Source organism: Pseudomonas sp. MDT1-85 (assembly GCF_054898065.1).
Window position 1 is genome coordinate 4,353,030 of the sequence record NZ_CM142715.1, and the last position, 115,343, is coordinate 4,468,372.

At 60.0% G+C, this 115,343-nt stretch carries 68 protein-coding genes, 2 tRNA genes, 3 rRNA genes and 4 pseudogenes (2 of these 77 cut by a window edge); 35 read left to right on the forward strand and 42 right to left on the reverse strand.

Annotation, left to right across the window (positions count from 1 at the left end):
• Positions 1 to 1,247 carry the 5' portion of a lysine N(6)-hydroxylase/L-ornithine N(5)-oxygenase family protein gene (locus ACYZT2_RS19715; RefSeq protein WP_461966601.1) on the reverse strand. It extends 91 nt beyond the left edge of the window, so 1,247 of the gene's 1,338 nt are visible here — the first part of the coding sequence; it begins with the start codon at positions 1,245 to 1,247; the stop codon falls past the left edge of the window.
• 144 nt (positions 1,248 to 1,391) lie between these two features.
• Complete coding sequence (locus ACYZT2_RS19720) at positions 1,392 to 1,874, reverse strand: sigma-70 family RNA polymerase sigma factor (RefSeq protein WP_461966603.1); 483 nt, start codon at positions 1,872 to 1,874, stop codon at positions 1,392 to 1,394.
• A 311-nt stretch (positions 1,875 to 2,185) separates the two neighbouring features.
• Here ACYZT2_RS19720 and ACYZT2_RS19725 point away from each other — a divergent pair, with 311 nt between their 5' ends.
• From ACYZT2_RS19725 to ACYZT2_RS19735, 3 genes are read left to right on the forward strand one after another with little or no spacing between them, the layout of a single operon-like run.
• Positions 2,186 to 3,346, forward strand: coding sequence for an efflux RND transporter periplasmic adaptor subunit (locus tag ACYZT2_RS19725; RefSeq protein WP_461966605.1), 1,161 nt, complete (start codon positions 2,186 to 2,188; stop codon positions 3,344 to 3,346).
• Entirely contained in the window at positions 3,347 to 5,320 is a 1,974-nt protein-coding gene (locus ACYZT2_RS19730; protein WP_461966607.1) for a MacB family efflux pump subunit, read from the forward strand. It abuts the gene before it with no gap.
• A gap of 7 nt (positions 5,321 to 5,327) precedes the next feature.
• Complete coding sequence (locus ACYZT2_RS19735) at positions 5,328 to 6,722, forward strand: efflux transporter outer membrane subunit (protein WP_461966609.1); 1,395 nt, start codon at positions 5,328 to 5,330, stop codon at positions 6,720 to 6,722.
• Positions 6,723 to 6,862: 140 nt separating this feature from the next.
• On the opposite strand, the gene pvdP is transcribed toward ACYZT2_RS19735, so the two are convergent.
• On the reverse strand, positions 6,863 to 8,488 hold the full coding sequence (gene pvdP, locus ACYZT2_RS19740; protein ID WP_461966611.1) for a pyoverdine maturation tyrosinase PvdP: 1,626 nt from the start codon (positions 8,486 to 8,488) through the stop codon (positions 6,863 to 6,865).
• Positions 8,489 to 8,796: 308 nt separating this feature from the next.
• Here pvdP and pvdM point away from each other — a divergent pair, with 308 nt between their 5' ends.
• The 5 genes from pvdM to ACYZT2_RS19765 all read left to right on the forward strand — a co-directional run bounded on the left by pvdM (position 8,797) and on the right by ACYZT2_RS19765 (position 16,884).
• Positions 8,797 to 10,167, forward strand: coding sequence for a pyoverdine-tailoring dipeptidase-like protein PvdM (gene pvdM / locus ACYZT2_RS19745; RefSeq protein ID WP_461966613.1), 1,371 nt, complete (start codon positions 8,797 to 8,799; stop codon positions 10,165 to 10,167).
• On the forward strand, positions 10,164 to 11,450 hold the full coding sequence (gene pvdN, locus ACYZT2_RS19750; RefSeq protein ID WP_461966615.1) for a pyoverdine-tailoring periplasmic protein PvdN: 1,287 nt from the start codon (positions 10,164 to 10,166) through the stop codon (positions 11,448 to 11,450). The genes pvdM and pvdN overlap by 4 nt, the downstream gene beginning before the upstream one ends.
• A 43-nt stretch (positions 11,451 to 11,493) precedes the next feature.
• On the forward strand, positions 11,494 to 12,381 hold the full coding sequence (gene pvdO / locus ACYZT2_RS19755) for a dihydropyoverdine dehydrogenase (RefSeq protein ID WP_461966617.1): 888 nt from the start codon (positions 11,494 to 11,496) through the stop codon (positions 12,379 to 12,381).
• 258 nt (positions 12,382 to 12,639) lie between these two features.
• Positions 12,640 to 14,289 carry a cyclic peptide export ABC transporter gene (locus tag ACYZT2_RS19760; RefSeq protein WP_461966619.1) on the forward strand — a complete coding sequence of 550 codons (1,650 nt, stop codon included), beginning with the start codon at positions 12,640 to 12,642 and terminating at the stop codon, positions 14,287 to 14,289.
• A gap of 114 nt (positions 14,290 to 14,403) precedes the next feature.
• Positions 14,404 to 16,884: a TonB-dependent siderophore receptor gene (locus ACYZT2_RS19765; RefSeq protein ID WP_461966621.1), complete on the forward strand. Its 2,481-nt coding sequence runs from the start codon at positions 14,404 to 14,406 to the stop codon at positions 16,882 to 16,884.
• 178 nt (positions 16,885 to 17,062) lie between these two features.
• Here the strand turns inward: ACYZT2_RS19765 and ACYZT2_RS19770 are convergent, their stop codons facing one another.
• The 9 genes and pseudogenes from ACYZT2_RS19770 to ACYZT2_RS19810 form a co-directional block, all read right to left on the reverse strand.
• A complete protein-coding gene (locus ACYZT2_RS19770; protein WP_461966623.1) occupies positions 17,063 to 17,515 on the reverse strand; it encodes a hypothetical protein in 453 nt (150 codons plus the stop codon).
• Between the two features lie 102 nt (positions 17,516 to 17,617).
• A pseudogene (locus tag ACYZT2_RS19775) lies at positions 17,618 to 18,004 on the reverse strand (hypothetical protein); the annotation flags it as partial.
• A 30-nt stretch (positions 18,005 to 18,034) separates the two neighbouring features.
• On the reverse strand, positions 18,035 to 18,403 hold the full coding sequence (locus ACYZT2_RS19780) for a hypothetical protein (RefSeq protein ID WP_461966625.1): 369 nt from the start codon (positions 18,401 to 18,403) through the stop codon (positions 18,035 to 18,037).
• Between the two features lie 101 nt (positions 18,404 to 18,504).
• Positions 18,505 to 19,032, reverse strand: coding sequence for a CPCC family cysteine-rich protein (locus ACYZT2_RS19785; protein ID WP_461966627.1), 528 nt, complete (start codon positions 19,030 to 19,032; stop codon positions 18,505 to 18,507).
• Positions 19,033 to 19,233: 201 nt separating this feature from the next.
• Positions 19,234 to 19,638: an Imm50 family immunity protein gene (locus ACYZT2_RS19790; RefSeq protein ID WP_461966629.1), complete on the reverse strand. Its 405-nt coding sequence runs from the start codon at positions 19,636 to 19,638 to the stop codon at positions 19,234 to 19,236.
• A 2-nt stretch (positions 19,639 to 19,640) separates the two neighbouring features.
• On the reverse strand, positions 19,641 to 24,446 hold the full coding sequence (locus ACYZT2_RS19795; protein ID WP_461966631.1) for an RHS repeat-associated core domain-containing protein: 4,806 nt from the start codon (positions 24,444 to 24,446) through the stop codon (positions 19,641 to 19,643).
• Positions 24,443 to 25,186 (reverse strand): DUF4123 domain-containing protein, encoded by a 744-nt coding sequence (locus ACYZT2_RS19800; protein ID WP_461966633.1) that lies wholly within the window; start codon positions 25,184 to 25,186, stop codon positions 24,443 to 24,445. The genes ACYZT2_RS19795 and ACYZT2_RS19800 overlap by 4 nt, the downstream gene beginning before the upstream one ends.
• Positions 25,176 to 27,218, reverse strand: coding sequence for a type VI secretion system Vgr family protein (locus ACYZT2_RS19805; RefSeq protein WP_461973184.1), 2,043 nt, complete (start codon positions 27,216 to 27,218; stop codon positions 25,176 to 25,178). Before ACYZT2_RS19805 ends, ACYZT2_RS19800 begins: the two co-directional genes overlap by 11 nt.
• Before the next feature lie 131 nt (positions 27,219 to 27,349).
• Positions 27,350 to 27,865 (reverse strand): Hcp family type VI secretion system effector, encoded by a 516-nt coding sequence (locus ACYZT2_RS19810; RefSeq protein ID WP_007900657.1) that lies wholly within the window; start codon positions 27,863 to 27,865, stop codon positions 27,350 to 27,352.
• Positions 27,866 to 28,895: 1,030 nt separating this feature from the next.
• Between ACYZT2_RS19810 and ACYZT2_RS19815 the strand changes: the two genes are divergently transcribed.
• Positions 28,896 to 29,255, forward strand: coding sequence for a DUF6124 family protein (locus ACYZT2_RS19815; protein WP_461966636.1), 360 nt, complete (start codon positions 28,896 to 28,898; stop codon positions 29,253 to 29,255).
• 199 nt (positions 29,256 to 29,454) lie between these two features.
• On the opposite strand, the gene ACYZT2_RS19820 is transcribed toward ACYZT2_RS19815, so the two are convergent.
• The 7 genes from ACYZT2_RS19820 to ACYZT2_RS19850 form a co-directional block, all read right to left on the reverse strand.
• The gene (locus tag ACYZT2_RS19820) at positions 29,455 to 30,411 is read right to left on the reverse strand and encodes an alpha/beta hydrolase (RefSeq protein WP_461966638.1); all 957 of its coding nucleotides are present in this window, start codon (positions 30,409 to 30,411) and stop codon (positions 29,455 to 29,457) included.
• A gap of 75 nt (positions 30,412 to 30,486) precedes the next feature.
• Positions 30,487 to 44,049: a non-ribosomal peptide synthase/polyketide synthase gene (locus ACYZT2_RS19825; RefSeq protein WP_461973186.1), complete on the reverse strand. Its 13,563-nt coding sequence runs from the start codon at positions 44,047 to 44,049 to the stop codon at positions 30,487 to 30,489.
• Between the two features lie 108 nt (positions 44,050 to 44,157).
• Complete coding sequence (locus ACYZT2_RS19830; protein WP_461966640.1) at positions 44,158 to 51,987, reverse strand: amino acid adenylation domain-containing protein; 7,830 nt, start codon at positions 51,985 to 51,987, stop codon at positions 44,158 to 44,160.
• Positions 51,984 to 55,403 (reverse strand): amino acid adenylation domain-containing protein, encoded by a 3,420-nt coding sequence (locus tag ACYZT2_RS19835; RefSeq protein ID WP_461966642.1) that lies wholly within the window; start codon positions 55,401 to 55,403, stop codon positions 51,984 to 51,986. Before ACYZT2_RS19835 ends, ACYZT2_RS19830 begins: the two co-directional genes overlap by 4 nt.
• Before the next feature lie 303 nt (positions 55,404 to 55,706).
• Positions 55,707 to 56,690: a TauD/TfdA family dioxygenase gene (locus ACYZT2_RS19840; protein ID WP_461966644.1), complete on the reverse strand. Its 984-nt coding sequence runs from the start codon at positions 56,688 to 56,690 to the stop codon at positions 55,707 to 55,709.
• Between the two features lie 40 nt (positions 56,691 to 56,730).
• Positions 56,731 to 57,471, reverse strand: a complete 741-nt coding sequence (locus tag ACYZT2_RS19845) for a thioesterase II family protein (protein ID WP_461966646.1) — start codon at positions 57,469 to 57,471, stop codon at positions 56,731 to 56,733.
• 241 nt (positions 57,472 to 57,712) lie between these two features.
• Entirely contained in the window at positions 57,713 to 58,885 is a 1,173-nt protein-coding gene (locus tag ACYZT2_RS19850) for an MFS transporter (RefSeq protein ID WP_461966648.1), read from the reverse strand.
• A 163-nt stretch (positions 58,886 to 59,048) separates the two neighbouring features.
• Here ACYZT2_RS19850 and ACYZT2_RS19855 point away from each other — a divergent pair, with 163 nt between their 5' ends.
• The 4 genes from ACYZT2_RS19855 to ACYZT2_RS19870 all read left to right on the forward strand — a co-directional run bounded on the left by ACYZT2_RS19855 (position 59,049) and on the right by ACYZT2_RS19870 (position 63,345).
• Positions 59,049 to 60,872, forward strand: coding sequence for a glycoside hydrolase family 15 protein (locus ACYZT2_RS19855; RefSeq protein WP_461966650.1), 1,824 nt, complete (start codon positions 59,049 to 59,051; stop codon positions 60,870 to 60,872).
• A 507-nt stretch (positions 60,873 to 61,379) separates the two neighbouring features.
• Complete coding sequence (locus ACYZT2_RS19860) at positions 61,380 to 61,769, forward strand: hypothetical protein (RefSeq protein ID WP_448093592.1); 390 nt, start codon at positions 61,380 to 61,382, stop codon at positions 61,767 to 61,769.
• Positions 61,770 to 61,781: 12 nt separating this feature from the next.
• A complete protein-coding gene (locus ACYZT2_RS19865) occupies positions 61,782 to 62,414 on the forward strand; it encodes a BRCT domain-containing protein (RefSeq protein WP_461966652.1) in 633 nt (210 codons plus the stop codon).
• Positions 62,415 to 62,442: 28 nt separating this feature from the next.
• Positions 62,443 to 63,345 (forward strand): alpha/beta fold hydrolase, encoded by a 903-nt coding sequence (locus ACYZT2_RS19870; protein ID WP_461966654.1) that lies wholly within the window; start codon positions 62,443 to 62,445, stop codon positions 63,343 to 63,345.
• On the opposite strand, the gene ACYZT2_RS19875 is transcribed toward ACYZT2_RS19870, so the two are convergent.
• Entirely contained in the window at positions 63,314 to 64,306 is a 993-nt protein-coding gene (locus ACYZT2_RS19875) for a GlxA family transcriptional regulator (protein WP_461966656.1), read from the reverse strand. The two genes, ACYZT2_RS19870 and ACYZT2_RS19875, sit on opposite strands and share 32 nt — an antisense overlap.
• 91 nt (positions 64,307 to 64,397) lie before the next feature.
• Between ACYZT2_RS19875 and inhA the strand changes: the two genes are divergently transcribed.
• Complete coding sequence (gene inhA, locus ACYZT2_RS19880; protein ID WP_461966658.1) at positions 64,398 to 65,084, forward strand: isonitrile hydratase; 687 nt, start codon at positions 64,398 to 64,400, stop codon at positions 65,082 to 65,084.
• A gap of 333 nt (positions 65,085 to 65,417) precedes the next feature.
• Positions 65,418 to 65,603 (forward strand): hypothetical protein, encoded by a 186-nt coding sequence (locus ACYZT2_RS19885; protein WP_461966660.1) that lies wholly within the window; start codon positions 65,418 to 65,420, stop codon positions 65,601 to 65,603.
• Between the two features lie 177 nt (positions 65,604 to 65,780).
• Here the strand turns inward: ACYZT2_RS19885 and ACYZT2_RS19890 are convergent, their stop codons facing one another.
• Positions 65,781 to 66,269 carry an SRPBCC family protein gene (locus tag ACYZT2_RS19890; protein ID WP_461966662.1) on the reverse strand — a complete coding sequence of 163 codons (489 nt, stop codon included), beginning with the start codon at positions 66,267 to 66,269 and terminating at the stop codon, positions 65,781 to 65,783.
• A 199-nt stretch (positions 66,270 to 66,468) separates the two neighbouring features.
• Here ACYZT2_RS19890 and ACYZT2_RS19895 point away from each other — a divergent pair.
• The 3 genes and pseudogenes from ACYZT2_RS19895 (at position 66,469) to ACYZT2_RS19905 (ending at position 68,248) form a co-directional block, all read left to right on the forward strand.
• Positions 66,469 to 67,387 (forward strand): annotated as a pseudogene (locus tag ACYZT2_RS19895) (ADP-ribosylglycohydrolase family protein).
• 56 nt (positions 67,388 to 67,443) lie between these two features.
• Positions 67,444 to 67,842: a lysozyme inhibitor LprI family protein gene (locus ACYZT2_RS19900; RefSeq protein ID WP_461966664.1), complete on the forward strand. Its 399-nt coding sequence runs from the start codon at positions 67,444 to 67,446 to the stop codon at positions 67,840 to 67,842.
• Positions 67,843 to 67,993: 151 nt separating this feature from the next.
• Positions 67,994 to 68,248, forward strand: coding sequence for a DUF1652 domain-containing protein (locus ACYZT2_RS19905; RefSeq protein ID WP_461966666.1), 255 nt, complete (start codon positions 67,994 to 67,996; stop codon positions 68,246 to 68,248).
• On the opposite strand, the pseudogene ACYZT2_RS19910 reads toward ACYZT2_RS19905, so the two are convergent.
• From ACYZT2_RS19910 to ACYZT2_RS19940, 7 genes and pseudogenes are all read right to left on the reverse strand, one after another.
• Positions 68,241 to 68,458: pseudogene (locus tag ACYZT2_RS19910) on the reverse strand (hypothetical protein); the annotation flags it as partial. The gene ACYZT2_RS19905 and the pseudogene ACYZT2_RS19910 overlap by 8 nt on opposite strands.
• Positions 68,459 to 68,469: 11 nt before the next feature.
• Positions 68,470 to 68,810 (reverse strand): annotated as a pseudogene (locus tag ACYZT2_RS19915) (penicillin-binding transpeptidase domain-containing protein); the annotation flags it as partial.
• Between the two features lie 342 nt (positions 68,811 to 69,152).
• Positions 69,153 to 69,268: ribosomal RNA gene (gene rrf, locus ACYZT2_RS19920) — 5S ribosomal RNA — on the reverse strand.
• 173 nt (positions 69,269 to 69,441) lie between these two features.
• Positions 69,442 to 72,333: ribosomal RNA gene (locus ACYZT2_RS19925) — 23S ribosomal RNA — on the reverse strand.
• 236 nt (positions 72,334 to 72,569) lie between these two features.
• Positions 72,570 to 72,645 (reverse strand) — tRNA-Ala (locus ACYZT2_RS19930).
• Between the two features lie 30 nt (positions 72,646 to 72,675).
• Positions 72,676 to 72,752: transfer RNA gene (locus ACYZT2_RS19935), tRNA-Ile, on the reverse strand.
• A 163-nt stretch (positions 72,753 to 72,915) separates the two neighbouring features.
• A 16S ribosomal RNA gene (locus tag ACYZT2_RS19940) occupies positions 72,916 to 74,454 on the reverse strand.
• The 16S, 23S and 5S rRNA genes sit together here with 2 tRNA genes alongside, the layout of an rRNA operon.
• Positions 74,455 to 75,125: 671 nt before the next feature.
• On the opposite strand from ACYZT2_RS19940, the gene rhtA reads away from it, so the two are divergent.
• From rhtA to ACYZT2_RS19960, 4 genes are all read left to right on the forward strand, one after another.
• Positions 75,126 to 76,013, forward strand: a complete 888-nt coding sequence (rhtA, locus tag ACYZT2_RS19945) for a threonine/homoserine exporter RhtA (RefSeq protein WP_237887093.1) — start codon at positions 75,126 to 75,128, stop codon at positions 76,011 to 76,013.
• 168 nt (positions 76,014 to 76,181) lie between these two features.
• Complete coding sequence (locus tag ACYZT2_RS19950) at positions 76,182 to 76,463, forward strand: hypothetical protein (RefSeq protein ID WP_123719017.1); 282 nt, start codon at positions 76,182 to 76,184, stop codon at positions 76,461 to 76,463.
• A gap of 97 nt (positions 76,464 to 76,560) precedes the next feature.
• Positions 76,561 to 77,301, forward strand: coding sequence for an SDR family oxidoreductase (locus ACYZT2_RS19955; protein ID WP_461966669.1), 741 nt, complete (start codon positions 76,561 to 76,563; stop codon positions 77,299 to 77,301).
• Between the two features lie 36 nt (positions 77,302 to 77,337).
• Positions 77,338 to 77,934, forward strand: coding sequence for a 2-hydroxychromene-2-carboxylate isomerase (locus ACYZT2_RS19960; RefSeq protein ID WP_461966671.1), 597 nt, complete (start codon positions 77,338 to 77,340; stop codon positions 77,932 to 77,934).
• A gap of 58 nt (positions 77,935 to 77,992) precedes the next feature.
• Here the strand turns inward: ACYZT2_RS19960 and ACYZT2_RS19965 are convergent, their stop codons facing one another.
• From ACYZT2_RS19965 to ACYZT2_RS19980, 4 genes are all read right to left on the reverse strand, one after another.
• On the reverse strand, positions 77,993 to 79,801 hold the full coding sequence (locus tag ACYZT2_RS19965) for an aminopeptidase P family protein (protein WP_461966673.1): 1,809 nt from the start codon (positions 79,799 to 79,801) through the stop codon (positions 77,993 to 77,995).
• Positions 79,802 to 79,860: 59 nt separating this feature from the next.
• Positions 79,861 to 81,027, reverse strand: coding sequence for a cysteine desulfurase family protein (locus ACYZT2_RS19970; protein ID WP_461966675.1), 1,167 nt, complete (start codon positions 81,025 to 81,027; stop codon positions 79,861 to 79,863).
• A 205-nt stretch (positions 81,028 to 81,232) separates the two neighbouring features.
• Positions 81,233 to 81,847 (reverse strand): LysE family translocator, encoded by a 615-nt coding sequence (locus ACYZT2_RS19975; protein WP_461966677.1) that lies wholly within the window; start codon positions 81,845 to 81,847, stop codon positions 81,233 to 81,235.
• A 101-nt stretch (positions 81,848 to 81,948) separates the two neighbouring features.
• A complete protein-coding gene (locus ACYZT2_RS19980) occupies positions 81,949 to 82,218 on the reverse strand; it encodes a hypothetical protein (protein ID WP_461966679.1) in 270 nt (89 codons plus the stop codon).
• A gap of 225 nt (positions 82,219 to 82,443) precedes the next feature.
• On the opposite strand from ACYZT2_RS19980, the gene ACYZT2_RS19985 reads away from it, so the two are divergent.
• The 9 genes from ACYZT2_RS19985 to ACYZT2_RS20025 all read left to right on the forward strand — a co-directional run bounded on the left by ACYZT2_RS19985 (position 82,444) and on the right by ACYZT2_RS20025 (position 89,600).
• Entirely contained in the window at positions 82,444 to 82,902 is a 459-nt protein-coding gene (locus ACYZT2_RS19985; RefSeq protein ID WP_461966681.1) for a VOC family protein, read from the forward strand.
• A 353-nt stretch (positions 82,903 to 83,255) separates the two neighbouring features.
• A complete protein-coding gene (locus ACYZT2_RS19990) occupies positions 83,256 to 84,461 on the forward strand; it encodes a PepSY-associated TM helix domain-containing protein (RefSeq protein ID WP_461966683.1) in 1,206 nt (401 codons plus the stop codon).
• Entirely contained in the window at positions 84,458 to 85,000 is a 543-nt protein-coding gene (locus ACYZT2_RS19995; protein WP_461966685.1) for a thiamine pyrophosphate-binding protein, read from the forward strand. Before ACYZT2_RS19990 ends, ACYZT2_RS19995 begins: the two co-directional genes overlap by 4 nt.
• The gene (locus tag ACYZT2_RS20000; RefSeq protein WP_461966687.1) at positions 84,997 to 85,317 is read left to right on the forward strand and encodes a hypothetical protein; all 321 of its coding nucleotides are present in this window, start codon (positions 84,997 to 84,999) and stop codon (positions 85,315 to 85,317) included. Before ACYZT2_RS19995 ends, ACYZT2_RS20000 begins: the two co-directional genes overlap by 4 nt.
• A gap of 8 nt (positions 85,318 to 85,325) precedes the next feature.
• The gene (locus tag ACYZT2_RS20005) at positions 85,326 to 85,901 is read left to right on the forward strand and encodes a DUF6162 family protein (protein WP_461966689.1); all 576 of its coding nucleotides are present in this window, start codon (positions 85,326 to 85,328) and stop codon (positions 85,899 to 85,901) included.
• 35 nt (positions 85,902 to 85,936) lie between these two features.
• Positions 85,937 to 86,866, forward strand: a complete 930-nt coding sequence (locus ACYZT2_RS20010; protein ID WP_461966691.1) for a metal ABC transporter substrate-binding protein — start codon at positions 85,937 to 85,939, stop codon at positions 86,864 to 86,866.
• Positions 86,867 to 86,955: 89 nt separating this feature from the next.
• A complete protein-coding gene (locus tag ACYZT2_RS20015; protein ID WP_461973188.1) occupies positions 86,956 to 87,729 on the forward strand; it encodes a metal ABC transporter ATP-binding protein in 774 nt (257 codons plus the stop codon).
• A complete protein-coding gene (locus ACYZT2_RS20020; RefSeq protein WP_007906536.1) occupies positions 87,729 to 88,628 on the forward strand; it encodes a metal ABC transporter permease in 900 nt (299 codons plus the stop codon). Before ACYZT2_RS20015 ends, ACYZT2_RS20020 begins: the two co-directional genes overlap by 1 nt.
• Positions 88,629 to 89,600, forward strand: a complete 972-nt coding sequence (locus tag ACYZT2_RS20025; RefSeq protein ID WP_461966694.1) for a metal ABC transporter solute-binding protein, Zn/Mn family — start codon at positions 88,629 to 88,631, stop codon at positions 89,598 to 89,600.
• Positions 89,601 to 89,786: 186 nt separating this feature from the next.
• On the opposite strand, the gene ACYZT2_RS20030 is transcribed toward ACYZT2_RS20025, so the two are convergent.
• The 5 genes from ACYZT2_RS20030 to ACYZT2_RS20050 form a co-directional block, all read right to left on the reverse strand.
• Positions 89,787 to 90,014, reverse strand: coding sequence for an MbtH family protein (locus ACYZT2_RS20030; protein ID WP_007934245.1), 228 nt, complete (start codon positions 90,012 to 90,014; stop codon positions 89,787 to 89,789).
• An 81-nt stretch (positions 90,015 to 90,095) separates the two neighbouring features.
• The gene (locus ACYZT2_RS20035) at positions 90,096 to 91,508 is read right to left on the reverse strand and encodes a diaminobutyrate--2-oxoglutarate transaminase (RefSeq protein WP_461966696.1); all 1,413 of its coding nucleotides are present in this window, start codon (positions 91,506 to 91,508) and stop codon (positions 90,096 to 90,098) included.
• A 143-nt stretch (positions 91,509 to 91,651) separates the two neighbouring features.
• The gene (locus ACYZT2_RS20040) at positions 91,652 to 92,137 is read right to left on the reverse strand and encodes a GNAT family N-acetyltransferase (protein ID WP_461966698.1); all 486 of its coding nucleotides are present in this window, start codon (positions 92,135 to 92,137) and stop codon (positions 91,652 to 91,654) included.
• A 129-nt stretch (positions 92,138 to 92,266) separates the two neighbouring features.
• On the reverse strand, positions 92,267 to 93,592 hold the full coding sequence (locus tag ACYZT2_RS20045; protein WP_461966700.1) for an ATP-binding protein: 1,326 nt from the start codon (positions 93,590 to 93,592) through the stop codon (positions 92,267 to 92,269).
• Positions 93,589 to 94,269 (reverse strand): response regulator, encoded by a 681-nt coding sequence (locus ACYZT2_RS20050; protein ID WP_038982275.1) that lies wholly within the window; start codon positions 94,267 to 94,269, stop codon positions 93,589 to 93,591. Before ACYZT2_RS20050 ends, ACYZT2_RS20045 begins: the two co-directional genes overlap by 4 nt.
• Positions 94,270 to 94,422: 153 nt before the next feature.
• Between ACYZT2_RS20050 and dsbD the strand changes: the two genes are divergently transcribed.
• From dsbD to dsbG, 3 genes are read left to right on the forward strand one after another with little or no spacing between them, the layout of a single operon-like run.
• A complete protein-coding gene (gene dsbD, locus ACYZT2_RS20055) occupies positions 94,423 to 96,156 on the forward strand; it encodes a protein-disulfide reductase DsbD (protein ID WP_461966702.1) in 1,734 nt (577 codons plus the stop codon).
• A complete protein-coding gene (locus tag ACYZT2_RS20060) occupies positions 96,156 to 97,022 on the forward strand; it encodes a TlpA family protein disulfide reductase (protein WP_461966704.1) in 867 nt (288 codons plus the stop codon). The genes dsbD and ACYZT2_RS20060 overlap by 1 nt, the downstream gene beginning before the upstream one ends.
• The gene (gene dsbG / locus ACYZT2_RS20065; protein WP_253552748.1) at positions 96,998 to 97,765 is read left to right on the forward strand and encodes a thiol:disulfide interchange protein DsbG; all 768 of its coding nucleotides are present in this window, start codon (positions 96,998 to 97,000) and stop codon (positions 97,763 to 97,765) included. Before ACYZT2_RS20060 ends, dsbG begins: the two co-directional genes overlap by 25 nt.
• A 120-nt stretch (positions 97,766 to 97,885) precedes the next feature.
• Here dsbG and ACYZT2_RS20070 read toward each other — a convergent pair whose 3' ends face one another.
• Positions 97,886 to 98,698: an alpha/beta fold hydrolase gene (locus ACYZT2_RS20070; protein ID WP_461966707.1), complete on the reverse strand. Its 813-nt coding sequence runs from the start codon at positions 98,696 to 98,698 to the stop codon at positions 97,886 to 97,888.
• A 211-nt stretch (positions 98,699 to 98,909) separates the two neighbouring features.
• Positions 98,910 to 111,893 carry a non-ribosomal peptide synthetase gene (locus ACYZT2_RS20075; RefSeq protein ID WP_461966709.1) on the reverse strand — a complete coding sequence of 4,328 codons (12,984 nt, stop codon included), beginning with the start codon at positions 111,891 to 111,893 and terminating at the stop codon, positions 98,910 to 98,912.
• Positions 111,894 to 112,272: 379 nt separating this feature from the next.
• Between ACYZT2_RS20075 and ACYZT2_RS20080 the strand changes: the two genes are divergently transcribed.
• Positions 112,273 to 112,821: an RNA polymerase factor sigma-70 gene (locus ACYZT2_RS20080; RefSeq protein ID WP_007894994.1), complete on the forward strand. Its 549-nt coding sequence runs from the start codon at positions 112,273 to 112,275 to the stop codon at positions 112,819 to 112,821.
• Positions 112,822 to 112,975: 154 nt separating this feature from the next.
• Here ACYZT2_RS20080 and ACYZT2_RS20085 read toward each other — a convergent pair whose 3' ends face one another.
• The 3 genes from ACYZT2_RS20085 to ACYZT2_RS20095 all read right to left on the reverse strand — a co-directional run.
• On the reverse strand, positions 112,976 to 113,989 hold the full coding sequence (locus tag ACYZT2_RS20085) for a GNAT family N-acetyltransferase (protein WP_461966711.1): 1,014 nt from the start codon (positions 113,987 to 113,989) through the stop codon (positions 112,976 to 112,978).
• 113 nt (positions 113,990 to 114,102) lie between these two features.
• Entirely contained in the window at positions 114,103 to 114,894 is a 792-nt protein-coding gene (locus ACYZT2_RS20090; RefSeq protein WP_461966713.1) for a substrate-binding periplasmic protein, read from the reverse strand.
• A 92-nt stretch (positions 114,895 to 114,986) separates the two neighbouring features.
• A protein-coding gene (locus ACYZT2_RS20095; protein ID WP_038982266.1) for a TetR/AcrR family transcriptional regulator crosses the window boundary here: on the reverse strand, positions 114,987 to 115,343 show its 3' portion. Its footprint extends 270 nt past the window's final position; only the last 357 of its 627 coding nucleotides appear in the window; its start codon lies off the right edge, out of view; the stop codon is at positions 114,987 to 114,989.

Below are 115,343 nucleotides of genomic sequence, written 5' to 3' on the forward strand. Positions count from 1 at the left end.
GCGCGGATCGGCAGGATCGACAGCAAGGTGTCGCTCAAGCCGTGGCTGGCCTGGCAGAAGCCCTGCATGTAGATGCCGGCCTTGCAGCGCTCGTCGGTGATCAGTTTGTAGTTGCGATCGACCTCGAAATCCCCCAGGTACTGTTCCAGCGGCGCCAGCAGTTTGCGGTGCATCTGACGCTCATAACCGGTGGCCAGCACCACGGCATCGTAATGGCGAACCGTGACTTCACCGGTGGCGTTATTGCGCACCGACAGCTCGATACCGCGCTCGGTGGCGGTGGCTTTCTCGACGGTGGTCAGGGTATGGAACGCATGGCGCGCGATGCCCGAGACTTTCTGCCGGTAGAAGATGCCGTAGATGCGTTCGATCAGGTCGATGTCCACCACCGAATAGTTGGTGTTGTGGTACTCGTTGACCAGGCGCTCGCGTTCGCTGCTGGCCTGCTGGAACACCAGGTCGGTGAACTCCGGCGAGAACACTTCGTTGACGAAGGGGCTGTCATCGGCCGGTTTCAGGGCCGAGCCACGCAGGATCATGTCCACCTGCACTGACGGGAAGCTGTCGTTCAGGTCGATGAAGGCTTCCGCCGCACTCTGCCCGCCGCCGATGATCGCGATGCTCATCGGTTGGTTGTTCACGCACGGCTGCTTGGCCATGCGCTCCAGGTACTGGGAGTGGTGGAACACCCGGCCGTCATCCTTGAGTGCCTTGAACGCATCGGGAATGCGCGGTGTACCGCCGGCGCTGACCACTACCGAACGCGTGGTGCGCACATGCTGCTGGCCTTGCGTATCACGCGAGATCACCCGCAGCGCTTCGACCTGCTGGTGGTGCAGCACCGGTTCGATGGCCAGCACTTCCTCGCCGTAGCGGCTCTGCTCGGTAAATTGCCCGGCGACCCAGCGCAGGTAGTCGTTGTACTCCATGCGGCACGGATAGAAGGTGCCGAGGTTGATGAAATCCACCAGACGACCGTGGTGCTTGAGGTAATTGACGAAGGAATACGGGCTGGTCGGGTTACGCAGCGTCACCAGGTCCTTGAGAAAGGAAATCTGCAGTTCGCTCTGGGTGACCAGGGTATTGCCGTGCCAGCGGTAGTCCGCTTGCTTGTCGAGAAACAGCACATCCAGCTCGCCCTGGCTCGGCCCGCGCTCTTGCAGGGCGATGGCCAAAGCCAGGTTCGAAGGGCCGAAACCGACGCCGATCAGGTCGTGAACGATGGGCGATGCAATTGCCTGTGTCATTTCCAGTGTCCTCTGGATGAACCCCGGAGCAGCGGGGATAAAGCCTGGGTGACCTGACCGGCCTTGTGCGGCAGCAGATCGTCTGTTGAATAGGAACGAGGACAATGAAAAAAAATTTAACCAGGCCTGACTAAACGGTGGCGATCAGGGAGCATCCCACTGGCGCATTCGCACCCGGCAATGCTTCATCGCATTGACGATGTGCTTTTCCACCAGCGCCCGGGAAATACCCAGCTGCTCGGCGATTTCCGGGTGCGACAAGCCGTCGATCTTGCGCAAAAGAAAACTCTCGCGACACAGCCGTGGCAGCTCCGCCAGTGCGCGCTGAAGCATGTCCAGGCGTTGACCGTGATCGATACTGTTGTGGGGGGATGGCGTGAAGTAGCGCTCTTCGCTGTCGAGCACGTCCAGGGATTCGACCTGCCGCAAGGCATTGCGTCGGTGGTCGTCGATCACCAGATTGAGCGCGGTGCGATAAAGAAACGCCCGGGGTTGTTCGATCGGCGTGTCACTGGAACGCTCCAGTACCCGCAGATAAGCGTCATGCACCACATCTTCGGCCACCTGACGGTTGCCTAGCTTGGCGTTCAGGAAACACACCAGCTCGCGATAGTAGTTTTCCAACATGACTCCCGGTTCTTGGGCCAATCTGTGCCATAAAGAGTGCGCCATAAGAGATGGCGGCACGATGATGGCAGCGCGCAAGAGGCGTAATTTATAGTAATTCTCATATAGATTTAAAGCACTGGATCCATTTGCCTGAGAAATAACCTCATTGCCGAGCTGTAACCCCATGTATCAAGGCTTAAATTCCGCGCTGGGGTTCTCGTTTACAGGACAGCTTCCCGTGTCTGTCGGTCCACCGACAACGTTCAGCGGCGCCGGTCACTGCCGCGCTCGCCGAGCGACGGGCCGATTTTCACCGGCTGGAACCCCGCATGAAACGTCCCCGCCCTACCCGACGCGCCCTGTTTGTCGCTCTGTGCCTGATCCCCGCCGTAGCCCTGGCCGCCTGGCAAGTGATCCCGCCGGGGCGTGAGGAACTCGCCACCGCCGCCGTGACCCGCGCCGATATCGAAAACAGCGTGACCGCCCTCGGCACCCTGCAACCGCGACGTTACGTCGACGTCGGCGCCCAGGCGTCCGGGCAGATCCAGAAGATTCATGTCGAGGCCGGCGACCAGATCAAGGAAGGCCAATTGCTGGTGGAGATCGATCCCTCGACCCAGAAAGCCAAACTCGACGCTGGACGCTTTTCCATCGACAACCTCAAGGCCCAGTTGCAAGAGCAGCGCGCCCAGCACGACTTGGCGCAGCAAAAGTACCAGCGCCAGCAGAACCTCAAGGCCGGCGGCGCGACCCGCGAAGAAGATGTGCAAACCGCCCGCGCCGAAGTGCGGGCGACCCAAGCGCGCATCGACAGGTTCCAGGCACAGATTCGTCAAGCCCAGGCCAGTTTGCGCAGCGACGAAGCGGAGCTGGGTTACACACGGATCTACGCGCCAATGTCCGGCGCAGTGGTCGCCATCGGTGCCCGGGAAGGCCAGACCCTCAACGCCCAACAACAGACGCCGCTGATATTGCGCATTGCCCGGTTGTCACCGATGACCGTATGGGCGGAGGTTTCGGAAGCCGATATCGGCCAGGTCAAACCCGGCATGACCGCCTGGTTCACCACGCTCAGCGGTGGCAACCGGCGCTGGAGCAGCACCGTACGGCAGATTCTGCCAGTGCCGCCGCGCCCGCTCGAACAGCTGCAGGGCAGCCCCACCAGCGGTCGCAGCGGCAGCGACCGAGTAGTGCTCTACACCGTGTTGCTGGATGTCGACAACGCCGACAACGCCTTGATGACTGACATGACCGCCCAGGTATTTTTCGTCGCCCAGCAGGCGCAGAACGTGCTGACGGTGCCCACCGCGGCCCTGCAAAACGGCACCGCGGTGGATCGCCAAGTGACGCAAGTGGTGGCGGCCAACGGCGAGATTCAGCGCCGCGAGGTTCGCACCGGGATCAGCGACCGGTTACGCACGCAGATTCTCGACGGGTTGGCGGAAGGCGATCATGTGCTGAGCGCTCCGCTCACCGGCAGCGGAGGCTGAATGCAAACGCCCCTGATTGACTTGCGACAGATCCGCAAAGCCTACGGAGGTGGCGACAGCCCCGTGGTGGAAGTGCTGCGCGGCATCGACCTGTCGATCCATGCTGGCGAATTTGTCGCCATCGTCGGCGCCTCCGGTTCCGGCAAATCGACCCTGATGAACATCCTTGGCTGCCTCGATCGCCCCACCAGCGGCGACTACCTGTTCGCCGGGGAAAACGTCGCCGGCCTGGGCAGCGACGAACTGGCCTGGCTACGGCGCGAGGCCTTCGGCTTCGTGTTTCAGGGTTACCACCTGATCCCGTCCGGATCGGCCCAGGAAAACGTCGAGATGCCGGCCATTTATGCCGGCACCCCGGCGGACGAACGCCATGCCCGCGCGGCGGCCCTGCTCGAGCGCCTCGGCCTGGGTTCGCGCACCGGCAATCGTCCGCATCAGCTCTCCGGTGGCCAGCAGCAACGGGTATCGATCGCCCGCGCCTTGATGAACGGCGGCCACATCATCCTCGCCGACGAACCCACCGGCGCTCTCGACAGCCACAGCGGTGCCGAAGTCACGACCCTGCTCGACGAACTGGCCAGTCAGGGGCACGTAGTAATCCTGATCACCCACGACCGCGAAGTGGCCAAGCGCGCCAACCGGGTCATCGAAATCCGCGACGGCTTGATCATCAGCGACACCGCCACACATCTCTCGGCCGCTCCACGTACGGCTCGTCCCGGCGCGCTGCAAGCCGTGGACCTGCGCCAGCGTTTGAGCGTCGGCAGCGAGCCCAATGGCGCCTGGAAAGGCGAACTGGTAGACGCAGTTCAAGCGGCCTGGCGCGTGATGTGGATCAACCGCTTCCGCACCGCCCTGACGCTGCTCGGGATTGTCATTGGCGTCGCGTCGGTGGTGGTGATGCTGGCGGTGGGCGAAGGCAGCAAGCGACAGGTGATGGCGCAGATGGGCGCCTTCGGTTCCAACATCATTTACCTCAGCGGCGCCGCACCCAATCCGCGTACACCGCCCGGAATCATTACCCTCGATGACGTCGCCGCGCTCGCCAACCTGCCCCAGGTGCAGCGGATCATGCCGGTCAACGGCTCGACGGCTGGCGTGCGTTTCGGCAACGCCGATCACACCGCCTATGTGGGCGGCAACGACACCAACTTCCCGAGCATTTTCAATTGGCCGGTGGTTCAGGGCAGCTATTTCACCCAGGCCGATGAAGACAGCGCCGCCGCGGTCGCGGTGATCGGCCATAAGGTCAGGGAGAAGCTGTTCAAAGACCTGGCCGACCCGATCGGCCAGTACATCCTGATCGAAAACGTGCCGTTTCAGGTGCTAGGCGTGCTGGCCGCAAAAGGCTCCAGTTCCGGTGACTCCGACAGCGACAATCGCATCGCCGTGCCCTATTCGGCCGCCAGCGTGCGTCTGTTTGGCAGCCGCAACCCCGAGTATGTGGTGATCGCCGCCAAGGATGCGCACAAGGTCAAGGAGGCCGAGCAGGCGATCGAACAAACGATGCTGCGCGAGCACAAGGGCAAGCGTGATTTCGAACTGACCAACAACGCCGCCATGATCCAGGCCGAAGCCCGCACCCAGGGCACGCTGTCATTGATGCTTGGTTCGATTGCGGCGATTTCGCTGCTGGTCGGTGGCATCGGCGTCATGAACATCATGCTGATGACGGTGCGCGAACGCACCCGGGAAATCGGGATTCGCATGGCCACCGGCGCCCGTCAGCGCGACATCCTGCGCCAGTTTCTCACCGAGGCGGTGATGCTCTCGGTGGTCGGCGGTGTCGCCGGCATCGGCTTGGCGCTGCTGGTCGGTGGCGTGTTGCTGCTGAGCAATGTCGCGGTCGCGTTCCAGTTGTTCGCCGTGCTCGGCGCCTTCGGCTGCGCCCTGGTCACCGGTGTCATCTTCGGCTTCATGCCTGCCCGCAAGGCTGCCCGGCTCGATCCGGTCACGGCCCTTACCAGTGAATGATCGACCTATGAAAGTGCCCCTGACCCTTCTGGCCGCCAGCCTGTTGCTGGCCGCCTGCAGCAACCCTGCGCCGCGCCCCGACAGCGGCCTGCAACCACCCGCCGCCTGGCAATCGCCGAACACCGCGGCAGCTGCACACAGCAATCGGCAATGGTGGATGCAGTTCGGCAGCCCGCAACTGAATCGCCTGATCGAACAAGCAAGCGTGGGCAGCCACGACCTGGCCGCCGCCGTCGCCCGGGTGGAGCAGGCCCAGGCCAGCGCCACCATCGCCGGCGCCCCGCTGCTGCCCGAACTCAAGGCTGGCCTCAACGCCAATCGCCAACGCTTGCTGCATGGCAAGGGCTACAGCCAACTGGACGCCAGCCCCGATAATCGTTCGCTGAATTATTACGATACGGAACTGAGCGCCAGTTACGAAATCGATTTCTGGGGCGGCAAACGGGCGGCTCGGGACAGCGCCCTGCTCGGCCTGCAGGCCAGCGAGTTCGACCGGGCCACCGTGGAGCTGACCTTGCAAAGCGGCGTGGCCAACAGCTACACCCAAGCCTTGTCATTGCGTGAACAGCAACGGATCGCCGAGTTGAATCTGGCCAACGCCCAAAGCGTGCTGCGATTGGTACAGACCCGTTACGACGCCGGCAGCGCCACCGCGCTGGAACTGGCTCAGCAAAAAAGCCTGGTGGCCGAACAGCAACGCAAACTGCCACTGGTGCAGCAACAGGCCCGGGAAGCGCGGATCACCCTCGCCGCCCTGCTCGGCCAACCGCTACAGGCGCTGACGCTGACGGAGCAGCCGTTCGATCAATTGCATTGGCCAGAGATTGCCAGCGGCGTGCCCAGTGAGTTGTTGAGCCGTCGCCCGGACATCGCCAGCGCCGAAGCCAAACTCTCCGCCGCCCAGGCCGACGTGACCGTCGCCCGTGCGGCGATGTTGCCCACCCTGACGCTCACCGCCAGTCTGGGTACCGGCGCTGACCTGGCTTCGGATCTGTTGCGCACCACTTTTTACAACCTGTCCTCGGGGCTGGTGGCGCCGGTTTTCAACAATGGTCGCCTGAGCGCCGCCCGCGACAAAGCCACGGCGCGCCAACAGGAATTGCTGGAAACCTATCGCGGGGCAATTATCAATGGCTTCGCCGATGTGGAAAAAGCCCTTAACAGCATTCATGGGCTGGACGAACAACGTCAGTGGCAAGGGGAAGAACTGAGCCAGGCGCAGACCGCTTTCGACATCGCCCAGAGTCGCTACCAGGCCGGCGCCGAAGACCTGCTCACGGTGCTGCAAACCCAGCGCACGCTGTATGCCGCCCAGGATATGAATGTGCAGCTGAGGTTGTCGCGGTTGCAGGCCAGTATTGCGCTGTACAAGGCGTTGGGTGGGGGGTGGCAAGTCCTTTAGCTCAGTGTGAGCATTGAGATCGCTATCGCGAGCAGGCTCGCTCCCACATTGGATTTGCGTCGTACACAAACACTGTGTACAGCGACGTCCAGTGTGGGAGCGAGCCTGCTCGCGAAAGAACGATAACGCGGTCTATCTGCTTAAACCGGCCACCCCTTGACCTTCAAATGCCGCGCATACCACGGTCGTCGGGGCACTTTGCGCAATAGCTCGCTCATGTTGTCTTCATCGCCAAAGGTGATGCGCAACGCCAGCTTCATGGTTTCAGGATCCATTTCCACCGAGCGCCCCGTTTGCAGGCCCGGGATTGTGCTGCAACCGTGGGTGTCCGGCCCGAGCCACGGATCGCCGACTTCCACCCAGCGCCCCGGCGCAAACCACGGCACGCCGTTGACCTCCAGGCGGCTCAGTTCGCCGGGGTGAAACCGTTCATGGGCGCGGAACCAGTCTTCGATGCGATCGTCGATCCAGCCGTGGAAACGCCAGAACACCGGGTTGACGTGGGACGAAAACGGATCGCCGAGAAAATCGTTTTCCGGGGCATACCAGCGCGCCGCGAAGTCGGCCTGATCCCGGGCCATCGGCACCGGTATCTCGTTGGATGGATCCCGGGCCACCGACGCCCAACGCATGTGCAGCCAGTCGTGCAGGCCCAGCTCGACCTCGGAGCCGAACTGGCCGAGGGTCAGTTTCGACAGGTAACGCGGATCCCGGTACTGCGACTCCCAGACCTGGAAGTTGCTGTGATAGGTCTCTACGGCTTTGATGTCACTGACCCACTTGGTGTATTCGTCGTCGCCCTCGGTCAACCAGGTCGGCGGCAAGGCATTGCCATCGTGATTGTCGAAATAGCGCGCGAAGCCCTGGCGATCGCGCTCAAGTTCCGGCTGCGGCAAGGGGAACGCCGGCCAGGAAGGCAAATCCTGCATGGACCGGGCAATGCCGAGCATGTGCCGGTGCATGAAGAAAAAATCGATGCCCGAACCGTTTCGGTCCTTGCGCGGACCGCGGGCATCACGCTCCTTGTCCCGTGGGCCGGGTTGCCAGCCGATACCGCGCAACGCCTCGCGCTTTTTCTCCGAAAGCTTGTGCCATTTGTCCCGGGACGCGTGCCAGAGCTGATGAAACAATCGATGCTCGGGGGACACCAGCCACGCCAGAAACGCCGGGTTGAGGGCAGTTCGCTCCCGTGCTTCGGGAAACCGGCGCTTGATGGCGATAAAGCGATTGTCGAGTTCGGGCAAACCCAACGGGCGATTCAGGCTCAGCACCTGGCCGCTGAACGTGCCGCTGCCGGCGTTGCCGAAAGCGGCCCAAACCTCATCGAGTTTTGCCTTGAACTCATACACCGGCGCCACCAACGGGGCGTCAGTGCGCATCAGTCGCCAGTACAGTTCAGCACCAGTGGCCGGTGCCAGATCGCCGATGACCTGATAGCACGGCAGGCCTTCCCCGCGCAGTTGAGTGCCGGTGTCCAGGCAACCGCGCAACCCTCGCCCGCGATGGGCGATATCGAGAAACAGCTCCAGCCCGTCCTGCGGCAAGCCATCAAGCCCGGCATCGCTGCCGACAAATCGAATGTCCCAGACTCCGCGCAAGCTGTCGGCCAGTTGCTGCCCGGCGGTGCTGGCCAGGTCGACCGTGGCCTCCCCCGGCGTGATCGGTTCCTTTTCCCGGGTCAGCTCACGATGTGCATAAAAAACGGCAGGCACCGCAGCGCTCGTGAGCGCCAGGCCCGCCATGAACCAGCGTCGAGAAATCGTCATTGCCCTACCTGTGTCAGCCATGAAGCAGGCTTTATCCAAGCTAGAACGTTTGTTGCGTCTACAAATTTAAATGCGCCCCCTGTAGGAGCTGCCGAAGGCTGCGATCTTTTCGGGGCCACCAGAGATCAAGATCAAAAGATCGCAGCCTTCGGCAGCTCCTACAAAGGGATCGCATTTCAAATGTAGGCGTTGGCGCCGCCTGCGATCTTTTCAACGACCACCTAAATTCCTGCCTCGGTCACTCGTTCTTCCCAGATAGCAAAGGCCCCTGCGCCTGCACCGGGGCGGCGAACCTGACTGAGATGGCGATGAAAAAAACACGTTCGAAAAAAGCTCTGTACCTCGGCCTGCCACTGGCCTTGGCGATCAGTGCCGGCGCAGGCTGGCTGGTCTGGGATTACGGGTTCAAGGACAATCCCGGCTACCCGGTCAAGGTCATGAAACAGGCCACTGAACTGCAGGGGCGGATCCTTTCCTTCGACAGCCACATCACCGTCCCCCTGAGTTTCGGCGCCCACGGCAACGAGGCCGACAAGGACGGTTCCGGCCAGTTCGATTTGATCAAGGCCAACCGTGGCCGACTGTCCGGCGCGGCCCTGACGGTCTTCGGCTGGCCAGAAATGTGGAACGGCCCGAACGCGCCGCACAGGCCCACCGACGGTTTCGTCGAAGAAGCACGCAACCAGCAGGAAGTGCGCTACAAAATCATCTCCGGGCTGGTGCGCGATTTTCCCAATCAGGTCGGCATCGCCTACACCCCCGACGACTTCCGGCGCCTGCACGGCGAAGGCAAGTTTGCGATTTTCATCAGCATGCTCAACGCCTACCCGCTGGGCAATGACCTGAGCAAACTGGACCTGTGGGCCAGCCGCGGTATGCGCATGTTCGGTTTCAGCTACATCGGCAACAACAGCTGGGCCGATTCGTCACGACCGCTGCCGTTTTTCAACGACTCACCCGATGCCCTCGATGGGCTGTCGGACATCGGCAAACAAGCGGTGCAACGCCTGAACGATTTGGGCGTGATCATTGATGTGTCGCAGATGTCGACCAAAGGCCTGGAGCAAGTGGCGCAACTGAGCCGCACGCCAATGGTGGCCTCGCACTCGGCGCCACGGGCTTCGGTGGACATCCCGCGCAACCTCAGCGACAAAGAGCTGCAGCTGATCAAGAACAGCGGCGGCGTAGTCCAGGTGGTCGGTTTCTCGCAATACCTCAAACCGTTGACCCAAGGCACCCAGGACAAACTCAACGCCCTGCGCACGCGTTTCGATCTGCCGCCATTGCCCAACCTGGCGATGGCGCTGATGCCCGGCGACCCGATCATCACCGCCTGGTCCGAACAGAAGCTCGGTCAATACGCCAGCGGTCTGTACGCCATTCTTGAGGAAGAACCCAAGGCCACACTCAAGGATCTCGGCGACGCCATCGATTACACCGTGCGCAAGGTCGGCATCGACCATGTCGGCATCGCCTCGGACTTCAATGATGGCGGCGGCATCAAGGGCTGGGAAAATGTCGGCGAAATCCGCAACGTCACTGCCGAACTGATTCAGCGCGGTTACTCCGAAGCCGATATCGCCAAGCTCTGGGGCGGTAACTTCCTGCGGGTCTGGGAACAGGTGCAAAAAGCCGCGAAGCCCACGCTGATTTCTCGCCAGCAAACGGTAAAGCCATGAGTGACCGTCGGACTTTTCTGAAACAGGCCGGGGTTCTCGCCGCCGGCCTGCCGTTGGGTGCCGGCCTCGGCTCACCGGTCGCCGCCGCGCAGATGCAAACCCTGCCCCGGGACAAATGGGCGCAATTGCGTCAGCTGTTCGACCAGGACCCGAACTATATCCACTTCGCCAATTTTCTGGTGACCTCCCACCCCAAACCGGTGCGCGAGGCCATCGCCCGTCACCGCGCCGCTCTCGATCTGAATCCCGGGCTGGCCATGGACTGGCACCAGGGTGTGACCCACCAGCGCGAAGAAAACGTGCGGCTCTGGGCCGGTCGGTATTTGCAGGCCAAACCGACACAGATCGCCCTCACCGGCAGCACCACCGAAGGCCTGGCGATGATTTATGGCAGCGTGCAGGTGCGCCCCGATCAGGAAATCCTCACCACGGTTCACGAGCATTACTCCACGAACAACATCCTGCATTTTCGCAACCAGCGCGATGGCACCCGGGTGCGCAAGATTCAGTTGTTCGAGCAGCCACAGTCGATCTCGGCCGATCAGGTGCTGGATACCATCAACCGCAACATCCGCCCCGAGACTCGCGTGCTGGGCATGACCTGGGTGCACTCGGGCAGTGGCGTGAAGCTGCCGATCAGCGACATCGCCGGACTCGTGGATGAACACAATCGCCAGCGCGATGACAAGGACCGGATCGTTTACGTGGTCGATGGCGTGCACGGCTTTGGTGTCGAAGACCTGAGTTTCCCGGCGATGAACTGCGACTTCTTCATTGCCGGCACCCACAAATGGATGTTCGGCCCCCGCGGCACCGGCATCGTTTGCAGCCGCAGCGAAGAGCTCAAGTATGTAAGCCCGAGCGTGCCGACCTTCTCCGAAGCCACGACCTTTTCCACCACCATGTCCCCGGGCGGCTATCACGCTTTCGAACATCGCTGGGCCGTGGATGAAGCATTCAAATTGCACCTGGAACTGGGCAAGGCCGACGTCCAGGCGCGCATCCATCAGCTCAACAGCTACCTGAAACAGCGTTTGCTGGAGCAGCCGGGCGTCGAGCTGGTCACCCCGCTCGATCCGAAGTTTTCGGCGGGGTTCAGCTTCTTCCGGGTCAAGGGTCAGGACGGCGACGCCGTGGCCGCTCACCTGATGCAAAACCGCATCGTCAGCGATGCAGTCAGCCGCGACGTCGGCCCGGTGATCCGCACCGCCCCGGGCCTGCTCAATACCGAAGCCGAGGTGGACCGTTTCATCGACGTGCTGGGCAAAAAACGTTCCGCGTGAACCCTCGCTGCGAGGCACCGTTTTCCTTTAACCGAGACGACTTATGAAAACGCTCCATATGCCCTCTTCCCTGCAAACCCTATCGGCCCTGGCGCTGACCGCATTGCTCGCCGGTCTGCTGCCCGGCACCGCCCAGGCCACGAACCCGCCCGCCCCCGGCAAGGTGTTCAAGGACTGCAAGGACTGTCCGGAAATGGTCGTGCTGCCCGCCGGCCGCTACACCATGGGCACGCCAGAGGATGAAGTCGGCCACCAGCCCGACGAAGGTCCGCGGCATCAAGTGACCTTCACCCGCCCTTTCGCCATCAGCCGCTTCCAGGTACTGGCCGGCGAATGGGATGCGTACGTGCGCGCCACCGGCAACACCCCCGCCGACTTCGATGATCGCCCGGGCCGTCGCTGCACCGCCGGCAAACCCAGCTTCAAACAGACCGCGCAACACCCGGCCGTGTGCATGAACGTGGCTGAAGCCGAGGGTTACATCGCCTGGCTGTCGAAGAAAACCGGTCATGCCTATCGCATGCCCAGCGAGTCGATCCGTGAATACGCCGCCCGCGCCGGCAGTACCGGGTCTTTCCCGTTTGCGTTCGATGAAGGCGCCGACTACCAGATCTCGAAAAACGCCAACACCTATGGCGCCGCTGACGGCTACAACTTCACCTCCCCGGCCGGCACTTTCCCGGCCAACGCCTTTGGCGTGTTCGACATGCACGGCAACGTTTATGAGTGGGTCGCCGACTGCTACCGCGAAGACTATGTCGGCGTGCCCAGCGACGGCAGCCCGTGGCTGGAGCAGAACTGCAAACGCCAGGTCATGCGCGGCAACGACTGGGGCGAAGCACCGGTATTTTCCCGCTCCGGCAATCGCAACAGCAGCCTGCCCACCAGCAGCGGCGACTGGCTGGGGTTTCGCGTAGTGCGTGAGCTGTGAATCCTTTCGAGCCGACGCACGCCTTGTAGCAGCTGCCGAAGGCTGCGTTCGGCTGCGTAGCAGTCGCAAATCCGGCTGACACGGTCCGCCTGAGAGATCGCATTCTCTGGTTTGCGACTGCTACGCAGCCGAACGCAGGCTTCGCCAGCTGCTACACCGGCATTACCCTCTGCCGCCGTTTAAATAAAGTCCCCCACCATTCGTTTTCCTTAAGTACCGGCACTCCCTCCGCACTCCGCATCGAAGCAGGAATCCTCCATGACCAAGCCAACGCGTGGGGCGATCAACGAATTGTTCGCCCTGCTCAAGCCCTTCCGCCTGATCGTCTCTGTGTCCATCGTGCTCGGCATGATCGGTGGCCTGAGCGTCACCGTGTTGCTGGCGACCATCAACAATGCCCTGCACTCCGCTGACGGCCTGACTCGCACCGTGGTGATGATTTTCGCCGGGCTGTGCGTGCTGGCGCTGCTGACCACGATTGTGTCCGACATCGGCACCAACTACGTCGGTCAGCACATCATCGCCAGGCTGCGCAAAGAGCTTGGGGAGAAAGTGCTGTCGGCGCCGATCGACCAGATCGAGCGCTACCGCAGCCACCGGTTGATCCCGGTGCTGACCCATGACGTGGACACCATCAGCGATTTCGCCTTCGCCTTCGCGCCGCTGGCGATTTCCCTGACCGTGACCCTCGGTTGCCTCGGCTACCTGGCGATACTGTCGTGGCCGATGTTTCTGATGATGCTGGTGGCCATCGCCATCGGCACCACCCTCCAGGCCATCGCGCGGGCCAAGGGCATGCGTGGGTTCTACGCGGCACGAGACTCCGAAGACGAGCTGCAAAAGCACTACAACGCCATCGCCGAAGGGGCCAAGGAACTGCGCATCCACCGCCCGCGGCGTCAGCGCATGTTCGTGTCCGGCATCCAGAAAACCGCCGAGAAAATCTGTGACACCCAGATCCGCTCGATCAATACCTTCGTCATTGCCAAGTCGTTCGGCTCGATGCTGTTCTTCGTGGTCATCGGCCTGGCGCTGGCCCTGCAATCGTTCTGGCCCAGTTCGGACAAGGCCGTGATGAGCGGTTTTGTGTTGGTGCTGCTGTACATGAAAGGCCCGCTGGAACATCTGGTCAGCACCCTGCCAATCATCAGCCGGGCGCAGATTGCGTTTCGCCGGATCGCCGAGCTCAGCGAACAATTTTCCTCCCCGGAACCGCACCTGCTGCTGGAGGATCAGGGCCACAAACCCGGCCCTGTCCACAGCCTGGAATTGAGCAACGTGCGTTACGCCTTCCCGCCGGTGGAAGGCAGCGAGCCCTTCCGTCTCGGCCCGGTCAATCTGCGCATCGAGCAAGGCGACATTGTGTTCATCGTCGGTGAAAACGGCTGTGGCAAAACCACGCTGATCAAACTGCTGCTGGGGCTTTATGCGCCCACCGAAGGCGAGATCCGCGTGAACGACCAGCCGATTACCGCGCTCAACCGCGATGACTACCGGCAGAACTTCACCACGATATTTGCCGACTATTACCTGTTCGATGACCTGATTCAGGGCGATCGACAAGTGCCGCAGGATGCCACGCGCTACCTCGAACGCCTGGAGATCGCGCACAAGGTCAGCGTGCGTGACGGCGCGTTCAGCACCACCGATCTTTCCACCGGCCAGCGCAAACGCCTGGCGCTGGTCAATGCCTGGCTCGAAGAACGGCCGGTGTTGGTGTTCGACGAATGGGCCGCCGATCAGGACCCGACCTTCCGCCGCATTTTCTACACCGAACTGCTGCCCGACCTGAAGCGCCTGGGCAAGACCATCATCGTCATCTCCCACGATGACCGCTACTTCGACGTGGCCGATCAACTGGTGCGCATGGAAGCCGGCAAGGTCAAAAGCGAACTGCAACCCGCGTAATCGATCAGGCCGTGGTGAGGCCGGAAAAATAATTTTCCGGTTTGCCGCGGCCTCCTCGTCTTAATGAAACGAATAAGAACTATTACCAACTATACCTGCCAAGGTCTTAACCTCATGTCCGCATTTCGCTTTATGCTTCGACCGCTGACCCGCGCTCTGTTACTGCGCAGCACGACTCGCTCCCGCATGATGTCCACCGGCCTCGGCCTGGCAATGACCCTGACCATGACGCCATATGTCCAGGCCCAGGAGTGGACCCTGAATATCCCGGCCCAGCCATTGGCTCAGGCGCTGCAGACCCTCGGTCAACAGACCAGTCTGCAAATCATCTACAGCCCCGAGAGCATTCAGAACCTGCGTTCCAGTGCCCTCAACGGCCGCTATCAGGAAGATGATTCGCTCAGCGCGATGCTCAAGGGCACCGGGATTCGCCATCAGCGCGACGGCAACACAGTCACCCTGCTGGCGCCGGCCACCGGCAGCGCGATGGAACTGGCACCGACCAGTATCAACGGTCAGCGATTGGGGGCGACCACCGAAGGCAGCAACTCTTACACCACCGGGGCGGTGACCATTGGCAAGGGCGAGCACTCGCTCAAGGAAACCCCGCAGTCGGTCACCGTCATCACGCGCAAGATGCTCGATGACCAGAATCTGAACACCATCGAACAGGTCATGGAAAAGACCCCGGGCATCACCGTTTACGATTCGCCAATGGGCGGCAAGTATTTCTACTCCCGGGGTTTCCGCATGACCGGCCAGTATCAGTACGACGGTGTGCCGCTGGACATCGGCAGCAGCTACGTGCAGGCCGATGCCTTCAACAGCGACATGGCGATCTATGATCGGGTCGAAGTGTTGCGCGGTGCGGCCGGGATGATGAAGGGCGCCGGGGGCACCGCGGGCGGTGTGAACTTCGTGCGCAAGCGCGGCCAGGACACCCCGCACACTCAATTGTCGTTGTCTGCCGGCACCTGGGACAACTACCGTGGTCAGGTCGACACCGGTGGCCCGCTGAACGACGCAGGCACCATTCGTGGCCGGGCCGTGGTGACTCAGCAGACCCGTCAGTATTTCTATGACGTGGGCGAACGCCGGGACCAGATCTATTACGGCGCGCTGGACTTCGACCTGAGCGACTACACCACCCTGGGCCTGGGCATGGCCTATGAAGACGTCGATGCCACTCCGTGCTGGGGCGGCTTGCCGCGCTACGCCGATGGCAGCGACCTGAAGCTCTCACGCTCCACGTGCCTGAACACCGCCTGGAACCACCAGCGTAGCAAGCGGGCCACTTACTTTGGCGACCTCAAACACGAGTTCAACGACAACTGGGCGCTGAAGGTCGCGGGGGTTTACTCGAAAAACACCCAGGACATGGAATACGCCTTCCCCAGCGGTACGGTACCGGTTGGCGCCACCAGCACCAATACCCTGATGATCGGCAGCATCTTTGACTACGATCAGGTCGACTACGGCCTCGACGCTTATGTGGACGGCAAGTTCGACGCATTCGGCCAAGAGCACGAGCTGATCGTCGGTGCCAACGCCAGCCGCTCCCGCAAGGATGACTTCTACGCCGTGGCCCTCCTGCCTCAGACTCAGAATGTGCTGAACCCCAACCATCACCTGCCCCAGCCGGATGAAAGCTTCTACCTGGCCAACGCCACCCGGGGGGGTCCGGTAGACATGCGAATCAAGCAATACGGCGCCTACTCCACGGCACGCCTGAAGCTGGCCGATCCGCTGACCTTCGTACTGGGCAGCCGCGTCAGCTGGTACAAGTCCGAAACCGACTCCGTCTCGTTCTGGCGCGGCGAAGGCACACCGACCCGTTCCGAGGCCAAGGAAACCGGGCAAGTCACCCCGTTCGCCGCGCTGCTGTTCGACATCAACGACAACCTGACCGCCTACGCCAGCTACGCGGATATCTTCACCCCGCAGGGCGGCTACAAGACCATCACCGGTTCGACGCTCAAGCCATTGATCGGCCAGAGCTATGAACTGGGGATCAAGGGTGAATGGTTCGACGGTCGCTTGAACAGCGCCTTCAACCTGTTCCGCACCGTCCAGAAAGACGCGGCCCAGGATGACCCGGCCTGCCCGGACAGCAGCTGCTCGCAGAACTCCGGCAAAGTGCGCGCCCAGGGCTTCGAAGCTGAAGTCAGCGGTGAAGTCATCGACCGCCTGCAATTGCTCGCCGGCTACACCTACACCCAGACCAAGGTGCTGGAAGACGCCGACGTCAGTCAGGATGGCGTGTCGTACAACACCTATGTGCCGCGTCACGTGCTGCGGATGTGGGGCGACTATGCGCTCAGCGGCCCACTGGAACGCGTTACCGTCGGGGCCGGCGTCAATGCCCAGAGTGGCAACTACCGCGTCTCGCCAACCAGCGGCAACAATGTCACCCAAGCCGGTTATGCGGTGTGGAACGGTCGCATCGGCTACCGCATCGACGACACCTGGTCCGTTGCACTGAACGGCAACAACCTGTTCGACAAGCGCTACTACGCCACGGTCGGAACCGAAGCTTGGGGTAACTTCTACGGTGAACCGCGCAACTTCGTGATGTCGGTCAAGGCTGACTTCTGATTTTGCAGCGCCAATGAAAACGCCCTGCAAATGCGGGGCGTTTTTTTGCCTGTTTTTTTAAGTGTCCGGTACGTCTTCCTGATCCCCAACACTTAGGACGATGATATCCACTTATTTAAGTTAACCCAACGATGCCTTGGAGGTGTCAGTGAATAAGGTCGGCTAGATGATTTTCAGATTAATCCTCATGAACACTTAGAAAATAAATCTGCCCCTCTTCCTTTAAAATTTCGCCGAAGTCTATGTAGCCTTCTGCGTTTATACACCCTATCCAGTTTAGGCTGTTTGAGAAAAAATATGTGTGCTGAGGTACTTCGGAAAAAACATTAAGGGTGCGCTCTAGATTTTCCGTGTTTACCTGGTATGCATTATCTATTAGAGAATCTCCAATGAAGATTATTTCGATCTCATTTAGGCTCTTTATTTTTTCTGCAATTAATTTTATGGAATGTTCGTCTTTGTCGTAGCTTATGCTGTTTTTGAGTGAACTCCAGGAAATTTTAGAGCCTGAGAATTGAACTTTTTTATTGATTTCAAAAACGAAGCTATCGTGCTTCTCTTTTTCTAGCTTTTTATAATCGACGTTGAGTTCGGATAGCTCTTTTTCTAGTTCTTCATCGAAGTAGCTCATTTTATAAGCACCTTAATAAGTTTTAATACGGTTTTTTGACTAGCGTTGAAAAGATAGTGGGGGGCAGGTTTTTTACCCGACCAAACGTTTATATGCGCCCCCGGGCCAGTGGCCGTCGTCGACGTTGACGTTGACGAGGCGCCCAAGGCGTCGTAGCTGTAGTGAATTTTTTCGCCGTCGGCCAGGCTTTTCACCAGCAGGCGGCCAGTGGCGTCGCGTTGGTACGGTGACCAACTCGCATCCGTCGTCGCCAAATTCGGTTTTCTTCAGCAGTTGGCCGTTGAGGTCATACTCTTAGGCGGTACGGCGACCGTCGAAACCGGCTTCCTGCTGGATCAGGCCGTTCGGGTAGTAATCGAGGTGGTAGTGTTCATCACGTTCGTTTTCAATCTCAGTGAGCAGCAGGCGCGAGTTGTCGTAACAGTAGCTCAGATGGCCGCCGTCCGGGTTGATGCGGCAACTGACCAGGTGCAGGCCTTCAGCGTATTCAACGTCGGGGGCTAGGTCGTGAAATTTATGCTACTTCCATAGATCTATTCTTGCACACTCGAATTCAATGATGTTCCCAATCTCTAATCCTCCTGGTAAAAAATCATCGATCACCATATGTATGTCGCCAACGGCAACCACTTGGTTAATAATGTCGATAACTTTTGCAACGACTTTTCGCTCAAGTTTTGTGTCGCTTAAGTTCCATATCCCTACCGCCGACTGATCACTTATCACTGCGTTTTTTATAGAAAAAATGTGGAGTGGCCGGGTTAAATGCTCACCCACTATTACATTGCAAGGTTGAGAGAAGGCTATGCATATGAAGTCACCATCACTAATTTCAACTTCTGCTTCTTCAGCTGACTTCGATAGCCATTTAATGCTTTTTATTATCATGTTATATCCATTCGGCAGTGATTGCTGATATTTTCATCCTGTTTGTGCGGTAAGAAGGAGGCTGATTATTTTCGTGAGTATGTGTTTTTAATGTTTTCTCCTTATTTATTCCATTTATCCAAAGGCAGTGAGCTAATGTTTTTTGCGAATTTTTCTTTTGCTTCTCCGAGAGTCATATGGTTCGGGCCACTGTATATTTCAGTGTCTGTCACGCCATTATCTTCCCAGGTGCATAGGCCGCAAATGTCATAATTTGCTATTGAAGGCAGCGTGCGGAACCCACAGCATGGACAAACTTCTAGTAATTCGATATCTCCATAAACCTCGTATTTGCCAAGTCCCATTTTTTGCATTGCGTTAGATAGATATGTGTTGGTCACGCCTTTATATTCAGAAGATAAGGCGATGTGTATTAACTCATCGTATAAACAATTATCAATATCGCTAGGCGGATCTTCATTCAGAATTAATTGGTCTCGCATTTCTTTTGATAAAAAAGAAAATTCAAAATCGCTCTCGTCGATCCCCCACCAATTTAATATATATGATTCGCGCGCCTCGTTGTTGAGTGCACTTAAGTTTTTTTTGCTTAATCTATTTATTGCATCGCTTCTGTGTAGTCTTTCCATGTTAAGGTCTTTTAGCTAGATCAATGGCTGACTTAAATGCATCTTCACTTTTTCCGTTTTCCTTATAAAATATTCTGATTTGTCGAGATTTAAGGTGGTCGAAAAAAACTCCCCCCGCGCCAAAGGGAACAGATTTACTTGCATGAGCTTGGAAAGTGAATTTGTCTCCTTTCGTAGTTGGTTGAAAGGTTTATTCTTTGTTTAGGTGGCTTCTGGGCTTTTGTCGTTCATGTAGACTGAAGGGCCGCAAAGAAGTGGGAATTTTGTTGTGAACTCTATTAGTGATTTTTCATTGGAAGCGTGAATCGTAAAGAGATTTTCATTTTGGCTTATAGTTATATTTAATTTTTCTTTCGTGGGTATATTACTTATTTTTAGATCGCTGATTCCTCCGCAGTTTAGACCGATGCGACACGTATTGAATTCGGACCTTTTCCACTTTATAGGAGGCGCGTCAGGGAGTTCGGAAATATCAAATTCCAATATTATAGTTGGTCTACTATTGTCGATGTTTACTGTGAAAAGTTCGATGGTGCTAATGGCTACGGGGGTTGTGAATACCTGGTTAAAAAAAGTACTGCCGTCAAGGTCGTTCCAGAATTTCATTCTTAATCCTTAAAGTAGTAGTGATCTTTTGCACCTGGAACTTTTCCCGTTCTGGTGTTTTCAATCGGCCTTAAATTAAAATGTGCAGTCTGGTCGCCTTTGTTGCCAGGTTCGTTGTATTGATGCCCGGCGGAGTGGTCTTGAATTATCACCTTTGATCCGTCAGCGCGCGTGTATTGGTACTCTCGTGTCAGGATCGGTTTTCCTTCGTTGTTCAAAATACTTTCGCCGGTCTTGTCTGTCATTCTCACATACTTGTATTGACGTGTTTTCCCTGTCGTGGGGTCGTAAACGGCGTCAGGTTGCTGGGTTCTTGGGATTCCAGCTTCGGACTTCGCTTGTTTGAAAGCACCATTACGTGACACTTCGGGCGCTGTGGGCTCGCTTTGCTTACCAGAAGGTGGTTTGTCTTTGTTTCCCGGACAATTTGCGTTCAACCCCAACGGATCCACCCACCCCGTCGGGTTAGGCACGTACTGGTAGTTATTCAACCCACCGGCAAGCTTGATCGGATCCGGCGTCAGAAACCGTCCCGTCCCCGGATTGTAGTAGCGATGCCGGTTGTAATGTAAGCCCGTTTCCGCATCGAAATACTGACCCTGGAAGCGCAGCGGGTTGTCGACTTCCGCGATGTCCAGCGCGGCGAGGTTGCCATAGGCGCGGTACTTGGCCGACCACATGATATCGCCGCTGTAGTCGGTGAGTTCCTGCGGGGTGCCGAGGTGGTCGAGTTGGTAGTAGAACGGCGCGGCCTTCAGTGGGCCTTCGCCATCGAGCATGACCAGCGGGCGGAAGCTGCCGGGTTCGTAGATATAGCTGCGATAGCGGTTGTCCGCGCTTTCGGCGATGAGGCGTTCGCCTTGCCACAGGAATTCGGTGGTGTGGCCGTCAACGGCCTTGGCGATGCGACGGCCGAAGGCGTCGTACTGGTAGTACGCGACGCTGCCGCCGGGGAGGCTGACGCCGATCAGGCGATGCTGGCAGTCGTAGCGGTATTCAGTGACGAGTTTCTGGCCGGTGCCGCGACGTTCGCGGATCAGGTTGCCATGGGCGTCGTAGTCGTAATGACGGTCGCCCTGCATCAGCAGGCGGTTGCCCTTGACGTTGGCGAGGTTCGCAGTCGGCTCGTTGTTTTGGCCGAGGAGGTTGCCCGCCGGGTCGTGGGCGAAGCTTTCCGGCGTGCTGCCGCGTACGCTGATCAGTCGATCGAGCGGATCGTAGTGATAGCTGCGGTTGCCTTTGCGGCTGTCGTCGATACCGGCGAGGTTGCCGTTGGCGTCGTAGGTATAGCGGCGCTGGAACAGATTCTTTTCGCGTTGGCTGACGCTGTGGGCTTGCAACCAACCCTGTTCATCGTACTGGTATTGGCTGAGCAACAGGCCTTGTTGACGCTGCTGTTCGCGGCCTGCGCTGAACTGGTGATTGGTGAGGCGTGAGCCGTTGAGGTCGATGCTGCTCAACTGACCACCGGGCTGGTGGCGGTAGTCGAGCTTGCTGCCATCGGGGAGGCGGCAGTGGCTCAGTTGGCCGACGCTGTCGTACTCGTAACGCAGGGTGCCCCAGCCCTGGTGTTCGGTGATCAGGCGGTCTTGCAGGTCATATTCATACGCCAGCGGCCAGTGGTTGTCGTCGACTTTGACCAGTCGGCCGAGGGCGTCGTAGCTGTAGTGAACTTCTTCACCGTCGGCCAGGGTTTTCACCAGCAGCCGGCCAGCCGCATCGCGCTGGTACTCGGTGACCAGCTCGCTGCCGTCGTCGCCGAATTCGGTTTTCTTCAGCAGTTGGCCGTTGAGGTCGTACTCGTAGGCCGTACGGCGACCGTCGAAACCGGTTTCCTGCTGGATCAGGCCGTTGGGGTAGTAATCGAGGTGGTAGTGCTCACCGCGTTCGTTTTCGATCTCGGTGAGCAGCAAGCGTGAGTTGTCGTAGCGGTAGCGAAGTTGGCTGCCATCTGGATTGATACGACGGCTGACCAGGTGCAGGCCATCGGCGTATTCATAGCGGGTGACGCGGCCCAGTTCATCACGCTCGGCGGTGACGCGTCCGTATGGGTTGTAGGTGAAGGCGCGAGTAGCGCCGCCGGGCAGGGTGATTTGCGCGAGGCGGTTGGCGGCGTCCCATTGGTAGTGGGTGATGGCGCCGGATTCTTCCTGACGAGTGATCTGTCGCCCCAAGGCGTCGTAGCGGTACTTGCGCTGACCACCGTCGGGTAGGCGTTCTTCGAGTAACTGACCGAGGTTGTTCCAGCCCAGTTGGTGACGGCTGCCATCGGGGTGACGAATCTCCAGCAGGCGACCCTGACGGTCGTAGCTGTAATGGGTTTCGTTGCCGTGGGGATCAGTTTGTTGGGTGATGTCGCCCTGGCGGTTTCGCCCGTACTGCCAGCGCACTCGGCCACGTTTGACTTCAATGAGTTGACCATCGAAGTAGTTGTAATGTGTTGCCTCATCTTCGGCAGGCACAACGGACATCAAGCGTCCGGCGTCGTTGTAGTGGTACTCGGTGACGGCGCCGAGTGCGTCTTTTTCAGCGATCAGGCGACCTTCGTCGTCATAGGCTTTTTGCGTTTCCCCGCCATCAGGGGCGGTTTCGCTGATCAGTCGTGCATTTTCATCATGCACGTATACCTGTTCGCTACCGTCGGCGTTGAGGACGGTAACCGTACCTTTGTCGTCCCATACGTAACGTGCTTCCAGTTGCGAGTAGCTTGCCCAGTGACGGACGCAACGGGAAAGCTTGCCTTCACGCTCCCATTCCCAAAAGAAGCTGGCGCCCCCGGCCAGTTGCCGTTCCAGAATGACGTGCTGGTCGTTGTAGCGGTAATGCTCGGTTTCACTGGCAGCATTGGTAGCCGACACGAGCTGATTACGCGTGTTGTAGCGGTAGGAAACCAAGGTCTGAATGGTTAGCCATGGATCCTGGCGCTCACCGCGATCATTGTACTCGGAACGCTGTTGCTGATGATCCACCGCCGCAATATGGCGGTCGTCGTAGCGCAAGAACAAGGCGCGGCCTGCGCCGTTGTCGATGCGTTGAATACGGCCGACCAAGTCATAGCTGATGTGTACACGATTGTCATAGGCGTCGCTGATGGTGATCAGACGCCCGGCGCGGAAGTGGTAAAAGCGGTCGCCTTGCCCAGCTTGGTTCAGGATCAGCTCACCGGGTGCATCGCCCAGGTAGATTGCCGACTGCGCCAGACTGTTGATGATGGCCGGACGCTGTTCGCTCGGCATCGGGAAGCGGGTCTGACGGTTTTCATTGTCGGTCCACAGCACGCCTTCATCGTCCAGTTGCAGATGATGGGACAGTGAATGGCTCCAGCCATGGCCGAGACGACTGTCTATTTCAACCGCACTGCTGCGGTACAGACGTGTCCACTCCAGCCGTAACAACCCGCCCAACTCGCCGTCGGTAAGGGTCAGCAACTCCTCACCCGTCACCATCGAAACGGGTTCGCCGTTGGTACAGGTGTTGTTGGCGCACTGTGCGGGTTGATCGGCCGGGTTCTTGGATTGGGCAGGTGCGTTATCGACTTTTTCCTGCTGTTCGATACGCGTGGTGTTGTCTTTCTTCCCGCGCGCATGGATCTGTGCGTCGGTTTCCACCTTTGCGCCTGCAACCGGTGGCTTTTTCTTCGGTGCTGTTGCCGTTACCGCAGGCTTGGGTGCAGCTATTTCAACGCTGGCCTTGCGTGCCTGATTGACCGCCGAATTGCCGTTTAGCAGCAACGGTTGGGCTGCTTCGGTGTGGAGCTTGGCGTTCTTCTTGCTGATTTTCATCAGCATGCCGGTGAAGTCTTCGATCAGCTTCAGCACCTTGCCACCGTTTTGCGTGGCGCTGAGTGCCTTGGTACCGACACGCACTGCCAGGCCGAGGCCACCGGTCAAAACAACACCAACCAGGATGTTCAGCAGGACTTCTGTGGTCAGTTCGGAAAGCACTTCCGTGCAGGTCTGCGGTGGCAGCATCTTGACCCAGGCCATGATCGCGGCGACGTAGATCCACATCAACGGCTCGTCGCTGGCGATCAGCAGAGCGGTATGAATGGCCTCAGCGGAGGCGTCATAAATTTTCTTGATTTGCTCTTCGGTGAAGAAGTTTTTCAGCTTCTCGTAGTTCTCCCGAGGATGCGCGACCAGGTTGTAGAGGCTTTTGATATCGCCCCACAAACCCATGATGGCCTTTAGAAAACCTTTCCAGGCAGCTTCCAGTTCTTGCAAGGCACGGCCGGGCATGGACGCGCTGTTATGCGCCTGCCAGAGCGGTAAAAAGTCAGTACTCCACTGAGTCTGCAGCCAGCCGCTCAGATCACCGATCACGTCCTGATAGGAATTGAACAGGGTGTCGATTTGCGCGGGGGTGGGGTTCGGGAAGAACGTGATTTTGTACTGCTGGTTAGGGGTAAGACCTTCGACTTCCAGAATCCCGCTGGGGCCTATGGTCTTGGTGATGGCTTGGCCTGCTTCATTTTTGCCGTACAACTTGCCGTCAGTCACGGGCACCAAGCGAACCGGCGTATTACCAATCGGGACAAAACGCGCAGACTCGAAGCTGTGAATCAGTTTGAGCTTGCCATTGGCTGGACAGTTGGCGTAAAGGTCGACTTTTTCTTTGCTGTCTTTGTCCTGAGTACCGACTTCGTCACCGACCTGAAATTGTTGTTCGGCATCCAGCGCACCGCCATACCAGGCTTCGGCATGGGCACGGTAGTCGACAATACACTTCTTGAAATCACTGATGATGACCTGAGCATCTGGTTGTTTTGCTGTCAGGTTCCCAACGATCGAACCCATCAAAATGCTCATACGGCCACCTCATTTTCCAAGTGGGCTTTTAGCAGCCCTGTGTAGTTTTCTTCCGTGAGTGGCGTGCGTTTTACGAAGCGCGCCACTTTTTCTCGCAGGTTGGATTCGGGGAACGAGAAGTACAGGTCGGCATGATCTTCCTTCAACCACTGCATCATGTTGCCGATGACGGTCGACGGATTCTGCTTGGTCAGGCCATCCAGTAACGCCTTCGGCACCTCCCACCACGGCCAGTCTTTCGCCGGTGGCACCGCACGCGGTCCCACCTCCAGACTCTTCCCATTGATCAGGTACCGATCAAACACCGGCAGCACTTCACCGGCGGCATCGCCGAGTCCTGCCAGAATCGGGTAGATATGCCGACCGTCCCAGAACCGGAAAAACACTTCAGTCCCATCCGGCATCTTCACTTGAGTCAGGCTGCGCAGATGTTCAAATACCTCGTTAGGCTCGGAGCGGGATACCGCCAACCACCCCCAATCGAGAGCGTCGGTTTCGGCGATCCATGGCAGGAAGCTTGAGTTGGGTTTCAACTCGGTGAGGTAGGGCATCACGGGCTGCCAAGCTGCGTAGGGTGTGCCGCCCCAGATCGGGATCGCCTGGGTTGTTGGTTCGTTTTGGTAAAGCGTCTTGAGCGCTTCGGCATCGCTGGCCGCGCTAACAATCAAGTACAAACGCTCGCCCGTCTGCAACGGCCGTTCGACCAACCACGCTTGAGGGGTCAAAAGATCAGATCGCACAAGCACCTGCCTTGCATTTTTCGCACTCTTCACAGAATGGCGCGTTGCGTTTGAGGGTGTTGACTTGGGCCGGGGTCAGCACCGCACCTGCTTTATCTGCATCAGCCTGCTTCAACGCCCCCGGCATCAACGGCGCCGCCCCCGTCCCGCTGCCCGGGCTGCCGCCGGAGTTCATGTTGATCACCGGGCCACTGAGGGTGACGCCGCTGGCGTCGATCTTGATGAAGCTGCCACCGCCCTTGAGGGTCAGTTCGCTGCCGGCTTCGAGCACGACTTTCATGCCGCTGCTCAGGTGGATTTCCTGGCCGGCTTCGATGAACTGGCCGGTGCCGACTTTGATGTGCTGGTTGACGCCCACGGTCAGGTGGTCGTTGGCGCGGGTTTCGACTTTGCGGTCGGCGTAGACCGTGTGGTGTTCTTCGGCCTTGAATTCGCTGTAGCTGTTGTGCTCGACGGTGTCGTGGCGTTCGTGGCCGACGCGGATTTTCTGGTCGTGCTCGACGTTCTCGTCCCAGTCGCGCTGGGCGTGCAGGAAGATTTGTTCCTGGCCTTTTTTGTCTTCGATGCGCAGTTCGTTGTAACCGCCGCCACCGGGGGAACTCATGGTTTTGAAGGTGCTGCGGGTTTTGTTCGCCGGCAGGGCGTACGGGACGACGTTTTCCTTGTGGTACAGGCAGCCGCTGATCAGCGGTTGGTCGGGGTCGCCTTCGAGGAAACTGACCAGCACTTCCATGCCGATCCGCGGGATGGCGATGCCGCCGTAATGGGCGCCGGCCCAGGCGGAGGACACGCGCAGCCAGCAGCTGGTCTTGTCGTCGGACTGGCCTTCGCGGTCCCAATGGAATTGCACTTTGACGCGACCGTATTGGTCGCAGTGGATTTCTTCACCTTTGGGGCCGGTGACCACGGCGCTCTGGCTGCCGAGGATGCGTGGTTTGGGGTGGTTCAGCGGCGGGCGGTTCGGCACGTCCCAGGGGGTGGCCTGGAAGCGGTTGCGGTAGCCTTGGTGGAAATCGTCCTTGAGCTGGGTGGTGTTGCTGGTGACCGACTCTTCCAGCACTTGCGGCTGTTTGCCTTCGTGGAGGATTTCGGTCAGCAGCCACAGGTCGTTCCATTTAGGCTTAGGGTGCTCGGTCAGGGCCAGGAAGTGGCCGCTGACCAGCAACGGCTGATCACTTTTGCCTTCGGCCAGCTGGAAGTCGCTGCGGTGACGCTCGAGGGCGCGTTTGGCCAGGTGCTTGCCGCGTTCGCGGTCGATGAAGCGGCCGGGGTAGTCGTAGTCTTCGAGGTCGGGCAGGGCGTCGCCACGGTGTTCGCTTTCCAGCGTCAGGCGCGGTTTTTCGAAGTCGTAGTCGCGGCGGGTGGTGCGGCTGGTGCGGGTTTCCAGGCGCAGGTCGAAGCGCTTGATCACCGGGTCGTTGGCGACCATGCCGGAGTCTTGCTGGTAGGCCACGGGGGCGAGTTTCGGGAACACCGTCTGGTCATCGCCGAACACCAGCTTGTGGGCCGTGGCGCTGTGCTGGAAGTGGTAGTGGATACCTTCTTCCTCGCACAGGCGCTGAATGAACTGCAGGTCCGATTCATCGTACTGAACGCAGTAAATGCGCTCGGGATAAATCGCCCCGACTTTGAATTCGTAGGCGTTGCTTTGGATGCCGTGCTCTTCGAGGACCCTGCCAACGATTTTCGGCACGCTGAGGTTCTGGAAGATGCGTTGGTTGATGCGGTGCGCCAGGTAGGACAGCTGCGGACGCAGGGTCACCGCGTAGCGGGTCAGGCGTTTGCCCGAATCGCCTTGGGCGGCGCGGTAGATCTGGCCATGGATGCCGCTGCCGTCCGGCGAGAGCTGCAGAAAGGCCGGTTTGTGCAATAGCGTTTCGAGGTCCAGGGACGGCTGTTCACTGACCAGCTCCACCTCAAACACAAAAGGCTGGCTGATGGCTTCCCGACCTTGCAGGGACAGGACCTGGAGATCGTTTTCCAGACCTTCGACAGTCAGGGCAAAGTGAGTCTGATTGGCCGGCGCGAACATCCCTTGTTCCTCGTGCATGCTTGCTGCGTTCGTTGACACCCAAACGGGTGCTTGCGGACGCGAAAATTCCTGGAAGGCGCAAATGACATCGACCAGCAGGGCTGGCCGATGTTTGGAACCGTCAGCCGCGATTAAGCGACCGGAACGCGCCAGTCATCGGAACCCGAAGTACCGGATACTTCGTGGGTCCAGGTGATTTTGCGGTAGGTGAATTGCACTTCTTCCAGGTGGGTGAAGTGCGAGTTCGACGGATCCTGGCAGTTGTGCATTTTGTTGTTGATGGCGACGATGATCGCGTCTTCCAGTTTGGTGGTGTAGTAGTGCTCTTGGGTGCCTTGAGCCGAAGTGCGGTACCACTGGATAACGATTTCGCTCATGCGCTCGCCGGAGGTCAGCGCCGCTTGCAGCAGTGGCGAAGACTTGTCGTAGACCTTGGTGATCACGACTGGCTTGTGTACGCGCTGACCGGTTGGTTGGCCGGACTGTGGGTCACGCGGGATGATCACGTCGTGGCTGAAAGCCTGAACCATGACCTGGTCTTCGTGACCTTCCTGGTAGGTGTTGCCCACGGAGTCGGCGGTGAACGCGCCGGCAGTGATCAGGCCTTGTTTCTCGCCGGTAACGGACATGTACGCTGGTGTAGCCATGGATGTGCTCCTTGCTAAAAGTTAGGGTGCCCGGGAGGCGGTATCGCCCGGTGGGTGCCTGACTGTTATCAAGGACCGTGCCAGAAATTATGAAGGCTATATAAATCAGGTGGTTGAAGCGGTTTTTAAAAAACCGACAGGGTTTTTGGCAAGGATTGGCTGAAAAAGTGCGCAAGAAGTTGCGCAGTGGTGCGCAACTTCTTGCGCACTCGTCTGTACATAGCTGGATACGAGGCTTGTAGAGAACTATCCACACGGTTATCCACATTTGAGTGCGCAACTTCTTGCGCATCAAGGCCATGGGCCATCACTCCGATAATCAGCGCAACGAACAGCGCTGCCCGATAGTCAAATCGAGCGCTGCTACGTCTCGGTCAGTACCGAAGGCTGGGGTAACTTCTACGGTGAACCGCGCAACTTTGTGATGTCGGTCAAGGCTGACTTCTGATTTTGCAGCGCCAATGAAAACGCCCCGCAAATGCGGGGCGTTTTTTTGCCTGTTTTTGATTGTTCGAGGGTGTTCTTTCGGGCCTCATCGCGAGCAGGCTCGCTCCCACATTTTGATCTGCGGCGTTCGCAAAACATGGATTCACCGCAGGTCCCCTGTGGGAGCGAGCCTGCTCGCGATGAGGCCCGTACAGCCACCACAAGGCTCAGTGTCAGACCGCTAAACAGGCACTGTTTAAAACGACACTTCCAGATACTCACTCAGGCTACACATTCTTGCGCCGCTGCCTACGACTGCGCCAGAATCCGCCGGCTAGTGCACCTGTGGCCCAGGCTGTATCGTTTTCCGGTCGCTGACGAATTCAGCGATCGGGTTTAGCGACCCGGATCATTCGAAGTGCATCAGTGTCCCAGACTTCATTGCAGGCTTTTTAACGTCTGCAATTACGTTATGGCGGCTGTATGCGGGAGACCTTCGGGTCTACCGGGTGCCTTTGACCGGTTCGCTAACCTGCATACAGCCGCCACCTTTGTTTGTTTAGCGACAGGTTCTGGTGGCGCTTTTCTACAAAGGAGCTTCACCATGTTCAAACCAACGCCGAATCCTCCGGAAACCGACGACGTTTCCCCGTACGAATCCCTCGACTCCAAAAAACTCAACGAAGCCGCCGACCGCGCCCTCGATTACTACCTCAAGCCGCCCATCCCCAAAGACACCAAGCGCAAACCCAGCACCATTTACCATGTCGGCGCCGAGGTCGATAACGAGACCCTGCTGGTCAACGCCTGCGAATCCCTGGCGTCAGCGAGCATGATGCTCAGTGAGTTCGCCGGATTGATGGACATGCCACATCGCAACATGATGTTGGGGATTCAATCGGTGGTGATGCTCGGGGAGTTGGCCGTCAACCGGGTGCTGGATAACTTCGATCCGCGAGGCTAGCCAGACAAATCAAAAGATCGCAGCCTTCGGCAGCCCCTACATGGGATTGTGTTCGACCGCGATATGGCGGCGAACATCGAACCTGGAGCTGCCGAAGGCTGCGATCTGTTGATCTTGACGTTCTGTATTCACGACTGCTTCGCAGCCGAACGCAGCCTCGCGGGCTCGGCAGCTGCTACAGGTCGCATAACGGCGACGTTCAACCCAAATGCCGACTCAACGCCCGACTCAAGCGTTCATGCACGCTCAGCACATCCGGCATGACCGATGCCAACCTGAGCAGGTCATGGGTCAGGCCCGGGCAATGTTCGAGTTCGACACTCACCCCTTGCGCGCGCAGTTTATCAACGTAGGCCTGGCCTTCATCGAGCAACGGATCGAACCCCGCCAGCAACACAATCGCCGGCGCCACACCGCGCAGGTCCTCGGCCAGCAACGGTGAGAAGCGCCAGTCCAGCAGGTCTTCGGGGCTGCGGGCGTAGTGCTGGTAAAACCAGTCCAGCGTGTCGTTCTCCAGCAAATACCCTTCACTGAACAACAAGCGTGAATCGTGGGTGCGCGAGGCATCAGTGACCGGATAACACAGCAGCTGTACCTTGGGGACGATGGCCACGGTGTGTGGCTGAACCACCGCTTGCAAGGCCTGCACCGTCGCCAATGTGGCACCGGCACTGTCACCGCCGAACGCGACTCGACCGGCATCCAGCCCCAAGGCCAGCGCCTGTTCCGCCAGCCAGGACAAGGCGTCTTCACCGTCCTCCAGCGCCGTCGGAAAACGGTGCTCCGGCGCCAGTCGATAGCCCACCGACAACACCGCGCACGGCGTACGCCGACAGAATTCGCGGCAGACTCCGTCATGGGAATCCAGGCTGCCCACTACAAAACCACCGCCATGGAAATACACCAGAACCGGCATCGGTGCCGTCGCCCCGCTCGGGCGATACAAACGCAATGCTAGCGGCGCACCGTCCCGGGCCGTGGTGTTGACCTCCAGCACATCAATATCCTGAGGAGCATTCCAGCGCAATTGCGCGGTGGTTTGTTCGAAGATCGCCCGGGCCTCGACCGGCGTCATTTGATGCAGTGCCGGCAGGCCTGCGTCCTGGCCGTCTTGCGCCAGGTCGAGGAAGGCTTCCAGATCAGGGTGTAACGACATCGAAAAAATCCTTATGTCCGTAAAAAGGGGCGCACCTGAGCAACGCCCCTCCAGCAATGATTAAAAACCCGGCTCTCAGCCCACCCGCGCCATGCAATGCTCGATCAACGCCTCAAGCTCGCGCTGATAATCCTGCATGAACGACTCCATGGTGCTGGCCCGATAACGCTGGGTGCTGTAGATGCAACGCAGCGCCAACTGACCGTCGTACACCTGGCCGACAACCTCCAGCCAGTTGCCCAGATTGGCCTGCAGACTGTAGTTGTCGCCGGTTTCTTCCAGCGCCGGCACCAGCAACGCTTGCTCGTCGAAGCTCTGGTCGAACTGCCCCAGATAGTTGAACGTCACCCGTGCCTGCGGCAGGTCGGCCAATTGGCGGGCCAGTTGCGGGCCGGCCAGATGACGCAATACGCCGTAGCCGATGCCCTTCTGCGGGATGGCCGCCAACTGCGCCTGCACGTTGATGATCGACGCACCGATGTCCGCGCTGTCGGGGGTGAGCCGGACCGGGAACATGCTGGTGAACCAGCCCAGGCTGCGACTCAGGTCGATGCTCTCGAACAGGTCTTCGCGGCCGTGCCCTTCCAGCAAAATCAGCGCCGACGGCTGTTCGCTCCAACGACACAACGCCCGGCTCAGGGCCGACAACAGCAAATCGTTGATCTGCGTGCGATAGACCGCCGGCGCCTGCTTGAGCAACTGCTCGGTGTGCTCGCGGGACAACTTGAGCCGCGCCTGAGCCTGGTGACGCACCTGATTCTTGCCGCGACGGTTGTCGCACGGCAGGTAGACGCTCGGCTGATCCAGTTGCCCCAGCCAGTAACCCAATTCCTGCTCGGCAATCACCGGCGCCTGCGCCTGCAGGGCTTCGGCAAATGCGCGATAGCTGCTGGTGCGGATCGGCAGTTGCGGTTCGATACCCATCACGCAAGCCTCGTAGGCCACCTTCAAGTCATCGAGCAAAATCCGCCATGACACGGTGTCGACCACCAGATGGTGGATGACCATCAACAGCCGCGCCTGGCCGTCCGGCAAGGCGATGTGCACCACACGCCAGGCCGGTCCGGCGTCGAGTTTGAGGCTGCGCTGAGTCAGGTTGGCCAAGGCTTCGACCTGCTCACTGCTCTCGACTTCACGGCGCCACAGCACCGGCTCGCGGCGCTCGGTCGCTGCGGCATAGCGCTGCAACCAGCGCCCGCCTTCCTGACAGAAGCGCAGGCGCAAGGTGTCGTGGTGGTTTTCGATCCAGCCCAGTGCCTGTTCCAAAGCATCCAGATCCAGCGTCTGACGCGCACTCAGCAAAAACGACTGGTTGTAGTGATGAGACTCGGCCATGCCTTCGGCAAAGAACCACTCCTGAATCGGCAGCAGATTGAACAACCCTTCACTGGCCACATGGGTGAGGTCCACCGACGGTTGCACGGTGCCCGCCTTCACCACGTCCTGTTCGACGATGCCGGCGATGGTCTGGTAGCGCATCAAATCGCGCAGCTTGAGTTCCATCTGCAGGGTCGGGTGGTTCCTGACCCGGGAAATCACTTGCAGGCTCAGGATCGAGTCGCCGCCCAGTTCGAAGAAGTTGTCGCTGATACCGACCTGCTCCACCTGCAACACCTGCGACCAGATCTGCGCCAGCAACTGTTCCTGCTGATTGCGCGGGGCAACGTATTCCTCGCTTTTGAACTCCGGCTCGGGCAATGCCTTGCGGTCGAGCTTGCCGTTGGGGGTGATCGGGAAGGCACTGAGGCAAACGATCTGCGCCGGCACCATGTATTCAGGCAAGGTGCTGCGCAGACCGGCCTTGAGTTCATCGCCCAGCTCCTGCCCAGCATCGGTGACGACGTAACCGATCAGTTGCTTGCCGGAAGCGTTGTCCCGGGCGATCACCAAGGCGTCGCTGACCTGCGCCAGTTGCCGCAGGCTGGCCTCGACTTCACCGAGCTCGATGCGGAACCCGCGCACTTTGACCTGATGGTCGATGCGACCGACGTAATCGACCACGCCGTCCTGGCGCAAGCGCACCAGGTCGCCGGACCGGTACAACCGCTCGCCACTGGCAAACGGATTGGGCACAAAGCGTTCGCAGGTCAAGTCTGGCCGACCGTGATAACCACGGGCAACCCCGTAGCCACCGATGTACAACTCGCCGGCAAAACCGGGCGGCAGCGGATTCAGTTCTTCATCCAGCACATACAGCGAACGCGCGCCCACCGCCCGGCCGATCGGCGCATAAGCCGCTTCACACTGCTGGCTCACCGGCACTTTCCACAGCATCGGGGTGACCACGGTTTCTGTCGGGCCGTAGCCGTTGGTGAAGTACTCGGGACGCAGCGCCGCCTTGACCTGTTCAAAGGTCTGGTCCGGCACCGCATCGCCGCCGAAGCAATAGATGCGCACCGGTGGCGGCGCGATGCCGCTGGCCGCGGCGTACTCGGCCAATTGCTTGAGGTAGGCCGGCGGGAAGCAGGCGATGGTCACGCCGTACTCGTGCAGCGCCTGGTAGGTCTGCTCCGGCGTCCACAGGCAACCGTCGCGCACCACCAGCCGGCCGCCGCTGTACAGCGTACTCAACCAGCGCTCATGAGCACCGTCGAAGGCGAACGACATGAAGTGCAGCTCGCAGCTGCGGGTGTCCATTTCATACAGTTTGGCGATGGCCTGACAGTGCATGCTCAGGGGTCCCTGGGTAACCGCCACGCCTTTTGGTCGCCCGGTGGAACCCGAGGTGTAAACCAGATAAGCCAGCCCTTGCTCCAGCACGCGACGCACCGGCGCCTCATCGCCATAGCGGGATTCGTCGAGGTGATCCAATTCAAGGCGCAACAGGCCCTCGGGCGCTGGTAACGTCGTTCGCAGGCTGCTCTGGGTCAGCAGCAGCGCCATGCCGGAATCTTCGATCATGTACGCCAGACGCTCCGGCGGATAATCGATGTCCAGCGGCACATACGCCGCGCCGCTTTTGAGCACGGCGAGGAAGCTGACGACCATTTCCAGCGAACGCGGCAACGCCACGCCGATCACCACTTCCGGCCCCGCGCCATGCTCGATCAAGCAGTGGGCCAGACGATTGGCCCGGCGTTCCAGCTCGCCGTAGCTCAGGCTCAGCCCGGCACATTGCACCGCAATGGCCTCAGGCTGAGTCAGTGCGTGTCGGCTGATCAGCTCCGGCAACAGCTGTGGCTGATGATCCGCTGGCGGTTCGGCGCTCCAGGTCTGCATCGCTTGCCATTGCTCGAGCGAAAGGCGCTGCAGGTTCCCCAAGCGTTCGTCAGGCGCGCGCATCATTGCCTCAAGGGTGTTTTCCAGGGTCAGGCGAATTCCTTCCACCGCCTCGGCACTGAAGTGGCTGCGCAGGTACAGGTATTCAATCGACAGTTCGTCGCCGAGCGTCACCGCCAAGTCCATCGGCACGTTCGTCACGTCATGGCCGATGGATTTGCCGAAGCTCAGGCCGGTATCGTTGTCCTCTTGCAGGCGGTCGTCGATCGGGTAGTTCTCGAACACGATGATGCTGTCGAACAGCGCCTGCCCGCCCAGGCCGGACCAGCGTTGCACGTCCGCCAACGGTGCCTGGGAATGGTCGCGGATATCCAGGTTGTAAGCCTGGATCCGGTTCAGCCAGTCGGCCAGAGGCTGATCCGGTTCCAGCGTCTGAATGATCGGCAAGGTGTTGATGAACAGACCCAGCATGTTGCCGACATTGGGCAAACTCTCGGGACGCCCGGACACCGTGGCACCAAAGGTCACGGTGTTTTTCCCGGTGTAGCGCTGCAACAGCAGCAACCATGCGCCCTGGATCAACGTGTTCGGCGTAATCCGCAGATCGCGGCAGAACTGCAGCAGACGACCGGTCTGTTGCGCGTCCCAATGGGAGTAGATGGCATCATGGCCGGGTTCATCGGACACATGCCGTGGATGGATGGCCTGGCTCAACGCCGTCGCCTCGTTGACCGGGGCCAGCCGGGCTTTCCAGAACAGCTCCCGGGCGTCCTGGTCCTGGGCTTGCAACCAGGCAATGAAGTCGCGGTAGCGGCCGTTCTCAGCGCTGATTTCACCCTTGGCGTAGTGCTGGATCACCTCACCAAACAGCCGCGAGCTGCTCCAGCCGTCCATCAGGATGTGGTGACTGGTCCAGACCATTTGATACTGATCTTCGGTGCTGCGAATCAACAACACTCGCTGCAGTGGCGCATGGGTCAGCTCGAAGCCTCGCGCGCGGTCCTCAGCCGCCCGCGCGGCGATGTCCGCCTCGCTGGCGTCGCGATCGCGCCAGTCGAGCACCTGCAAATCGAGCGTCGCCTGACGCTGGACAATTTGCAGCGGTTTGGCCAAGCCATCGTGCCAATGGAAGCTGGTGCGCAGGATGGCCTGACGCTCGATGACCGCCTCCCAGGCCTTGCGGAAACGCTCAACATCCAGACCGCCCACCGGCAAACTGATCTGATTGACGTACAGGCTCGAACCATTGTCCGACAAGGTGTGGAACAGCATGCCCTCTTGCATCGGCGACAGCGGATAAATGTCTTCGATCCGGGACGGGGCTACCGGCAAGGCGTCCAGTCGGGCCTGATCCAGATGCGCCAACGGGAAGTCCGACGGCGTGACGCCGTGGCTGTCCGGCTGGCAGCAATGCTCGATCAGCAGCTCCAGTTCCCGGGCGTACTCCTCGGCCAGGCGTTCGATGGTCGAGGCATTGAACATGTGCGTGCTGAAAGACCAGCCGACACTCAACTCGCCACCGTACACTTGGCCATTGAGCGTCAGCCAGTTACCCAGCAGCGCATCGTGACTGTGCTCTGCGCCCTTGACCTCATCGGCCGGCACAAACAAGGCACCGCTCTGGCTATCGAAGCTGCCATCGAACTGGCCCAGGTAGTTGAAGGTGATACGCGGTGTCGGCAGGGTCCGCAGCGACGCCTGGCAAGCCTCGTCACCCAGATAACGCAGCACACCGTAACCAATGCCACGATCCGGAATCGCGCGCAGTTGCTCCTTGATTTGCTTGATCGAGCCGGCCAGCGCCTGGGTCGGGGTCAATTTGACCGGGAACAGGCTGGTGAACCAGCCTACTGTGCGGGTCAGATCGAGGCCGTCGAACACATCTTCACGACCATGGCCTTCAAGCTGAATCAGCACCGACGACTGTTCGCTCCAACGGGCGATCACCCGTGCCAGCGCCGTCAGCAACAGGTCGTTGACCTGTGTGCGGTAAGCCGCCGGGGTCTGTTGCAGCAGTCGTCGGGTCAGGGTCGGGTTCAGGCGACTGTAAAGCGTCAAGGCATGGCGGCTCTGCAGGCTGCCCTGGGGGTTATCTTGCGGCAGCGGCGCGCCGTCCGAGCGCTGCGCCTGCCAGTAAGGCAGTTGTCCAAGCAGCGATTCACTGCGGGCGTGACGCTGCAATTGCTCCGCCCAATGCTTGAAGGACGTGGTCTTGGCCGCCAATGCCAACGGTTCGCCGGCCAGTAACTGGCGGTAGCTGCCCTGCAAATCCTCCAGCAGGATCCGCCACGACACACCATCGACCACCAGGTGATGAACGATCAACAACAAGCGCTGTTCGCCCTCAGGCAAATCGAACAACACCGCGCGCAACAACGGGCCTTGTTGCAGATCCAGGCTGCGTTGGGCTTGTTCGGCGACACGTTCCAGGTGGGCGGCATCACTGACCGATTCCAGCCACAACGGTGACTGGCGCTGTTGTTCCACGGTCCGATAGCTCGCAGACCAGCTGCCTGGGGTTTGTGTAAAGCCCAGGCGCAGGCCGTCGTGATGATCGATCAGCGCGTGCAAGGCCTGCTCTAGCGGCGCGGCCACCAGAGGGTTCAACGGTTTGAGCAGCACCGACTGATTCCAGTGATGACGCTGCGGCAAGGGTTGTTCGAAGAACCATTGCTGAATCGGCAGCAACGGCGTCTCACCTGTCACCGGGCCTTGATCGGTTGGCGCCAGGGCTTTGCCGAGCTGCGCGACAGTGGCCAGCCCCTGGACGGTCTGCTGCTGGAACAGATCCTTGGGCGTGAAGCTGATTCCCTGCTGACGCGCCCGGCTCACCACCTGAATGGAGATGATCGAGTCGCCGCCCAGGGTGAAGAAGTTGTCGGTCAGGCCGACCCGCTCGAGTTTCAGAATGTCCTGCCAGATCCCGGCAATCTGCTGTTCCAGCGCGGTGCGCGGTGCCACGTAATCGCGCTGCAGCTGGTTGGCGTCCGGGGTCGGCAAGGCCTTGCGGTCGAGTTTGCCGTTGGGGGTCAGCGGCAACTGTTCGATGAACAACCATTGCGCCGGCACCATGTAATCCGGCAGATGCGCCTTGAGTCCGGCCTTGAGCGCTTCGTTCAGATCGTCCTGCTGTTGCGGGCTCAGGTCTGACTGCGCCGGCACCACATAAGCCACCAGTTGCTGACCGATATGGCCTTCCACCGCCAGCACCACACCTTCGCGCACGCTGTCGTGGGCCAGCAGGCGCGCTTCGATTTCACCCAGTTCGATACGGAACCCGCGCACCTTGACCTGATGGTCGATGCGGCCGACGTATTCGATCACACCGTCTTCACGCAAACGGGTGAGGTCGCCGGTGCGGTACATCCGCTCACCATTGCTGGCCAGCGGGTTGGGCACAAAGCGCTCGGCGGTCAGGCCCGGGCGGAACAGATAGCCACGGGTAATACCGTCGCCGGCCAGGTACAACTCGGCCGCAACGCCAATCGGCGCGGCCTGCAACTGGTCATCGAGCAAGTGCGCGGTGGTGTTCACCAGCGGCCGGCCGATGTTCGCCTGGCCGCCGGCTTCGCGGCGGGTGCAGGTCGAATAGGTGGTGTCTTCCGACGGCCCGTACAAATCGTAAACGTGCTCGACCGAAGTCTCGCGGTACAGCGTGTCCACCAGACCTTGTTTGAGCGGTTCACCCGCAAGATTGATGATGCGCACACCTGAAGGGATCTGCCCGGCGCGCTGCAACGCCGCGATGGCCGACGGCACGGTGTTGATCAGGCGCACCTGATCGCGCTCCGGCAGGTCCGGCAATTCCAGGGCGTTGCGCGCCATGATGATCGAACCGCCGCGGGCCAGGGTGACGAAAATCTCCCACACCGACAGGTCGAAGCACACCGAAGTCGAGGCCAGCACGCCTTGCAGCTCCTCCTTGCTGTACACCTCGTGCGACCAGTAAATCAACGCCTGCACGTTGCAATGAGCAATCGCCACGCCTTTCGGTTTACCAGTGGAACCGGAGGTATAAATCACATAAGCCAGGTTGGCAGAATCAATCCCGCCCTCAAGGTTGTGCGGCGCGACGTCGGCGAAGGCCTGACCGCCCGCCTCGACCCACACCACTTGAGCTTGGGTCTCGGGCAACTGCGACAGCAAGTGCGGCTGGGTCAGCAACACCCGCGCCTGACTGTCGTCGAGCATGTAGGCCACGCGATCCGCCGGGTAGTCCGGGTCCAGCGGCACGTAAGTGCCACCGGCCTTGAGCACCGCCATCAGGGCAATCACCAACTCGGCGGAACGGGGCATCGCCACGCCCACGCGGATTTCCGCGCCGACACCCAGCGTTTGCAGATGACGGGCCAATTGGTTGGCGCGGCGATTGAGTTCGGCATACGTCAGCTCGGCACCGGCATGGCGCAAGGCGATTGCCTGTGGCCGCGCTTCGACCTGGGCTTCAAAGCCTTGATGGATCAAGGCTTGGGCCGGGTACGCGGCGTGATGGTCATTCCATTCCGCCAGAGTGCGCAGCTCGGTCGCCGGTAACAAGCCGATCTCGCCCAGCGAGCGTTGCGGTGCGTCGAGGAATTGGCGCAGCACTTCTTCCAGGTGAGCGGCCAGGCCGACAATGCTGCGCTCGGCGAAGTGCTCGGTGAGGTAGTTGAAGTCCAGGCTCAGTACTTCGCCGGCACCGGCGATCAGCGTCAGGCCGTAGTTGGTTTGCTCACGGTGTTCGAGACCGCTGAAACGCAAGCCGCCCGGATTGGCCTCCAGGGTGTCGGACACCGGGTAGTTTTCGAACACCAGCAAGGTGTCGAACAACGCTTCGCCGTTGAGCGCGGCCAGGCGTTGAATGTCTTGCAACGGCGTCTGTTCGTAATCGCGCAGCAGCAGGTTTTTATCCTGCACGCTGCGCACCCAGTCGCTGACACTGCAGGTCGCTTGCGGGCTGGCGATCACCGGCAGGGTATTGATGAACAGGCCCAACTGTTGCTCGATACCCGGCAGGTCCACCGGGCGACCGGACACCGTCGCGCCAAACGCGACGCTGCTCTGCCCGGTGTAGCGCTGCAACACCAGCAGCCACGCGGCTTGCACCAAACTGTTGAGCGTCACCTGTTGCTGACGCGAGAAACCGTTGAGGCGCTGGGTGAAGGCTGCGTCAAAGGTCAGCTTATGCACGCCTTTGCCGGGGCCGGGCACGGTTTGCCCGTGGCAGGCCGAGGCCAACCGCGTCGGTTCGTCCAGTTCGGCCAATTGCCCGCGCCAGAAGGCTTGCGCCGCGCCCTTGTCCTGGCGTTGCAGCCAGGCCAGGAAGTCGCGATAACGGCCCTGCGCACTCGGCACCGGATGCCCGGCGTAATCCTGCAGCACTTCGCCAAACATCCGTGAGTTGCTCCAGCCGTCCATGAGAATGTGGTGGCAGGTGAAGATCAGGCGATGACGGTCATCGGCGGTGCGCAGCAGGCACAGGCGCAGCAACGGCGGATTCTGCAAATCAAAACCGCGTTCGCGATCGGCCAAGGCACGAGCCTCAAGCACGGCTTGCAAGTCCGGCTCGGCGCGTACATCCACTTCCGGCATTTCCAGGGTCAGCTGGCGATAGATCACTTGCAGCGGTGTATCGAGGCCGTCGCGGCCCCAGATGAAACCGGCGCGCAGCACTTCATGACGATCCACTACCCGCTGCCACGCTTGCTGGAAACGCGGCACATCCAGACCGTCGATATCCAGCAGCATTTGATAGACGTAAGCGCTGGCATCGGCGTCGTACAGGCTGTGGAACAGAATCCCCTGCTGCATCGGCGCCAGCGGGTAAATGTCCTCGATCCGCTGCGCCGCAATCGGCAAACTGTCCAGATGCGTTTGGGACAACCCGGCCAATGGCACGTCGGAAGGGGTCAGGCCGCCGCTCGGATGGCTCAGGCAATGGTCGATCAACTCGCCCAGCGCAACTTCATAAGCGCGGGCCAGGGCGTTGATGGTCGCCTCTTCGAACACGTCACCGCTGTAGGTCCAGGTCAGGCTCAATTGCCCTTGGTAGACACGACCGTCGATGGTCAGCCAGTTGCTCATCGGCGCCTGTTCATCCTGCCCGGCGCCCTTGTCTTCGGTGGCCGGCACCCACAGGGCGCCTTCGTCGAAGTTGTTATCGAACTGCCCCAGGTAGTTGAAGGTCACCTTGGGTTGGGACAAGCCGCTCAGGGCTGCCTGCGCAGCGTCGCTGCCCAGATACCGCAGCAAGCCAAAGCCGATGCCTTTGTTCGGGATCGAGCGCAGTTGTTCCTTGATGCCCTTGATGGACGCTTCGAGGCTGGCCTGCGGAGTGAGGCGCACCGGGAACATGCTGGTGAACCAGCCCACGGTACGGCTCAGGTCGAGGTCGTCGAACAGGTCTTCGCGGCCATGCCCTTCGAGCTGCACCAAAGCGCTGTCGGAGGCGGTCCACTCACACAGCACTCGGGCCAGCGCGGTCAACAGCAAATCGTTGACCTGAGTGCGATACACCGCCGGTGCCTGTTGCAGCAATTGCCGAGTGCGCTCGGCATCCAGACGCGTATCGACGCTGCGCTCGAAACGGTTCTGCAGTTGTCCATCAGGGTTGTCCAGCGGCAAGTCCGCCTGCGCTTCAGCCAGTTGCCCGCGCCAGTAATCCAGCTCGGTTTCCAGCCCGGCGCTGCGCGCATAACCTTGCAGGCGTTCGCCCCAATCCTTGAACGCCGTGGTCTTGGCCGGCAGGCGCACTGGCGTGCCGGTGCTCAGTTGCTGATAAGCGGTTTGCAGGTCTTCCAGCAGAATCCGCCACGACACACCATCGACCACCAAATGATGGATCACCAACAGCAGTCGCTGGCTGGCGTCGGGCAAATCCACCAATACAGCACGGATCAACGGGCCGTCGCTCAGGTTCAGGCTGCGTTGCAACTCCAGGCACAGCGCCGGCAAGGCCTCGCTGTCTGGCAAAGAAACGGTGCGCAGCAGTGCATTCGGCTGATCGACGGCGGCATGCTCCTGCGCCCAGTCACCGGCGGTTTGGCGATAGCGCAGACGCAAGGCATCGTGATGCCGGTGCAGGTGTTCCAGGGCCTGCTCCAGCGCAGCCGCTTGCAGTGGCTCGGCCGGGGTTAGCAGGATCGACTGGTTCCAGTGCTGACGCTGAGGAATCTCGGTGGCGAAAAAGTACTGTTGAATCGGGGTCAGCACGGCAGCGCCAAGCACATCACCTTGCATCGCCTGCACCGCATCGCTCTGCTGTGCGACGGTGGCCAGGCGTTGTACGGTCTGGTGCTGGAAGATGTCCTTGGGCGAAAAGCGGATGCCCGCCTGACGCGCCCGGCTGACGACCTGAATCGAGATGATCGAATCGCCGCCCAGTTCGAAGAAGTTGTCGTTGAGCCCCACTCGCTCGACTTTCAACACGTCCTGCCAGATCTCGGCCAAACGCTGTTCGAGTTCGCTGCGCGGTGCCGCGTAAGCCTCTTGCACCAGGCTCACATCGGGGTTGGGCAGTTGCTTGCGATCGAGTTTGCCATTGGCCGTCAGCGGCAGGCGGTCGAGGAACACCCAGCTGACCGGCACCATGTAGTCCGGCAGGGTTTCACGCAATTGCGCCTTGATCGAATCGCGCAAGCCGGCATGGGCATCAGCGTCCAGTGGCTCGCGCGGTACGATCCACGCGGCCAGTTGCTGACCACTGAGCCCTTCGACCGCCAGCACCACGGCTTCACGCACCGCGTCATGGTTGAGCAATTGGGTTTCGATTTCCCCCAGCTCGATACGGAAACCGCGAATCTTCACCTGATGGTCGATACGGCCGATGTACTCGATCACACCGTCGCCGCGCAGCCGCGCCAGGTCGCCGGTGCGGTACAAGCGTTCGCCGGCCACAGGGTTGAACGGATCCGGGACGAAACGGGTGGCGCTCATGCCCGGCTGGTTCAGGTACCCCCGCGCAAGCCCGGCCCCGGCGATGTACAACTCGCCGATGCACCCTTGGGGCACCAGGTTCAGCGCGTCATCGAGCAAGTACCACGACAGGTCGACAATCGGCTGGCCGATCGGGCTGCTGTGGGTCTGCTGCAAGTCCGCCATGGACAGCGGACGGTAGGTCACATGCACGGTGGTTTCGGTGATGCCGTACATGTTGATCAGGGTCGGCGCGCGGTCGCCGAAACGCTCGAACCAGGGACGCAGGCTCTGCACTTCCAGCGCTTCGCCGCCAAACACCACGTAACGCAACGAATGGTTGCGCGACGAGGCGCTGGCCACCTGCATCAGCGGTTTGAACGCCGACGGCGTCTGGTTCAGAACGGTGACTTGTTCATCACAGAGCAAGGTGTAGAACTCTTCCGGCGAGCGGGTGACGTCGTGGGGCACCACCACCAGTTTGCCGCCGTGGAGCAGCGCGCCGAAGATTTCCCAGACCGAGAAATCGAACGCGTACGAATGGAACAGGGTCCAGCTGTCCTCGGGGCCGAAACCGAACCAGTGATCGGTGGCACTGAACAGGCGAATGACATTGCCATGGGGCAGCAACGCGCCTTTGGGCTTGCCAGTGGAACCAGAGGTGTAAATCACATACGCGAGGTTGTCCGCGGTGGTGCGGCAAGGAGGGTTGGTCGTGCTGCTTTCCTGTAGCGGTTGATTCAGGTCCAGACAGGCCAGCCCCGATGGAATTGGCAGCTGCGCCAACAGGTGGCCCTGGGTCAGCAACAGCTCGATCCCGCTGTCCTCGATCATGTAGCGCAAACGGTCGTCGGGGTAGCTCGGGTCCAGCGGCACATAAGCGCCACCGGCCTTCAGCACGGCGACAATGGCGACGATCATGTCCAGCGAACGCTCAACCGCCACGCCAACCCGCACATCGGGGCCGACGCCACGGGCGATCAGCTGATGCGCCCATTGGTTGGCCCGGTGATTGAGTTCGGCATACGTCAGCCGTTGCCCGGCGTACACCACCGCTGGCGCATCCGCATGACGCTCGGCCTGAGCCTCGATCAACTGATGAATGCACTGGCTGACCGGGTGCGCCACCGGGCTCGGGTTCCAGTGCGCGAGGAGTTGTTGTTGCTGCGCGTCATCAAGCACCGGCAGTTGGGCAATGCGCTGGGTCGGGTCCTGAACGATCGCCCGCAGCAGGTTGCGCCAGTGCTGCGCCAGACGCTCGATGGTCGCAGGCTCGAACAAATCGGTGGCGTATTTGAGCACCGCTTCAATGCCATGGGCCTGTTCGGTGGTGTTCAGTACCAGATCGAACTGCGCGGTTGCGCTTTGCCATTCCAGCGGTTCGATGCTCAAGCCATTCAACCGCGTCTCGACACTGATCCGGCTCTCGGCCTGGTGATTGAACATTACCTGGAACAACGGGCTGTGACTCAGGCTGCGGCCTGGCTCCAGGGCTTCCACCAGCTGTTCGAACGGCAGGTCCTGATGTGCCTGGGCTTCCTGGGCGGTTTGCCGAACCTGGCGCAGCAGATCGACGAAGCTGGCTTGCCCGTCGACGTCCGCCTTGAGCACCTGAGTGTTGACGAAGAAGCCGATCAGACGCTCGATTTCCACGCGTCCGCGGTTGGCCACCGGCACACCGACGCGGATGTCGGCCTGGCCGCTGTAGCGGTGCAACAAGGCCTGGAACGAGGCGAGCAACAGCACAAACAGCGTGACGTTTTCCCGTCGGGCAAAAGCCTTGAGACTGTCGCTCAGCGCCGGGTCCAGAATCAGGTTATGGCTGGCCCCGGTAAAGCTCTGTTCCACCGGACGCGCGCGGTCAGTGGGCAGCTCCAGCACCGGTTGCTCGCCGCCGAGCTTGTGTTGCCAGTAGGCCAGTTGACGTTCCTGTTCGCCGGCCTCCATCCACTGCCGCTGCCACAGGGCGTAGTCGGCGTATTGAATCGGCAAGGCCGGCAGCCCGGCGTCATGCCCGAGGTTGAAACCGGCATACAACTGCACCAGTTCCTCGATCATCACCTGCAACGACCAACCGTCCGACACGATGTGGTGCAGGGTCAGCACCAGCACGTGATCATGCGGGGTGACTTGCAGCAGGGCCGCGCGCAACAGCGGGCCGGTCTGCAAATCGAAAGCTTGCTGGCTCTGGGTCTGGACGAAGGCCTGGATCGACGCCTGCGGTTTTACCGCCAGTTCAGGGCTCAGCTCGTGAGAATCCAGGGTAAACGATCCTGCTGGCAGGATCGTTTGCAAGGGTTGCCCGGCGTCTTGAGTGAACACAGTGCGCAAGGTTTCGTGACGTTCGATCAGCGCCTGGACGCTGCGCTGCAACGCGGCCACATCCAGCGGGCCCTGCAAGCGCAGGGCCGTCGGAATGTTGTAAGCCGCGCTGTGCGGCGCCCATTGCCAGAGAAACCACTGGCGCTGTTGAGCGTAAGACAACAACAACGGTTCTTCAGCCGTGCGCTTGAAAACCGGGGCAATGTCAAAAAGGTTGACGCCTTTCTGCTTGAGCAGAACCGCCAGAGCCTTTCTTTGCTTAGCCGAAAGTTGTCCTACCGACTCGATTAACTCTTGCACGCGTTGTTCCCCTCAAGAAATCAGTTTTTCCAGATCATCGAGGGATAGACGTTTGAGGGCCTCCAGGGATTTAGCCAATTCGTCCTGAACCGGCGATAATTCGACGCGCAACGCTTCGATGCGGGTGCAGAACGCTTGCAGGGTGTCGGCTTCGAACAGTTCCTTGAGCGGCACCTTGTCACCCAGGCGCTCCTTGATCCGGGTCACCACCAACGTCGCCAGCAACGAATGCCCGCCCAACTGGAAGAAGTTGTCCGTCAGGCCCACGCGCTCGACTTCCAGCACCTCCTGCCAGACGGTCGCCACTTCCCATTGCAGATCGGTGCGCGGCGCTTCGTAACGCTGCAGCGTCGGATTGCCGCCCAGCGCCATCAGGGCCTTGCGGTCGAGCTTGCCATTGGGGGTCAGCGGCAGCGTGTCGATCACATGCAGATGGCTCGGCACCATGTGCGCCGGTAAACGACTGGCCAACGCCGCGCGCAGGGTTTCCACCAACGATAAATTGCCCAGCTGGCTCGCTACGACGTAGGCATGCAGATGTTTGCCCGCCGCGCCCTCCTGCGCCAGCACCACGGCTTCGCGCACCTCGGGCTGTTCCAGCAATCGGGCTTCGATCTCGCTCAGTTCGATGCGGAAGCCGCGAATCTTCACCTGATGGTCGGCACGACCGATGTACTCAATCGTGTCGTCAGGCCCCTGGCGCACCAGATCGCCGGTGCGATACAACCGCTCACCATGGGTGGCGAACGGGTCCGGCACGAAGCGTTCAGCGGTCAGGCCGGGACGCAGCAGATAACCTCGGGTCACACCGGAACCGGCCAGGTACAACTCGGCCGCCAGCCCTGTCGGCAACACCTGCAACTGGCTGTCGAGCAGGTAGGCCACGGTGTTGTCCAGCGGCCGCCCGATGTTCGCCCGGCCGTTGGCGGTGCGCAGGGTAAAGGTCGAATAGGTGGTGTCTTCCGACGGCCCGTACAGGTCATAAACCTGCTTGACCGACGTGCTGGCGTACAGCGTATCGACCAGCGTCTGCTTGAGCGGCTCGCCGGCCAGATTGATGGTGGTGACCGACGCCGGAATCTGCCCGGCCCGTTGCAGCGCGGCAATCGCCGACGGCACGGTATTGATCAGCGTCACACGCTCACGGGCCGGCAACTCGGACAGCGCCAGGGCGTTATCCGCCAGCACCATGCAACCGCCGCTGGCCAACGTGACAAAAATCTCCCACACCGACAGGTCGAAGCAAATCGAAGTCGAGGCCAGCACGCCACGCAGCTGCTCATCGCGGTAAACACCCTGCGACCACTGGATCAGCGCCGCGAGGTTAGCGTGGGTGATCGCCACGCCTTTGGGCTTGCCGGTGGAGCCGGAGGTGTAAATGACGTAGGCCAGGTTCTGCGCAACGATGCGGCTGACCGGTGCCGTGGACGGATACCCGGCGAGCCATTCGGCGCCCTCTTCGACCAACAGCACTTGAGACGGCAACGCTTCGGGCAACATCGCCTGCAACGCCGCTTCGGTCAGCAGCACTGCCGCGCAACTGTCCTCGAGCATGTGCAGCAAGCGCTCTTGCGGATACTCCGGGTCCAGCGGCACGTAGGCACCGCCGGCCTTGAGGATCGCGAGCAGCCCGACCAGCATGTCCGGTGTGCGGCGCATGCACACGCCAACCCGCACTTCCGGCCCGACGCCCAGCGCTTGCAGCTTGTGCGCCAGTCGATTGGCCCGGGCGTCGAGGGTGCGGTAATCGAGGGTCTGCTCAGCAAACAGCACCGCCGCTGCTTGCGGCTGACGCTGTACCTGCGCGTCAATCCGTTCGACCACGCTGCGCGAATCCAGCGCCGTGACCGCAGCCTTGCCCCAGTCGACAGCCGCTTGACGCGGTGCGCCGTCCAGCAGTTGCAACGCGCCCAAAGGCTGCGAAGCGTCCGCCATGAATTGCATCATCAAGCCTTCGAGCTGGGTGCTCAGGTTGGCGATGGTGGCGTGATCGAAACAGGCCTGATCGAAGCTCAAGCCCAAGGTCAACTCACGACCGGTGACCGCCACCAGCGTCAGCGGATAATTGGTCTGCTCCTGACGCGAGAGGGTGGAAAACTCGAGCCCGGTGGCAGAGTCTTGGGCCAGCGCTTCGGCCATCGGGTAGTTCTCGAACACCAGAATACTGTCGAACAGCGCGCCCGCGCCCTGCCCCGCCCAGCGCTGAATATCGTATAGCGGCGTGTGCTCATGTTCGCGCAGGGCCAGGTTGAGGTTCTGCACCTGCTGAATCCACTGCCCGACCGGGATCTCGGCGGACGGCGAAGCCACCACCGGCAAGGTATTGATGAACAGGCCGATCTGCTGCTCGACGCCGGGCAAGTCCGTCGGGCGACCGGCCACAGTGGCGCCGAAAGCCACGGTGTCCTGGCCGGTATAGCGCTGCAACAGCACCAGCCACGCGGCTTGCATCAGGCTATTGAGGGTGACCTTCTGCTCGCGGGCGAAGCGGCTCAGGTCCTTGGTCTGTTGTTCGCTGAACACATGCTGGTAATCGGCATAACCGCCGACCAACGTCTGGCTGGCCGGCATGGCGCTGGCCAGGCGGGTCGGCACCTGAAGGTCAACCAATGCCGACGTCCAGAACTCGCGACTGGCCTGAACATCGCGCTGGCCCAGCCACTCTATGTAATCGCGATAGCGTCCCGGGGTCGCCGCCGGTGTCATGCCGGCATAGCGTTGCAACACCTCGCCGAACAACTGCGAGGTGCTCCAGCCATCCATCAATATGTGATGACTGGTATAGATCAAGTGATGCTGCGCTTCTCCGGTTTGCACCAGCAAGACTCGTAACAGCGGAGCCTGGTCCAGTTCGAAACCGGCGGTTAGATCCTCCTGGGCCAATTGATCGAGTGCTGCGTGAAGGTCATCATGACCACGCCCGTCCTGCACGGTCATGGGCATCTGCACCGTCTGCCTGACAATCTGCAACGCCGCGTCGGCGTCCTCGGGCCAGACGAATACCGTGCGCAGAATCTCATGAGCCTCCAGCGTCTGCTGCCAGGCCTGACGGAAACGCTCGGCGTCCAGCTGCCGCACATCAACCCGCAATTGATTGGTGTAGGCCGGGCCGTCCGGCTCGTTGAGGCTGTGGAACAGGATGCCCTGCTGCATCGGTGACAGCGGATAGAGATCGCTGATCTCCCGCGCAGGTACCGGTAGCGCCGACAGTTGCGCTTGCGTCAGGCGCACCAGATTGAAGTCCGACGGCGTGAACCCGGCATGCTCACCGGCACTGCAATGCTCGATCAGTCGTTCCAGCTCAAGGCAATAAGCATCGGCCAGCGCCTGAATGGTTTGCGGGCGGTACATGCCCTGGCCGAACGTCCAGCTCAATTCCAGCTCACCGCCGTAGACCTGGCCGTCGACACTTAGCCAATTGCCCAAGGGCGCATCTTCATTCTGATGCTCACCGGTGCTTTCGGCAGCCGGCACGAACAGCGCGCCATCAGCGCCACTGAATGCGCCGTCGAACTGGCCGAGGTAGTTGAATGTGATGCGCGGCGGCGGCAATTCACGTAGCGGTTCGAAGCCTGCGAGGTAGCGCAGCACGCCGTAGCCAATGCCTTTGCCCGGCACGGCTCGCAGTTGTTCCTTGATCGCGCATAGCGAAATGCCCGGCTCTGCCTGTGGGGTCAGTCGCACTGGAAACAGGCTGCTGAACCAACCCACGGTGCGACTCAAATCCAGATCGTCGAACAGGTCTTCGCGACCGTGGCCTTCGAGCTGGATCAGCACCGAATCCTGTTCGCTCCAGTCACACAGCACCCGCGCCAGGGCCGTCAGCAGCAGATCGTTGATCTGGGTGCGATAGGCGGCCGGTGCCACTTTGAGCAGTGCATGGGTCAGTGTTTTGTTCAGGCGCGAGGTGGCCCGAGCGGCTTGGCGGCGGGTCTGGACGGTCTCGTGGAAATCCCTCGGCAAGTCGCTGTTATCACCCTCCAGCGTGCGCTGCCAGTAGTTGCGCTCGGTCTTCAAAATATCGCTCTGCCCGTAACGGTGCAGGTGTTGCGCCCAGGTCTGGAGCGAACTGCTTTTGCCCGGCAGGACAATCGTCTTGCCTGCCGCTGACGCGGTATAGGCTTGCTGCAAATCTTCCAATAGCACCCGCCAGGACACGCCATCCACCACCAGATGATGGATCACCAGCAGCAAACGTTGTGTAGCGTCAGGCAGGTTCACCAGCACCGCGCGCACCAGCCGTCCCTGTTGCAGATCGAGACTGCGCTGCGCCTCGGTGGCCAGCGCGGGCAAATCGGCAAGGTCGTCCAGTGCCCGCACCCACAACAGGTCTGTGTGGCACTGCGCCTGAAATGTCGCCTGCCAAGTCTCGCCCGACGCCTGGAAACTCAGGTTCAGCGCGTCGTGCTGCTCGATCAGGGCGGCCAATGCGTTGCTTAGGTGGGACGCGTCGAGGGGGGATTGCGGCTGCAGCATCACCGACTGGTTCCAGTGGTGACGCTGGGGGATGTCAGTCTGGAAGAACCGAGCCAGGATCGGCAACAACGGCAACTCGCCGCTGATCTTTTGCGCGACGCTGGCCGGCGGTTTGCTCTCGATCAGTTTGGCGACTGCCGCCAACTGGCCGATGGTCTGCTTCTCGAACAGTTGTTTTGGGCTCAGCTTGATGCCTTGGCGTTTGGCCCGGGCGATGATTTGCAAGCTGAGAATCGAATCGCCGCCCAGCTCGAAGAAGTTGTCGGTACTGCCCACCTGTTCAAGCTTCAGGACATCGGCCCAGATGGCGGCGAGCTTCTGTTCGATCTCGCCCACCGGGGCAACAAATTGCTGCGTGACCAGCCCCGGCGTCGGCAAGGCACGCTTGTCCAGTTTGCCGTTGGCGGTCAGCGGCAGGCGCTCCAGAACAACAATCTGCGCCGGCACCATGTACTCCGGCAGACAGGCCTGTAACTGCTGACGCAAGGCGTCGACATTCAACGGCAGGTCAGGCGCGGCCACGCAGTACGCCACCAGTTGCAGGCGCGTTTCATCGCCATCCAGCGGCAAGGCCAGCACCGCGGCTTCGCTCACACCGCTCAGGCCCAGCAATACCCGGGCGACTTCCGCCGGCTCCACCCGATAGCCGCGCACTTTGACCTGGTCGTCGGCACGACCGATGAATTCCAGCGCCCCCTGACGATTGCGCCGCACCCGGTCACCGCTGCGGTACACCCGCGTGCCGACGGCGCCAAACGGAGCCGGCAGGAAGCGTTCGGCGGTCAGCCCCGGCTGTCCCAGATAACCCAACGCCACACTGTCGCCGCCGATGTACAGCTCGCCCGCCACCTGATCGGCGACCGCGTTGAACACATCGTCCAGCACGTACACATGCGCACCCGGCAACGGACGGCCGACCGGCACGCTGCGGGCACCCGAGTCGAGATCCTTGAGCTCATGGGTCAGCACGCCGACCGTGGTTTCACTCGGGCCATAGTGGTTGATGAACCGGCAGCCCGGCTTGAGTCGACGCACCTGTTCCAGCAATGCTGGCGAGCAGGCCTCGCCGCCCACGATCAGTGCGTGTTGCGGCAACACATCGGCGGCCCGGGACGCCTGCATCAGCGCCGCCAAATGCCCCGGCACGATCTTCAACACGCCCACTTGGTGCTCAGCCATGTAATCGGCAAACCGGTCCGGGTCGAAGCCCAATTCCTCCGGCAATACATGCAACAAGCGACCGGAGCACAAGGCGCCGAACAGCACGGTAAACCCCAGGTCCGCGGCAATGGTCGAGACCAGCGCCATGCTTGCCGCCGGCTCCAGCGCCAGACGTTCCAGCGCACCGCGCACGTAACTGGCCAGGGCGCCGTGGCTCACCAGCACGCCTTTGGGTTGGCCGGTGGAACCGGAGGTGTGAATCACATAGGCCGCCGCATCCGCCGACACGGTCAGCGAAGGCTTCGTCGTCGGCTGGTCTTGCCAGCGTTCGGGGGCGAAGCCCATCCCCTGGCAACCGGCGACCACCAGAGTGCTTTCCCGCGCATCGCCTGCGGCACACAGCAGGACCTTCGCCTGCGCGCCTGCGAGCATCTGCTGCAATCGCGCGGCCGGCGCCTTGACGTCGAGCGGCATGTACACCGCCCCGGCCTTGATCACCCCTAACACACAGGTCAGCCATTCCAGTGAGCGTTCCATCAGCACCGCCACTGGCTGCCCGTTTTGCACGCCTTGCGCTCGCAGGTAGTGGGCCAGGCGATTGGCGTCCTGATCCAGCGTATGGAAACTCAAGGTCCGCTCAAGGCAGCGTGCGGCCAGCGCCTCAGGCTGTGCGGTAACCTGACGATCCCATTGCTGCAACACCGACTCCGCCGGCTGCCGTGGCGTCAGCGCCGGTTGCACAGATGTGGTTGCAAGACGGTGCAGCGGCGTCTGCGGGGCGCTGAGCAATTCGCGGAACAAGCCGAGCAGCGTCGGGATAAACCCCTCGATGGTCGAGTGCTGGTACAGGTCACTGGCGTAAGTCATTTGCCCGTGGATCAGCGTGCCGTCATCGGTGATGTCCAGCGCCAGATCGAAGTGCGTGCCCTCTTTGTCCAGCGGATACTCGGTGACGTTCAGGCCCGGCAGGTTCATCGATCGCTGGGTCTGCATGCCGACGTTCTGGTTGAACTTGGCCTGGAACAAAGGGTTATGCCCCAGGGTTCGCTCGGGCACCAGTTCATCCACCAGTTGCTCGAAGGGCAGCTCCTGATGGGCCTGGGCACCGAACGACGCTTCCCGGACCCGGGCCAGCAAATCGTCGAAGCTGCCGCGCTCATCGACCAGGCAACGCAACACTTGAGTGTTGACGAAGAAGCCGATCAGCCCTTCGACCTCGGAGCGCCCACGGTTGGCGTTAGGCACGCCGACGCGGATATCGCGCTCGCCGCCAAGACGTGACAGGAACAACGAAAACCCCGCCAGCACCAGCATGAACAAGCTGATGCCCTGAGCCCGGGCAAACCCGTTCAACTGCCGGGACAGGTCCGCACCGAAATCAAAGCTCAAGGTCTGGCCCTCGAAACTCTGGGTCGGCGGCCGGGGGAAATCCGCCGCCACGTCCAACAACGGATGCTCTTCGCCCAACTGCTGACGCCAGTAATCGAGTTGCCGCTCACCCTCGCCAGCCTCTAGCCAGCGGCGCTGCCAGATCGCGTAGTCGGCGTACTGCAACGGCAACGCCGGCAATTGCGGTTCGCGCTCCAGGCTGAAGGCCTGATAGCACTGCACGAATTCCTTGACCATGACGTCCATCGACCAGCCATCGGAGACGATGTGGTGCATGCTCACGATCAGCACATATTCATCGTCCGCCAGACGGAACAGACTGGCCCGCAGCAATGGCCCATGGAGCAAATCGAACGGTTGCGCGGCCGCTTCCTGAACCCGCCGCGCCAGCTCGGTTTCACGTTCTTGCACGGCGACGTTCGACAGATCGACGCGTTGCAGTGGAACGCTCTGCTGGTTGAGGATGATCTGGCTCGGCTGGTCATTGTCGGTCTGGAACACCGTGCGCAGCACTTCATGGCGCGCCACCAGATGATCGAAGGAACGCAGCAACGCTGCCTCGTTCAGCTGCCCGTGCAAGCGCAGGCCGGCAGCCATGTTGTACGCGGCGCTCTGCGGGTCGAGCTGCCAGAGAAACAGCAAGCGCTGCTGGGCAAACGAGAGCGGGATCACCGCGCAGTCGTGACGACTGACCGGCAGCGGCAGCAGGCTGAAGTCCTTGCCCTCCTCGCGCAACTTGACGAGAAACAGTCGACGTTGCTCCAGCGGCAAACCGACGAACCTTTTAGCGATACGCTCCGCCATAGTGCCGCTCATGCTTCTACTCCCTCCAAAGAACTCATGAACTGATCCATGTCGGACCAGTCGTTATCGCTTGCACCGTCTGCCAGCGCAGCCAACTCCCGCGCCAGATCGCCCAGCAGCGGTGTCTCGAACAGACTGCGCAATGGCAGCACCACGCCCAACTGGCTTTTGATCCGCGCAATCACTTGTGCGGCCAGCAACGAATGCCCGCCCAACTCAAAGAAATGGTCATCGACACCGACCCCAGGCACCTGCAGCACCTCGATCCAGATCTGCGCCAGCGCCTGTTCGGTGGCGGTTTGCGGGGCGCGATAGTTGCTCTGCAATTGGCTCGGATCGGGGATCGGCAAGGCTTTACGGTCGAGTTTGCCGCTGGGGGTCAGGGGCAGACGCGGCAACAGCAGCAAGTGGCCGGGCACCATGTAGTCCGGCAGGTTCTTCTGCAGCGAGGCGCGGATTTGCTGGCGCAGAATCGCCTGCTCCGCCGCGCTGTCGAGCACGCTCTGATCGACGACCAGATACGCCACCAGTTGCGCGCCATTGTTCAAGGGCAAGGTCAGAGACAAGGCCAGCACCACCGCCTCACGAATCCCCGGGCATTGCTGCAACCGCGATTCGATTTCTCCCAACTCAATGCGGAACCCGCGAATTTTCACTTGGTGATCGACGCGACCGATGTACTCCACCGCGCCGTCGCCCCGCAGCCGGGCACGGTCGCCGGTGCGGTACAGGCGTTCGCCGACCGCGAACGGATCGGCAATAAACCGCTGGGCACTGAGCGTCGGCTGCCGGTGATAACCACGGGCCAGGCCCGGTCCGCCGATGTACAACTCGCCCACCGCCCCTTGCGGCAGCAGGTTCAAATCATCGTCGAGCACGTACAGCCGGCGTTGCTCCAGGCCGTGACCGATCGGTATGCCGCGCCACGACACCGCCTCGGCGGTCAATGCGCTGCAATCGTGGAGGGTCGAAACCACCGTCGCCTCGGTCGGGCCGTAGGTGTTGAGCAAACGCACATGACCCAATCCGGCGCGTTGCCACAAGCGCAGCCCGTCCACCGCCATCGCCTCGCCGCCCACATGAATCTGGCGCAAGGCACCGAAGTGGGCAGGCGGGTTGGCCGCATAATCCTGCACCACCGAATACCAGTAAGCGGCCGGCAAATCCGCCAGGGTAATGCCCTGTCCTACGATCACCTGATGCAAGGTCGCACTGTCCCACAGGCCCGCATCGCGCAGGACGACGCAGGCGCCATGGCACAGCGGCGGGAAGAATTGCTCGACGAAACCGTCAAAACTGCTGGTGGCGAATTGCAGCACGCGATCGCCTTCGCGCAAATCGCTGTAGTCGATCGCCCGCGCGATGAATTCGCTCAACGCGCCGTGGCTGACAGCCACGCCCTTCGGCCGGCCGGTGGAGCCGGAGGTGTAAATCACGTACGCGAGGTTCTGCGGATCTACCGTCACTTGCAGGTTGTCCTGGCTCGCCGCGTCGCCGTCCGGAAGTCGATCCAGGCAAAGGCAATCGATGCCATCGAGCGTCGGCAGGCTGCTCAGCAGCGGGCTCTCGGTCAGCAACAGTTTCAGCCCGCTGTCATCGAGCACATGGCGCAAGCGTTCGGCCGGGGTGTGCGGGTCCAGCGGCACATAGGCGCCGCCGGCCTTGAGTACGGCCAGCAACGCCACGGCCAGTTCCAGCGAGCGACCCAACGCCACACCGACTAGCACATCGGGACCGACACCTTTGGCGCGTAACTGATGGGCCAGACGATTGCTGCGAACATTCAATTCGGCATAGCTGAGTGAGGGCGACTGATCGCCAGCGAGGATCACGGCGCTGGTGTCGGGAGTGCGTGCGGCCTGAGCCTCGAATAGCTGCGGCATGCCGGGCAGCGGCGCCGGAATGGCGACGGGTTGAATCAAGCGCTCGCGCTCATCCGCGCCGAGCATCGCCACCTCGCCCAGCGGTTGTTGCGGATCACGGCAGACCGACACCAGCACGTTGTGCCAATGCTCGGCCAACGCGGCGATGGTTTGTGCGTCGAACAGGTCGGTGGCGTAGGTGAACGCCGCGAACAGTTGCTCGCCCTCCTCTCGGGTGTCGAGCATCAGGTCGCTGGTGGCCGCATGCTGACGCCCGCTGCCGGCCAGTTGCTGTTCACTCAGATAGTCGACCTGCAAACCGCAATCGAGCCGCACGTCCTGCAAATCGGTCACCAATGGCTGGTGATTGAACATCACCTGAAACAACGGATTGTGGCTTTGGCTGCGAACCGGTTGCAGGGCTTCGATCAACGCGTCGAACGGCAGCTCCTGATGGGCCTGGGCGCCAAGCGCCGCTTGTCGCAGGCTCTGCAGCAGGTCGCTGAAACGGGTCTGCGGGGTGACCTCGCTGCGCAGGATCTGGGTATTGACGAAGAAGCCGATCAAGCCTTCGGTTTCACTGCGAGTGCGGTTGGCGATCAAGCCGCCGACGCGGATGTCGGTCTGGCCGCTGTAGCGGTGCAGCAAGGTTTTGAAGGCAGCCAGCAACACCACGAACAGCGTCACGCCTTGGCGCTGGGCGAGGGTTTTCAGCTCTTGGCGCAAGGCTCCATTGATGACTTTTTCCAGGCGCGCGCCCTGGTGGCTGGACTGGGCCGGATAGCCACGGTCGGTGGGCAATTCGAGGATCGGATGCTCTTCGCCCAACTGCGTGCGCCAGTAATCGAGCTGACGCTCGCGCTCTCCGGCTTCCAGCCAACTGCGCTGCCACAGGGCGTAGTCGCGGTAGTGCACGGTCAATTCCGGCAAGGTCGGTTGCCGCCCCGCCACCAACCCGTCGTAGGTGCGCATGAACTCGTCGATCAGAATGTTCATCGACCAACCATCGGCAATGATGTGATGCAGCGTCAGCAGCAGCACGTGTTCCTGTTCGGCCAGACGCAACAGGCGAAGGCTCAGCAGTGGCCCCTGTTGCAAGTCGAACGCCTGAGTGGCTTCAGCCATCATGTGCTGTTGCGCCTGCGGCCAGCGCCGCTCTTCAGGCAAGGCACTCAGGTCGTTGATCGCCAGTGTCAGGTCACGGGGTTCGGCCACCCGCTGGAACGCACGCTCGCCCTTCTGGCCGAAGGTGGTGCGCAGGCACTCATGACGCGCCACCAACAGACTGAACGCGCGCTCAAGCGCATCGGTTTGCAGCGCACCGTTCAGGCGCACCGCCATCGGCAGATTATAGGCCGCGCTCTGCGGATCCAGCTGCCAGAGAAACCACATCCGCTGCTGGGCATAGGACAGGCCGTCACGCTCGTCGACCCCGACGCAGGAGGTCATGGGAAGCTGCGCAAAATCGATGCCTTCGCGGGCCATGCCGGCCAGAAACAAGCGGCGCTTGTCCTGCGGCAGTTCGATAAAGCGGCGGGCGAGTTTCTGTGCGTCTGCGGCATTCATGCATTGGGTCCTTGCTGATCGGCGGCGTGACCAGGAGGCCCGGTCGTATCAACAAGAACGAATGGCTGACGCGATGATTTAGCGGTACCGACAAACGTGGGCCCAACGGTTAATGCCGGTCGGTTAAGGTGCGTAACTAATGTGGGAGCGAGCCTGCTCGCGATGACGGTGGTACATTCAGCCTCAATGTTGACTGATGCGCCGCTATCGCGAGCAGGCTCGCTCCCACATGGATTGCGCTTGAAACGCCGAAGCCGGTGCAAGACCGGCTTCGGCGATTGGTGTGTCAGTAACTGATGAAAATCAGCGCGCGTCCTGGGAATGCCCTTCGGCCATCGCGACGATCACCTTGCGCTTGCCTTCGAAGGGCGCGCGGGCATGGGCCGAGAGCATGTTGTCGAGCATCAGCACATCGCCCTCCTGCCAGGGGAAACTGATGGCGCAATCATCGAGCACCGCGCGAATTTCACTGAGCACCTCATCTTCGATAGGCGAGCCATCGCCGTAGTAGACGTTACGCGGCAGGTCTTCCTCGTCGACGATGTCCAGCAGGGTTTCGCGCACCTCCGGCTGAAGGTTGGAAATGTGGAACAGGTGAGCCTGATTGAACCAGACCCTGTCGCCGGTCACCGGATGACGCGCCACGGCCTGACAGGTCTGGCGGGTGCGCAGTTCTCCGTCGTCCTTCCACTCGCAAATGATGCCGTGGGCCTTGCAGTAGGCCTCGGCCACCTCGCGGTCTTCGGTGTTGAACACTTGCTCCCAAGCCACGTCCAGCCCGTTCCCGAAATTGCGCACGTACATCAGGCCCTTGCTGACGAAGCGCTCGCGAATCGCGACCGGCATGCGGCGATAGACTTCCCGGCTGTCGGCAATCGGCGTTTCACCGCCCGAGGTAGCGACGATCATGCTGTAGAACCAGATTTTCATCGGCCAGTCCCGGGAGTAGGCCTGCTCGTTGTGCAACGGAATGCTTTGATGCGCCGGGTATTCGGTGGAGGTGTAGACCCCCTGAGTGACGTTGGTCCGCGGCGTCGAGCCGAACTCGTAATTGAGCAGCGGATGGCCGAAGCCGGCGGCGAATTGGCGGAACTGCTCGGCGCCATCCAGCTGGAACCCGCGAAACAGAATGCCGCCATCACGCAGCAAATGCTCATCCACCAATTCATTTAATTCATCGAACACTGCCAACAGGCTGGTATTCGGCTCGGTCGCTTCCACCAACAACGGCAAGCGACCCCGCGCCGGCAGCAACGGCCGAACGGCAAAACCCACAGCAACACCCATGACGGGCCTCCTGTTAACACCGATAAGTGAACCGCGCACGCTAAAAAACCGGCGCGGCCAGCTGCGCATGACGCCGGTGATGGACTTCCAGATGATTCTTGATAATCCGGATCACCTTGGCTTCATGCTCATGAATGAAGAAATGCCCGCCGGTCATCATGTCCACCGAGAAACTGCCCAGGGTTTCCTGGCTCCAGCCGATCAATTGCTCGGTGGTGGCCTTGTCTTCCTTGCCGCCGAGCACATGCACGGGGCACTTGAGCAGCGGGCGCTGCATCGGGCGGAAGCGTCCGCAGAGCATGAAATCGGCGCGCAGGATCGGCAACGTCAGGCTCATCAACTCCTGATTGGCCAACACGTCCTCGCTGGTGCCCTGGAAGGTGCGCAGTTGGTCGATCAACTGTTCGTCACTCTGGGGCTCGGCGAAGCCACGGTCATAGTCACTGCGCATAGTCGGGGCGGCCGTGCCTGAAGCGAACAGCGCCACCGGTTCCGCAGCGCCGAGGGCACAAAAGGCGTGGGCCATCTCGCAGGCCAGCAACGCCCCCAGGCTGTGACCGAACAGCGCATAAGGGCCGTGCAAGGACGGCTTGTGTTCCCTGGCCAATTGCAGGGCCAGGGCGCGCATGTCGGTCTGCAAGGGTTCGTCGTAACGAGCGCCCCGCCCCGGCAACTCCACCGGCTGCAAGTGCAGCCACGGCGGCAACTGGCGCCGCCAACGGCTATAGACCATGGCGCTGGCGCCCGAATAGGGCAGGCACAGCAGTGTCAGCTTTGTCACCGCACTTACCTCGATTGGTTATATGTAAAAGAGAACGGATGAACCGCCATGAGAATTAGTCTGTGGAGACTGTATGGCCGAGGGGGCTTGCCCCAACCGCTTTTCGTAGGAGCCAGGCTTGCCGGCGAAGGCGCTTTTAAGGACGCCTTCGCCGGCAAGCCTGGCTCCTACATGTACGATTTGCCCTTAACTGACTCCCATTGGGGAAAGCCCCCTCGCCACAGATAACAGCAGTCAGTTATCACTTAAGATGCCGATAGCTCTGCACCGCCGAACCCAACACCACGGCACCGGCAGCAATCGACACCCAGAACCCACTGCGCGCACCGAACGCATCCACCAGCCAGCCCGAACTGGCCGCGCCGATCGCCACGCCAATGCTCAAACCGGTGACCAGCCAGGTCAGGCCTTCGGTGAGCTTGGCCGGCGGCACGATGCGCTCCACCAGCGCCATGCCCACAATCAGGGTCGGGGCAAAGAACAGCCCGGCGGCGAACACCGCCAGCGACAAGCCGAAAATATTGGCCGCCAGCAGCAACGGCAATGTGGTCACCGCCGTCGCCACCCCGCCGTAGAGGAACAGTAGAGGCAGCGGCAGTTTCGAACGCAACGCGCCGAACGCCAACCCGGCCAGGCATGAGCCGATGGCATACACCGACAGCACAATACTCGCCGCCGCCGGTTGCCCCTGCTGCTCGGCGAACGCGACGCTGACCACATCCACCACACCGACGATGGTGCCCAAGGCAACCATCAACAGTATCAGCAACTGGATCTCGCTCGAGCGGATGATCGAACCCTGATGGTGTTCCTCATAAGGATGCACCGGCGGTTCGGTACCGCGCTGCAACACAAATGCCGTGACCCCGATCGCCAGCATCAGCAACGCCGCCAACGGCCCTGCCTCCGGGAATGCCACCACACACAACCCCACCGACAACGGCGGCCCGACAATAAAGCAGACCTCGTCCAGCACCGACTCCAGTGCATAGGCGGTTTGCAACTCGGGCCGACCGCGATACAACTCGGTCCAGCGCGCCCGCACCATCGCCGACATGCTCGGCATGCAACCGGCCAGCGCGGCAAACACAAACAACGTCCAGTGCGGCGCCTGCAACCGGGTACAGAGCAACAGCATCAACAGCGCGCCGCCACCGACCAGTGCCGACACCGGCAAGATCCGGCTTTGACCAAAACGGTCCACCCACCGCGAAACCTGCGGCGCACAAAACGCCGTGGCCAGGGCAAAGGTCGCCGCGATGGAGCCGGCTAATCCGTAACCGCCTTTCAATTGCGAGAGCATGGTGATCAGGCCGATGCCGGTCATGGAAATCGGCATCCGCGCGATCATGCCGGCCAGCACAAAACCTCGTGCGCCTGGGGCGTGGAACAGCTCGCGGTAGGGGTTTGCCATGGGATCCGGCCTCAACAAGGGCCTGCAACTTGCCACAAACGTCTGCCTTGGGGAAAGCGTCGAATTGTTGGTTGAGTGTGAACGACGGTTTACCGGCAAATGAACTCTCTGCGACTCAAACCGGTCAGCTAGTTAGACCCTCAGTCCCCGGAGCTCTGCGGCAATGGTTGATCATTCCGAACGACAAAGCGCCATCGACGCCCACGGCATCATTGGCGACATGCGTAGCGCGGCGCTGGTCAACGACAAGGGCAGCGTGGACTTTTTCTGCTGGCCGGAATTCGACAGCCCGTCGATCTTCTGCTCGCTGCTGGACAGCCCCCAAGCTGGTATTTTCCAACTGGCCCCGGACCTGCCCGACGCCCGTCGCGAGCAGATTTACCTGCCCGACACCAACGTCCTGCAAACCCGCTGGATGAGCGATCAAGCGGTGGTCGAAGTCACCGACCTGCTGCCCATCGGCGACAGCGAAGATGATTTGCCGATGTTGATGCGCCGGGTGCGGGTGGTCAGCGGACAAGCGACGATCCGCATGCGTTGCGCTGTTCGTCATGACTATGCCCGGGCTGCGACGAAGGCCCGCGCACGTGATCGGAGTGTATGTTTCGAGGCCACCGGTCAGCCCGCCATACAGTTGTGTTCGGATCAGTCCTTACGCATAGAGGGCCATGCGGCCGTCGCCGAATTCATCCTCGAACAGGACCAGAGCGCAGAGTTCCTGCTCGGCGGCGTTGACGATGCGCGCTTCAAGGATGGCGCCGCCGCACTGTGCCTGGAACGCACTTTGAAGTTCTGGCGCGACTGGATCGGCCAGTCCAATTACCGCGGTCGCTGGCGGGAAATGGTCAATCGCTCGGCCTTGGCCCTGAAGCTGCTGACCTCGCGCAAACACGGCGCCATCCTCGCCGCCGCCACCTTCGGCCTGCCGGAAACGCCCGGCGGCGAACGCAACTGGGACTATCGCTACACCTGGATCCGCGACGCCTCGTTCACCGTCTATGCCTTCATGCGCCTGGGCTTCGTCGAGGAAGCCAACGCCTATACCCGCTGGTTGCGCGGTCGGGTCAGGGATTGTCACGGCAAGACCATGAAACTCAACATCCTCTACGCCATCGATGGCCGTCAGGAACTGCCGGAAATCGAACTTCCACACTTGTCCGGCCATGGCGGCGCGACGCCGGTACGCATCGGTAATCAGGCCTACGATCAAATCCAGCTCGACATCTTCGGCGAGCTGTTGGACGCGGTGTACCTGGTCAACAAGCACGGTGAAGCGATTTCCCACGAAGGCTGGAAACACACCGTGGAAGTGGTCGATCAGGTCTGCGAGACCTGGCAGCAAAAAGACGTCGGCATCTGGGAAATGCGCGGCGAGCAATATCATTTCCTGCACTCGCGACTGATGTGCTGGGTGGCCGTGGACCGCGCCATCCGACTGGCCTCCAAACGCTCGCTTCCCGCCCCGTTCGCCCGCTGGGACCAGACCCGTCAAGCGATCTACACCGACATCTGGAGCAACTTCTGGAACGAAGAACGCGGCCATTTCGTCCAGCACATCGGCGGCACCGGCCTCGACGGCTCGATGCTGCTGATGCCGCTGGTGCGCTTCGTCAGCGCCAAGGATCCGCGCTGGATCTCGACCCTTGAAGCCATCGAGAAAACCCTGGTGCGCGCGGGCATGGTCTACCGCTACCGCAACGACGACAGCAAGATCGACGGCCTGCCCGGCACCGAAGGCGCCTTCGCCGCATGCTCGTTCTGGTACGTCGAATGCCTGGCCCGGGCCGGCCAAGTGGAGAAAGCGCACCTGGAGTTCGAGCAATTGCTGAAGTATGCCAACCCGCTGGGGCTGTATGCCGAAGAGTTCGACAGCCATGCCCGGCACTTGGGCAACACACCGCAAGCGCTGACGCATCTGGCGCTGATCAGCGCGGCGAGTTTCCTGAACAGAAAGTTGAGCGGGGAAAAAAACTTCTGGCAGCCTTGAGACCGGTGTCGCCTTCTTCGCGGGCAAGTCTTGCTCCTACAGATATTGTGATCTGTAGGAGCGACGCTTGCCCGCGAAAGGGCCATCAGCCCCGACACAAGGCTTACTGTCGCCAAAACCCGTCGGAAATACCTGCTTTAACTGCACTTTTTGTAGGAGAAAGGCTTACAGGCAGTAAACAAAACAACATTCTACATACCCCTGTGGCGAGGGAGCTTGCCCCCGTCGGGGCGCGTAGCGGCCCTGGAATCTGCACCCACATTCCGTCAAAGCACTGCATTTGCTGGCTTTACGGCCGCTGCGCAGCCGAATGGGGGCCAGCCCCCTCGCCACAGGATCGTGTAGGCCAAACACCTACATTCATTAAACAAGCTCACCCAATCAACACTCAGTCACTCATTCCTACATCCAGAAATACCTTGTTGCCAGCGCTTACATCCATCCCTACCATCCACATCAACGGGCACAGCGGAGCTGTCCAACAAAACCCGAGTTCAAGGAACCAGAATGACCCAGCGTATCCATCGCAGCATCGACACCCCACTCCGATCAGGCCTGAACCGGGATGAATTGTGGGAAGGCCACGACAAAGGCTTGATCAAATGCTGGGAAATCGGCCGCCAACGTGCCGTCCGCTTCCCCGACCTCGCCCAACAATGCCTCACCGATGAACTCCCGGTGCTAGGCTGGAAAGGTGGCGTCAGCCGCAGTCTGAAGAAACTCGAAAAATACGGATCCCTCAAATACCTCGCCCAATGGCAGGGGTTGCGCGGCGAAGATCTGGATATTGATTTGAGCGCAGAACGGGCGCTGACCTGTTCCAGGACCAAAATGATGGTGACGTTTACACCGGATCGGTCGAAGTATTTCAATCAGGTGGCGGACGTGGAAGCTTAAGGAGAAGGACGCATGGTCGACCTACATAAGGAATTTCAAAACAGCGGTTTCTTCCACGAAGCGCGGATTGATCGACGCTCGGCTGACGCACTGGTGGGAATCGCCGCCGGGCTCGCTGCCGATGGTGCGATCAACCAGCAGGAAGCCGAGTTTCTAAAGACCTGGATCGAAACCCATTTAAGCCATCTCGGCGATCCGGTGGTGAATATCCTCTACAAACGCCTTGCCGGCATGCTGAGCGACGGCGTGCTTGATGCCGAGGAGTCTGGCGAGCTGTTGGAGATGCTTCACCAGTTTGCAGGCCTGCCGATTGGTTCTGCCCAAACGTTCACTGCACCGACCAGCCTTCCTCTCGATAACCCTGCGCCCTCTTTAAGTTGGGCTGACCGAATGTTCCTGTTTACCGGGATCATGGCTTACGGTCCGCGCAAGGAGTGCGAATCACTGATTATTGAGCGTGGGGGGCTTATCGGCGGATCCGTCAGCAAGAAGATCCACTATCTAGTGGTAGGCAGCATTGGCAATGATCAATGGCTGCATAGCACCTACGGGACCAAGATCAAAAGAGCTGTCGAACTGAGAGAAAGCGGTGTGCCGATAGCGCTCATCAGTGAAGAATATTGGCAAAAGGTGCTGTTCGGATAACGCCGTTACAGCCTCTATGGAGTGTCAAATGAACCATGACGCGCAGATCCAATACGCACTGACACCCAGCCTCAATCTCGCCTATGAAGAGCACGGCCCGATCACCGGCGACCCGGTCATTCTGCTCCACGGCTTTCCCTACTCCCCCCGCGCCTATGACGAAATCGCCGCAGCCCTCGCCGCAAAGGGCTACCGCGTTATCGTCCCGTACCTGCGCGGCTACGGCCCGACTCGCTTCAACTCACCCGACATCCTGCGCTCAGGCCAGCAAGCCGCCCTCGCCCAGGATCTGCTGGATCTGATGGATGCCCTCTCCATTCAACAAGCCGCTCTGTGCGGTTACGACTGGGGTGGTCGGGCGGCGTGCATTGTTGCGGCACTGTGGCCGGAACGAGTGCGCTGTCTGGTGACCGGGGACGGTTACAACCTCCAGAACATCCCCAACTCCACCCAGCCTCTGGATCCGGAGACTGAACACCGTCTCTGGTATCAGTACTACTTCCACACTCCGCGCGGTGTTGAAGGCCTGACCCAAAATCGTCGGGCCCTGTGCGAACTGCTCTGGAAGTTGTGGTCGCCGACCTGGGCGAAAAATGCCGAACGTTATCCCTTGAACGCGCCAGCCTTCGATAATCCGGATTTCGTCGAGGTGGTGATTCACTCATACCGGCACCGGTTCATGTATGCGCCCGGCGACCCGGCGCTGGAATGGATGGAAGAAGCACTGACCCAACAACCGATAATCTCCGTGCCGACGATCTCCCTCTGCGGCGCCGATGACGGTGTCGGCCCCGCGTCTGAAATCGATGAAGACGCCGACTGCTTTACCGGCCCTTACGAACGCCGAGTACTGGCAGGCGTCGGTCATAACATCCCCGAAGAAGCCCCCGAGGCGACCCTCAAGGCAATACTGGATCTGCTGCAGGGCTGACGGAAAACCGCTCGCGATAGGCTTGCGGTGTCACGCCCATGGCCCGCAGAAAACTGCGGCGCAAGGTCTCTTCACTGCCAAACCCGCACTGCACCGCGACCCGTTTGATCGGCACACCGGTGTCGCTGAGTAGCCGTCGCGCAGTCTCGACCCGAATCAGTTCAATCGCCCGCGCCGGGGTCTGGCCGGTGTCGGCGCGATAATGACGGACGAAGCTGCGCTCGCTCATGCCGGCCTGCAAGGCCAAGGTCGGGATGCCAAGGTCCTTGGTGAGGTTTTCGCTGATCCAGGCGTGAAATTCGTCGAAGCGGTTGCCTTCCTTTTGCAGGGACAGGGTTACGCTGAACTGCGACTGGCCACCCGGACGCTTGAGAAACACCACCAATTGCCGGGCGACGTCCAGGGCCATGGTTCGGCCGAGGTCTTCTTCGACCATTGCCAGGGCCAGGTCGATGCCCGCGGTGACACCGGCCGAGGTCCAGACCGGGCCGTCATTGATGAAGATCGGGTTGGGTTCGACCTGAAGTTTGGGATGCTGGTGCGCCAATTGCTCGCAACGGGTCCAGTGAGTGACCACTCGCCTGCCATCGAGCCAACCGCTGGCCGCCAGCAAAAACGCCCCGGTGCACACCGATGACACGCGCCGACAACCCGTCGCGTGCTCTCGCACCCAGGCCACCAGCGGTTCGTCTTTCGACGCCGCATAAACGCCCCAGCCACCGGCAATGATCAAAGTGTCGCTGCCCTGATCCGGCAGTGGCTCTGCCAATAGCGCCAACCCCGCCGACGACATCACCGCCCCGCCACCGCAGGCAATCACCGACGGCGCATAGGGCGGCGGCAAACCTTGCTGGCGAGCAATGTCGTTGGCCGAGGCGAACACCTGCAACGGCCCGGTGACGTCGAGCAGTTGCACGTTGGCAAAGGCCAGCACATGAATGGTTTTCGGGTTGTTCGGCATGCTTGGCGTAATTCGTGGGGTTATTGGCGTATGCGCCAAATCCTACGAGCCTACAGTGAAGTCGTCCACCCCAACCAGGAGAAAAAACGCCATGACGTTGCAGATCGGTTTTCTGTTGTTTCCACAGGTTCAACAACTGGACCTGACCGGCCCTTATGACGTGCTGGCCTCGCTGCCGGACGTGAAAGTTCATCTGATCTGGAAGGACCTGGTCCCGATCACCGCGAGCACCGGACTCGTGTTGAAACCGACCATCACCTTCGACGATTGCCCGCCACTGGATGTGATCTGCATTCCCGGCGGCAGCGGCGTCGGGCCATTGATGGAGGATGACGAAACCCTGGCCTTCATCAAAGTACAGGCCGCCAACGCGCGGTATGTCACTTCGGTCTGCACCGGCGCACTGGTGCTTGGCGCGGCGGGGTTGCTCAAGGGCAAACGCGCCACCACTCATTGGGCGTATCACCAATTGCTCGGGGTTTTGGGAGCGATCCCGGTGAGCGATCGGGTGGTGCGCGACGGCAATCTGCTGACTGGCGGCGGGATCACCGCGGGCATCGATTTTGCCCTGACCCTGACGGCTGAATTGTTTGATAAGGACACGGCGCAACTGGTGCAGTTACAGCTGGAATATGCCCCAGCACCGCCGTTTGCTTCGGGCAGTCCCGAGACAGCGCCGGTCAGCGTGCTGGAAGACGCCCGGAAACGCGCTGCCGCGTCGTTGAAATTGCGCTCGGAAATCACCGAACGTGCCGCGGCGAAACTCGACCGCCAGTGAAGAAACGGCTGCGGGCGCTATCGCCCCTGCAGCCAGTCACTCAGGCCGGAAAATCCGTTGCCAGCGATTAACGTGTTTGTAGGGTTTACGGCTGCTGCGCAGCCGAACGCAGCCTTCGGCATCTGCTACATCGGGTTTCAGTTTTTTACACACGAAAAAAAACCCGCCTAAGCGGGTTTCTCAAGACCATCGCGACATCCTGTCGGCAGCCATCCTGGCGTATGGTCGATCATCCGTGATCCTGAGCACGTCCTGTGCTTCAGTTGATGGATCCAGATTAGACGCATCGTTGAAGCTTCAAAAGACGACATACCACTGGCTACGTGTAAGCCATTGACCATTCAACGCCTGAAATCTGCACTTGTAGCAGCTGCCGAAGGCTGCGTTCGGCAGCTGCAATTACAGAGATCGGATTTCAATTTTTCTGCAGGCGAAAAAAAACCCGCCGAAGCGGGTTTCTCCCAAGACCATATCGACTCCCTGTCGGCAGCAATCCTTGCTATGGTCGATCATCCGTGACCCTGGAGCACTTCCTGTGCTTCAGTTGATGAGGCTAGATTACGCCTGGGATCCAATCTGCAATAGACGACATAGCTACTACCGCGTGTAAGACATTCGCTATAGACGCCCTTCCGAAAACCCTTAGACGAGTCAGCCATCATGCGCTGAAGCCGCGAGTTTCATGGCCTGCAGCCCTTAACCTCCCTCACGCTCATGAGTCTTGGCATTTGTTTCCAGAAATTGTTCGATATTACTCATCTGCTCATCCCAACCGCGGCTGTCCATGCGGAACGCCTTGAGCCGGCGCGACTGAGGGATATGATCGAAACCGGACTCGACAACCGTCAACAACGTGCCTTCGTCCATATCCTGAAGTTCGAACTTCACCAGCGTAGTGGGCTCCTGGGAGTAATCGGTATCGGCTTCGACTGCATACGGGTGCCAGCGAAACGAAAACACCCGCTCCGGCTCGACCCGCTCCACCCGTACATTCCACAACAAGTGCTCATAACCAGGATAAGTAATCTGCCCCTGGGTCCACTCGCCGGCAACAAAGCGTTTACCTTCGAGTGCCACGCCGAACCATTGCCCAAAGGCTTCGGCATTGGCCAGCACACGCCAGACCTGCGAGCGCGGCACCTTGAGCAGGATTTTCCTTTCGATGCGATCTGATGCTGGGTTCATAAGTCACCTCCTGTATTGAACAGTAGGCCTGTAAAGACCATAAGACCAACCTTAAAGTTGTATCAAACGGGTGCGGCAATCACCCGTACCTGAAATATTCGGCCTCAGTTTTGGCCATAAGTTCTGGTTTGAAGGGGGGGAGTCAGCGGGCTGAAGCTGCTAACGTTTGCAGCGACGTGACCCCTTACAAGGAAGATTCATGCAGCCTTCACTCACGGAACGTTATCGCGCAACCCTGCTGGGGCTTGCTTGTGGGGATGCCGTTGGCACCCGTGCCGAATTTCAGCCGCGCGGCTCGTTTTCCCCTCTCACCGATATGGTTGGGGGCGGCCCGTTCAATCTGAAGCCAGGGCAATGGACCGATGACACTTCCATGGCACTTTGCCTGGCAGAAAGCCTGCTGAACAAAAAAGGTTTTGATGCGGCCGACCAAATGGGCCGTTATCTCAACTGGTGGCAATGGGGTTACCTGAGTTCGACCGGCGTATGCTTCGACATTGGCACGACCGTACGTGAAGCGCTGGCTCGTTATCTGGAAACCGGTCAACCATTCGCTGGATCCACCGATCCCTACACGGCCGGCAACGGCTCGCTGATGCGGTTAGCACCAATAGTGTTGTACTACTTTCCCGATCCCGACCGGATCAGAACCTTTTCCGCAGACAGCTCGCGCACTACCCACGCGGCACCAGAGGCGCTTGAATGCTGTCAGTTGCTTGCCGAGCTGATCCGCAAGGCATTGCAAGGCGCGCCCAAGCAGGATTTGCAGAGCCTGCCAGAGATGAGGTTCGTGGAACCGAAGGTCGCGAGCATCGCCCGAGGCGATTACCTCGGTAAATCCAGAGACGATGTTCGCGGTAGCGGTTACTGCGTTGCATCACTGGAAGCGGCCTTGTGGTGCTTTCATCATACTGACGGTTTTGAAGCCGCCATCCTCGAAGCCGCGAATCTGGGTGATGACGCCGATACCACTGCCGCCATCGTCGGCCAGGTGGCTGGGGCTCACTACGGTGCAGGCCATCCCTCACGGCTGGCTGGTGAAGTTGCACATGCGCAATGATATCCAGACCTGTGCAGACCAATTGCTCGCGGCTTCGGGCGCCCTTGGTACAAGCTGAAACTTCCCTCTTCGCTACACTGCCCCCCAACTGTCCATCATCACAGCGAGCCCGCCATGCCCAAATGTTTTCTCCTTGCTTTGACGCCGCTGTTCACTCCTCTTGCGCATGCCATCGACTGCGACAATGCCACTGACCAGACGACGATTAATCAGTGCGCGGCGCAGCAGAACAAGACGGCCGACAAAGAGCTGAATGCGCTTTACCAGCAAATCACAGCGCGCTTGAAGGACAGCCCCGACACCAAAAAACTGTTGGTCGGCGCTCAACGTTCATGGATTGCATTTCGCGATGCCCAATGCAAGTTCTCGGCGTCCGGGGTGGCGGGTGGCAGTGTGTATCCTCTGATCTACAGCAATTGCATCACCGAACTGACGAAGGCGCGGGTCGAGGCGTTCAAGACTTACTTGAAGTGTCAGGAAGGGGATTTGAGTTGTCCGGTGCCTGGGGCTTGATGTGGTTTTGTCGCATATCGCGACAGCCGATGGGACGACGAGCAAGCTGTTACGGTCTTGAGACACCCTTTATTCAGGATTAGAATTTTCGGGCTAAGGGTGAATGACGGAGCATTTGCCCGGCCACACATCTGACGTGAAGGAGGTAGCGATGTTCCTTTCGACCCTGGAAATTCAAAACATCATTGAGCACAGTTTTCTGCCCGCCGTGTGCACTTGCAGCCTGGAAGCGGACCAGTCCATGACGATTCGGGTTTGCGATTGCATAACTGGCAAAGTGGATCTGGTGGCCACCCATGTTCCGGTATGGACATTGGACAGCCCCCACGCGATCGCATCGCTGGTGGCTAATATGCGGCAAGAAATCGCAGCTCACAAAGGCCAACATCCGAAGTTTTTCAGCTGAATAGGTGTGCGCCGCACCACGACGGTGGTGCGGCGCAAGTCCCTCGGTTTATGACGGAATTTTTTCGGGAAACTTCTTCAAATGTGGCGCTATCTACAGCCGCCAGAAACCTTCCACGATCCTTGAGTGTAGCCAGAACGTCACTTCGGTTTCCTTGCCGGCCAATATGAAACCGGCAATTGCGCCTATCGGTCCCAGCAACATGGCCCCCCGCCACGCCGCGCTACGCCATCCACTGTTTTGGCCAGGTGCGGGCGACTCCATACACCTTTGTTGGCGATAAGCGCGGTGGCCTAGGCCAGTTGCAGGGGCGTGACCTGCACGTAGCTCTGATCGATGCCGAGGATCACAGTCGAGAACCACGGCTGACGACGGGTCGCGCGTTTCCAGGCCTGGGAAGGCATTAACCCCGCAAATTCTTCGAACATGTCCAGCGAGACCTTCTCGCCAAGGCCGAACATCGCCACGTAGTCGTGCAGGCGGTCAATGCCCAACTTGTGAGGGCAATCGCCACTTCAGGCTTGATGGTCGAACCGGGCGCGTAGAGTCCCCGCAGCACGCGGCCCTGAGCGTTGGTCTCGACTTCTTCATAATCCACATCATCACCCGTGAATGCGCCTCCGACGTCAAAGAAGAGCTGGATGATCTCCGAAAACAATCGTGTATTGCCGACCGCCCCTACCCGCAGATCTGCAGTAACTCTGTGACTGTGGAGGGGTAGCGATCCGTAGGCTTGAAGTCAGTCCGTTAAAAAACGAGCTGCACCCTACCAAAAACGGCGTGGTTACTTTAGCGCCTACCGAAATTTCATGAACAATGCAGCCCGATGTAACCACTGCGGTACTTTCCTGCGGACAAAACAAAACCCCTACCTGCATACGCAGATAGGGGTTTCGGAATTTGATCTTGACGATGACCTACTCTCACATGGGGAAACCCCACACTACCATCGGCGATGCATCGTTTCACTGCTGAGTTCGGGATGGGATCAGGTGGTTCCAATGCTCTATGGTCGTCAAGAAATTCGGTAGCCAGGTCGTTCTCTCTTGCGAGATCACGCTCCAGCGAATGGGTATGTGACAGCTTGGTGTTTCGTGAGTGTCACAAACTTTCGGTTCGTTTCGTCTTCACACACCGCAATCTGGTGCCTTTTCGCTTTTCAGCTCGAAGCCTGCAAATTGCTTGGGTGTTATATGGTCAAGCCTCACGGGCAATTAGTATTGGTTAGCTCAACGCCTCACAGCGCTTACACACCCAACCTATCAACGTCGTAGTCTTCGACGGCCCTTCAGGGGACTCAAGGTCCCAGTGAGATCTCATCTTGAGGCTAGTTTCCCGCTTAGATGCTTTCAGCGGTTATCTATTCCGAACATAGCTACCCGGCAATGCCACTGGCGTGACAACCGGAACACCAGAGGTTCGTCCACTCCGGTCCTCTCGTACTAGGAGCAGCCCCTCTCAAATCTCAAACGTCCACGGCAGATAGGGACCGAACTGTCTCACGACGTTCTAAACCCAGCTCGCGTACCACTTTAAATGGCGAACAGCCATACCCTTGGGACCGGCTTCAGCCCCAGGATGTGATGAGCCGACATCGAGGTGCCAAACACCGCCGTCGATATGAACTCTTGGGCGGTATCAGCCTGTTATCCCCGGAGTACCTTTTATCCGTTGAGCGATGGCCCTTCCATACAGAACCACCGGATCACTAAGACCTACTTTCGTACCTGCTCGACGTGTCTGTCTCGCAGTCAAGCGCGCTTTTGCCTTTATACTCTACGACCGATTTCCGACCGGTCTGAGCGCACCTTCGTACTCCTCCGTTACTCTTTAGGAGGAGACCGCCCCAGTCAAACTACCCACCATACACTGTCCTCGATCCGGATAACGGACCTGAGTTAGAACCTCAAAGTTGCCAGGGTGGTATTTCAAGGTTGGCTCCACGCGAACTGGCGTCCACGCTTCAAAGCCTCCCACCTATCCTACACAAGCAAATTCAAAGTCCAGTGCAAAGCTATAGTAAAGGTTCACGGGGTCTTTCCGTCTAGCCGCGGATACACTGCATCTTCACAGCGATTTCAATTTCACTGAGTCTCGGGTGGAGACAGCGCCGCCATCGTTACGCCATTCGTGCAGGTCGGAACTTACCCGACAAGGAATTTCGCTACCTTAGGACCGTTATAGTTACGGCCGCCGTTTACCGGGGCTTCGATCAAGAGCTTCGCGTTAGCTAACCCCATCAATTAACCTTCCGGCACCGGGCAGGCGTCACACCCTATACGTCCACTTTCGTGTTTGCAGAGTGCTGTGTTTTTAATAAACAGTCGCAGCGGCCTGGTATCTTCGACCGGCATGGGCTTACGCAGTAAATGCTTCACCCTCACCGGCGCACCTTCTCCCGAAGTTACGGTGCCATTTTGCCTAGTTCCTTCACCCGAGTTCTCTCAAGCGCCTTGGTATTCTCTACCCAACCACCTGTGTCGGTTTGGGGTACGGTTCCTGGTTACCTGAAGCTTAGAAGCTTTTCTTGGAAGCATGGCATCAACCACTTCGTCACCCAAAGGGTAACTCGTCATCAGCTCTCGGCCTTAAGATCCCGGATTTACCTAAGATCTCAGCCTACCACCTTAAACTTGGACAACCAACGCCAAGCTGGCCTAGCCTTCTCCGTCCCTCCATCGCAATAACCAGAAGTACAGGAATATTAACCTGTTTTCCATCGACTACGCTTTTCAGCCTCGCCTTAGGGACCGACTAACCCTGCGTCGATTAACGTTGCGCAGGAAACCTTGGTCTTTCGGCGTGGGTGTTTTTCACACCCATTGTCGTTACTCATGTCAGCATTCGCACTTCTGATACCTCCAGCAAGCTTCTCAACTCACCTTCACAGGCTTACAGAACGCTCCTCTACCGCATCACCTAAGTGATACCCGTAGCTTCGGTGTATGGTTTGAGCCCCGTTACATCTTCCGCGCAGGCCGACTCGACTAGTGAGCTATTACGCTTTCTTTAAAGGGTGGCTGCTTCTAAGCCAACCTCCTAGCTGTCTAAGCCTTCCCACATCGTTTCCCACTTAACCATAACTTTGGGACCTTAGCTGACGGTCTGGGTTGTTTCCCTTTTCACGACGGACGTTAGCACCCGCCGTGTGTCTCCCATGCTCGGCACTTGTAGGTATTCGGAGTTTGCATCGGTTTGGTAAGTCGGGATGACCCCCTAGCCGAAACAGTGCTCTACCCCCTACAGTGATACATGAGGCGCTACCTAAATAGCTTTCGAGGAGAACCAGCTATCTCCGAGCTTGATTAGCCTTTCACTCCGATCCACAGGTCATCCGCTAACTTTTCAACGGTAGTCGGTTCGGTCCTCCAGTTAGTGTTACCCAACCTTCAACCTGCCCATGGATAGATCGCCCGGTTTCGGGTCTATTCCCAGCGACTAGACGCCCTATTAAGACTCGCTTTCGCTACGCCTCCCCTATTCGGTTAAGCTCGCCACTGAAAATAAGTCGCTGACCCATTATACAAAAGGTACGCAGTCACCCAACAAAGTGGGCTCCCACTGCTTGTACGCATACGGTTTCAGGATCTATTTCACTCCCCTCTCCGGGGTTCTTTTCGCCTTTCCCTCACGGTACTAGTTCACTATCGGTCAGTCAGTAGTATTTAGCCTTGGAGGATGGTCCCCCCATATTCAGACAAAGTTTCTCGTGCTCCGTCCTACTCGATTTCATGACCAAGAGATTTTCGCGTACAGGGCTATCACCCACTATGGCCGCACTTTCCAGAGCGTTCCGCTAATCTCAAAGCCACTTAAGGGCTAGTCCCCGTTCGCTCGCCACTACTAAGGGAATCTCGGTTGATTTCTTTTCCTCAGGGTACTTAGATGTTTCAGTTCCCCTGGTTCGCTTCTTAAGCCTATGTATTCAGCTTAAGATACCTAACTTATGTTAGGTGGGTTCCCCCATTCAGACATCTCCGGATCAAAGTCTGTTTGCCGACTCCCCGAAGCTTTTCGCAGGCTACCACGTCTTTCATCGCCTCTGACTGCCAAGGCATCCACCGTATGCGCTTCTTCACTTGACCATATAACCCCAAGCAATCTGGTTATACTGTGAAGACGACATTCGCCGAAAATTCGCGATTAAACTCACAAATTTTACCTTAGCCTGATCCGCTACCAGTGAAAGTAACGTTCAGTCTATCTTTCTATCACATACCCAAATTTTTAAAGAACGATCTAATCAAAGACTAGAAATCAACATTCACCATCGTCACGATGGAATGCTCATTTCTAAGCTTTCAACAAACAGAAGCAGTAGTGGTGGAGCCAAACGGGATCGAACCGTTGACCTCCTGCGTGCAAGGCAGGCGCTCTCCCAGCTGAGCTATGGCCCCGTATTTCTACAGGCGTTTCCCACACAAAATTGGTGGGTCTGGGCAGATTCGAACTGCCGACCTCACCCTTATCAGGGGTGCGCTCTAACCAACTGAGCTACAGACCCAATTTCGAGCTACTAAGGCCGACCTCACCCTGCTCTTAACCACACAGCATGGGGTGCGCTCCAACCAACTCAGCTACAACCTGATACAGGCTGCTTCTTATCGTCTTCTTCAATGAATCAAGCAATTCGTGTGGGAACTTATGGAGCAGCTGATGTCGTCGATTAAGGAGGTGATCCAGCCGCAGGTTCCCCTACGGCTACCTTGTTACGACTTCACCCCAGTCATGAATCACACCGTGGTAACCGTCCTCCCGAAGGTTAGACTAGCTACTTCTGGTGCAACCCACTCCCATGGTGTGACGGGCGGTGTGTACAAGGCCCGGGAACGTATTCACCGCGACATTCTGATTCGCGATTACTAGCGATTCCGACTTCACGCAGTCGAGTTGCAGACTGCGATCCGGACTACGATCGGTTTTCTGGGATTAGCTCCACCTCGCGGCTTGGCAACCCTCTGTACCGACCATTGTAGCACGTGTGTAGCCCAGGCCGTAAGGGCCATGATGACTTGACGTCATCCCCACCTTCCTCCGGTTTGTCACCGGCAGTCTCCTTAGAGTGCCCACCATTACGTGCTGGTAACTAAGGACAAGGGTTGCGCTCGTTACGGGACTTAACCCAACATCTCACGACACGAGCTGACGACAGCCATGCAGCACCTGTCTCAATGTTCCCGAAGGCACTCCGCTATCTCTAGCAGATTCATTGGATGTCAAGGCCTGGTAAGGTTCTTCGCGTTGCTTCGAATTAAACCACATGCTCCACCGCTTGTGCGGGCCCCCGTCAATTCATTTGAGTTTTAACCTTGCGGCCGTACTCCCCAGGCGGTCAACTTAATGCGTTAGCTGCGCCACTAAGAGCTCAAGGCTCCCAACGGCTAGTTGACATCGTTTACGGCGTGGACTACCAGGGTATCTAATCCTGTTTGCTCCCCACGCTTTCGCACCTCAGTGTCAGTATCAGTCCAGGTGGTCGCCTTCGCCACTGGTGTTCCTTCCTATATCTACGCATTTCACCGCTACACAGGAAATTCCACCACCCTCTACCATACTCTAGCTCGTCAGTTTTGAATGCAGTTCCCAGGTTGAGCCCGGGGATTTCACATCCAACTTAACGAACCACCTACGCGCGCTTTACGCCCAGTAATTCCGATTAACGCTTGCACCCTCTGTATTACCGCGGCTGCTGGCACAGAGTTAGCCGGTGCTTATTCTGTCGGTAACGTCAAAACAATTACGTATTAGGTAACTGCCCTTCCTCCCAACTTAAAGTGCTTTACAATCCGAAGACCTTCTTCACACACGCGGCATGGCTGGATCAGGCTTTCGCCCATTGTCCAATATTCCCCACTGCTGCCTCCCGTAGGAGTCTGGACCGTGTCTCAGTTCCAGTGTGACTGATCATCCTCTCAGACCAGTTACGGATCGTCGCCTTGGTGAGCCATTACCTCACCAACTAGCTAATCCGACCTAGGCTCATCTGATAGCGCAAGGCCCGAAGGTCCCCTGCTTTCTCCCGTAGGACGTATGCGGTATTAGCGTCCGTTTCCGAGCGTTATCCCCCACTACCAGGCAGATTCCTAGGCATTACTCACCCGTCCGCCGCTCGCCACCAGGTACAAGTACCCGTGCTGCCGCTCGACTTGCATGTGTTAGGCCTGCCGCCAGCGTTCAATCTGAGCCATGATCAAACTCTTCAGTTCAAACATCTTTGGGTTTTTAAGAAACCCTAAACTTGGCTCAGCAATCGTTGGTTACATCTTTGATTTCTCGCGGAGTAACTTGTGATGCTGATAATCTTGTTGACTATCAGTCTGACTCCACAAGCACCCACACGAATTGCTTGATTCAGTTGTTAAAGAGCGGTTGGTTAAGATCTTTCGTCTCAACCGAGGCGCGCATTCTACAGCAGCCTCTGTTGCTGTCAAGCGGTTATTTTCAGAAGTTTTCAAGGTTTTCCTCAACAACTTCAACCACTTGCGCTTCCGATCTCTCGTTAGCGGGAGGCGAATTCTACAGCGTTACTCGCTGCTGTCAACACCTCTTTTTTCTCCGCTTTCGACCGAGAAGATCGAACCGTCAATAAGGCGAAAGCACACTGCCCTACCAACTCCTTCTGGCTTCGATGAACTGAAGCGTAACCGCTGCCGAAAACTGCGTAACTCTTTGTTTACCAAGGAGTTTTCCGTTTCGACTGCGCCGGAAGTGGGGCGAATTATAGGCTTCCAGAATCTGCCGTCAACCCCTGATTTGATTTTTCTATCAGGATGTTCAAAATCCCTGCTTATATATAGACGCGCCCGCAACGAATGCGCAGTATATTGCCCAATACATACAATAAACTCTCGCTTGCCACTTCGGACGATGCCACGCAATGAATGATCACCCCCGCAGCCTTGCCTCGACTCTGTTCTCGGTCGGCCTGCTCTTGATAGCCATGGCATCCATCCAGTCCGGAGCTTCCCTGGCCAAAAGCATGTTCCCGGTTATCGGTGCTCAAGGAACGACCACCCTGCGACTGATCTTTGCCAGTGTGATCATGCTGCTGATATTGCGCCCATGGCGAGCGAAGCTCACCGCGAAATCCCTGCGCACCGTTATCGTCTACGGAATGGCGTTGGGCGGCATGAACTTCCTCTTCTATATGTCCTTGCGCACTGTCCCCTTGGGTATCGCCGTAGCTTTGGAGTTCACCGGCCCATTGGCAGTCGCTATCTATGCCTCACGTCGAGCGATCGACTTTTTATGGATCGCTCTGGCAGCCTTGGGTTTACTGCTATTGATTCCGATAGGCGCCACGAGCGCGGGCATCGACCTGGTCGGCGCAGGTTATGCGCTGGGTGCTGGTGTCTGCTGGGCGCTGTACATTCTGTTCGGCCAAAAGGCTGGTGCTGATAATGGGGTGCAGACCGCAGCATTGGGCGTGATGATTGCCGCCCTGTTCGTAGCGCCCATCGGCATTGTCCACGCTGGCGCCGCGTTACTGACACCCTCGTTGATTCCCGTGGCCATCGGGGTCGCCATTCTTTCCACCGCTCTGCCCTATACTCTGGAGATGGTCGCCCTCACACGGATTCCAGCCCGGACCTTCGGTACGTTGATGAGCATCGAACCTGCGATCGGCGCGCTGTCCGGCCTGTTGTTCCTCCAGGAATACCTTTCCCTGTCACAGTGGATGGCTATCCTGTGCATCATTCTGGCTTCCGTGGGCGCAACCATGACTATGGGGAGTACCGCCAAGCCTGTGGTCGCAGCAGATTGAAACGGGATTGACGAAGGTCTGGTATTTGCCGCTCAATTAGGCCATGTTTAGGCTACGTAACTCGGTGCCAGACATGGATTTTTTCAGATAGGGATATCAGAACGCTTCAAGCAAAAGCGAATGCAGGCAGCCCCAGGCACACACCCGGGGCCGCTATTAAGGACAGCAATGAAACGAATTTTGATACTGATCGCCGTACTTGCAATTGCGGGCTGCGCCGCGACCTCGAAACCCCAGATGAAACATGGCAAGAGAGGACTGCATATCAACTGTTCGGGGCTCTCGTCCTCGTGGGACAAGTGCTACACCAGCGCCGCCAATTCGTGTGCGCCCAAGGGATACAAGGTCATCGCCAAGTCAGGAGATGCGGTAGAAGAGCCCGGTGATTATCCGTTCGGCCTCAACCCGGCTGGCTATACCAGCCGCAGCATGATCGTCATCTGCAAGTAACCCTCCCGTTCTATCGGGTTTGTGTACCCGATAGGCGCTCCGCCCGGATGCTGCTAACGTTCGTCAGTCAATGACCGTTCAGCAAAGGGCGATATCCATGACCACCGCTATCAATAACAAGAAAATCGTATTGGTCGTCGGCGCAGGCGATGCCACCGGCGGCGCCATCGCCAAACGTTTTGCCCGTGAAGGGTATGTCGCCTGCGTCACACGTCGCAGCGCAGACAAACTCCAGCCATTGGTAGATTCCATCTCAGCCAGTGGCGGCGAGGCTCGCGGTTTTGCCTGCGATGCACGTAATGAAGAAGACGTGATAGCGCTCATCGAGCAGATCGAAACCGAGATCGGCCCCATCGAAGCGTTCGTCTTCAATATCGGCGCCAATGTGCCTTGCAGTATTCTCGAAGAAACCGCCCGCAAGTATTTCAAGATTTGGGAAATGGCCTGTTTCTCAGGGTTTCTCAACGCCCGTGAAGTGGCCAGGCGCATGGTCACCCGCCAACGGGGCACGATCCTGTTCACCGGCGCCACTGCCGGCTTGCGCGGTGCCGCGGGTTTCGCCGCCTTCGCCGGGGCCAAGCACGGGATTCGCGCCCTGGCGCAAAGCATGGCCCGCGAACTGGGACCGATGAACATCCATGTCGCCCACGTCGTAGTGGATGGCGCCATCGATACCGACTTTATCCGCGACAATTTTCCGGAAAAATACGCGACCAAGGATGAGGACGGCATTCTCGATCCCGAGCACATCGCCGACAACTATTGGTACCTGCACAGCCAGCCACGGGACGCCTGGACCTTCGAGCTGGATCTGCGCCCCTGGAACGAACGCTGGTAGCCCTCCCCTTCCAACAATAAGAAGAGCACATCGACCATGAGCAAAACCGTGGAGTTCTTTTTCGACCTCGGCAGCCCCGCCACTTACCTGGCTTATACCCAACTACCGAGGATCTGCAAACAGACCGATAGCCAACTGATCTACAGACCGATGCTGTTGGGTGGCGTCTTCAAAGCTACCGGCAATGCTTCCCCCGTCACCGTACCGGCAAAGGGTCGCTATATGTTTCAGGACCTGGACCGCTATGCCAAACGCTATGGCGTACCGCTGAAGTTCAACCCGCACTTTCCCATCAATACCCTGATGCTGATGCGCGCTGTCACGGGTATGCAACTGCGCCATCCCGAACGCTTTCAGTTGTTTATCGATTGCCTGTTTCACGCCCTTTGGGTTGATGGGCGCAGCCTCGATGATCCAGCGACTGTTGCAGTCGTGCTGTCGCAAAACGGTTTTGATCCGAACGAGGTACTGGCGCTGACCACCGATGAGGCAGTCAAAGCCAACCTCAAGGAAAACACTGAGGAAGCGGTGCAACGTGGCGTATTCGGTGCGCCGAGCATGTTTGTCGAGGGTCAGCTGTTCTTCGGCCAGGATCGGCTGGACTTCGTCCTTGAAGCCCTGCGTGCGCAATAACCAGGGCCTGACTATGACCTGAGCCAGGCGCTGAAAACAGCGCCTGAACTCAAACCGCTCAAATAGCCGCGGTTCGGATGTTCAACCATTCGAGGGCCGTGCCATCGAGCAACGGGCTCAAGCGTTCACGGACCTCGGCGTGATAGCCGTTGAACCATTGCTTTTCGTCTTCGGTCAGCAGCGACGGTTCCAGGCAACGGGTGTCGATCGGGCACAGGGTCAGGGTTTCGAATTTCAGGAACTCACCGAATTCGCTCTTGCCTGCTTCACGATTCAACACCAGATTCTCGATTCGCACACCCCAGCGCCCCGGACGGTAAGTGCCCGGTTCAATAGACGTGATCATGCCCGGCTGCATCGCGGTTTGCGGTGCCGCCGCGGCCTGATAGGCGATGACTTGCGGGCCTTCGTGAACATTGAGGAAGTAGCCGACGCCGTGACCGGTGCCGTGACCGTAGTCGACGCTTTCGGCCCAGATCGGTGCGCGAGCAATAGCGTCCAGCAACGGCGACAGAATGCCTCGTGGGAACTGTGCACGGGAGAGTGCAATCACGCCTTTGAGCACTCGGGTGCAATCGCGCTTCTGCTCGTCAGTTGGCGTACCCACCGGCACCATTCGGGTGATGTCGGTGGTACCGCCTAAATACTGGCCACCGGAGTCAATCAGCAACAGGCCGTCACCTTCGATCACCGCGTGTTCTTCTTCGGTGGCGTGGTAGTGCGGCATCGCACCATTGGCGTTAAACGCAGCAATGGTGTTGAAGCTCAGCGACACATAATCCGAGCGTCGGGTACGCGCCGCGGTCAGGTGTTCGTCGATGGTCAGTTCGGTGATGCGCTCACGCCCCAAGGCTGCTTCCAGCCAGGCGAAGAATTCGCACAGCGCCGCGCCATCCTGCTCCATCGCCCGACGAATGTGCTCGGCATCGGCCAGGCTTTTCTGCGACTTGGCCAAGGTGGTCGGATTCAGGCCTTCGAGCAATCTCACGCCGCTGTTCAGGTTATCCAGCAGACCAGCCGTGACCCGCGCCGGATCGACTTGCAGGCTCTCGCCGCTCGGCACGGCGTGCAAAGCAGCGGTTACTTCGCTGTAATCGCGCAGGGTCACGCCGTCCTGTTCGAGAATGGCGCGCAGTTCGGCGCTCACTTTACTCAGGGCGACGAACAAGGTGGCCTGCTGCTGGCTGATCAGGGCGAAAGACACAAAGACCGGATTGAACGACACATCGCCGCCGCGCAGGTTGAACAGCCAGGCGATGTCATCGAGGGTGGCGATGAAGTGCCAGTCGGCACCGCGCTCTTTCAGTACCTCCCGCAGTTTGGCGAGTTTTTCGCCACGGCTGACCGTCGCCTGAGGCGGCAAGTGTTGGTAGATCGGCTCGTTCGGCAGACTCGGACGATCACTCCAGACCTCGCTCAGCAGATCGATGTCGGTGCGCAGACGTGCGCCGCGTTCTTCGAGTTTGCTGCTCAAAGTACGCGCGGAGGCCACGGCAATCACCGCACCATCGACTGCGACGACAGCGCCTTCAGGGGTTTGCTCGGTCAGCCAATCGAGCGGGCCGGGTTGACCCGGTTGCAGCTTGACCAGTTCGATGCCGCTGCCCTTGAGCTCCTTGCTCGCTTGTTCCCAATAGCGGCTGTCGGCCCAGACGCCGGCAAAATCCGGCGTGACAATCAGCGTACCCACCGAGCCATGAAAACCCGACAGCCACTGCCGTCCCTGCCAATAACCTGGCAAGTATTCCGACAGGTGCGGGTCGGCCGACGGCACCAGCAGAGCATGAATGCCCTCCCGGCTCATCAGCTCTCGGGTTTGCGCCAGGCGCTCGGGCACCGATCCATTGATCAAAGGCTGCGTACTCATCGTGTCTCCTGCTAACCACTTTCATCATTATTGTTTAGTGCCGATCGACGTCAGCGCTTTTAAGGTCCTGTCGCCCAGAATGCCGGAGCACTGGCGCAAGCTGCTTTAATCAAATGTACCGCTTGGTCGATATCCTGCTCGGTGGTGAAACGTCCCAGGCTCAAGCGAACGGTGCGACTGGCCGAACGCGCGTCATGCCCCAGGGCCAGCAATACATGGGATGGCGCATTGCTGGCGGAGTTACAGGCCGAGGTCGCGGAAAATGCGATCGAGGTGCTCAACGCCGCGAAACTGAACACGCCTTCGTTGAACGTCAGGCTCAAGGTATGGGGAATACGCTGGGTCGGGCTGCCATTGAGACGCGCGCCGGGAATGCTCAGCAAAGGCTCGAGCAAGCGTTCACGCAGACGCGTGATAGTGGCTTTTTCTTCATCGAACGAGGTGGCCGCCAACGCGAAGGCCGCCCCCATTGCGGCAATCTGATGCGTCGCCAGAGTGCCGGAACGCAACCCGCCCTCGTGACCACCGCCATGGATCTGCGCCTGCAGACGCTGCTGCGCACGCGGGCCGACATACAGCGCGCCGATGCCTTTGGGACCGTAGACCTTGTGCGCCGAGAACGACATCAAATCCACCGGCCACCGGGCCAGATCGATCGCCACTTTACCCGCGCCCTGAGCCGCATCAACGTGAAATAACGCATCGCGATCACGCACCACCTGGCCGATGGCCGGGATGTCGTTGACGGTGCCCAGTTCGTTGTTGACCAGCATCAGCGACACCAGAAAGGTGTCCTCGCGCATCGCTTCGCTGACCGCTTGCGGGGTAATCAGGCCTTCGGCATCAGGCACCAGATACGTCACCGCAACGCCTGCGTCCTGCAATTGTTTTGCAGTGTCGAGAATCGCTTTGTGTTCGATCTGGCTGGTGATGATGTGGCCGCCGGACACACCGCGGGCCTGAGCCACGCCCTTGAGGGCAAGGTTGTTGGATTCGGTGGCGCCGGAGGTCCAGACGATCTGCTCCGCCTGGGCGCCCACCAATTCGGCAACCTGGCGCCGTGCTTGCTCAACCGATTGCCGGGCCTGCTGGCCGAAGACGTGGGAACTGGACGCTGGATTGCCGAAGTTACCGGTAAAACCCAGGCACTCGACCATGACCTTGATGACCCGCTCATCCACCGGCGTGGTGGCGGCGTAGTCGAAATACAACGGACGTATATTCATAAAAGACTCGCAGAGCGTGTTCCGGGATCAGGAAGCTCGTCACTGGAAGTTTCAAAGCGCCGCCTCATGAGCGACGCCGAATTTTCAGAACGACAGCAATACCTGATCGGAGGCCATTAAAGAAGAACAACTTCATTTAAAAGTGCGTAGGAACGCTCCTGAAGTCGAGCTTAACAGGCATCGGGCCACCGGATGAAGCAATGCGTCAGCTAAAACTTTCGAGCAATAACGGATACATCGAAGCCACCAACAATAAGGCCATCCCCCAGTTGAACAGCCGCAACCAGCGGCGATCGCGCAGCACATTGCGCAACAGCGTGCCGCAACCGGCCCACACACTGACGCTTGGCAGGTTGATCAAGGCGAAGACCGCGGCAATCACAATCACATTGGTGAAATAGCCCTGCATTGGTGTGTAGGTGCTGATGGCTCCGATGGCCATGATCCAGGCCTTGGGGTTGACCCATTGAAACGCTGCCGCGCCCAGATAACTGATCGGCTTACCCTCGCCCTGTTCACCCTCGGCTACCGGCCCGGAATGAGCAATTTTCCATGCCAGGTACAGCAGATACGCCGCGCCGACATAGCGCAACACGGTGTAAAGCATTGGATAGGTTTGAAACATCGTGCCCAGGCCAAAACCGACAGCGACCACCAGGACGAAGAAACCGCAGGTGATGCCCAGCATGTGGGGAATGGTGCGGTTAAAACCGAAATTCACGCCCGATGCCAGCAACATGGTGTTGTTCGGGCCGGGGGTGATCGAGGTGACAAGGGCAAACAGGGCAAAGCCCAGTAGCAGGTCGAGCGAGAGTGTCATGGGTGGCAGTCCATCAGGGTCAGTCAGGTATTGACCCTATCGCACACCTTGAGGGAAACCCATGGACAGTTGCGTGAAAGTTCGAGCAGTACAGTCGTCGCTCAGCTTGGGCGACCGTGCAGCTGTATTGCGCGTTCGGCATTCATCTCCCCTTGTTTGTCGAAACTGAACGATTTTGGTGGCTGGCCGAGCAATTCGGCTTTCTTTGCGTGGTACTCGTCGAAAGACAAGCCGCGACGACTCAGGGCCTCCTGCGCCAGTTCCCGGGTTTCTTCAGCGGTGTAGGGCCGCAGTTCCGGTGAAACATGGCTGGCACATCCGGCGAGAACAGAAACGGCGAGCAGCAAGAAAGTGGCGAATAGAGATTTCATTTCGGGTGTCCGGCGATCTGGGTTCGGGGCAATGAACACAGGCTACCGGTGCCGCTCGAAGGGTAGAAATCAACGCTCTCGATAGTGGGTATCGGATCAAAGATTGCCCGAACAGTGATGCTGCTGCTCGTCGGGCACTCGGTTGCGAGAAAGGAGCTGACCTATAGTTACTCGACCGGAAATCGGCGAAGGAACACCCTGATCCCACACAAAAGGAGAACCGTCATGAGCGTAAAACCTATTCCAGAGGGTTATCACAGCATCACCCCTTATCTGGGCATTCAGAAAGCTGCCGAAGCCATCGACTTCTACAAGAAAGCCTTTGGCGCCACCGAAGTCATGCGCCTGGCCATGCCCGATGGCGGCATCGGTCACGCCGAACTGCGTATCGGCGACTGCCCGATCATGCTTGGCACACCGTGTGACGAGGGGCCACTGAGCAACCCGGACAAGTCGCCGTCCGTGGGGCTCCATCTGTATGTGAACGATGTGGACAAGTCCTTTAAACAGGCCATCGATGCCGGTGCCACGCAGGTGTCCGAGGTGAAGGATCAGTTTTATGGCGACCGCTCGGGGACCTTGAAGGATCCCTATGGGCATTTGTGGTTTCTGGCCACGCATAAAGAGGATCTGACTCAGGAACAGATTGAACAGCGGGCCAAGGAGATGTTTAGGCAGGGTTGAGAGCTTCGGTGTTTGATCGGGCCCTATCGCGAGCAGGCTCGCTCCCACAGTTGATCGGTGTTAAACGCACATTATGTGTACGCAGCCGATCCAGTGTGAGAGCGAGCCTGCTCGCGATGGGCCATTACATTCAACATCAATGTTGACTGTCAGGCCCCATTCACGAGTAAACCCACCCAAGGCAGAAACACGAAACATTTACTTTCATATCCCCTTTCGGGATTTCCGATGCTCATACGTCTTATTTAGATGCAGTCGGTCGCGTAGGCAAAAGCCACGGCCGGACTTTTCATGGAACGCAACGCTGGGAAGCCCACAGCAGCGGTCCTCTCATCGAAACAAGACCTTTAATCATGTCGAAGAAATCCCGCTCAAAACTTTGGTTTCTGGTCCATAGCTGGCTGGCGCTGCCCATCTGGTTCTTTGTCTTGATCGTCTGTGTGACCGGCACACTGGCGGTGGTCAGTCAGGAGATCGTCTGGCTCGCCAATCCGCAAATGCGTGCCAGCCCGCCTTCGGACGATGCGCCGCGGCTCAATTATGACGAGATCATCGCCGCCATCAAAAAGGCCGAGCCCCAGACGCTGGTCGAGGGCATCAGTCGCCCCGACGAGTCGCATTTCGCCCTGGACGTGGACGTCAGTTACCCAGACGGGCGCTCGGTGACGGTCTATGTGAACCCCTATAGCGGGGTGATTCAGGGCACCGCTCCACAATTCAATTTCAAGGCATTCACCCGCGCACTGCATGGCTGGTGGCTGGTGCCGTTCACCAACGGCTACAGCTGGGGCTGGTATCTGGTGTCGTTCCTCGCGCTGCCGATGCTGGCGTCGCTGGTCACCGGGCTGGTGGTCTACAAACGGTTCTGGAAAGGCTTTTTCCGACCGACCCTGCGCATTCGTCATGGCGCGCGGATTTTCTGGGGCGACTTTCACCGGCTCAGCGGCATCTGGTCGATCTGGTTCATTGCGGTGATCTCGATCACCGGTGTCTGGTTCCTGATCAAAGCGATTCTGTTCGATAACCAGATTTCGATTACCACGGAACCGGTGGTGTCGGTCGTCTCGCGTGAAAGCGTGCCGTTGACCAGCACCGGCAAGCCGGCACCGATGATCAGCCTGGAACAGGCGATCAAGGTCGCTCAAGAGCAGATCCCCGGACTCGATGCCAGTTTCGTTACGCTGCCGAGCAACGCCTACAGCCACCTGTCCGTGGGCGGGCGAAGCTGGTATCCGCTGATGTTCCAGACGGCCGAGGTCAACCCGTACAACGGCGATATTGCCAGCACGCGGTTGCTGACCGATCGCACCGGCCTGGAGTTCGTGACCGAGTCGATGCGTCCGTTGCACACCGGTGACTTTGGCGGGATCTGGATCAAGCTGATCTGGTTCTTCTTCGGTTTGCTGCTGAGCATGATGGTGCTCAGCGGGTTGCTGATATGGACCAAACGCACCGCCCTGGCCACCGCCAATGCGTTCAAGCGCAGCAACAAGGCCCCACGCCCGGTGTCGAGACCGCAAACGGTCATGAACCAACAGACTCCGGAGGGCAACCTGTGAGCAAGACAATCACTGCACCGCAGCCTTCCCGGGCGAGCCTGCTTTGGCGCAAATGGCGCTTCCACATCAACATTCTCTTGTTGCTGATCCCTTTGGGCTTCATGCCCAAATACTTTGCCGACGCCTCGCTGTTTCGCGGCGACAGCGGATTGGGGGAGCGGGAAATCGGCGAAATCCAGGTCGGCCCCTGGAGCCTGCGACTGGCCGAGCTGCGCAACGAAGCACCACGATTGACCGGCCCGGCCGGCTACATGAAAGGTTTCAACGCGGCGCTGTGCGAACGCTGTCGCGACCAGGTCAAGGCGACTTACCTGCGCCTCGGCAAACCCCGCAGCCTGCGCGCGGCCGGGGCGATTTTCTTCGGTACGCCGTACCGCATGGCTGCGATGCTGCCAGTGCCTGAAAAGACCAAAACCGACGCCGAGCTGTGGATCACCATGGAAGGCTGGGACGGCGCCATGCATCAAGCATCCATCCCTCTGAGCCGGGCATCTCCGGCCACTCTCGCGTGGCTGAACAAACAAGGAGGCAAACCATGATCAACGCTTTTCGCCCCGTTTTATTGATGTTCTGCGCCGCCTTCAGCACCGCCGCACTGGCCCATAATCCGATGTGCGAATGCAAGTCCATCGACGCCGAACAGATTCAATGCACCGGCGGTTTTTCCGACGGCAGCGGCGCACCAGGAGTGACCCTTGACGTGATCGGCTACGACGAAACCATTCTGGTGCCGGGCAAGCTCGGCGCCGATTCAACCCTGACGTTCAAGAAGCCCGGCGCCGAATTCTACGTGCTGTTCGACGCCGGTCCCGGCCATGTCGTCGAGATTGACCAAGCCGACATCGAGGCGCCCTGAACGTGAGCATGACCTCGCCTACCACCCAAATTGTTCGCCCGGCCGGTGCCGGCCATGAAACCCTTTATGTGTTGCTGTTGTGCCTGGTGATCCTGGCGGTTGCCGGCTCAGTGGTCGCCTGGCGTGGCGAAGCTCAGGAAGTGAGCAGCGTGGGCAGCCATCAACTGGACGCCCGCCGTGACCTGAGCGCCTCCGAGCAAGGTATCTACGCCGATTTGCGGGTCACGCTGGATGAAATTCATCTGTTGCGTCAAGAACAGCAAGCACTGCCCACACCCGCCACCCTCGCCGATGAAGGCTTTGCGCCGTTTGCCCAGGACGCCAGTTCCGTCAGCCGCGGCGGCCATGCCTGGCAGTTGCAGGACGCCAAGGCGTACTTCGGCCAGAGCCAGACCCCCACCGTCGCCGGTTCGTTTTTGATGCGTTTGACCGCTGAAGACGACTCCGCGCCAGACATCTGGCTCAACCGCGGCAGCGCCCTCCCCGTTCCGAACGATCTCACCGACGCTGCGCTCAATGGCGCCGGCTGGCAGCAGATCGTCGCGCAATTCGATGCCGGCGTCACCCGCCAGCATCGGCATTGAACCCTCGCCTTCACCCGAGAGAAGATCGCTTTCCCATGCCTAGTTCATCTCAACGTCATGCCTTTTTTCGCCTGCTGCTGGTCGGTCTGTTTGCCTGTTTGCTGACACCACTGGCCAGTGCCGACGAAGCCAAGCGCCTGCGCATCGGCATCACCCTGCACCCTTATTACAGTTACGTGGCCAACATCGTCGGAGACAAGGCCGAAGTGGTGCCGCTGATCCCGGCCGGCTTCAACCCTCATGCCTACGAGCCGCGGGCCGAAGACATCAAACGCATCAGCGGGCTGGACGTGATCGTGCTCAACGGCGTGGGTCATGATGACTTCGCCGACCGCATGATCGCCGCCAGCGAAACCCCGAACGTCAAGGTGATCGAAGCCAACGAAAACGTGCCCCTGCTGGCCGCGACCGGCGTTGCTGCCCGGGGCGCCGGCAAGGTGGTCAATCCGCACACGTTCCTGTCGATCAGCGCTTCCATCGCCCAGGTCAACAACATCGCACGGGAACTGGGCAAGCTCGACCCGAGCAACGCCAAAACCTACACCCAGAATGCCCGCGCCTACGGCAAACGCCTGCGACAGATGCGCGCCGACGCCCTGGCAACACTGACCCAGGCGCCGGACGCCGCGTTGCGCGTGGCCACGGTGCATGCCGCCTACGACTATTTACTGCGCGAGTTCGGCCTGGAAGTGACTGCCGTGGTCGAACCGGCACACGGTATCGAACCGAGCCCCAGCCAGCTGAAAAAGACCATCGATCAACTGCGGGAACTGGACGTGAAAGTGATCTTCTCGGAGATGGATTTCCCGTCCACTTACGTCGAGACCATCCAGCGTGAATCCGGGGTGAAGCTGTACCCGCTGTCGCACATTTCCTATGGCGAATACACCGCCGACAAGTACGAAAAAGAAATGACCGGCAACCTCAATACCGTGGTTCGGGCGATTCAGGAATCCGGCGCATGACCGCTAAAGAAACCATCACTGAATCCCCTGTGGGAGCGGCGGTGCGGCGATCCGACTTGCTCGCGAAGAGGGAGTATCAGTCGACATCAATGTTGACTGACCCACCGCTTTCGCGAGCAAGTCGGATCGCCGCACCGCCGCTCCCACAGGTTTCGGGGCCGACGCTGGATTTCGACGAGGTCAGCCTCACGCTGGGTCGCACGACGATCCTCGACAAGGTGACCTTTCAGGTTCAGCCCGGCAGCGTACATGCACTGGTCGGCCCCAACGGTGGCGGCAAGAGTTCGCTGATCAAGACCCTGCTGGGGCAAATGCCGCATCAGGGTCGCTTGAGCCTGCAATGGCTTGGCGAACCGGGGACCATTGGCTACGTACCCCAAGCGCTGGAATTCGATCGCGGTTTGCCGATGACGGTCGATGATTTCATGGCGGCCATGTGTCAGCGGCGCCCGGCGTTCCTCGGGTTGAGCAAGCATTACGCGGCGGCCATCGGCGAAGCACTGGAACGGGTCGGCATGCAGGACAAACGCAAGCGGCGCATGGGCGCCCTCTCCGGCGGTGAGCGCCAGCGTGTTTTGCTGGCCCAAGGATTGATTCCGACGCCGAAATTGCTGGTGCTCGATGAACCGATGTCGGCCCTCGATGAGGCCGGCATTCAGGTGTTCGAACGGTTGCTGGGCGACTGGCGCCAGAGCGGCATCACCGTGCTGTGGATCGAGCATGATCTGGAAGCGGTCGGGCGACTGGCGGACCGGGTCACCGGGCTCAATCGCCGAGTGCTGTTCGATGCCACGCCGAAACAGGCACTGACCCCGGAGCGACTGCTGACCTTGTTCTCGACCCATCCTCGGAGCGCTGCCTGATGAGTTACGAAGCCTTTCGTTTGATGGTCCAGGGTTGGGCCTCGTCGGGTTACCTGCCAGAAGCGCTGGCCTATGGATTTGTGGTCAATGCCCTGCTCGCTGGCCTGCTGATCGGCCCGGTGTTGGGCGGTTTGGGTACGCTGGTGGTGGTCAAGCGTTTCGCATTTTTCTCCGAAGCCGTGGGCCACGCGGCGCTGACCGGTGTGGCCATTGGCATTCTGCTCGGTGAGCCCTACACCGGGCCTTACGGCAGCCTGTTCGGCTACTGCCTGCTGTTCGGCATTCTGCTCAACTATTTACGCAACCGTACGGGGCTGGCACCGGATACGTTGATCGGTGTGTTTCTCTCAGTGTCGTTGGCCTTGGGCGCCAGCCTGTTGTTGATTCTGGCGGGCAAGATCAACGTACACATTCTGGAAAACGTGCTGTTCGGTTCGGTGCTGACGGTCAACGGCAATGACCTGCTGGTGTTGGCCATCGTTGGTTCGCTGGTGATGGCGCTGGCCCTGCCGCTGTACAACCGCATCATGCTCGCCAGTTTCAACCCGCAACTGGCGGCGGTACGTGGTGTGGCGGTGAAGACTCTGGATTACCTGTTCGTGATTCTGGTGACCCTGATCACGGTGGCGGCGGTGAAAGTCATCGGGGCGATTCTGGTCGGTGCCCTGTTGGTGATTCCAGCGGCGGCCGCGCGCTTGCTCAGTCAGTCGTTGAAGGGTTTCTTCTGGTGTTCGGTGCTGATCGCCACGGTCAGCACGCTGTGCGGAATTCTTGCGCCGATTGTCTTTGACCTGCCTATCCCATCCGGTGCCGCGATCATTCTGGTGGCCGGTATCGCCTTCGCCCTGGCCGCGATTGCTCGCGGCATCGTTCCAAGTCTGAAAGGGAATCTCGGATAAATGTCTTTTTCTCTGCGTCAATTGACCGTGGCGGTGACCTTGTGTGGGCCCGCCTCGTTCAACGCATTCGCCACCGACAGCTTCGAACCGATGCGTCTGGTGGCCAATCACGGTGTGGGTAACACCGCGCTCTTCGCCTCGACTTCAACGCACAAAGTGCTGGTCCTGGCGGCATTGCCGGTGACCTACGGTCTGGGGGCCCTGCTACTGGAGGGCACCGATGTCAGCCTTGAGCGCGCCGCACCGGCCAATCTGCCCGGCAGTCGGCAGACCGCTTATTTCACCGGCCGTGGCGCGCCGGCGCTAAGTAAATTGGCGGTCAATGCCGATGCAGTCATCGGCCTGCGCTCGCTATGGCCGGATGATCCGCTGTACCCGAACGCTCGCCGCAGCAATATCCGCATCATTGAAATCGACGCTGCCCGCCCAGTGGACGGCGCCCTGCCCGGCATCGCCGTGCAGCCTGGCAACAAGGTCGACGGTTTGAACAGTCAGCCTTGGTTGGCCAGCAACAACATGGGCCGGATGGCGGATGTCATGGCGGCAGACCTGGTGCGCCTGGCGCCAGCGGCCAAACCGAAAATCGATGCCAACCTGGCAGTACTCAAACAGCGCTTGCTCAAGCTCAGCGCCAACAGTGAGTCACGCTTGGCCAATGCCGACAACTTGAGTGCGATGAGCCTGAGCGATCATTTCGGCTATCTGATCGGCGGCCTCAACCTGGAGCTGATCGGCCTTGATGCACGACCGGATGCCGAGTGGACGCCGGAGTCGCTCAAACAACTGGGTGCGACGCTCAAGGACAATGACGTGGCGGTGGTGTTGCATCATCGCCAGCCGTCGGACGCGGTGAAAGCGGTGATTGCCGAGGCAGGTAGTCGGTTGGTGGTGTTGAGTGTCGATGAGGCGGATCCGGTGGCCGAATTGGAAGGGAATGTGGATAGCGTGATCAAGGGGTTGAGCGGGGGGTAACGTCAGTTAAACCGCGTTATCGTTTTTCGCGGGCAAGCCTCGCTCCTACAGGGTTTGGGTCGATCACAGTATGTGTGGACATCCCCAACCCTGTAGGAGCGAGGCTTGCCCGCGAAGGCAATTTCAAGTCATGAAAAAAGCCCGCTGACCGTCACCGGTTCAGCGGGCTTCTTTTTGGGCGGTGACTCAGTGAGCCACAGCAGCCTGTTCTTCCATTTTCTGGCGCAGGCTCAGTGGACGCATGTCGGTCCAGACCTCTTCGATGTAGGCCAGGCATTCCTTTTTCAGGCCGCTCTTGCCCACGGTGCGCCAGCCTTGTGGCACGGCTTTGTAGTCGGGCCAGATCGAGTATTGCTCTTCGTGGTTGACCACGACCTGAAAGAGGATGTCCTCGCGGTCGAATACTGACGTCATGCTGTCTCTCCATCGCTGTAGGGTGGGCCGCACGCCGTGCGCAGCCGTTATGTAGAAGGAACGTTCAAGGCACCAAAAAATTTAAAGGCTGACGGTGGCGGCGGCCATGGCCCTGCCGAAAATGTTGGCCACCCGATCGATTTCTGCGGCAGTGATCACCAGCGGCGGCAGGAAACGCACGACACCGCCGTGGCGCCCGCCCAGCTCGAGGATCAACCCGCGCTTGAGGCATTCACGCTGCACCAGCGGCGCCAGACGACCGAATATCGGCGGATGGCCCTGAGCGTCCGGCACGCCAGCCGGATCGACCAGTTCGACACCCAGCATCAAGCCGCGTCCGCGGATGTCGCCCATCTGCGGGAAGTCTCGTTGCAGGATGTGCAGGTGTTCGCTCAAGCGTTCGCCCATGGCGGCGGCGTGCTCGCACACCTTGTGCTCTGTCAGGTAGCGCATCACCGCAGAGCCTGCGGCCATCGCCATCTGATTACCGCGGAAGGTCCCGGCATGAGCGCCCGGCAGCCAGGTGTCGAGCCAGTCGCGATAGACCACCACCGCCAGCGGCAGGCTGCCGCCAATGGCTTTGGACAGCACCACCACGTCCGGAATGATCCCGGCGTGCTCGAAGGCGAACATCTTGCCGGTGCGGGCAAAACCGCTCTGGATTTCATCGACAATCAGCGCTACGCCGGCCTTCTCGGTGATGCGTCGTAAGCCGCGCAGCCAGTCGAGATCGGCCGGAATCACCCCGCCCTCGCCCTGCACCGCTTCGACGATCACCGCAGCGGGCAATTGCACGCCGGCCTCGGGATCATTCAGCAGGTTTTCCAGGTAATTCAGGTTGACCTGCACCCCCCGCGCGCCACCGAGCCCGAACGGGCAGCGGTAATCGTAGGGATAGGGCATGAACTGCACGCCACTGCTGAGCAACGCACCCAACGGCTTTTTCGGCCCCAGACTGCCCATCAGGCTCAGCGCGCCCTGGCTCATGCCGTGGTAACCGCCCTGGAACGACAAAACCGTGCTGCGTCCGGTGGCGGTGCGCACCAGTTTCAGCGCGGCTTCCACCGCATCGGTACCGGTGGGACCGCAGAACTGGATCTTCGCTTCAGCGGCCAATGCCTGTGGCAACAGACCGAACAGGTCCTGGACGAACTGATCCTTCACCGGCGTGGTCAGGTCGAGTGTGTGCAGCGGCAGTTCATCGGTCAGTACTTGCTGGATCGCTTCGATCACCAACGGGTGGTTGTGTCCCAGAGCCAGAGTCCCCGCACCGGCCAGGCAATCAATGAAACTGCGGCCTTCGACGTCCTCGACATAAATGCCCTTGGCACGCTTGAGTGCCAGGGGAATGCGCCGCGGGTAGCTGCGAGCATTCGATTCCTGCTGGCTTTGACGGGCCAGCAATGGCGATTCGTTGAACTGATAAAGCGTCTCGGCAGGCGTCGGGACGAGCCGAGCCTGCTGATCTTCGATAAGGCTGGTAGCGACTGACATCTCTCGATCCCTCAATACGCTGTTGATAGTGACCAAAACTGCACACCGGGCAGGTGCGCGTTCCGGTCACGGGGCGCACTTGCAGGTTTTCCTGTTCTGGAAACGCATCAGGACCTCAAGGATTTAGACCCTCGATCAGCTTTCTATGAAGGTGGCGACAGCGCCTTGTGCATGGGAATGGCGTGGAGTCCCGCAACGGTGAAGGTTTCAGCGCAAGCCCGGTAACCCAGACGGTGGTAAAACGCCTCGCCGGTACGGGTGCTGTTGAGCCGCGCGTGAGGCAAACCCTGAGCGATCAACCAGGTTTCGAGATTCTGCACCAGCGCTTGTCCGGCGCCTCGACGAAACCATTCCGGTTGCACGTAACAAAACGCGACCTTGCCGCTGATCGCTGCCATGGCGACGCCGATCGGTTTGTCCTGAAGCAAGGCGATGTTCAGGTACAACCGTGGGTCGGTCAGCCAGGGCTGCACGTGTTCGATGGTTTTGTTGTGGGTCCAGGTGGCGACGGTTCGCGGATCGTTGCGATGGTCGAGCGCGCAGCCGACGCGAATGGAGCGCTCGACGATCCGGCTGATGATCCCGGCGTCGGCAGGCGTTGCCTTGCAGATGTGTATCGATGCATCCATGGCGCTGTTACCTCAATCCATTGAGTCAAAGCTGCCGGGGACGATAGCGCTGTGGAGGCCGGGTGGCTAATGGAGAGGCGTTACATTTGGTGTGCGACACAGAACTTATGTAGGGGCTTGTGGTGCTTGTTAGGCCGGTTGCAACGGCATCGTCAATTCAACCCGCAAACCATCCGGCCGGCTGTCGAAATGCAAGGTGCAGCCGCAGCGCTGGACGATGGCCTGGACAATCGCCAGGCCGAGGCCGCAACCGGTGCTCTGGCCGTTGCGCCAGAAGCGTTGGGTCAGGTGTTGCAGGTCATCTTCGGCAATCCCCGGGCCGTGGTCGCGGACCAAAAAGCTCACGCGATTGTTGGTGGTTTCCAGGCTCAGCTCCACTGCCCCATCACCCGGGGTATGGCGCAGGGCGTTGTCGAGCAAGTTGCGCAATGCGGCAATCGACAGCACCGCGGGCATTTGCAGCGGCGCATCGGAGAATGTCGTCGGCAACTGAAACTTGATCCGCTGACGATCACCGCTGGCGGCATCCTGAATCGCCAGTTTTGCCACCTGCTCGGCGCTGCATTGCACGCCATCATCGAACGACAGACTGCCCTCGACGCGCGCCAGCAGCAGCAACTGTTCAAGCGTGCGGTGCAACCGGTCAGCGCCCTCTTCAGCCCGCGCCAGGGACTGATCCCGGGCGCTGCCTTCGGTCATGCGTGCCACTTGCAGGTGGGTTTTGATCGCGGTCAGCGGGCTGCGCAATTCGTGCGCGGCATCACCGGTCAGGCGCCGTTCGCGCTCGATGGTCTTGCCGATGCGCAGGAACAACTGATTCTGGGTTTCCAGCAGCGGCTGCAGTTCGCTCGGCAACGGCTGGATTTGCAACGGCTCCAGAGAATCGGCACTGCGCCGCATCAGCGCATCGCGCATACGATTGAGCGGTGCCAGCCCCTGACCGATGCCGAGCCACAACAGACACAGGCAACCGAGCAGCGCCACGCCGACCGGCACCGAGGCCGCCAGCAGAATGGACATGTTCAGTGCTTCGCGCTCGATCTGCCGGTCGGCGGTGGTAATGCGCACATCACCGCGCGCCAGGGTGAAGCTGCGCCACGGTGCGCCGTCGATCATTTGATCGTGGAAGCCCATTTTTTCGGCTTCCAGGGTTTGTTCGGGGCTACTGTGGCTGCGGGCCAGGATTTCGCCGCGCAACGAGCTGACCTGACAGGCCATGCCGCCAGGGATGCTCAGCTGCTCTGCACTGAAATGAGTGCCCTCGCCCTTGCTCGGCAACGCCGGCAGTTGCTCCAGCAGCCCGGCCACCATCCGCGCCGACGCCACCAGCCGCTGGTCGAGGGAAAACATCATCTGGTTGCGCAGATCACTGAGCATCCAGGCGGCGGCCAGGGCCCAGATCAGCGCAAACGCGGCGCCGAGGGTCAGGCTCAGCCGCAAACGCAGGCTCATCACTTCGATTGTTCTCCGCCATCGGCCGGCCCCAGGCGATAGCCCAGGCCACGCACCGTCTCGACGATGCCATTGCCGAGTTTGCGCCGTAGGTGATGGATATGGACGTTAAGGGCGTTGCTTTCCAGCTCATCGTTAAAACCGTAGACGCTGTCCTTCAGTTGCTCGGTGGACAGTACCCGGCCACGATTGTGCAGCAGGGCTTGCAACAGCGATTGCTCGCGGCGCGACAAATCCACCGATTGGCCGCCGAGCAGGGTTTCGCGGCTGCTCGGGTCGTAGGTCAAACGACCGTGTTCAATCAGGTTGACGCTGCGCCCCGCCACTCGTCGCAACAAGGTATGCAGGCGCGCGGCAAGTTCGCGCAGGTCGAACGGTTTGAGCAAGTAGTCGTCAGCGCCGGCTTGCAGGCCGTCGACCCGGTCGGTGACCGAGTCCCGGGCGGTGAGGATCAGCACCGGGATTTCCAGGCCATGGTGACGCAACTGCTGCAGCAGCTTGAGTCCATCTTCATCGGGCAGGCCGAGATCGAGCACCATGACGTCGAACTCCGCGACTTTGAGCATCGCCCGGGCTGCCGATGCGGTGGCGACATGCTCCACGGTCAAGCCTTGGGCAGTAAGCCCGGCAACGATGCCGCTGGCGATCAGCTCATCGTCTTCGCAAACCAGTACGTGCATGGTGAGCCCCGTAGAAAAAAGGTGATTAGGCCGGTAGCCGATTAAGCGGACATTATGCCGCAAGTGCCATTGTCACAAGGCGAGTGTGGTTAATCATCGGTTAATCGCCGCCCGCCACTGTGCACCTCACTTGCACAGGGATAAGGCTTACCCATGCGTCGATTGTTTTTATTCTTTGTTCTGTTGATCTCGGGTATGGCCCAGGCTGGAACGAATCCGTTCGAGACCAAACCCGAGTTTCTCCCGGTGGAAAAAGCGTTCATCTTCACCTCCGAACGCCTTGAATCCGGGGAAACCCAGCTCTATTGGCAAATTGCCGACAATTATTACCTGTATCAGAAACGCCTGAAATTCGACGGTCTGGCCCCCGAGCAAGTGCCGGTTGTGCCCGAGGGCGAGTCCCACAGCGACGAGTTCTTCGGCGAACAGCAAGTCTACCGCCAGGGCCTGGAGCTGAAGATACCGGCCGGAGCCACTGGTCAGATCAAAGTTGGCTTCCAGGGCTGCGCCGATGCCGGTTTGTGTTATCCGCCGCAGACTCAGATCATCGATCTCGGTGGCCAGGCGACGACAGCGGTGACCATCGAAGCGCCGGACCAGGCCCTTGCCAGCGGCCTGCAACAACGAGCGTTGGGTTGGAGCCTGCTGGTGTTTTTCGGCCTGGGGCTGCTGTTGGCGTTCACGCCTTGTTCGTTGCCGATGCTGCCGATTCTGGCGGGTTTGATTGTTGGTAGTGGGGCCACGCCCAAACGCGGATTCGCTTTGGCGACCAGTTACGTCGTGAGCATGGCGCTGGTGTATGCAGCAATGGGCGTTCTGGCTGCGCTGCTTGGCGCGAACCTTCAAGCGCTGCTACAGAACCCTTGGTTGTTGGGCAGTTTTGCGGTGGTGTTCGTGCTGCTGGCCTTGCCGATGTTCGGTTTCTTTGAGCTGCAATTGCCGGTGGCCGTGCGAGATCGGCTGGAGCATGTTTCGCGCAATCAGCGCGGGGGCAGCCTGATCGGTGCCGGTGTGCTCGGGGCTTTGTCCGGCCTGCTGGTCGGTCCGTGCATGACCGCACCGCTGGCGGGGGCTCTGCTCTATATCGCCCAGAGTGGAAATGCCCTGCACGGCGGGCTGATTCTGTTCGCCATGGGCATCGGCATCGGTGTGCCGCTGTTGTTGCTGGTGACTGTCGGCAATCGCTTCCTACCCAAACCCGGCGCATGGATGAATCTGCTCAAGGGTGTGTTCGGTTTCCTCTTCCTCGCCACGGCATTGCTAATGCTGCGGCCGGTGCTCGCGCCTTCTCTATGGCTCGGGTTGTGCGGTGCCTTGCTGTTAATCGCCGCTTACAGCGCGTGGAAACAGTCCGAGGGCTTCGGCCGCATCGCCCAACTGTTCGGCGCCAGCTCGCTGTTGCTGGGACTGTGGGGCAGCCTGCTGGTGGTCGGTGCGGCGGGCGGCAGTGACGATCCGTATCAGCCGCTGCACGTGTATAGCGCCGGCCGTACCGGCGCTGCCGCGCCGAGCGCGCATGATGCATTCACTACGATCAAGGAGCCGGCCGCTCTGCAACGCGAACTCGATGCAGCCAAGGCCCAGGGTCAATGGGTACTGCTCGATTATTACGCCGACTGGTGTGTGTCGTGCAAAGTCATGGAAAAACAGGTCTTCGGCAAACCGCAGGTACTGGAGGCGCTCAGCGATGTGCGCTTGCTACGGCTGGACGTCACCGCCGACAATGCCGCCAGCCGCGAACTGCTCGGCCGTTATAAAGTGCCGGGGCCGCCAAGCCTGTTGTGGATCGGCCCCGACGGCGAAGAGCGCCGCAGCCAGCGCATCACCGGTGAGGTCGATGCCAACACCTTCCTGCAACGCTGGACCACCACCCGAGACGCTCGTTAATGCTGACTTTTACCCTCGGCACCTTTGCCATCGCGCTTAATCACCTGTTGCTGATCAGTGCCCTGGCGCTGGCGACTTTTGTCGGCTGGCGGGTGGCCAAGCGTGGCGGCGAGAACCCGGAGTCGGTGCTGTTCAGCCTGTTTCTGCTCGGCATGCTGGCGGCCCGGGTCGGTTTCGTGATCGCCTACTGGGCGCAGTATCGCAACGATCCGTGGCAGATCATCGACCTGCGCGACGGTGGTTTTCTCGCCTGGCCCGGTGTGGTCGTGCTGTTGCTCGCCGCCTTGTATCGAGGCTGGCGTCGTCCGGCACTGCGTCGCCCGTTAGGCTTCGGCGTAGGTTGCGGTCTGGCATTCTGGCTGCTGGCAACCTTCTCCCTGAGTATTTACGAACAAGGCACGCGTCTGCCGCAGATCACCCTGCGCAATGCCGCCGGCCAAACCATACAGCTCAGTGACTACCAGGGCGGTCCGTTGGTCATCAATCTTTGGGCCACCTGGTGCCCGCCGTGCCGCCGGGAAATGCCGGTGCTGGAAAACGCCCAGCAACAGCGTCCGGACCTGACCTTTCTGTTCGTCAATCAGGCCGAAAGCATGCAGAGCGTCAGCACCTTTCTCGAAACCCAGGGCCTGAGCCTGACTAATGTGCTGTTCGATGGCAGCGGTCGATTGGGTCAGGCCGTGGGTTCCATGGCATTGCCGACTACGCTGTTCTATAACCCCGCCGGGCAACTGCTGGGCAGCCATCTGGGCGAGCTCTCTGAAGCCAGCCTGGCCCGCGCCCTGGAAAACTTCGACACCCCGAACCCGGCCACCTCGGCCACGCCTTCAAGGAAACTGCCATGCTCCGCCTCCGCCACCTGCTGACGTTAACCCTGGGTGCCGCCCTGCTGCATTTGCCGTCAGTACAGGCCGAAGAATTGCCTGAAGCGATCAAGAAGATCGAAGCCAAGGGCGCCAAAATCGTCGGCACCTTCGATGCGCCCGACGGCCTGCGCGGTTATGCAGCGCAATACCAGAACCGCGGCATGGCGCTGTACCTGACCCCGGACGGTAAACATGTACTGCTGGGCAATCTGTACGACGCCGAAGGCAATGACCTGAGCAGCGCGCCGTTGCAGAAACTGGTCTACGCGCCGATGGCCAAGGAAGTCTGGGGCAAGATGGAAGCGAGCAACTGGATCGGCGACGGCAACAAGGATGCGCCGCGAATCGTCTATCTATTCAGTGACCCGAATTGCCCGTACTGCAACATGTTCTGGGAACAGGCGCGGCCGTGGGTCAAGGCTGGCAAGGTGCAATTGCGGCACATCATGGTCGGCATCATTCGCGAAGACAGCCCGGGCAAATCCGCTGCGCTGCTGGCCGCCAAGGACCCGCAAAAAGCGTTGGCAGACCACGAGAAATCCGGCAAGGACAGCTCGCTCAAAGCCCTGAAAGATGTGCCGCCGGCCATTCAGGCGAAACTGGCGGCGAACATGCAGTTGATGGAAGACCTGGAACTGGCTGCCACCCCGGCGATTTTCTATATGGATGACAAAGGTCAGCTGCAACAGCAGCAAGGCGCGCCGTCGCCGGAGAAGTTGGTGAAGATTCTCGGGCCTAAGTAATCCCACCGGCCTCTTCGCGGGCAAGCCTCGCTCCTACAGGAGTTGCGTGATTCGCGATTATTGCGAACGACTCAATACTGTAGGAGCGAGGCTTGCCCGCGAAGGCGTCCGCCTGATCGACTAAGTTCTCTCAGCCAAAAACTTCAACAGCGCGTCGGTAACAAACTGCGGATTCTCCAGATTAGAGATATGCCCCGCCTCCGGCACCAGCACATACGGGCAACCGATCAACTCGGCCATTTCTTTGGTTTCCGACGGCGGCCGCGGTTTGTCCTCATCGCCGCACATCAACAGCGTGGTGTCAGGGTTCAGTTCACCCAGGCGCGGCAACAGATCATCACGACCAAAGGTAATCCTCCCCATCGGCACGATGCTTTGACGCAAACGGTCGGCCGGCAGCGCAGCCAGTTTGGCGCGGAAATCCTGATACAGCGCCGACTGCGGATCGATGCCCGGACGGAAGAAGATCGGCACAATAATGTCGAGCAGTTGCGGCGAGATCACACCGCTGTCTTCGATCTGCTTGAACAGAGAGAAATAGTATTGGCGGGTAGGTTCCGGTTCGACGCCGACGTAGGTGTCCATCAGCACCAGACCGTTGAGCCGCTGTGGTGCTGACAGCGCCAGTCGAACGCCCCACATGCCACCCACCGAAAGACCGACCAGCGTGATGCGATCGATGTCCAGATGATCGAGCAATGCCAGTGCCTGGCGCGCCACGTCATCCAGCGACGTCGTGCACTCGGGCATCCGCCCGGATTCGCCATGGCCCCACAGGTCCAGGGCGATGACCCGATAGTGCTGCGACAGCGCCGTAATCTGTGGCGCCCACATGGCCTGGTCCCACAGGTAACTGCCGGCCAGCAGAACCGCAGGGCCTGTGCCTTGATCTGTGTAGTGAAGCGCTTGTCCATCAACCGTTACGAAGGGCATCGACTGTCTCCCTGGTGAAATCGGATCCATTAAAAAGCACAGGAAGACTGAGCCGGTGGGCACCGGCAGTCAACCTTTGTGGTGTCTGTGATGACGCCTTCGCGGGCAAGCCTCGCTCCTACGGACTTGAGTCAATCGCGATTATTGCGAACGACTCGATACTGTAGGAGCGAGGCTTGCCCGCGAAAGGGCCCTCGCCGGCGCTAAAGAACTACAGCCCCTCCAACTCCGCCATCAGGTCATTAAGCCGATCCACCTTCTCCTCGGTAATGTCGCTCGCCGCCAACCCGTCGATGTACTTGGCCAACTCCGCCACCGTGCTGCACTCGAACATCGCCCGCAGCGGCACGTTGCGTTGCAGGGCTTTTTGCACCCGCGAGGCGATCTGTGTGGCCAGCAGCGAATGCCCGCCGAGTTCGAAGAAGTTGTCACGCACGCCGACCTTCTCGACCTTCAACACCTCGGCCCAAATATCCGCCAGGGTCTGTTCCAGCTCATTGCGCGGCGCCTGGTAGTCCTGGCTCTGCAACTGGCCAATCTCCAGCGCCGGCAAGGCCTTGCGATCGAGTTTGCCGTTGGCGTTGAGCGGCAGCTTGTCGAGCCACAACCAGTGCAGCGGCACCATGTATTCCGGCAATTCGCCGCGCAGACGTTGCTTGATGCGCTCCAGTCGTTCGTTCGGGTTCAGCGCCGAATCCGCTGCAACCAGATAGCCGACCAAATGCTTGCCGTTGACACCTTCCTGCACACCCACCGCTGCATCGCGAACTTCCGGTTGCTCGTGCAGACGGGCCTCGATTTCACCCAGTTCAATGCGGTAACCGCGGATCTTCACTTGATGGTCGATGCGCCCGACGTATTCCAACACGCCATCACTGCGACGTCGGGCCAGGTCGCCGGTGCGATACAAGCGATCCCCCGGCGCGCCGAACGGGTTCGGCACAAACACTTGCGCAGTGCGCAACGGATCGCTCACATAGCCGCGCCCCACACCGGTGCCGGCCACGCACAACTCACCCACCGCCCCCAACGGCACCAGTTCCAGCGCGCCATCGAGCAGGTACAAACGGTTGTTGTCGGTCGGCGTGCCAATCGGCAGATAACTGCCGCGCGTCGAAGCCAGGTCGACGCGGAAGAACGCCACATCGTCCGAGCATTCCGCCGGGCCATAGGCATTCACCAGACCAATTTCCGGGTAACGCAGCAACCATTGATGCGCCAGTTCCGGCGGCATCGCTTCACCGGTCGGCAGCATCCAGCGCAGGCCATCGAGACTCATGCGGTCCTGGACGAGCATGCCCTGAATCAGCGACGGCACGCTTTCCAGCACGGTGATGCCGTGGCTCTGAACATGGGCCAGCAACCCCTGCGGATCATGGGCAATGCTGTTCGGCACGATGTCCACCCGAGCGCCGAACAGCGGTGCGGCGAGGAACTGCCAGACCGAAATGTCGAAGCTTTGCGAGGCGGTCTGGGCGATCACATCGGCGGCGCTCAGTTTCAGGTACGGCACCTTGCTCAACTGGTTATTGAGCATGCCGCGCTGCTCGACCATCACGCCCTTCGGCAAGCCGGTGGAACCCGAGGTGTAGATCACATAGGCGAGGTTGTCCGGGCCACTGTAAATACCCGGATTGACCACCGAAACATCGCTCGCCTGCACGTCTTCCCAGACCAGCAATCGAGGTCGGTTGGCACAACCAAACTCTTCCAGCAGCGCGACGGCTTGTTCACGACACGCCTGAGTACAAACCAGCAACGGCGTGCGGCTCAGGTCAATGATGCGGCTCAAGCGCTGACTCGGCAGGCCCGGGTCCAGCGGCAGGTAACCGGCACCGGCCTTGAAGCTGCCAATGATCATGCCCAGCAGATCGAGGTTACGTTCGGCAAGTAGCGCCACCGGTTGATCCAGGCCGACGCCGGCTGCAATCAGCGCATGGCCGAGACGGTTGCTGCGCTGATTCAGCTCAACGTAGCTGTGTTGCTGATCCAGACAACTGGCGGCAACTCGCTGCGGATGCTCGGCAACCTGCGCTTCGAACAATGAGGCATAGCTCTGCTCCAGCGGGTAGTCGTGTTCGCTCTGGTTGCAGCCATGGATCAGGAAGTCCTGTTCCTCGGTGCCCAGCAGCGGCAGATCGGCCATGTCGCCATGGAAGCCTTCGACCAACGCCAGCAGCAGGCGCTTGAATTCACCGAGCATGCGCTCGACCGTGGATTCGTCGAAATAACGCTGGTCGTAGGACAGGTGCAAGCCCAGGTCATCGCCCGGATAACACACTGCCGTCAACGGGAAGTTGGTGTGGGTGCGGCCCGAATCCGAAGTCGCGTTGAGGCTTTGTGCACGGTCCAGCACCGAGACTTCCACCGGCGCGTTTTCGAACACGAACAGGCTGTCGAACAGCGGCTGGCCTTTAGGCAGTTCGCTGTTTTCCTGGATGCTCACCAGCGGCAGGTATTCGTACTCGCGCAGTTGCATGTTGCTGTCGAGCAAGCCAGTGAGCCACTGACGAACGCTGCAGCGCTGATCGTCTTCGGGCATTTTCACCCGCAGGGCGATGCTGTTGATGAACAGCCCGACGGTGCGTTGCATCTCCGGCATTTCCACCGGGCGCCCGGCCACCGTGACGCCAAACAGCACGTCGCGATCACCGCTCAAGCGACGCAGCACCAGCGCCCACGCCGCTTGGGCGAAGGTGTTGATGGTCAGCTGATGGGCCTGCGCCAGTTCGCGCAGTTGCGCACCATCGCGGGCATCGAGTCGGGTATAGCGGTCGCCGACGATCATGCCACCGCTGTCGCCGGCATGTTCACGCAGGAACGGCCGGTCGCTTGGAATCGGCGTGGTGCGCTCGAAACCTTGCAGGTTCTGCTGCCACCACTGTCGCGCTTCGGCCAGGCTCTGGCGTTGCAGCCAACCAATGTAATCGCGATAACGCGACACAAGCCCAAGCTGCGCTTCGCGGCCTTCGCCGAGGGCGGTGTAGATCTCGAAGAAATCGTTCATCAGCAGCGAACGGCACCAGGCATCGATGAGAATGTGGTGGTTGCTCATCATGAACCAGTAGCGCGCCGCGCCCACGCGGATCAAGCGCAGGTGGAACGGTGCCTGATTGAGCAAATCGAACCCGGCCTCACGCTCGCTTTTCAGCAGCGCCTGCAACTTCGGCTCTTGCTCGATTTCGGCAACCGCGCTCCAGTCCAGATATTCGATCGGCGTGCTGCCCGGTTTATGGATCACTTGCAGCATGTCTTCGCCGACGTTCCAGCAGAACGATGCGCGCAAGGCTTCGTGACGGGCGATCACCGCTTGCCAGGCCTGAGCGAAACGTTGCGGGTCGAGCTCGCTGTTAATGCGGTAGCGATCCTGCATGTAGTAGAGGCCGGTGCCCGGTTCGAGCAAGGTGTGCAGCAGCATGCCTTCCTGCATGGGCGTCAGCGGGTAGACGTCTTCGATTATCGCCGCCGGGACTGGCAATGCGTCGAGTTGCGGCTGAGTCAGTCTGGCCAGCGGGAAGTCCGACGGCGTCAGCCCGCCCGCGTTGTCGCTCAGGCAATGCTGGATCAGGCTTTGCAACTCGCCCAGATACGCCTCTGCCAGTTCGGTGATGGTTTGCAGATCGTGGCGTTCGGCGCTGAAGGTCCAGCGCAGCACTAACTCACCGCCGTAGACCTGACTGTCGACGCTCAGCTCGTTGGGCAGCGGCGCGTGTGGATCGTGGGCCGCGCCCACCGGTACATCGAGCGGACGGAACAGCGCATCACTGCCCAAGCTCTGGTCGAACTGACCCAGGTAGTTGAAGGTGATCGGCGCCACCGGCAGCGCGGCCATGGTCTGACGGCACACACCGTCGGCCAGGTAACGCAGCACGCCATAACCCAAACCTTTGTGCGGCACCGCGCGCAGTTGTTCCTTGATCGCCTTGATCGACGCACCCTGTTCACTCATGGGTGTGAGGCGCAGCGGATAGGCGCTGGTGAACCAGCCAACGGTGCGGGTCAGGTCGATCTCGTCGAACAGGGTTTCGCGGCCGTGGCCTTCGAGTTGAATCAACGCCGACTCATGACCGCTCCAGCGACACACCACACGGGCCAATGCGGTCAGCAGCAGGTCATTGACCTGAGTGCGATAGGCCGTCGGCGCCTGTTGCAGCAGTTGGCGGGTACGCTCGCTGTCGAGACGCACGCTGACGGTTTGCGCGTGACGATTTTGCTGGCCACCCTGCGGACGATCACACGGCAATTCAGCGCTTGGGCCGGCCAGTTGCGTCTGCCACCAACTCAATTCTTCACGCAGGGATTCGCTGCCGGCATAAGCCTGCAACCGTGCGGCCCAGTCTTTGAAGCCGCTGGTTTTTGCCGGCAGTTTTACTGATTGTCGGGACTCGATCTGACGATAAACCGTTTGCAGATCGTCCAGCAGCACCCGCCACGACACCCCGTCCACCACCAAGTGGTGAATGGCAATGAACAGCCGTTGTTGCCCCTCAGGATCATCGACCAGCAGCGCCCGCATTAGCGGCCCTTGCACAAGGTCGAGGCTGCGTTGGGCATCGGCGAACAGCGCCACGCATTTGTCCATGGCCGGCACATGCACCTGCCACAGCACGGCAGCGTCGGAAACCGCCTGGTGTTCGGCCTGCCAATGGCCGGCGACTTCGGTAAAGCGCAGGCGCAAGGCGTCGTGCTGTTCGATCACCGCCAGCAGCGCTTGCTCAAGACGATGAGGGTCGAGCGCCACGGTCGGTTCCAGCAGCAACGCCTGGTTCCAGTGTTGACGCCGGGGGATTTCAGTGTCGAAGAACCAATGCTGAATCGGCGTCAAACGCGATTCGCCCGTGAGCAGACCTTGCTCGGCGGTGACCTGCTCGGTGCGGGTCGCGACGGCGGCCAGCGTCTGCACGGTCTGGTGCTGGAACAAGTCCCGTGGGCTGAAATGGATACCCTGCTGCCGCGAACGGCTGACCACCTGGATCGACAGAATCGAATCGCCGCCCAGTTCGAAGAAATTGTCGTTGAGGCCGACCTGCTGGACGTTCAGCACGTCACACCAAATGCCAGCCAGGGTCAGCTCGAGTTCGTTGCTCGGCGCCACGTACTGCTGACGATTCAACTCCGGGTCCGGGACCGGCAGTGCGCGGCGGTCGAGTTTGCCGTTGGCGGTCAGCGGCATGCTGGCCAGCAGGATCAAGTGCGTCGGCACCATGTAATCCGGCAACTGCGATTTGAGGTGCGCCTTCAACGCTTCGCGCAATGCAGCTTGTTGCGCTTCATCCTGTTCGGCGACGTGGGTGACCAGGTAGCCGACCAATTGCTTGCCGCTCGGTGCGTCGAGGGCCAGCACCACCGCCTCACGCACGGATTCGTGTTCCAGCAAACGGGTTTCGATTTCGCCCAGTTCGATGCGGAAACCACGGATCTTCACTTGATGGTCGATCCGGCCGAGGTACTCGACCAGACCATCGGCGCGCTGACGGACAAGGTCGCCGGTGCGGTACAGACGTCCGCCCTTCACTGCAAAAGGATCGGCGACAAACCGTTCGGCGGTCATGCCTGGACGCTGGTGATACCCCTGCGCCAGACCTGCACCGCCGACATACAACTCGCCTGTCGCGCCTTGCGGCACCAACGCCAGATCGGCGTCGAGGATGTACGCCACCCGAGCGCCGATCACGCTGCCAATCGGCACACTGCCCAGCCCTTCTTCCAATTGCTCGGGTGCCACGCTGGAGAGCGGCATGACCACGGTTTCGGTTGGGCCGTAGGCATTGAAAAACAGGCTCGGCTTGAACGCCGCGCGAATTCGTTGCAGGTGTTCGCCGGTCAGCGCCTCGCCGCCGGTGATGCACATGCGCACCGGCAGGGTTTCGCCCTGGGTCGCCAGCCATTGCGCCAACTGGCTGCCGTAGCTTGGGGTGAAACCAAGAATATTGATGTTGTGGCGACGAATCAGCCCGCAAATCTCTTCTGCATCCCACTGGCCCTGAGCACGCAGGACAACCTGCGCGCCGCTCAACAGCGGCACCAGCAGACGTTCGGTCGCGGCATCGAAGTTGATCGAATAGAAGTGCAACTCACAGTCGTCGGGTCGCATGGCGAAACGTTCGATCACCGCGCGGCAATGCATGGCGATTTCACCGTGGGACACCACCACGCCTTTCGGTTTGCCGGTGGAGCCGGAGGTGTAAATCAGGTACGCCTGATGTTGCGGCAGGCTGATAAACGGCAGTTCGCTGGCCGGATAGTTGGCCAATGCAGCGGAGTCGTCTTCCAGGCACCATCGGCCGACGCTGACCGGCAATTCACCGAGCGCCGCGAACATCGCCGCATCGCTGAGCAGCAAACCGATGCCACTGTCTTCAATCATGTAGTGCAAGCGGTCCAGCGGGTATTCCGGGTCCAGCGGCACATACGCGCCGCCAGCCTTGAGGATCGCCAGCAGGCCGACGACCATCTCCAGCGAACGCTCCAAAGCCAGACCGACCCGAACCTGCGGCCCGACTCCACGTTCGCGAAGCATCCAGGCCAGACGATTGGCGCGGCTGTCGAGCTCGGCGTAGCTCAGGGTTTGTCCGGCGAAGGTCAGCGCCGGTGCGTCCTTGCGCACCAGAGCCTGCTCGCTGAACAGGTGATGGATGCATTGATCGAGGCGATGTTCGCCCGGCTCGATGCCAAGGCTGTCGAGCAGGTTTTGCTGTTCGGTGGCCTCCAGCAACGGCAGTTCGCTGAGGCGTTGTAGCGGATCGACGAGCAACGCTTCCAGCAGATTGCGCCAGTGCCCGGCCATGCGCGCAATGCGTGGTTCATCGAACAAATCGGTGCTGTAGGTCAGGCAGCAACCGAGGCGATGGTCGAGGTCGGTGACTTCCAGGTTGAGGTCGAACTTGGTCGCTCGCGCATCGTTGGCCAGGTACTCGACGGTCATCCCGGCCAGGGTGCGACTCTGCTGGAATTCCCAGCGCTGCACGTTGCACATCACCTGGAACAGCGGGTTGTACGCAGCACTGCGGGGCGGCTGCAAAGCTTCCACCAGATGATCGAACGGCAGGTCCTGATGGGACTGGCCTTCGATCACGGTGTGGCGAACCTGCTTGAACAACTCGCCGACGGACATCTGCCCGTCGAGCTGGCAACGCAGCACTTGAGTGTTGAGGAACGCGCCGATCAGCCCTTCGCTTTCCGGACGAATGCGGTTGGCCACCGGCGCACCGATGCGCAGATCGGTCTGGCCACTGTAGCGATAAAGCAGCACCGCCAGTGCGGCAGTCATGGTCATGAACAGGGTCAGACCGTTGTAGGCGTTGAAGGCACGAACCCGCGCCGCAAGATCATCGCTGAGGTCGAAGCGGAACAGTTCGCCCTGATGGCTTTGCACCGGCGGACGCGGACGATCGGCGGGCAATTCCAGCAGCGGATGTTCGCGGCCCAGTTGCGCGGTCCAGTAATCGAGCTGGCGCTGACGTTCGCCGGATTCCAGCCACTGACGCTGCCAGACGCTGTAATCCAGGTACTGCACCGGCAGTGGTTGCAGCGGCGAATCGCGGTCATCGACGAACGCTTCGTAGAGCGCGCTCAGTTCCCGGGCGAAGATGTCCATCGCCCAACCTTCGGTGACGATGTGGTGCAGGGTCAGGACGAAGTAATGCTCCTGCTCGGCGGTCTTGACCAGGCAAGCACGCAGCAGCGGTCCGGTTTCCAGATCGAAAGGTTTATGGGCTTCGTCATCGGCCAGTTGCTGGACCTGCCATTCGCGGCCATCGGCATCCAGCGTGGTGAAATCCTTCCAGTCCATGCGCAGGCGGGTGTCTGGATGAACCTGTTGCCGGGCCACGCCGTCGATGCTCGGGAACGTCGTGCGCAGGGTTTCGTGGCGCATGATCAACGCTTGCAGCGCCGCTTCGAAACGCCCGACATCCAGCACGCCGCGCAACCGCGCCATGCCGCCGACGTTGTAGGCCGGGCTGTCCGGTTCCATCTGCCAGAGGAACCACATGCGTTGCTGGGAATAGGACAGTGGCACCGGTTGGCTGCGATCGACTTTCTCGATCGGCGGCTGCTTGTTGGTTTTGCCGCTGGCCTGGATCAAGCGAACCTGTTCGGCAAAAGCAGCCAGTTCACTGGCCTCGAACAGCGCCCGCAACGGCAATTCGACGTCGCAGGCTTGGCGGGTACGGGAAATGATTTGCGTGGCCAGCAGCGAGTGGCCGCCTAGGGCGAAGAAATCATCGCGCAGGCCGATCTGTGTCTGGCCCAGCACCTCTCGCCAGATGCCGGCGATTTGTTGCTCAAGGGCTGTGACCGGTTCGACGTGTTCGCGGACCTGCCACTGAGGTTCCGGCAAGGCGCGACGGTCGAGTTTGCCGCTCGGGCTCAGGGGCATTTCATCCAGACGCATGAGTTGCGCCGGGACCATGTATTCCGGCAGCTCAGCGGCCAGCGCGGTTTTCAGGCGCGTGGTTTGAGCATCGATGGTTTCGCTGGTTTCAGTGGCGGTGTAGTAACCGATCAACTGCCCACCCGCCGCCGTTTCGCGCACCAGCACCACCGCTTGGGCGACGCCAGACTGCGCCAATAGACGCGCTTCGATTTCTTCCGGCTCGACACGAAAACCACGCAGTTTGACTTGCTGATCGAGACGACCGAGGTATTCGATCACACCATCGGCGGCCCAGCGAGCACGGTCACCGGTGCGGTACAGACGCGCGCCCTGCTCACCCAGCGGATCGACCACAAAGCGCTCGGCGGTCAGCGCCGGACGGCCCAGATAGCCGCGGGCCAAACCGCTACCACTGATGCACAGTTCACCCGGCACACCGGCCGGTACAGGATTGAGGTCACTGTCGAGCACGCGGCACAGCACGTTGCCCAATGGCCGGCCAATCGGCGAGCGCTCGCCATCGGCGGTTGTGCAATGCCAGTGGGTGACGTTGATTGCCGTTTCGGTCGGGCCGTAGCGGTTGTGCAGTTGCACCGCAGGCAAGTGTTCCAACACGCGGTTACGCTGTTCAGCGGGCAACGCTTCACCACCGGAGAACAGTCGACGCAGGCTGGTGCATTCTGCGCTGAGCGGTTCGTCGATGAACAAGGAAAGCAACGGCGGTACGAAGTGCAGCGTGGTCACACCGTATTGCTGAACCAGTTGCGCGATGCGGTGCGGATCGCGGTGTTCGCCGGGGCCCGCGAGCAGCAGACGGCATCCGGTGATCAGCGGCCAGAAGCATTCCCACACCGACACGTCGAAACTGATCGGCGCTTTTTGCATCAGTACGTCGGTTTGGTCCAGACGGTAGGTGGCTTGCATCCATTGCAGGCGTTCAGCGAGCGCCGCGTGAGTGTTGCCAACGCCCTTCGGTTGACCGGTGGAGCCGGAGGTATAAATCACGTAGGCCAGGTTGTCGCCGTGCAGGTGCAGACCCGGCGCATGGCTTGGCCAGTTCTCCAGATGCAGGGCGTCCATGGCAATCACGCTGACGCCGTCGGTGGCCGGCAGGCGGTCGAGCAATTCAGTTTGGGTCAGCAGCAGTTCGACGCCACTGTCACTGAGCATGTAGGCCAGCCGCTCAGCCGGGTAATCCGGGTCCAGCGGCACATAAGCGCCGCCGGCCTTGATGATCGCCAGCAAGCCAATCAACAACTGCGGCGAACGCTCGGCGGCGATGGCCACGCACACGTCCGGCCCGACACCTTTGTCACGCAGGTAATGCGCCAGGCGGTTGGCCTGAGCGTGCAGTTCGGCGAAATCCAGGCTGCCGCCGTCCCACAGCAGCGCGGTGCGCTCCGGGGTCTGGCGCGCCTGTTCGTTGAGCAACTCAGGCAGCCATTGGCTGGCCGGTGTGCACGGTACGGCGCTCCAGGCGGATTGCTGATCGTGCTCGCCCGGGGTCAGCAGTTGCAGGTCGCCGATGGCGGTCGTCGGTTGTTCGCAGACAGCTCGCAGCAGATTGGCGAAATGCTCGGCCAGCCGCTCGATAGTCGCTGCGTCGAACAGCTCGCTGGCGTAGTCGAACGACAGGCTCAGGCGACCATTGCGGTCTTCTTCACTGTGCAGCTGCAGGTCGAACTTGGCTTCGCGACTGTGCCACGGCAGCTCTTCGGCGAGCAGTCCCGGCAAGCGACGCAGTGCACTGAGATCCCGTTGCTGATGGTTGAACATCACCTGGAACAGACCCTGCTCGCGGGCCTGCGGGAAGGCTTCGAGCAGTTGTTCGAACGGCAGATCCTGATGCGCTTGCGCACCCAATGCGGCTTGACGGGATTGCGTCAGCAACTCAACGAACGGCAGTCGCGAATCCACCTCGGCGCGCAGCACTTGAGTGTTGATGAAGAAACCGATCAGCCCTTGGGTTTCCAGGCGCGGACGGTTGGCATTCGGCACGCCGATGCGGATATCGCGTTGGCCGCTATAGCGATGCAATAAGCTCTGGAATGCCGCGAGCAACAGCATGAACGGCGTCGATTCATGAGCCTGGGCAGTCTGGCGAATGGCATCGCTCAGGCTGGCGTCCAAACGCAGCGTGTGGCGGGCGGCGCTGTGAATGTGTTGCGCCGAACGCGGATGATCGGTGGCCAGGTTCAGGGTCGGATGATCAACGCCCAACTGCTCGGTCCAGTAAGCGAGTTGACGCTCGCCCTCGCCTTGCGCCAACCACTGACGCTGCCAACTGCCATAGTCGGCGTATTGCGTCGGCAAGGCTGGAAGGCTGGCGGTCTGGCCTTGAGAAGCGGCCGCGTACAGTCGCGAGAATTCGTCGATCAACACGTTCATCGACCAGCCGTCGGCGATGATGTGGTGCATCGTCACCAGCAGTTGATGGTCCTCATCGTCGAGGCGCACCAGGGTCACCCACAGCAGCGGGCCTTTTTCCAGATCGAACTGGGTACGAGCTTCGTCCTCGCGTATTTGCTGCGCGCGGGCTTCTCGCTCGACGATTGGCAGGTCGCTGATGTCGATCACTTGCAGGTTGAATTCGCCGGCAGCAATGACCTGTTGCAGGGCCACACCGTCACGTTCGAAAAACCGCGTGCGCAGGGATTCGTGACGTTCGATCAGTTGCTGGAAACTGGCGCGCAAGGCGTCTTCGTCCAGTTCGCCGCGCAGGCGCAAAGCACCGGGGATGTTGTAGGCGCTGCTCTGCGGGTCGAGTTGCCAGGTGATCCACAAACGGTTTTGCGCCAGGGATTGCGGCATGGCTTCGCTGCGCGACAAGGGCATGATCGCGCCTTGGGCCACGCCGCCATCCTGTTGTTGCCGGGCGACGGCGGCAGCGAATGCGCCGAGGGTTGTCGCTTCGAACAACAGGCGCAGATTCAGCTCCAGCCCCAACTCTTCACGCAGGCGTGCGACTACTTGGGTGGCGGCGATGGAGTTGCCGCCGAGCAGGAAGAAGTGATCGTCTGCGTTGATCTGCTTGACCTGCAATTGATCACACCAGATCTGGCCGATCAGGGTTTGCAGCTCTGAGCCGGTGCTGGTTTCAGACGTGCTTGCGATGTCTGCCGACGGGAACAGCGCATAGCTGTCGAGGCTGCCATCGGCCAGGCGATTACGGCACGCCGAGCGTTGGAGCTTACCGCTGGATGTCTTCGGCAACGCCCCCGGATTGAGCAATACCACCACGCTCGGCGCTTCCTGGTACGCCTCGGCCACTGCTTGACGGATGGCTTTGATCAGCGCCTCGGGCGGCAGGATTTTCTGCACGCTGCGGCTGATTTCCGCGGCGATGCCGATGCCCTCCTGACCCTCGATGTTGACTGCGAATGCGGCCACGCGACCTTTGCGCACCACCTCCACTTCTCGCTCGACAGTCTGCTCGATGTCCTGCGGATAGAGGTTGTGACCGCGAACGATCAGCATGTCTTTCAGGCGCCCGGTGATGAACAGCTCACCGTCACGCAAAAAGCCCAGGTCGCCGGTGCGCAGCCAGGTGCGGCCGGCGTGCTGGACGAAAGTCTTGGCCGTGGCTTCGGGATTGCGCCAGTAGCCATGGGCGATGCTCGGCCCGGCAGCCCAGATTTCACCGACCGCGTTGTCGGCGAGTTCTTCGAGCGATACGGCATCGACAATCAGCACCGCGTGATCCGGCTGGCTGATGCCGCAACTCATGATCGGATTGCCTTCGCCCGGCTCGGCACGGTTCTGCGCCAGCGCTTGATCATCCACACGCAACGATGGAATGCCCTGGCCGCGCGGGCTGCCGGCAACGAACAGTGTGGCTTCCGCCAGACCGTAAGAGGCCATGAAGCTGTCCGGTGTAAAGCCACAGGCCGCGAACTTCTCGGCGAAGCGCTCGAGGGTGTCGAGGCGAATCGGTTCGGAACCGGAATACGCCACGCGCCAGCCACTCAGGTCGAGGCGTTCCAGCGCCGATTCGCTGACCCGTTCGCTGCACAGTCGATAGGCGAAGTCCGGCCCGCCGCTGATGGTGCCGCCGTATTCGCTGATCGCCTCCAGCCAGCGCAATGGTCGGCCGAGGAAGTACGCCGGCGACATCAACACGCACGGTACACCGCTGAAAATCGGCTGCAACAGGCCACCGATCAGGCCCATGTCGTGGTACAGCGGCAACCAGCTGACGATCACGTCGTCGGGGTTCAGATCGATGCCGAATCCGTGACGAATCAGCAGTTCGTTGGCCACCAGGTTGCCGTGGCTGACTTGCACACCTTTAGGTAACGCAGTGGAACCGGAGGTGTATTGCAGGAAGGCGATGTGATCGCCGTGCAAGTCCGGCGCGACCCAGCGTTCGGCCAGGGCGCTGTCGAGGGTATCGACACACAACAGCGGCGGCGCCTCGTCGATTTGCAGCAACGCGTCGCGCAGGTCGGCGCTGGTCAACAGCAAGCGCGGTTCGGCATCGCCAATGATCGACAGCAGACGTTCCTGGTGATGACGACGGGTCGATTCAGGCGGATAGGCCGGCACTGCAATTACACCTGCGTACAGACAGCCAAAAAACGCCGCGACGTAATCCGGGCCGCTGGGAAACAGCAGCACCGCGCGATCACCGAACGACGCCTCGGCCTGCAACGCACCGGCAATGGTTCGCGCCCGTTGATCGAGCTCACGATAACTGAGCACCACCGCCTGATCCTGGGTTTCGGCGAGAAAACGCAAGGCCACCCGGTCCGGCGTCAGGGCCGCGCGGCGCTGAAGGGCTTGGACCAGTGTGCTAGGGAGTTCGAACGCGTCGGTCATGAGGTTTCCTGCCTGAATTCGGCTTGCAAGTGGAATCGGTTTTCGTACGTCACGCCCGTTCATGGACATGCAGGACGCGGTCTTCGCCGACCGCGCGAGGCTTGGGAATGCTGTTCTGGCCGGGGCTTGCGCCCGCAGCCATTCACCAATGAGAACGGATGAGGTCTTGAAATAATTAGTCGCCAGGCTTGAGCGCCAGCAGGCTTGCAGCCAGTAGGTGAGTCAGCGTGTCGCAGTTCTCACTCTGCTCTTTTGTGGAGCATTAATTCTCTTTCTCAATTGACAATCATTATCATTAAGCCTAATTTGTCGCTCGATGCGTAGGACGAATCTGACCCCCTGTCGTCCCACGACCCTATTTGCAGCAAGGTGATTTCCAATGACGGAACAAGTATCCACAAGCAGGTGCGATTCACCGCTACTTCAGGCCTTCGTCGACAATCGACTGATTCTGGTCAAGATTGCCGCCCGCATCACCGGTTGCCGATCACGCGCCGAAGACGTGGTGCAGGATGCGTTCTTCCGGCTGCAATCGGCGCCGCAGATCACGTCCTCAATCAAGGCGCAGCTCAGCTACCTGTTCCAGATCGTGCGCAACCTGGCGATCGATCATTACCGCAAGCAGGCGCTGGAGCAGAAGTATTCGGGGCCGGAAGAGGAAGGTCTGAACGTGGTGATTCAGGGCGCTTCGCCGGAAACCTCGCACATGAATTTCTCGACCCTGGAAAACATTGCCGATGCGCTGACGGAGCTGCCCAGTCGCACCCGTTACGCCTTCGAGATGTACCGTCTGCACGGCGTACCGCAAAAAGACATCGCCAAGGAACTCGGCGTCTCGCCAACCCTGGTGAACTTCATGATTCGTGACGCGCTGGTGCATTGCCGCAAGGTGTCGGGCAATCGTGCGGATACCTTTGCCCGCCGTTAGGATCTGGAATCTCGGCGCCTCCATCGCGAGCAGGCTCGCTCCCACATTCGATCTGCGGTGTTCACAAATGGTGTGTTCACAGGAGATTCAATGTGGGAGCGAGCCTGCTCGCGATGGCTGACTCAAGACCAAAGCAAGTCTTGAGCCTTACGCATCAAGCCAACGAACACCGATCAAAAAACCGCTCACGCCCCAGCACCATCAGCGCCGCGCGCTTGTGCGGGAAGTCGAACTCTTTTTCGCAGTGGAAACACTGATTGTGCATATGCCCGATCATCTTTGCGTTGTCGGCGCGAGGCTCGGCGACCAGCCGTTGAGTGCGTGGATCATCGAGAAACAGGTAATGCACCAGCGCCGATAGCCAGCTCGCCACCTTGTGCGGGCCGCGGTGATGTTCTTCGCCCACCAGCATGTGAATGCCACGGTCGTAATCGCCGGCGTCATAGAACGGCGCAATGCGATCTTCCTTGGCCCAATAGGCTTCGAAATAGGCAAACGGCTGATCATCGAAGCAACCGATCAGCGTCAAGGTGTGCGGGTCGGCTTCGAGCTTGCTCAGGTATTCGCGATGCTTCCGGAGACTGCCCTCCTCCTGCCAGAAACTCGCCACCCGCGGGCTGTTCTGCCAGCGGTTGAAACGCGCCAGGTCATGCTCGATTTCTACCGTGCGCAGGGAGACCCACGCACCGAGCCGCGCATCGAAGCGTCGATAGACCTCACCACGGGGTTTCACCGCACGCAATGGATGGCGCTTGCCGCCACTGATGACCATTTGCTGCGGATAACAGCCGTTGCGCGACTCACCCAGCCAAGGCTGGGGCAATTGCCAGAACAGCGTGCGTTCGCAGCGATACTGACCGGTGACTTCGGTCGCGATCAGCAACCCGCTGAGCAAGGCTTCGGTGGGCACGTCATCGAGTTGCCAGGTCAGACGCTGACAAGCCGCGTCACGGGCAAACAGCCAATAGCAGGCCGCCCAGAATGCCTGACCATCAGGACGACCGAAGCGTTCCTCCAGCCGCAGATGCAACTCGGGCTCGCGGGTCAGCCGCAGTTCGATCAACGGCTGCCCTTGCAGGCTGAGGCTCAGGCGGCTGGCGGTTTCATCGGCTACAAGACAGTTGCCTGACGGCAGGGCTAGGGTGGTCAAGTCATTCAGATTGGACATGGGAGGGGCTCACGGTAATCGTCGACAGTTCAACGATGTGACGTGAGCCGGAGCAGGAAATTTAAGCGCCGTCGCCAAATGCGCGTCTCATGGCACTCATCAGGGGGCACGAATCAGGGTTTGCCCGGTACCAAGGCAATTTTGTAGGGATCGAAAATCTTCAGCATCTGCCCATTGTCTCGCAGGCCTTGCAGCAACTTGCCGAATGCTTCGCCAGTAATCGGTGCCTGCGGGCGAATCAGCGCGTAATGGTGATAGACCTGATCGATGCGTTGGGACACCAGCAACTGCTCGCCGATTTTCTCGTTACGCAGCAGGTAATCGCTCAGGTAGGAACGTGTCACCAAGGCAATGTCCGCTCGTGCGCGCAGCACCATCAGCAAGTTGCTGTCATGGGAATAGGTCAGCGTGGCCTTGTAGGCGTCGGCCAGATACTTGGGATCGGCATTGAAATTGGCAAACTCGTAGTGATAGCCGCTGTACAGCGCCAGGCGCTTGCCCGTCAGGTCCTTGAAGTAATGCTCATCGCGATCGGGTTTCTTCTGCGCGACAAAGATTTCTGCATCTTCCAGGCCCATGTCGACGAGGGTGTGCGGGATGTCCTTCCACCCCCAGTCCGGGTTCTCGAAAATCGCCATGTCGACCCGGCCTTCCTTGAAATCGTTGAAACGTCGGGGAATCGAGGTGGGTACCAGCACAAACCGATAGTCGCTTTGCAACCGATTCAGCGCTTCCACCAGTTGCGGCAACAGACCTGTGTCGGCACCGGACTCCGGACGCACGGTGTAGGGTGGAAAATGTGCGGCACCGACCCGCACCAACTGTGCAGCCTGAGACGGCAACACCCAGCACACTGCAAGCGCCGCCAGCAAAAGCCGCGACGCCGTTCGAATTGGCGAAGACATCAAAACAGCCCACTCCCCAAAAAAATACTCATCAATGCATACAAGCTAGGCGGTTTCGCCGACTTAGCCAGTTTCTTGCCGAGATAGACGGCTCACTGCCGTTCTTCAAGCACCAGAATCAACGCCTCATCGGCCAATTGATCAAGGCTCATGCTGCCATCGGCACGAAACCAGGTGGTGGTCCAGGACAACGCGCCCGTCAGGAAACGGCGGGTGATGAACACGTCGCCACGGATAAAACCGGCGTCCTTGGCTTCGCCCAGCACCTGCAACCAGATGTCTTCATAAATATCACGCAACGCCAGGACCTGCGCCTGACCTTCTGCTGACAGCGAACGCCACTCATACACCAGCACTGCCATGGCCTCGCCGCTGCCGCCCATGATCGACTGCAATTCGCAACGAATCAGCGCCAGAACCCGCTCGCGCACACTGCCGGCTTCGGCCAG

Bases quoted from the DNA above. Each gene is read 5' to 3' on its own strand.
- ACYZT2_RS19720 (WP_461966603.1), bottom strand. From the start codon at position 1,874: ATGTTGGAAAACTACTATCGCGAGCTGGTGTGTTTCCTGAACGCCAAG.
- ACYZT2_RS19725 (WP_461966605.1), top strand. From the start codon at position 2,186: ATGAAACGTCCCCGCCCTACCCGACGCGCCCTGTTTGTCGCTCTGTGC.
- ACYZT2_RS19730 (WP_461966607.1), top strand. From the start codon at position 3,347: ATGCAAACGCCCCTGATTGACTTGCGACAGATCCGCAAAGCCTACGGA.
- ACYZT2_RS19735 (WP_461966609.1), top strand. From the start codon at position 5,328: ATGAAAGTGCCCCTGACCCTTCTGGCCGCCAGCCTGTTGCTGGCCGCC.
- pvdP (WP_461966611.1), bottom strand. From the start codon at position 8,488: ATGACGATTTCTCGACGCTGGTTCATGGCGGGCCTGGCGCTCACGAGC.
- pvdM (WP_461966613.1), top strand. From the start codon at position 8,797: ATGAAAAAAACACGTTCGAAAAAAGCTCTGTACCTCGGCCTGCCACTG.
- pvdN (WP_461966615.1), top strand. From the start codon at position 10,164: ATGAGTGACCGTCGGACTTTTCTGAAACAGGCCGGGGTTCTCGCCGCC.
- pvdO (WP_461966617.1), top strand. From the start codon at position 11,494: ATGAAAACGCTCCATATGCCCTCTTCCCTGCAAACCCTATCGGCCCTG.
- ACYZT2_RS19760 (WP_461966619.1), top strand. From the start codon at position 12,640: ATGACCAAGCCAACGCGTGGGGCGATCAACGAATTGTTCGCCCTGCTC.
- ACYZT2_RS19765 (WP_461966621.1), top strand. From the start codon at position 14,404: ATGTCCGCATTTCGCTTTATGCTTCGACCGCTGACCCGCGCTCTGTTA.
- ACYZT2_RS19770 (WP_461966623.1), bottom strand. From the start codon at position 17,515: ATGAGCTACTTCGATGAAGAACTAGAAAAAGAGCTATCCGAACTCAAC.
- ACYZT2_RS19780 (WP_461966625.1), bottom strand. From the start codon at position 18,403: ATGATAATAAAAAGCATTAAATGGCTATCGAAGTCAGCTGAAGAAGCA.
- ACYZT2_RS19785 (WP_461966627.1), bottom strand. From the start codon at position 19,032: ATGGAAAGACTACACAGAAGCGATGCAATAAATAGATTAAGCAAAAAA.
- ACYZT2_RS19790 (WP_461966629.1), bottom strand. From the start codon at position 19,638: ATGAAATTCTGGAACGACCTTGACGGCAGTACTTTTTTTAACCAGGTA.
- ACYZT2_RS19795 (WP_461966631.1), bottom strand. From the start codon at position 24,446: ATGAGCATTTTGATGGGTTCGATCGTTGGGAACCTGACAGCAAAACAA.
- ACYZT2_RS19805 (WP_461973184.1), bottom strand. From the start codon at position 27,218: ATGTTCGCGCCGGCCAATCAGACTCACTTTGCCCTGACTGTCGAAGGT.
- ACYZT2_RS19810 (WP_007900657.1), bottom strand. From the start codon at position 27,865: ATGGCTACACCAGCGTACATGTCCGTTACCGGCGAGAAACAAGGCCTG.
- ACYZT2_RS19815 (WP_461966636.1), top strand. From the start codon at position 28,896: ATGTTCAAACCAACGCCGAATCCTCCGGAAACCGACGACGTTTCCCCG.
- ACYZT2_RS19820 (WP_461966638.1), bottom strand. From the start codon at position 30,411: ATGTCGTTACACCCTGATCTGGAAGCCTTCCTCGACCTGGCGCAAGAC.
- ACYZT2_RS19830 (WP_461966640.1), bottom strand. From the start codon at position 51,987: ATGAGCGGCACTATGGCGGAGCGTATCGCTAAAAGGTTCGTCGGTTTG.
- ACYZT2_RS19835 (WP_461966642.1), bottom strand. From the start codon at position 55,403: ATGAATGCCGCAGACGCACAGAAACTCGCCCGCCGCTTTATCGAACTG.
- ACYZT2_RS19840 (WP_461966644.1), bottom strand. From the start codon at position 56,690: ATGGGTGTTGCTGTGGGTTTTGCCGTTCGGCCGTTGCTGCCGGCGCGG.
- ACYZT2_RS19850 (WP_461966648.1), bottom strand. From the start codon at position 58,885: ATGGCAAACCCCTACCGCGAGCTGTTCCACGCCCCAGGCGCACGAGGT.
- ACYZT2_RS19855 (WP_461966650.1), top strand. From the start codon at position 59,049: ATGGTTGATCATTCCGAACGACAAAGCGCCATCGACGCCCACGGCATC.
- ACYZT2_RS19860 (WP_448093592.1), top strand. From the start codon at position 61,380: ATGACCCAGCGTATCCATCGCAGCATCGACACCCCACTCCGATCAGGC.
- ACYZT2_RS19865 (WP_461966652.1), top strand. From the start codon at position 61,782: ATGGTCGACCTACATAAGGAATTTCAAAACAGCGGTTTCTTCCACGAA.
- ACYZT2_RS19870 (WP_461966654.1), top strand. From the start codon at position 62,443: ATGAACCATGACGCGCAGATCCAATACGCACTGACACCCAGCCTCAAT.
- ACYZT2_RS19875 (WP_461966656.1), bottom strand. From the start codon at position 64,306: ATGCCGAACAACCCGAAAACCATTCATGTGCTGGCCTTTGCCAACGTG.
- inhA (WP_461966658.1), top strand. From the start codon at position 64,398: ATGACGTTGCAGATCGGTTTTCTGTTGTTTCCACAGGTTCAACAACTG.
- ACYZT2_RS19890 (WP_461966662.1), bottom strand. From the start codon at position 66,269: ATGAACCCAGCATCAGATCGCATCGAAAGGAAAATCCTGCTCAAGGTG.
- ACYZT2_RS19900 (WP_461966664.1), top strand. From the start codon at position 67,444: ATGCCCAAATGTTTTCTCCTTGCTTTGACGCCGCTGTTCACTCCTCTT.
- ACYZT2_RS19905 (WP_461966666.1), top strand. From the start codon at position 67,994: ATGTTCCTTTCGACCCTGGAAATTCAAAACATCATTGAGCACAGTTTT.
- rhtA (WP_237887093.1), top strand. From the start codon at position 75,126: ATGAATGATCACCCCCGCAGCCTTGCCTCGACTCTGTTCTCGGTCGGC.
- ACYZT2_RS19950 (WP_123719017.1), top strand. From the start codon at position 76,182: ATGAAACGAATTTTGATACTGATCGCCGTACTTGCAATTGCGGGCTGC.
- ACYZT2_RS19955 (WP_461966669.1), top strand. From the start codon at position 76,561: ATGACCACCGCTATCAATAACAAGAAAATCGTATTGGTCGTCGGCGCA.
- ACYZT2_RS19960 (WP_461966671.1), top strand. From the start codon at position 77,338: ATGAGCAAAACCGTGGAGTTCTTTTTCGACCTCGGCAGCCCCGCCACT.
- ACYZT2_RS19965 (WP_461966673.1), bottom strand. From the start codon at position 79,801: ATGAGTACGCAGCCTTTGATCAATGGATCGGTGCCCGAGCGCCTGGCG.
- ACYZT2_RS19970 (WP_461966675.1), bottom strand. From the start codon at position 81,027: ATGAATATACGTCCGTTGTATTTCGACTACGCCGCCACCACGCCGGTG.
- ACYZT2_RS19975 (WP_461966677.1), bottom strand. From the start codon at position 81,847: ATGACACTCTCGCTCGACCTGCTACTGGGCTTTGCCCTGTTTGCCCTT.
- ACYZT2_RS19980 (WP_461966679.1), bottom strand. From the start codon at position 82,218: ATGAAATCTCTATTCGCCACTTTCTTGCTGCTCGCCGTTTCTGTTCTC.
- ACYZT2_RS19985 (WP_461966681.1), top strand. From the start codon at position 82,444: ATGAGCGTAAAACCTATTCCAGAGGGTTATCACAGCATCACCCCTTAT.
- ACYZT2_RS19990 (WP_461966683.1), top strand. From the start codon at position 83,256: ATGTCGAAGAAATCCCGCTCAAAACTTTGGTTTCTGGTCCATAGCTGG.
- ACYZT2_RS20000 (WP_461966687.1), top strand. From the start codon at position 84,997: ATGATCAACGCTTTTCGCCCCGTTTTATTGATGTTCTGCGCCGCCTTC.
- ACYZT2_RS20005 (WP_461966689.1), top strand. From the start codon at position 85,326: ATGACCTCGCCTACCACCCAAATTGTTCGCCCGGCCGGTGCCGGCCAT.
- ACYZT2_RS20010 (WP_461966691.1), top strand. From the start codon at position 85,937: ATGCCTAGTTCATCTCAACGTCATGCCTTTTTTCGCCTGCTGCTGGTC.
- ACYZT2_RS20015 (WP_461973188.1), top strand. From the start codon at position 86,956: ATGTTGACTGACCCACCGCTTTCGCGAGCAAGTCGGATCGCCGCACCG.
- ACYZT2_RS20020 (WP_007906536.1), top strand. From the start codon at position 87,729: ATGAGTTACGAAGCCTTTCGTTTGATGGTCCAGGGTTGGGCCTCGTCG.
- ACYZT2_RS20025 (WP_461966694.1), top strand. From the start codon at position 88,629: ATGTCTTTTTCTCTGCGTCAATTGACCGTGGCGGTGACCTTGTGTGGG.
- ACYZT2_RS20030 (WP_007934245.1), bottom strand. From the start codon at position 90,014: ATGACGTCAGTATTCGACCGCGAGGACATCCTCTTTCAGGTCGTGGTC.
- ACYZT2_RS20035 (WP_461966696.1), bottom strand. From the start codon at position 91,508: ATGTCAGTCGCTACCAGCCTTATCGAAGATCAGCAGGCTCGGCTCGTC.
- ACYZT2_RS20040 (WP_461966698.1), bottom strand. From the start codon at position 92,137: ATGGATGCATCGATACACATCTGCAAGGCAACGCCTGCCGACGCCGGG.
- ACYZT2_RS20050 (WP_038982275.1), bottom strand. From the start codon at position 94,269: ATGCACGTACTGGTTTGCGAAGACGATGAGCTGATCGCCAGCGGCATC.
- dsbD (WP_461966702.1), top strand. From the start codon at position 94,423: ATGCGTCGATTGTTTTTATTCTTTGTTCTGTTGATCTCGGGTATGGCC.
- ACYZT2_RS20060 (WP_461966704.1), top strand. From the start codon at position 96,156: ATGCTGACTTTTACCCTCGGCACCTTTGCCATCGCGCTTAATCACCTG.
- dsbG (WP_253552748.1), top strand. From the start codon at position 96,998: ATGCTCCGCCTCCGCCACCTGCTGACGTTAACCCTGGGTGCCGCCCTG.
- ACYZT2_RS20070 (WP_461966707.1), bottom strand. From the start codon at position 98,698: ATGCCCTTCGTAACGGTTGATGGACAAGCGCTTCACTACACAGATCAA.
- ACYZT2_RS20075 (WP_461966709.1), bottom strand. From the start codon at position 111,893: ATGACCGACGCGTTCGAACTCCCTAGCACACTGGTCCAAGCCCTTCAG.
- ACYZT2_RS20080 (WP_007894994.1), top strand. From the start codon at position 112,273: ATGACGGAACAAGTATCCACAAGCAGGTGCGATTCACCGCTACTTCAG.
- ACYZT2_RS20085 (WP_461966711.1), bottom strand. From the start codon at position 113,989: ATGTCCAATCTGAATGACTTGACCACCCTAGCCCTGCCGTCAGGCAAC.
- ACYZT2_RS20090 (WP_461966713.1), bottom strand. From the start codon at position 114,894: ATGTCTTCGCCAATTCGAACGGCGTCGCGGCTTTTGCTGGCGGCGCTT.